This is a genomic window from Dyella acidisoli (assembly GCF_030160295.1).
In the GTDB taxonomy this organism is placed as follows: Bacteria; Pseudomonadota; Gammaproteobacteria; order Xanthomonadales; family Rhodanobacteraceae; genus Dyella_B; species Dyella_B acidisoli.
Genome location: NZ_BSOB01000005.1, coordinates 230686 through 346028, shown reverse-complemented (window position 1 = coordinate 346028; position 115343 = coordinate 230686). Strand labels below are relative to the sequence as shown.

Below are 115343 nucleotides of genomic sequence, written 5' to 3'. Positions count from 1 at the left end.
TGGACGAGCGGCGGTCACCTTGCACAGCCAGGTACATCAGCAGGCGCAGGGCGTAGTCGGTCTGATAGGTCAGTCTCATCGCGGGCTCCGGTAGAACACTCATGCTACACGTGTCTTCCGGCCACGACATCCATCGTCGACCTAGCTCGCGCGTTCAGTGCTGAGGAGTGATGACGCTCCTCAGCACTGGCAGGAGCGCAACTAATAGTTGAAATTGTCGTCGCTTCGCACAATCGCAACGCCGTTGGTGGTGGGATTGTTGATGGTCGCGCTGCTCTTCAGATTGAAGTTGCCGTCCCCATCCACGTCAAAAATGGATACGTGCGAAACCGATCCGTTGGCATCAATCACTGCGGCGAGATTGTCGCGATAGGTGATATCGGTTGGCTTGCCGCTGAACTTGGCGACCACTGCCGCTTCCTGGACGATTTTCTGTCCATAGACCGTATAGCGTGATACGGACAGACTTGGTGAGTTGGCCGAGAACAGGAACGGCCCGTCCAAAGTGACCCAGCAGGGCGCCATCTGTGTGCCGGAGCTGGTGACTGCCGATACCGAATCGTTACGCACCAGGCTGATTTCGTTGGCGTGCGCGATCGTCACGTACGCGTCATTGCCGCGTGTAGCAAGCCCGAAAGGCGTGTTGACGTTGGCCGGGATATTGGCCACCAGTTTGGTCGAACCGGATACGGCGCCCTGATCAGTCAGATTGACGGTTTCAATCGCATTGCTCTTTTCGGAGATGATCAGTTGTCCGCGCAGCACACCTACCTGGGCTGCGGAACCATCGGCGATGACCAGCTTCGCTTCGCCGTCAGCGGTGGCGCTTACGCCATACCGATCGATGGGATGCGATTCGATGTACGTGGCGGTAAGAATGTAGAGATGGTTGCGACCGAAGGCGACGCTCACCGGGTTGTTGACAGCGGGCACAACCTTCTCCAACTGCAGCGGAACCTGATCGCTACCTTTCTTAAAGATCGAAACATTGCCCGATCCGAAATTCACCACCGCAAGCAGGTCGTGGTTCTGGGCGATGCCGCCCGCATTGCCAGTGACGCCACCAGCACCACCGGTTTTGGACTGCTCGACCAAGGCTCCATGGGTGTTGTAGACGAGCAACTCATTGCTGGCCGCGTTCGACGAGGTGACGACGAGATCCCCGTCGTTCCAGCGAGAACCGGTTTGTGCGTGGACAGCACTAGCCACCATCAGCGCGAGCAGCGCTGATCCGTAGATTGCCTTCTTCATGGTTGTTCCTCGATTTCTAGCTTAGGGGTGCGACAACATCTGTTATCGCGGCTGATTACTCTCAACGACCGTGCGCATCGGACTTGGGTTACTTCGAGGAGGGTGGTTTCATGGTTACATCGCCAATAGATCAATCGTTTCTTCTGCGATGTGTTTCACATCGTGACAAAATGTTCACGTTACCAAGGCGAGGCACGTCATATGGACCGCTTAGATGCGATGAAGGTCTTCGTCGCGGCATTGGATGAAGGAAGTCTTGCTGGCGCCAGTCGCAAGACAGGCCGTTCGGCTGCCGCAGTCAGTCGAGCCATCGCTTTTCTCGAAGCGCATGTGGGCGTGCCGTTGCTGCATCGAACCACGCGCTCCATCAAATTGAGCGAAGCTGGCGAGCGCTATGCAACAGCTTGCCGCAAGCTGCTGATGGATCTGGAGGAGGCTGACCGCAATGCTGCGGGTGAGCGTTCCGTGCCGCGCGGAACCTTGACCATCACCGCCACGGTGTTTTCGGGTGTGGAAATACTGCGCCCCATCGTCGATGCCTTCATGGACGAATACCCTACGGTATCCGTGCGACTGCATATGCTGGAGCGGCCGGTCAACTTGATCGATGAAGGCATGGATCTCGCATTGCGCATCACGCATCTGGCCGATTCGACGCTGGTTGCCCAGCGTGTGGGCGAAGTGCGGCGAGTCGTCGTGGCATCGCCACGCTATCTGGCGACGCATCCGCGCATCGTGGAGCTTGCCGATCTGGGCAAACAGCAGATCGTTGCGATGGCTCACATGGGTCTGGATTCATGGAGCTTTCCACCGCTGGAAGGATCATCGGTCCCACGCTCCATCTCGTTTTCTCCGCGACTGGTCGTCAACAGCATACGCGCCGCAATCGAATCGGCGGTCGATGGCCACGGCGTAACGCGCCTTCTTTCCTATCACGTGGCATCGGAAATCAAGCGGGGATCGTTGCAGGTCCTATTAGCGGAGGCGGAACCGCTGCCGATACCGGTGCACATCGTTTCGCCATTTGGGCGGCTTTCCGTGCCGAAAGTGCGCGCCTTTGTCGATTTCGCGCTGCCGCGCTTGCGTTCTCACTTCGCTCGTATGGCGAAGGAGATGGAGACGCCTCCCGCTGCACCGATTCCACCGCGGCGCGGAAGAATGTCTGCCGGATAGCAGGGATTCGCTAATTGATCGCGTGCTCCTAGATTGGGGTCGTCGGCGCAACAAGCCCGATCGACATTTCCCCTTACATCTACGAGAGACGCATATCATGAACAGTCAACAGAAAGTCGCTATCGTCACGGGCGCATCGCAAGGTATTGGTGCTGGCCTGGTCAAGGCCTTCCGCGACCGCAGCTATCGCGTTATTGCCAACTCACGCTCCATTAAACCGTCCAGTGATCCGGACGTGATCGCGGTACCGGGCGACATCGCCGACCGCGCGGTCGCGGAACGCATTGTGAGGGAAGCGTTGAGCCGCTTCGGTCGCATCGACACGCTGGTCAACAACGCAGGCATCTTTACCGCCAAGCCCTTCACGGCCTACACGGTGGAAGACTATGTGAACAATTTGTCCGTCAATCTCAACGGCTTCTTCCACATTACGCAGCTCGCTATTGCGGAAATGGAGAAGCAGGGCAGCGGGCACGTTGTCAACGTCACTACTAGCCTGGTCGATCACGCCATCGATGGCGTGCCATCGGTGTTGGCTTCGCTCACCAAGGGCGGATTGAATGCGGCCACCAAGTCGTTGGCGATCGAATACGCCAAGCGTGGTGTGCGTGTGAATGCAGTGGCGCCTGGTGTGATCAAGACGCCGATGCATGCACCTGCAACTCACGGCGCGCTTGCCGGCCTGCATCCAGTAGGTCGCATGGGTGAGATCTCCGACATCACGGACGCCGTTATCTATCTCGACTCAGCCGGTTTCGTCACAGGCGAAATCCTGCACGTCGATGGCGGCCAGAGCGCCGGCCACTAAGGCAAAACGGGGTGAGCATTTCGCTCACCCCGTTTTTTGGAGGAGAACGTCATGCCTTTCGTAAACATCAAGATCACCCGCGAGGGTTCGGCCCCGGGCCGCAGTGCGGCCACTGCCGAAGAGAAGGCTGCACTTATCAAGGGTGTCAGTCAGCTATTGCTGGACGTGCTCGGCAAACCAATGGATTCCACCTTCGTGGCGATCGACGAAGTGGAGCTTGAGAACTGGGGCTGGGGCGGCTTGCCAGTTCCGGAATATCGCAAGCAGCAACCGTCCAAGCAGAAGTAGCGTCGCTGCGACTTTTAATGCCTGGGCCGGAGCGTACCTATCGGCTTTGGCCTTGGCCTCTCGTGCTTCGGCCAGAACGGCAGAATCATCGGCACCCGATTCCGGTAGCGCCGGTACTCTTCGCCGAAGCTGGCGATCAGATCCCGCTCTTCGAAGAAGATGCCAACGAAGATGTATCCGGTAGTCGCCACCGCGAAGAGCAGATGCCCCTGAGTCATGGTCGGTGTCGCCCAGAATGCCAGGATGAACCCCAGATAGAGCGGGTGGCGAACGTAGTTGTAGAAAGCCGGCGTTTTGAAAGTCTGCGTTTTGGCGGGTGTTCCTTGCCAGCGCTGGAATGTCTGCTGCACGCCAAACAGTTCGAAATGATTGATCAGGAACGTGGATATAAGCAGCACGATCCAGCCTAGCGCCGAAATGGATAGCAGCACTATTCGTCCCGCAAGGTTATCCACGCTCCACACGACGTCGGGAAGCGGACGCCATTGCCAAAGGAGCAGGGCGACCGCGAGGCTGGCAGCGAGCACGTAAGTGGAGCGCTCGGCTGACGCTGGTACGTAGCGCGTCCACCATCGCTTGAATCCGGAACGGGCCATGACGCTGTGCTGTACGGCAAAGATGCCCAAAAGCACGGCGTTGATGATGACAGCGCTCCAAGCCGGACCGGCCAGGCCACTGTCGATAGTCTTGATGCCAGGGATGCCTTCTACAAAGCCGATCGTGTACAGAAACGTGGCTAGAAAGAAGAGATAGACGAGGAGTCCGTACGCGAATGCTACGAAACCCATAAAGCCCCCTTCGGCCGAAGACGGTCCGTTACCAGGGTTAGACGGTCCGATTATAGACCTGCCCAGACGGGGCGTACGTTGTTTTTTCCTTAGATTGGCCGCCTATTTCTTCGAAAGCATGTCTCGTGCCGTCTGTATTATCTGTTCGTCAGAAAGATGCCTGCTTTCCAAGAGGGCGCGCTTTCACGGAGCATCGTTGACCTGGGTGAAGATCAACTGCCAGCGACCGTCGCGTTTCGCCCAAATGTCGACGAAGCGAGCCCGAATCGCATAGGCCTTGCCGCGGTTGAACCCCTTGGCATCGACCATTCCACCAAGCACGGCACCGTTCGGCCATACCTTGCGTACTTGCTGGGTGATGGCGACATAGGTGGTCCTGCTTCCCGGCGCTACCGCATCGGCGATGTATTCGGCCTTGGTCTGGTTTTTGCCGCTTGAACCCGCCAACGTGTAGTCATCGGCCAAGAGCCGCTCGAGTTCGGGCCGGTTGGATTTGAACTGCGCGAGATCATAAGCCGTTGCGGCGGCTGCCAGGTCCTGAGGCAGTCCCGTATAGTCGCCCACTTCCTGGCCCGCCTGCGCCGAAGTCGCGATCAACGCTGCGCAAATCGCACAATTCCATAGTGATAGTCGCATTGCCCGCTCCAATGTCTGATGCCTTGATGCAAAGGTAGCCGGGAAGTTGGGCGTAGCAATAACCTATGAGGTTATATAGGAAGCAAACAGTACATGTGATGCGTGAGTGGGTAGCTTGCATCCTGAGTGCATCCATCATAATATTAGAATTATCTAATATGTTAATGTCTTGGTTATGCAGCTTTGGTTTCTCTCTGTTATGGGTGGTGTCTTGATCGGCTTGGCGGCGGTGTTGCTGATGAGCGCACTAGGGCGCGTTGCCGGCATCAGCGGCATCGCGAGCAGCCTGGTGCTGGGCGCCAAAAGGGGTGACCGGTCATGGCGATGGGCTTTCATACTCGGGCTGCTGATCGCGCCACTGTGCTTGATGCCATTTGTGGGAAATGGCGGTATCGGCATGCCTCAAGTCGGGTGGTCGGCGATGGCCGTTGCCGGGTTGCTGGTTGGCTTTGGTACTCGGCTAGGTAGTGGTTGCACGAGTGGTCATGGCGTTTGCGGCATCGCGCGATTTTCAACACGCTCGCTGCTGGCGACTGTCGTATTCATGCTATTCGGCATCGCCACGGTTTTTGTCTTGCGCCATGTAGCAAGGGGGCTTCTTTAATGAGAAACGTAATGGCCGTCCTGGCTGGCTTGCTGTTTGGCCTTGGCCTGGTTTTAGGTGGCATGACACAGCCGTCCGTCGTGCTCGGCTTCCTGGATATCTTTGGTGCATGGAACCCGCGGCTGCTGTTCGTGATAGGCGGTGCAGTGCTGACCGCGATGATCGGATACCGGCTTGTACTGCGTCGCGCAAAGCCATGGTTGGATAGTCGATTCCATTTGCCGGATACGCATCGCATCGATCTTCGTTTGCTAACTGGCGCGGCTTTGTTCGGCATAGGCTGGGGTGTGGCTGGTTATTGCCCTGGCCCTGCATTGGTATCGCTAAGCGGCGGTGCCTTATCGGTTTGGATTCTGGTGGCTGCGATGGTCGCAGGCTGGTGGTTGGCCGGCCAGCTTCCGACTGGCGTAAAGCGCCGTTGATATGAGGCATTGAAACGTGAAGCGTCCTGAAGTCAAAGCATTCTTCGACGAATCCACTAACACCTTCAGCTATGTGGTGTGGGATCCGGAAGAGCGAAAAGCGGCCATCATCGACAGTGTGCTCGATTACGATCCTGTCTCGGGTCGTACGGGACATGCGTCAGCCGACGCCATGGCATCGTTCGTCGATGCTTGCGCCTTGACGGTCGAATGGTTGATCGAAACCCATGTACACGCGGATCACCTATCGGCTGCGCCTTATCTGCAATCGCGACTCGGAGGCAAGCTCGGCATTGGTGAGCGCGTGCTTGATGTGCAGGAGGTTTTTGGAAAGCTGTTCAATGCGGGCACTGAGTTTCAGCGCGATGGCAGCCAGTTTGACCATCTATTCAAGGATGGGGAGCGCTATTACGTTGGCAGCATTCAAGCAGTGGCCATTCAAACGCCAGGCCATACGCCTGCCTGCATGACCCATGTGATCGGTGATGCGGCGTTTGCAGGCGACACGCTATTGATGCCCGACTACGGCTCCGCGCGTTGCGATTTTCCCGGTGGTGACGCGCGCGTGCTCTATCAATCCATCCAGAGATTGTTTCAGCTGCCCGATGAAACGCGGCTATTCATGTGCCACGACTACAAACCGGCGGGGCGTAATGAATACCGTTATGAAACCACCGTCGGCGAAGAGCGCCGGAACAACATTCATTTGCACGAAGGTGTGACCGAGGATGACTTTGTGCAAATGCGCAAAGCACGCGATGCGACACTCAGCATGCCTCGGCTGCTACTTCCGGCAGTACAAGTGAACATGCGTGCCGGACATCTTCCCTTGCCAGAAGGCAACGGCATTCGCTACATCAAGATTCCGTTGGACGCACTATGAAGCCGGCAAAAAAAACTGCAGCTAAAGCGCGAAAGAGCAACCTGGACATTCAGGCCATGCATGAGCGGGCCGAAGATGCCGTAGACGTGCTGAAGGCAATCGCCAACCAGAACCGCCTGCTGCTGCTGTGCCAAATGGTAGATGGCGAGCGCTCAGTGAACGATCTGGCCGAAACGCTGGACTTGGGGCAGAGCGTCGTCTCGCAACATCTATCGCTGCTTCGGCGGGAAGGCCTTGTGAAAGGGCGCCGCGAAGGCCAGTCCATCTATTACTGCATCAGCGACGACCGTGTGCATACGCTTATGGCAACGCTGTTCGATGTGTTTTGTGCGGACGGCTAGCGAAGTCTGATCCGCTTTATCCCTTCTGCACCCCGTCATCGACGTCAGCATCTTCCCCGTCAAGTTCTTCAACGGCTGTCCACCGCATCATTTACACATTTCACGCAACGACCTGACACGAAGCTTTCGAATAATTCGATCGGCTTTCAGTCGCTTATTTGTGTCTTTTATGTTGCAGTTCGCGTTTTCTAAATTTAGACATCTAAATGAGTAGTGCATCGCATTACTCAAAGATGTACCCGAAAGGGTACGTAAAAAAATTCCTTTCTGCATTGCAGCGATCACGAGCAGCGCGGATGATTCCGCCACTCATCTGAGGTCAGTCGGGACAAGTCCACGGACTACGCATCTGTCCTCAGTATTGGGATGTAGGTCGGCACGAATGTGTTGGGGTTTACCCCCAACTTGCGCGCTTCTTCGCGTGCGTCGGGCGTTGGCTGGGCTTTGGCAGGACTCGATTCCGAAGCTCTGGATGTGCAAAGGGGGACGACTGTGGGACTGAATACTTATTGGGCATTCGTGGCTGGGAAGTGCAATCTTGCCTTTCATGGTCGTGAGGTAGATTGCGGTGGTTCCACAAAGGCAAGCCCGGCACGGAAGCTCTTTACGATGCTTCTTGTGCTGTTGGCGTTCTTGAGCGCTGGTTACGCCGCAGCCCAACAGGTCGAGCCGACACTGCCCATTTCGCAGCGCCAAACGATCAACCTCGCCGCAGGCATTCCCCAATACATCGGGAACGCAAGCTCCACGTCCAATGCGCCGCAGAGCAACTGGTGGTTTGAGAACTCCAATAATTCGACGGCCTACTCAACGGCGGGCTTCAACGAGAGTTCCGATACCAGTGCCAACTGGATGCAAGTGGGCTTGCCCTACGATGCCAATATCCCGCGCACCTTCATCAACCAGGCGTCCGGTGGTGGCCAAGGGTCTTTGACAGGCAACTTCAACTGGTACCGCCTGCATTTCAAGGTGGACCCGAAATACGCAGGGCAGAAGTTCCTGCTGAAGCTTGAAGGTTCGCACACCGGAGTGCAGGTCTTTATCAACGGTACGTTGCTGCAGGGCGTTAGCGCCGTGGCGGCGGATGCGCAAGCTACGCACGTAGTGGGTTTCGTTCCGGTCATTGTCGATCTGACACCGTACATCACCGCGGATGGCAAAACCGACAACGTCATTGCCATCGACGTTTCGCGTGGTGCGCCGTGGTATGAGCAACCGAACTTTTCCGGCGCTTTCCGTTTCGGCCAGGCGATGGCGGGCTTGTTCCGCAACGTACACCTGTATGTCACCAACCCGGTGCATATCCCGCCAAATGTCTATTCGAATCAGAAGACCTGGGGTACCTATGTTGGAACGGTATCCGAGGTTCCCACTGCGCAAGGCACTGCAACGGCCGCTTCGGCGGTCGTCGATGTGCAAACCAATGTGGTGAATGAAACATCGACCGCGCAGCAAGTCACCTTGACCACGCAGATCGTCGACGCCAAGGGCAATGTCGTGGTAACAGCGCCGCCGGTCACACAGACCGTGCCGGCGATGACGGCCAGTACATTCCCGTCCGGCGCAACGCCGATGTTCGACCAGAAGATTACGGTACCTAATCCAACTTTGTGGTATCCGAACAATGCAACCTGTGGCACGCCCGCGGTCTTGTGCGGTTCGCCTTATCTGTACAAGGTCTATCACATCGTCAGCGTGAACGGTGTCGTGGTCGATTCGACGCAGGACACGCTGGGTATTCGCACGATTACATGGGATGCGAACTTTCCTTATTTCAATGGCCACGCCGTCTATCTGTGGGGCGGCTCGGGCCGCTACGACTATCCGGCGCTGGGATCGTCGGTTCCCGACGAACAAGTGTGGCGCGACATGGCGCAGATCGCGGCACAAGGCGGCAACATCTGGCGACCTGGGCACTCGACCAGCAGTGTAGAACTGGTGGAGGCCGCAGATGCCTACGGCATCATGATTGATCAGCCCAGCGGCGATGGTGAGGGCTACTGGAATGCCAGTTCCAATCCGACCGCCGACGATCAGCAGCTGAAGCAGGAACTGCATCGCGACATGATCATCCGCGATCGTAGCCATCCGTCCATTCTCGATTGGGAGCGGGACAACGGTGGCATGAATACGACGCTTGCGAGTGAGCTCGGCACCATTGAGACCACGTGGGACAACATCAACCCGCGCGGCAGCGCTGATCGCACGTACAGTCCTTCATTCGGTTTGATCGACGAATGCGACGGCGCTGGTTGCGAGGCCGGCAACAAGCAGCAGAACCCGAACAATCCGGCCTTTGGCGCTGAGTATTGGGACAACATGGGCACGGGTCGTGGCCTGGCCTATGACTACGAGCTTGCGTTTGCCGCACCGTATCTCGATGACTGGCGTAAGGGCAGGGCGGCCAATGCCTTCGGCATGGCGCAGTGGTATTTCGCTGAATCGCCGGGCGAGGTCAGCCTGTGGGCCGAATACCAGAACCAGCCCAACATGACGAACTTCGTGCGTTCGCTGGGTTACTCCTCGACCGACGCGAATCGCTTCCCGCGCTTGCTCTACTACATCTATCAGGCCAACTGGATATCGTATTCGGTGAAGCCGGTTGTGCACTTGGCGCATCACTGGAACCGTGCTTACGAATACACCGCAGGCACGCCGATTCAAGAGAATGCCTTCAGTAACTGTCCGTCGGTGCGCCTGCTGATCAACGGCCAGCCCAACGATCCGGTTACCGGCACACTGCTTGCGGATCAGGTGCCTAATCCGTGGAACATCAACTCCAGCGCGAACCTAGGGCAGAACACCACGGTCATGCCTGGACAGGTTCACTGGATGGTGAACTGGTCAGCTGGCACGGTTACCGCGCAATGCCTGGATGCGAATGGCAATCCGGTTGCAGGCGTGAGCGATACACAGACGACCGCCGGCGCAGAGAGCAAGATCGTGCTCAGCGTTGTGTCTGACTTGACCAAGCCGGACGGCACGAGTTTTCAGTGGACCGCTAATGGCTCGGATGCAGCCTTCGTGGTTGCACAGGTGCAGGACGCCAACGGCAATCTCGTGCCGACGGCCGCGGACAACGTCACGTTCTCCGTTACGGGACCGGCCACCTACATGGGTGGCACGCAGCAGATCGTTGCCGATCCAACCTTGACCAATTACTACCAGGACGCGTTTTCGCAGGCGAACAGCACGGTAATCCAGGGCCTGCCGTATGCGTTCTTCCATTCGCCCGGTGATCCGGAACTGAACTTCGAAGGTGGATTGCAAAAGATTGCTCTGCGCAGCACGTTTACGCCGGGCACTGTCACGGTGACGGCGAGTGCGCCGGGGCTGCAAAGCGCCAGCGTGACGTTGAGTTCGGTAGCGCCTGTCGCGCCCTCGCAATCGCAGGCGCCGGTGATCATTGTTCCGCCTGTGAACGAGGCGGCCACGTCGGGCTATCCCGCGACATTCAGTGTCGTCGCCTCAGGTTCGGGCACGCTGAGCTATCAGTGGTCCGACAAGAACGGCCCGATCACTGGTGCAACCAGTGCTACGTACACCACGCCAGCAACAACGGCTGCGGATAACGGCGATACCTTCACGGTGACGATCGCAAGCAGCTCCGGTACGGTGACATCGACGCCGGTGGCTCTCAGCGTTGATGCGCCTGCCAACGTGGTGATCACCACGCAGCCCATTTCCCAAGCGGTGGTGGTAGGGGATTCGGCCACGCTGACCGTCGCGGCAACCGGCTCCCCGCAGCTCACCTATCAGTGGTACCAGGTTGGCTCCGGCGCTATCGCAGGCGCTACGCAAGCGTCGTACACCACATCGGTATTCGCGACGGCTGGAACCGAAAGTTTCTATGTCGTCGTCACGAACGCACTCGGTTCGGTGCAATCCAATACTGTTGCAGTGACGGTTGGCGCTGCGACACCCGTGTCCTTTACCACGCAACCGGCCAGCACCATCGTTCCGGTCAATGAGCCGGTGCAGTTTACGGCGGTCGTTGCCGGGTCTGCGCCGTACACGTATCAATGGCAGTTCACGCCCCCTGGCGGTTCCGCCACCATTCTCACCAGCGGATCGCAGCAGTCGAATTCGCTCACGTATACGATCCCGGCTGTGAGCGTTGCGAATGTCGGCACGTACACGGTAACGGTCAACAATGCCGCCAGCGCGTCTGCGACCAGCAACGCTGCAAAAATCACGCTCGCGCCGCCGGGCGTCAATCTGGCTCTGGATGCGCTTGCAACATCGAGCAGCACGCAGAACGCGTGCAACGACGCAACGACCACACCGCCGTACTCGGGCACGAATTGCCTTGGGCCGGAGAATGCCGTCGACGGCAGTCTTTCCACGCGCTGGGGTTCGGCAACTGCCGGTGCACCGCCGACGCCTGCGGTTCCCGGTGTCGATCCCTCGTGGTTGCAGGTCGATCTGGGCTCGGTGCAACCCTTCAATACAGTCATCATCAACTGGGAAAACGCGTACGCGACGCAGTATCAGATTCTCTACAGCACCGATGGTAATTCGTGGAAGACGGCCTACAGCACCACCACCGGCGCGGGCGGAACGGAAACGCTCGGCTTCCCGACGGTAAGTGCTCGCTATGTGCGGTTGAACGGCACACAGCGCGCGACGCAGTATGGCTACTCGGTCTATGAGTTCCAGGTTTACAACGTGCCGCAATGCGGCGGCGCATCCGAGCGCTATACGGTCAACGCGTCGAATGCCAGCCTGGTGACGGACAACCTCACCGGTTTGACCTGGACCCGCACCGTTACGACGGACACGACGCCGGGTTCGCAATTCACCGGCGTGAATGCGCAGACGTATTGCGCGGGCATCAATATGCGCTTGCCCACGCAGTCGGAGGCGCAGAGCATCGGCGGCGTCAACAATGCGACCTGTGCTTTCTCGGGAACCTGGAGCACATGGACATCGACGGTCGATCCGAATGATTCCACCAAGACCGCAGTGGTGAACTTCGACGGCACGTCGGCTTACCAGGTCACCAACAACTATCCTGGCGCCACGCTGTGCACCTCTGGCACTGACGCTGGGGCTGCGCCTGCCATCACCGTACAACCAGCGAACCAGAACGTAGCCGTTGGGCAGGCGGCAACCTTCAGCGTGACAGCGACCGGTCTTGGCACCTTGAGCTACCAGTGGTCCAAGAACGGCAGTGCGATCGTCGGAGCAACGTCGGCCAGCTACACGACGCCAGCTACCACGACAGCAGACAATGGCGCAGTGTTCAGTGTGGCTGTCGGTGACGTGTTTGGTACGACCAACAGCAACAGCGCCACGCTCACCGCGCAGGTGAATAGCTGCAGTGCCGTTCCGAGTGCGCCAGGAACATTGGCTGTAGGCGCCAACGGCTCTAATCAGGTGAACCTGACGTGGGGCGCGAGCACGGCGGGCAGTGCGTGCACAGTCAGTTACACCATCTATCGCAGCACTGTCGCCGGATTCACTCCCTCCAGTGCGAACCAGATCGCTACCTCGAACGGAACAACGTATTCGGATACGAGCGTGGCGGCAGGCACCACTTACTACTACATCGTGGAAGCCACCGATGCAGCCGGCGCTTCGGCAGCCTCCAACACTGCTACCGCGACGACATCCGCATCGACCTGCACGACAAACTGCGGCGGTTCGGATGCCATTGCGATCAGCGCGGGTGGTCCTGCTGCGGGCAACTTCGCTGCCGATGAAGATTTCAATGGCGGCACGGCCTCGGGCAGCAATGCGACGATCAATGTCAACGGCGTGACCAATCCTGCGCCGCAGTCGGTCTATCAGCATCAACGCTTCGGCAACTTCACCTATACACTTCCTGGCTTGACGCCAGGCACCAGCTACGTGGTGCGTCTGCACTTCGACGAGTTCTACTGGACTCAGGCAGGGCAGCGTGTATTCAACGTAGGCATCAACGGTACGCAGGTGCTGACCAACTTCGATGTGCTTGCAGCCGCTGGCGGGCAGAACATTGCCATCGCCGAGCAGTTTTCGGCGACGGCCAATGCTCAGGGTCAGATCGTGCTGCAGTTCGCCACGGTCAAGGACAATGCCGAGGTCAACGGCATCGAAATTGAAAACGCAACGACGACGAACACGCCACCCAATGCACCGTCGAATCTGTCGGCAACAGTGGCTTCTTCCAGCCAGATCAACTTGAGTTGGACAGCCTCGGCGACATCGGGCGTGACGTACACGGTTTTCCGTAATGGAACGGCCGTGGCCAATAACCTGACTGGAACGACCTATAGCGATACTGGTCTGACATCTTCCGCTACGTACTCCTACACGATCGAAGCCGTCGATGCGGTGGGTACATCGGTGGCCTCCAACACCGCCACGGCGACCACGTTCGATGTGGACTGTGTGTCGGGCTGTGGTTCGGATGTGCTTGCGATCAGCGCGGGTGGCTCTGCATCGGGCAGTTACGTTGCCGATGAGTACTTCAACGGTGGCGCGGCATCTGGTACGGGTTCGACGATCAATACTGCTGGCGTGACGAATCCTGCGCCGCAGTCGGTGTATCAGCACCAGCGCGTGGGTAACAACTTCACCTATACGCTTCCCGGCCTGACCGCTGGTGCCAGCTACTTGGTGCGCCTGCACTTCGCCGAGTTCTATTGGACCAAGGCGGGGCAGCGCGTGTTCAACGTAAGCATCAATGGCACGCAGGTGTTGAGCAACTTCGACATCGTCGCGACGGCCGGTGGCCAGGACATTGCGATCGTCGAGCCCTTTACGACGACCGCCAATGCGCAGGGTCAGATCGTGCTGCAGTTCACCACGGTTACCGACAATGCCGAGATCAACGGCATCGAAGTGGTTGCCCCGCCGCCTGGTTCGCCCAGCAACCTGGCCGTGACGCCGGTTTCCACCAGCCAGATCAACTTGAGCTGGACGGCGTCGTCGGCTTCGGGTGTGGTCTACGACATCTTCCGCAGCACCACGGCAGGCTTTACACCTACCAGTGCTAACCAAATTGCGACGGCAACCGGCAACAGTTACTCGGATACGGGTCTTACACAGAACACGACCTACTACTACGTGGTCGAGGCTTCCAATACGACCGGCACGTCGGCGCCAAGTACGCAAGCCAGCACCAGCACTCTGTCGATTCCGTCTGCGCCGGCGAACCTAACAGCAACGTCGGCTTCGTCCAGCGAGATCGACCTGAGCTGGGCCGCATCGGCAACATCCGGAGTGACGTACACGGTGACTCGCAATGGTGCTGTCATTGCGAACGGCCTCGATGGAACGACGTACAGCGACACCGGCCTGACGGCTTCGACCGCGTACTCCTACACGGTTGAGGCAGTCAACGCGGCGGGTACTTCGCCGGCCTCCAACACCGCCGTGGCCACCACTTCGGCACTGCCGACAGCAACGGTGCCTTCCATTACCACGGCACCAATCAATCAGACGGTAACCATCGGCCGGACCGCCACGTTCTCCGTGGTTGCGAGCGGCAGTTCACTGGCTTATCAGTGGTACAAGAATGGCACCGCGATTACTGGCGCAACCAGCGCAAGCTACACCACGCCGGGAACCACGTATCCCGACAACACCAGCAGCTTCACGGTTGCGGTCAGCAACTCCGCTGGATCGGTGACGTCTTCGGCAGCTGCGCTGAGCGTCAATCTTGCGCCGAGTTACACCGTCGTCCCTGGCTTTATCGTTACCGACCTCAACAACAACACCAACGGCGCATGGGCGGACAACCAGATCTATGTCGAGATTCTTGGCAATGATCCGGCTACCGGCAAGCTTGCCTGGGTCAACTACGACGGCACGATCACGTTGGCCAATGTGTCGGACAACACGGCGGCCAATGCACTGGTCGGACCAAATGGGCAAACGTATCCCAACTACGCGTTCACGCTTGCACAGGCCAACCATCAGCTCAAGCTGCCGCCGATTACGTCCGGACGCATCTACATTTCGGAAGGCAATCCGCTGTACATGTCGATCATGGCGGGCGCGAACGGTGGCAATAATGGATACGCCGGGCCTAACCCGCAAAACGCCACCGATCCCAACATCAACGTTCACTACGACTGGTACGAGTTCAACTACGCCGCGAACGGTGGGATCTATATCAACACCACCCAGGTGAATCAGTTCGGCTTGCCACTGCTGTTGGATGTGTGGGGCGCCAATGAGACCTACCACATGCAGGTAGGTATCAATGAGTCGATTGCAAACCTTGATCAGGAGTACATCAGCCAGACGCCGGCAGCGTTCCACACGCCGACGCCGAGCAATCTGCGCATCCTCTCTCCGGCAGAAACTACCTTCAATGCGGGTGGCCCCAATGGAAACTACTTTGATAGCTACATCGCCAACGCGTGGACGCAGTACAGCAGCACGCCTGTGACCTTGACTGTCAACGGCCGCCAATTCACTGGAAAAGCCTCCGCATCGACCTTGACCTTTACCGAGGTCAATCCATCTGCAGCCAACGTCGGCGAGACCTTTGTCGTGCAACAGCCGTCCACGCAGGATGTGCTGCTGTGTGCCGGAACGATGGCGAATGGTGTTGCCGGTAGCACGCCCCAGCAACAGGACGAGAACGCCATCCAGCTACAGTTGGAAAACCAGATCTGCGCGGCGACGAATCGCGGCGTACTGCAGGCTCCCGCGAACTGGGCGACTGCTACGACGTATTACCAGTCTTCGCCAGCCAACTTTTATTCGCAGTTCTGGCATCAGCACTCGGTGAGCGGGTTGGCGTACGGGTTCTCGTATGACGACAACAACAACCAGAGCACGACCATTACGACGCAACAGCCGGAGCACATGGCGTTTGGCATCGGTTGGTAGCGTCACGAGTCTCCCTCTCCCCAAAAAGGGAGGGGGCAGGGTGAGGGGCGAATCTTGCGCGGTGGTTTTAGCGCTGCAAGATTCAACGGGCGAAAACTTGTCCACACCCAGGCAAGTTCCCTGCAAGCCCAGCCCCTCACCCTAACCCTCTCCTAAAAAGGGGAGAGGGGTTGGTTTATGGCGTGATGGAGCCGGCGCGAACGCCACTTGTTATCGGCGGCCAGATGCATCCATCTGTGCCATCCCCAGTGGCATTCACTCGTGGATCCATCTCAGCCAGTTCGGCCATGCATTGCCGCCGGGATAATGCCCTTGGTGCTGATAGTCCCAGCGAATGCCTTCATTCGCCCCAGCCGATCTCAGCTCTTGCGCCACGGTGGCCTCTATGGCGGAGACGTTTAGATTCTCCAGCTCCATCAGATTGTTGGCGTCCAGATTCTGAAAGCCCGCTGCATCAGTAAGATATTGCATGGCGTGCCCCATCTCATGCAGCAAGCCCATGGCTTCTGAGAGCTGTCCTACTCGCGTGCGCGGGCCAAAGACGCCTTCCATCAGCCATGCTCCCCAACTCTGCTCCCTTAGCCACGGAGCATCCTGCCGATGCGGCTCGTTTGGCCCCAGGCGAGGATCGTTGCTGGCGAAGTCGGTAGTGTTCATGGTGCTTGTGTAGTTCCACACGATAAGGCCGCCGTCCAGATAGTGTGGACATCTATTTCTGTAAGGCGGAATGTATTCCGACCCGCCATTGGCTTGAACCAAGATGCCAATGTGTTGCGGCGCGTTTTCCAGGTCCTGGATGATCTGGCTGGCAAACTGGGAGCGGCGCAGGTAGGCAAGCGCCTGTTGATAATGCCCCTGGAAATTGCCAACTGCGGGATTGGGTATGAGGCCCAACATGACCGATTCCTCCTCAATTCAGTGCAATGGATGATCCACCGTCGCCAGAAGGGAAGCTACTTTCCTGCACAGGATGCCAATGCCTGCTTCGGACATTGGTGTCTGCTCATTTGTTTCTGCTTGCTTGAAACGTTTTTCCGAGCCAAGCTTGGCTATATGCGGTACTTAGAGTGTCGAAAAATGCAACTTCCATGGATTGGACGCATCAAATCTGTAGGGCCGGCACAGTGCACAAAAGTAACGTTTGCACGGGCATAAGTTGACATCATCACTGCTACTGCAAGCGATAATGATCATTGGCTACTCGAGCGACCATGCTCCCCTGAAGTTCGATACGCGGTCCATTGTTAGCTCACCCCAACGGCGAGATTACGTTTCATGTGCCGCCAAAATCAATCGACGAAAAGTGAAGACTTCGTCAAAATCTGTGCGGCTGCGCCTTCGTATGGTTTGCACCCCAACCTACGAAGTTTTTTCGCAAAGAAAATACGACAGCACGAAGCATGCAGCTGCGCTGGCTGCAGGAACCCAGCTCATGAAAACTACGATGCCATGGCCATCTGGTGACTGGTAATGCAAGCGCGCCAGAAATTCCCCAACGCCCAGTGCAGCGCAGGCCAGCGCAAGTTTTGAGCTGAAAGTAAGCATGCCAAACGTGGCGGTAGCACTGGTTGAAGCCTTGTCGTTACGAACGGATGCGGCAGCCAGCGCCCATAGGCTCATCAGCATGCCTCCGCAACCACAGCCGTAAAGCAGTCCACTCAGCGCACTTCCGACGATGCCTTGCCGGGCGATAACATCGAACGACAAGCTGCCCGCGAAGAAAACCACTGTTGCGGCACGCAGTGCCCATACGAGTGAGTGGCGGTTTGCGGCGTAGCGCCAGCACGGCTGCGACACAGTCATGCCGATGGCAATACACGCCATCCACGCGCTACCCTGAAAGGCACCGGTCAATTGGTAGGTGGCTGCGTACGGTTGGAGCCGCCCGATGAGCGAGCTGGCTATGGAGATCAGGAACATGCCAAGCAAGATGGGCCATTGACGTATTCGAGGCGTAGCAACCAGTGCCTCGGGTGGCGCTTCCACGTGATCGATCTCCGTGTTGATCGCATGGCGCCGCAAGTGCTGCCAGAGCAGATACGAAGACACTGCGCCGATTGCGGCGATTGCCACGGCCGCCAAAGCAAAGTCGGCCGGATACATGTCGTGCAGCTCTCTTCTCAGTGTGGTCGCAAAGATGATGACAATGACAAGGTTGGCCACGCCGCCGCATATGTAACGCAAAGACGACAAGTGCGTGCGTGATTTGTCATCGTGGCTGGCCAAAGCCAGCATGGCGTTCTGTGGATTGTCCAGGAACGCATATGCAATCCGGAACGCGACGATGCTGATCAATGCGAAGACAAAACGTACTTCCATTCGTACCAGGTTGGAAAAACCGAAGAGGGCGAAGGTTAGGCAGCTCGTCATTGCGCCTAACCATTGAACGCGTCCCGCGCTAGCGATGCCGGTGACCGAACGCGCAAGATAACGGCCAACGCACAGATCTACGTACGCGCTGAGCAAGAGCGATCCGCCAAGGATCAGGCCCGTCAGCCGTGGCGGCAGCGCACAGATTTCGGTGAGGAAATAACCGAACAGCAGCTCGCTTGCGTGCCAGAACAGACTCTTGCCGACGTGCGCCAAGCTGTAAATGGCGGCAAAGCTCGGACCCGGTAACCGCTCTGTCGTTTCTTCGATATCAACGGCGGCCACTGTGTATGAAATTCTCAGGTAATGAAAAGACGCCCGAGGCATTCCGGCGCACCAGGGAGAATAATCGGCGCCTTTTGTTTCAAATCTGTGTGCCAACGCGTGATCGGCAGCGTCAGATTGGAGCGGCGCGGCAATGCTGTCCCGGAAAAGTTTCTGTCCACCTTCCAGGAATGGTTGGAACCGTCGTCATCCCAGCTTTCGCTGGGATGACGAATCGGTAGCGTTGAATATTCTTGAAAAATTTCGATGTCACGGAACAGGTAACCCGTTTTCTTGAAGTGTTTTTTTCCGGTCGACCGTAGGCGGCTTGGGAAATGACGTAGTCTTTACCCGCAACTTACGGGGCCCCCATGTACATTCCACGCACCATCCGCAGCTCACCGACCTGGCAAGATGAGGACAGCGCCAAGATCTACACGGTTTCCGTGGATGCTGCGCCTGTCGATAGAAAGCCTTTTTACGATCGCTTGAGACAAGTAAAGGTCTCGTGCTCTATCAGCTGGCCGCAAACGCCGCATTTTTCGATTTTCCATAAAGGCGCAACCATGCTTTATCTGGTCGTCTGCTGGTGGGGAAACGGCAACGAGCTGTTCACTTCGGTGTCGGTGCTGACGAGCGATGGCTGGGTCGAGCAGTCTGAGCGCTATTCGTTTTGCCTGTATGACATGGAAATCATGTGGGACGAAAGAAACATCTATATAGAAACGATTGACTGCGAAAGACCTGACTTGCTGGCCTATCAAACGCGTCGCAAGAAGGAATGGATAACGCAGGATTGAAATCATTCTTTAATACGCTGTCTGTATAGAAGACACCTATCATTTCTATTCGAACAATCAATTAGACGAATGCCTATTGCGGCTGTCCTAATAAGACAGCTACGTGCTTTGAAGACAGCATTCTGGGTGTCGCTCGCACGAAGACATGCGGGTCAGGGGCGGGTGAAATCTTGCGGATATGGCGATCGCGCGATTTTGCGCGGATCGATAGTGGTAGCTCACAGTCAAGCAATGCAACAGGGGGCATTGATGTTAACGACTGCTCGATTTGCGGCGAAGCCGCGCGCAACATGGTGGTGCGCCTGTTTGGCGTGGGCGCTTATGTCATCGGTATCTCATGCGTCGGGTTCATCAGCGACTGATCAATCGTCTGAAGTAACCGGACGTGTCGTTCTGTCCGCCGGACCCGGTCAGAGTGTGGATGCCAGCGACATTCCGAACACGTTGGTGTACTTCGTTCCGGCGAAAGGACGAGTGCACGTCAAGCCCGGTCACTTTTCGGTCTATACCGTCAAGCATGACTTTCGCCCCGCAGCCATGGCCGTTCCGGTAGGAAGCACCGTCACCTTTACCAATCTGGACGAATTGCTGCATAACCTCTATTCGGCAACGCCCAATTCGACCTTCGACTTTCAGTTCCAGGCATCGGGACAGTCGATATCCCATCCGTTTACGCATGCTGGCTTGGTTCTGATCGGATGCAGCGTACATCGCTCGATGGAACTGGATTTGTTGGTAGTGCCAACGCCTTACATATCGCAAGTCGATACAGACGGCCATTTCGTGCTGCGCGGATTACCCAAAGGGGCTGGCCAGCTCTATTTCTGGAATCCTCGCGTTGGTCTTGTTCAATCACGCATAAGCGTACCTGTCACGGACCTGACGCGGCAGTTGGTGGCGGTGAAGCCTGCCGTGGCTACTGAGCTTAATGCGGGCCAGATACGATGAAGCCCTCCAATGCCTTTTTGTTTCGCGGCGTGCTCATCGTGGCAGTGCTGACGTTCGCAGCTGCGCTTGGTGCAAATGCGCTCTTTAAGCAGGCGACGCATTCCTTCCAGTTGGAGAGAATGCAGCAAGCTGGGTTGATCGAGCAGGAGCTGCAGAAATCCGAGTTTGAGCAGCTTGCCCTGCGGGCGCAGATGCTGGCATCGGATCGCGATTTTGTCGAATACGTCGCTCAGTCGCTGACTCCGAATCCGACGAGAGGCGGTGCGATCGACAAGCTATCGATTACGGATCTTCTGGGCGAGCGTCGGCAAGGTTACGACGTGGCGATGGTATTGGATGCGCAGGGAAACCTTGTGAGCCAATCGGGCGTGCTAGCCAAGAGCAGTGACAGCATCGCGCACGATCCGTTGGTTGCGGAAGCCATGAAGAACGGTGCTGCTTCCAGGGGCGCGTGGTTTCAGGATGGCGTGTTGTATTGGGTGGTGGTGTCCCCGCTGACGCAAGCCAATGCGCTGAAAGGTTTGCTTGTCACGGCGAACCAAGCCACGCAATTGTTTTCTCAGCGAGTCAGCGGGCTGTCGCGTAGCGACGTAGCGTTGATGACATCTCCCTCAATCGTTGCAGCATTCAGCAATGGCGTGGATGTGACTTTGCAGAACATGCTAAGTGCGCGGGCGGCTGATGTCATGGCCCTCGCGCGTAGCGGGGGAGGGCCGCTGATTATTCGTGGCGATCAACGCGGCTTTCAGATTTGGGTTACGCCCGTTCACGTGTCGGGCCTCGACCTCGCCATGGTGGCGGTGGATACGACCGATGACCATGCCTTCGGAAAGAGCGAACTCCTACTGATCAGCAGCATCGTGCTGTTTGGCGTGGTTATCACCATCCTGATTGTTGCGCAGTGGTGGCGTACGTGGCGGCCACTCGACCAGATTCTGGATGTGCTTGACCGTGCTGCCAAAGGCGACCACACCTTGGTACTTCGAGCAAGAGGAAGCGCGCTCGTGACGCGTATTTGCGAGAACTTCAATCAGATACTGAAGATAGGCGGTCACTGATTTGCAGCCGTTTTATGGCTGGCAACACATGTTCTGGTGATTTCCGAATCGATGAGTGACAATCATTCGGAAGTCACCTGAGGTGGCCAATTGACTGAGAAAACCCACCAAGTCATTCCGCGTCGATCCTGTCTATCGGGCGTGGAAGCCTTGTCTTCGCGTAGCGAGCACGCCTTTCCCCGTCATGCGCACGATCAGTACGGTATTGGCGTCATCACTGCCGGTGCCCAGAAGTCCTGGAGTGGAGCAGGGACGGTGGAGTCCGCAGCAGGTGACGTGATCATGGTGAGTCCGGGTGAGATGCATGATGGCTCACCGATCGGAGGCGCACGCGAATGGCATATGCTTTATCTCGAACCTCGCTTATTAGTTCGCGAGCTGGCGGATGAGCTCAGTGGCAGCGACGTGATGTTTCAGCCCGTAGTGCATGACCCATCCTTGGCGGGTGAGGTGATGAAGCTGCTGGGCGCGCTTGAACCTGCGACAGCAGCATGCGATGACGCAGAGGAACTCTTGCTTGCCTGCTTAGCGCGTGTCGTGCAGCGTCATCGCATGAGCGGCCCGCCATTGCCGCGTACATCCCCCGCTATCGCACGAGCAGTCGAATGGATTGAGGCCGAACCGGATGCGGCTACGTCCTTGTCTGCACTGGCAGCTTCCTGCGACATGAGTCGCTTTCAACTGATCCGCGGTTTCATGCGCGACATGGGAACGACGCCGCATGCCTACCGTATCCAACTTCGAGTGCGATTGGCTCGGCGATATCTGGCACAGGGGCAATCGATCGCGGAAGCTGCGTTGCTGAGCGGATTTGCCGATCAGAGTCATCTCACCCGTGCTTTCGTTCGCCAGTTAGGCATTACGCCGGCGCGGTATCAGGCAGCGATCGTCTAGGGCCCGCAATATTCTTCAAGACGGTGCTTGGCCGGGTTTGCGATGGTCATCGTCGCCTTTCCCGCCCAGCAGGTGTCGGCCATGAACGCCGCATTCTTTCTCACTTCGCTTCTGGTAGTAGCCTCACCAGGAACCGGTGTGCTCTACACCGTCTCAACCGGATTGTCGCGCGGCACGCGCGCCAGTCTGTTGGCGGCTGTCGGTTGCGCGTTTGGCGCGGTGCCGCACATGACGGTTGCCGTACTAGGCCTTGCGGCGCTCTTTCGTACCAGCGCGTTTGCCTTCGAGCTATTGAAGTACCTGGGCGCCGCCTATTTGCTGTACATGGCATGGAGCACGCTGCGCGATCGGAGCGCGTTCGACCCCAGCAAAGAAGTTGCGGCACGATCGCCTTTAAGGATCATCGTCTCGGCCATCCTCCTCAATCTGCTCAATCCGAAGTTGCCGATCTTCTTTCTGGCTTTTCTGCCGCAGTTCATCGCCAAGAGTGATCCGGCGCCCGTGATGCATATGCTGGCACTCAGTGCGGTCTTCATGTTGATGACGCTGGTGGTCTTCATGGTCTATGGCGTGTTTGCATCGTTCATGCGCACGCACGTGCTTGCACGCCCGCAGGTCACGAGTTGGTTGCGGCGTATTTTTGCCGTCGGTTTTGTCGCGTTGAGCCTGAAGCTGGTTCTTTCTTCCAGCAGGGCGTAATCGAAGATTGGAGTTGCTCGTTGCAAGGACAGAGGCGACATGCACGTCGCGTGGGTTGTCCATTTACCCGAAAGTGCACTTGCACAGCCATTTAGATCGTGACAAATTGGGCACTGAGGACTGGTGATCCCATGTACCGCCAAAGCCATCCTACAGACGCCGCCGGGGAGGGCTGCCATGGATATCTTGAGTTGGATCCGCGATCAGCTGATGGGCTTTTTTGGCCTAGACCCTTTGCTGAAGATGTTCGCCTCCGGCGACTATCGGAGCCTGCTCACGGTAGACGGCTTCGGTAACGCGATCGCCCCCATCATCCCGCTGCTGTTGGTATTCGAACTCGTGCGCGGCATCGTGCTGCGTCGGACCAAGCGCGAGGATTACCAAGTTCCACTTTTAACGATGGTGCTGAACCGTTTCATCGGCAACTTTCTCACCATCGCCATGGTTGGCTTCTGTGTCGGCTTGTTCAATCGCTTTGCGCCGTTCCAGGCCGGGCTCACTTGGTACGGATTGCTTTACGGCTACGTGGCATGGGAGCTGGCGCATTTCGTGTATCACTTCCTGGCACACAAAGTACGCCTGCTGTGGTGCTTGCATTCCACTCACCATGCGCCGGTTGCGATGAATCTGTCGGTGAACTTCGCGCACATATTTCTGGAAGGCGCCTATGCCGACTTTGTGCGCACAAGCATCTGCATGTTGCTGGGAGTGAGTCCGCCACTCCTGGTCCTGATCGTGATCATCGATAGCTTCTGGGGCAGCCTCATCCACCTCGGCGAGAATGTGCTGCCGAAGGGGAAGCTTGGTGTGTTTTATCGTGTGGTGCTGACGCCCTCGCACCATCGTGTTCACCACGCACGCAACGTGCTTTACATGGATACTAATTTCTGCAACCTGCTACCGATCTGGGATCGCGTCTTCGGCACTTACATGGAAGTGCATGAGGATGTCCAGATTGAATACGGCATCACCCGGCCGGTAAAACCTTACAGCGTGCTTGATGCCTACCTGGGTGAATTCTGGTTGTTAGGGCGAGACGTATGGTATGCACCTGGAATAGGCAACAAGCTGCTTTACCTTGTCATGCCGCCAGGTTGGAGCCATGACGGCAACCACCACACTGCGAAAGCCGCCAAGGAGGCGCTGCAGATGCAACAGAGATCTGGAACGCATGCAGAGGCTGGCATTTAGAACTTCCTAGACCTTCCGCAAGAGCAATCCTTTCAAGTAATCGCCTTCCGGAAAATTAAGTGATACGGGGTGATCGACGTCCGCGGTGAATCGCTCGATCAGTTGCATGTCGGCTTTTGCATCCCAAGCACTGCCTGCCACGACCTTCTGGAACAATTCTGCGCTCATGCCGCCGGAGCAGGTAAAGGTGGCGAGGTGACCGCCTGGCCGTAGCAGTTTCATGGCCCACAGGTTGATGTCCTTGTACGCACGCGAGGCGCGTTCAACATGCTGTGCGGTAGGGGCGAATTTCGGTGGATCGAGCACGATCAGGTCATAGCTTTGTGCTTTGTCGCGCAGCAGCCGCAAGTATTGAAAGACGTCAGCCTCCACCCATTCAGCGCGTTCGCTGGACAGATCATTCAAGCCGAGATTGACGCGTGCTGCATCGAGGGCGTCGCCGGAGCTGTCTACCGACAGCACCGAGCGCGCATCCCCACGCAGGGCGGCCAGGGAAAAACCACCCGTATAGCAGAAGCAGTTCAGTACATCTGCACCACGTGCCAAGCCGCCTATGCGTTGCCGATTGGCGCGTTGGTCAAGATAGAAACCCGTCTTTTGGCCTGCCGCTACATTGACGCGATAGCGAAGACCATGTTCGGTGATGTCGGTAACTGTCGGCAGTTCGCCGCGCAATAGGCCGCTGCGTAGCGGTAGCCCTTCGAGTTCTCGCACATCTGCGTCGGAGCGCTCGTAGATCGCTCGCGCGCCGGTGAGTGCTTGTAGTTCGTCGCAAAGGACCTCGCGCCAGGCTTCTGGGCCGGCCGAGAGCAACTGCAACACCAATACCTCGCCATAGCGATCGACGATCAGGCCGGGGAGGGCATCCGATTCGCCATTCACCAGGCGCATGGCGTCGCTCGCGCGATCCATGCCGGCGCGTAGCTGTATGGCTCGGCTCAAACGGCGTCGAAAAAAGTCTCGATCGATGGTTTCGCGCTCGTCGAAACTCCAGAAGCGCAGGCGTATCTGCGATTCGCCGCTCCATGCCGCCCAGCCAAGAAAGCGACCGCTGCTATCGAGCACCTTGACCGTTTCGCCTGATGTTGGCGTATCTGCCAAGGGTGCCAGTGCGCCGGAAAATAACCAGGGATGCCGGTGCAACGCGGATTTTTCGCGGGCAGGTTTGATTTTTACGACATGCACGATGACGATTCCAAAATGCTATGACACTCAGCGCCGCCTGCCCGATCTCGTTCTAGGGTGACGCTTCTGTGCGATCCACTGAAGGGCAGGTGGGAATTGTCGCAAAAATCGGCGCAAGGCCGCCGTAAATTCGCAACCTTATTTGCTTAGGGTTTCTGCCGCCGCGGCGTAGACTTAAGTCCGCTACACCGCTCGCACTCCGCAAGAGGGCGGCGGGTGACGACGAGCGGTCGACAATCGCAAGCCGTGGATGCGCATTCTTCGGGTACGGAGAAAGTTGGATGATGGCGGATCGTGCACAACATGGCCGCATATCTCGCAGGCTGTCAGTCGTGCGAGCTTTCGCATGCATCGGATGGATGGTGTGGGCGGCGTGTTTGGCTGGTTGTGCGTCGACAGGTGGGGGACATTCTTCTGCCGAGGCGCTGCTTGAGAAAGCTCAGGCGCGAGAGGTGGAAGCCATTCGCGGGCAGTCGGCACAAGCTCAAACGAATGCGTGGCTACACTGCGCCATGCTGGCGCACGATGCCATGGCCGCCGAACAAGCGGCGACCAAAACGGCAGCTGGGTTGCTTGCGACGCAATGCAGTCGCGCTTTCTTCGATCGGGTGGCGCAAGGTGGCCCTATCGACGTGACGATGGGAAAGTCATTCCTTGGAGGCATCGCCATCCGCGTTGAATTTCGAGGTATGCCCGATAGCCTTGCCAAAAGCGTCTACCTGGAACCCGCTGACCAGGTACCGATGGACCCTCTCGACGGCGTTCGCCACCACCGTGCCGGTTTTGGCGTGCCGCTCGTGGTGTTTGCATTGCCGTGTTCCGATCGGCCCATCTGCCGTCTTTATCCGCCGGAGGGTGTTTTTCGACCCGCAACCATGTGGCTGGAAGCGCCATCCGGCGCCGGCGCTCATGACGACGCACCTGTTCTGGTATTGCAGAACCCCGTACTTCAACCCGAACACGTGGCGGGTACTAATCGCTATGAACTTGCCGAGGATGTATCGGCACCCTATGCGCAGCTGCTGGAACAAACGCGCCTGAGGCGGCTGGCATGGTGGGGCATGATCGGCGGTGCGGAAGTAGGGAAGCGGTCGGGGCTGTTTCTTCTGGACGACTACGACCCTAATAAGACCCCCATCATCATGATTCATGGTGTTGCAGGAAGCCCATTGATCTGGGCGCGATTGAGCAACGCGATCATGGGCGATCCCGAACTGCATCGGCGCTACCAGATCTGGCACATCGTTTATCAGAGCAACGCACCGCTGCTGGTGGAGCGTTATCGTGTGCAGCACTACATAGACGAAGCCTGGCGTGTTCTTGATCCGGATGGTCGCGCGCCGGCACGACAAGGTGTCGTGCTGATCGGGCACAGCATGGGTGGCGTGATTGCGCGACTGCTGTGCGCACAAAGTACGCCAGAGGTATGGAGCGCGGCTTTTACGGCACCTATGGACAGCCTGCATGCCGATGCGAGCGATCTGACCACACTCAAGAACGTTTTCCAGTTCACGCCGTACCCAGGCGTCGACGAGATCATCTTTATGGCCGCGCCGCAGCGCGGAAGCCCCGCGGCGGAAGGATTGCTAGGGCGCCTGGTGGGACTGTTGGCATGGCGGCATATCGAAGAGATGGCGGGGCTCATGCGCATCGTCGTCCAGAACCCAAAATCCATTCAACCGGCGATCCAATCCATTCTTCAGACAGGCCACATCACCAGCATCACCAGCTTGCGACCCGACGAGCCCGTCACGCTTGCGGATGAGAAGCTGATGCCCGCGGCCGGCGTGCGCTACGACACAATTGCCGGTGTTCTTCCAGGTGTAAAGCCACCTGGAGATGGCTACGTACCCTTGAGCAGCGCACTGCTGCCAGGTTCCACGACGACATTGATCGTTCGCTCCGATCACAAAGTGCCAAACAGGCCGGACGCGATTGCGGACGTGCTGAAAATTTTGCGCGAGCACGGCAATGCGCACGATGTTGTGAGTAGTACGGTGCCTTAGTCGAGTGCTTGGTCGAATAAAACGCGGCAGACGAGGAACAGAGAGAATTTCTTTGCGTAGTTGCAAAGCATTGCGGCCATCGCCATCGGCAGCGTAATCTCAACTAAAAATCGGGCCTTTTTGGGAAATGCGATCGTGCTATGAGCACCTCATCCTGGGGTTTCGACCCGGTCCAGGTCTTTGAACGCATTTCCGAGGCGCTCGCCGCGGTCGACGAGCAATGGCGTTATACCTATTTGAATAGCCAGGCCTATGCATTGCTGGGGCGCAATGCCAAGGACCTTATCGGCAAGCGCGTAGGGACCGAATTTCCAGATGGCATCGGTCAGACCGTCTGTCAGGCATGTGAAAGAGCCGTGAAGAGCCAGGCGGCGGTATCGTTAAGCATCCTGGTTCCGTCTCGCCAACGATGGCTCGAATACCGCATTTATCCAGCAGGTGATGGTGCGACGATTTATTTTCGAGACATCACCGAGCAAAAGCTGGCCAACCAAACACAGCAACATGAGCAGCAAGTTCTTTCCCGCGCGCAAGAGATTGCTCATCTCGGCAGCTGGGAGTGGGACATTGCTACCGACCGCGTAACGTGGTCCGACGAGCTTTATCGTATCTATGGGATATCCCCCGGCGAGCACGAGGCGACATTCGAAGGCTATCTGGCTCGCGTACGTGAAGACGATCGTGCGCGAGTCATGGGTATCATCAAGCAGTCGCTTGCGGACCATCAGCCCTACGAATTCGAAGAGCGCATCGTTCACCCGGACGGTGTCGAGCGCACTTTGTTCAGCCGTGGAGTGGTCCACGTGGATGACGGCGGGCAGCCGATTCGCATGCTTGGTACCTGCCAAGACATTACCGACCGTAAACGTGCGCAACAGCTTGCCGTAGGACAGCATGACATTCTGGTGGGCGTGGCCGCGCAACGTGCGCTCTCGGAAAGCCTGGAGCGGATTGCACGCTTGCACGAAGAACTCAATCCCGGCGCGTTGTGCTCCATTTTGCTGCTGGATGAAAGCGGGAGCTACGTGCTTCACGGTACTGCCCCGAGTCTTCCCGCCGCCTATAACGCTGCTTTGAACGGATTGACCATCGGCGACAAGCGCGGCTCCTGCGGAACGGCGGCCTGGCGCCGCGAACGCGTCGTCGTGGCAGACATTGCCACCCATCCCTATTGGGAAGAATTCAAGCAGCTTGCGCTGGCATATGGGCTCCTGGCGTGCTGGTCCACACCCATCTTCGGCAGCGGCGGACAAGTGCTCGGCACCTTCGCGGTGTATTACCGCGAACAGCGCGAACCTCAGCAGGAAGAACTCGAGAGCATCGATCGAATGGTGCCGGTCGCCGGCGTCGCCATCGAAAGCGCGCGCCTGGTCAACCGCCTTCGTGTGCGCGACAGCTTCTTTGAAATGTCGCTGGAGTTGTTCTGCATCATCGATCCAGCGACCGAGCGATTGGTCCAGTTCAATCCGTTCCTGCAGCGGCTTACAGGGTATTCCACTGAGGAACTCGCCAGTCGAAGCTATCGCGAGCTATTTCACACCGAAAGGGGAGAGCCGTTATTCAACGAAGCGGGGCACAGCATTCACGAGTTTGTCAGCGGTTGTGCATGCAGGGACGGCAAGGAATGTGTGCTGGAGTGGATGTCCTTTGCTGCGCCGGACGGATTGGTCTACGCCGTCGCGCGCGATATCACCGAACGTCGCCAGATGGAGGCGAGCCTCGTTTACGCTTCATCGCACGATGCCATCACGGGGCTTCCGAATCATCCATTGTTCGAACAGGAGTTGGGCAAGACTCTGCATGACGGGGCTCCACCTGTTTCCGTCTTCGCGATTGGATTGGACCGCTTTCGCGTCGTCAACGAATCGGTCGGCCATCTGGCTGCGGATGACGTACTCAAGTGCCTCGCCGTTCGTCTCGAATCGGTCGTAAAAAATCTGGGACACGTGGCGCGTTTTGCCGGAGACCAATTCGTCATAGCCGTCATCGGGCTCGATTCTGTCAGTACACGTGTTATGGCGGAGAAGTTGCGCACAGTCATTGCCGAACCGCTTGAGGGCGAGAATTATCGTCTGCTGCTTACAGCCAGCGTAGGCATCAGTCGATTCCCGGATCACGGACGCACGCCGGAGGAACTGCTGCGTCGAGCCGAAGCGGCGATGATCCAGGCCAAGCGCGAGGGGCGGGATCAGGTTGCAGAGCTTACCCGTGCGCAAATGATCGAACTGGAAGATCGGGTTACGCTCGGATCTCATTTGCGGGATGCCGTAAAGCGCGGCGAATTGGAGCTCTATTATCAGCCCCAACACCGGGCCACGGATCTGGCATTGACGGGTTTCGAGGCGTTGTTGCGCTGGAACAGTCCGCGGCTGGGGTTCTTGCTGCCCGGGCGATTTATCCCGATCGCCGAAGCGCTCGGACTCATGCCGGAGATCGGCAATTGGGTGCTCAATACTGCCTGCCAGCAGATGCGCATGTGGCTCGATCAGGGACACAGCAATTTCATCGTCGCCATCAACGTATCGGCACAGCAACTCAAGCGCTCCGGTCTCGCAGAGCGAGTGAAGGAAGCTCTGCAGCGACACGCGGTGCCTGCATGCATGTTGGAAATCGAAATGACGGAGAGCTCTGTCATGGAGGACGTGACACGCGCTCGGCACACACTGGCCAGCCTCAAGAATCTTGGCACACGTCTCTCGCTGGATGATTTTGGCACGGGGTATTCCAGTCTTTCGTATCTGCGCCTGTTTCCGCTCGACAAGCTGAAGATCGACCAGAGCTTTGTCCGTCACCTGCCCGGTGAAAGCAGGGATGCCGCTATCGCCCGCACCATCGTGATGCTTGCGCACCAGCTGGATATGGAGGTCGCGGCCGAAGGGGTGGAAACGGAAGCGCAGGCGATGCTTCTGACAGAGATAGGGTGCGATGGGTTGCAGGGGCACTACCTTTCGGAAGCGCTGCCGTTTCGAGCGGTAGAAAGCTACTTTCGCGCTAGGCGCATTGTCGGGCAGAGCGGCGTCGGATCTGCCTGAATCGATTTTCGCTACTGCTGCACGTTCGGAATGCTCTGATGGAGCTAGCGTTATCTGCTGCTAATACTGCATGCGACTGCAGGTGCACGTTCGCCATGAAGACCACGAAATATAAAGACGAGGTCAAGCGTCAACGCTTGCGAGTGGAGGCCGTAACCGGCGAATGGTATTGCCAGAGCAGCCTCCATCTCGTGCGCGGTCCAATTTTCCATCATCGTGGTCGACGCCTGTGCGGCGCTTGTCATGCGCGCATGGTGGCTGTGACGCAAAAGAAGAAGGGGAGTTCGTGCGTGAAGTAGGTGGCGATGCCTGCATGCCTGTCCCCGGTGATGCTCGGCAAGTTCCAGATTTCGCGTGCTGTGTGGCCTTGGTGCTGTTAACCGATGCCGGAGGGAAGCCGGCATAGGCGTCGAATGGGCTTGGCACCCAGGGCAATGAAGAGTGAGGGGGATGCCAGCCCTAGCGACATACCCTGCCAGTACATGCTGCCTTGCGTGATGTGGTATCGCCTGGCGAGTTCACGTGATCCGATGATCAGCAATATGAAGAACAACTCGCGCACTCCTTTGAAGCCATATCTCCAGTGCAGAAGCGTAATAAGCAGCCATGACATCCCGAGGGCGAACGCGCCAGCAAGAAACATTGGCGGGGCGATCCCGAAGAACAAAGTCACTGCGAACATAAGCGCAGCAATAAGTAAATTGACGTAGCGCATGCCGAACGCGAGATCGGCGTCGTCAAAACGACTAGTGTCGGATGAAGTGCTCATCGCTTCTTTTTATTTCAGTTCGCGTGATGCAGCTAAGCGTGTTGCCAAGTAGATTCGGCCGGCGCAGTCCTCTTTGCCATCGGAGTATTCCTAGCTTCGACACATGACGATCGGTAGATCGGCGTCATGTCGTATCACTGACGCATCCTTTCGAAGCGTCGGAATTCTCTGATTCAAGACAGCTTTGTGTCGCTTCAAAATTAGTGCGTCGGAGCATGCAAGTGTTTTTCGAGCCAAGTAAGGTCATAAAAAAAGGGGAAAGACCTATGTCACTGAAGCCTACGCACAAAGGCTGTCGTCATCGCGAGGAAGTCGCGCATTCTCATCGGCATCAGGTACTGCAGGATCACGACGAAAGGATCTTGATGGTGCTTTTTGGGATTCTGGCTTATTCCGCGTTATCGCATCTTGTCGGCGACGCTATCTATTTCGTCGAAGGCGGACGCTCACTCCTTGAGTTCGGCTGCTCGTTGGGACTTGGCGTGCTCTATGGCATGACAGCTCGCCGCGTATGGTTCGACAGCAATACGCCATGGTGGATTATTGTGGCTCCCGCGGTGCTTTCGCTGATGATTTCATGCGTGCATTCGCCTTCCGGCATGACCCTCACCGTTCCGTTGGCATTGAGCGTCGTTCTTCTCATCACGACGTTGATTCGCATCAAGTTGCACCAGGCGTTCGGGTCTGTGCTGCAAGACGACTGATCGCCATCCGAAGGGGCAGGCATGGAACTTATGCTCTGCTACGGCACGGTCAGAAGCGTCATGGTTTCGAGAGGAACAGGTACGCATGGTTTATTTCATGATGGTGCTCGCCAATCTCCTGGCTATCATCCTGGCTGTTTATGCGCTGGTGCATTCCCTACGACGACACGATCACGCTGCAGTACGTTTCGAGATGGCTGTGTGGGTGGTGTTGGTCGTAATCCCTCTCGGTGTGGCTACGCTGGGTCCGCCCTGGGGCGTGCAGACCGCGGCGATCCGTTTTCTGACTCATCCGCTCAGTTACCTGGGGTTGGCAGCACTCATCGCCCTGCATGCCGCCTGGCGCGGTAGCGCATGGCAAGTGGCTGAAAGGCGTGATCGCAAGGCGTCGCCATCCAGGCAATAATCCATTGCAGCAGGGGAGTGGCATGAAGTACTCATCTGCATTGGGGATGCGCTTGAGCATGGCGGTGAAGTCATGACGGGGTCGCCGGTTATTTTTGGGAATCCTCTGATGCTCGAAGGTGTGGTAGATATCTAAGGTGAGATTGGCGAACACTCGGCCAGAAGTGCTCTAACATCCCTTGTGCTAGAGAGTTACCTATGCATTTCCACCCACATCGCCATCTATCAGTGAGGCTGGCCGCGCTCGTGCTGGCTTTCCTGAGTGCATGTGCCGCCTCGGCGGCCGATTGGGTTTACCGCGTTCGGCCGGACGACAACATCTGGGATCTTTCCAGCCGTTATCTCAAGCCGGACGTATCGTGGCAAAAGCTGCAGGACTACAATGGCATTGCCGATCCCCATCGTCTGCCGCCCGGCATGATTTTGCGTGTACCGATTGAATGGCTGCGCGTGCAGCCGGCCGACGCGCAGGTAGTGGCCGTAGCGGGAAGCGCACAGGTGCAGTTACTCGGCCAGACATCGCGTGCGCCTGTGGCAGCCGGCATGACACTGGGATATGGCGCCAAGCTAAGCACGGGTGATAACGCCAGCCTTACGTTGCAATTCGCTGATGGTTCGCGCGTATTGATGCAAAGCGATAGCGAGCTGGTCCTGGATCACATGAGCGCGTATGGCGCAACCGGCATGGTCGATACGCGCTTGCGCCTACAGCATGGCCACGCCTCCGCCACGGTAACGCCGATGACGGGTGTCGGTGCGCATTTCAGTGTGGAAACACCAAGCGCTGTATCGAGCGTGCGCGGCACGCATTTTCGAGTGGCGGCCGATGCGGGACAATCGCAAACCGAAGTGCTTACCGGTGGTGTGGATGTGGCAGGCGATGATGCCCACGTGCTGGTACCCAAACAGTATGGCGTCGCCGTTGCTAGTGGTTCCAAACCCGGTTCGCCGCAACGGCTGCTGGATGCGCCGGCTGTGCAATGCCCGACGCAGCCCATCGATCGATGGCCTTATGCGGTGACATGGGTTCCGATAAAGGATGCCACGAGCTATCGCATGCAAATGGCCTCCAACGATAAGTTCGAAGCTTTGCTGCTCGATCGTCTCGATGCATCGCCAGCAATGGATCTGCCCGACGTGCCGGATGGTGACTATGCCGTGCGTGTGCGTGGCGTCGATCGGCAGAAGCTGGAGGGTATGGACAGTACCTGCGTACTGCACATCGCGCGGACGGCTCCTTTCGCGGGTGAGAATCTCTACTATCGGCTTCCCTCCGGCCATCAGTTGGGGACCACGCAGGTACAAGGCCACTTGCGTGCACAGGTGTATATCCCCAACGGCGAATCGATGGATCACTGGACGGAAATGCTGAGCGTCCAAATTCTTCATGGCATGAAGATCACCGATGAAAAACAATTCTGGGCTACCACGAAGGAAAAGTGGTCCAAGCTATGTGCCGGAAGCGACACGTCCATGCCTGTCAATGGGACGGAAAACGGCTACGCCTATGCCTTTTGGGTGATGGAATGCCCGCGCAATCCGTCGACAGGCAAGCCTGAAGTCGCTTTGTTCAAGATCATCCAGGGTAACGACAGCTTCTACGTATTGCAGAAAACTTTCAGGTTCAAACCCACCAAAGAACAAGTCGATTTCTGGATCGGAAGCTTGAAGTCCGCCGTGGTCTGCGACAGGCGGCAAAAGGGGCAGCAGTGTCCAGATACCACGACCAGGCTGGATGAGGTCAGGTTGTAAAGCTGCAAAAACTGTCTCAGTAACTTACTGCCTCACCTTTTTTGCTCGTCATCCCAGCTTTCGCTGGGATGACGCTTGGGCAGTTTGAAGGATCATGGCGAGTTTGCATGGCTTCGAAATTTTAAGGAACCCACCAAGCAAAAAAACGTGGGACACCTTAGCTGCCATCGCGGTAGGAATGTTCTGATTGCAGCTCGCCTTCTCCTTCTCGACACTCCTCCCGCAACCATGCTTCGGCATCGCATGGCTTGTGATGTGTGCTGTTTCGTATGTTTCCTCCTCGGCGATTGCCTTGGATCAGCCATGTTGCTGAATGGCGATCGGGATGGTGTGGGGTTTCCCGATCGCCAGGGATTTTCTTTCAAGGGTGCGAACAACGTTCGATGCCTGCCTGCCGAACGAGAGCACATGGAATGGCTCGTTGTTGCAACGGCATTCCACAATTGAGGAGTAGCGAATGAAGAAACTGTTGAGCTATGTATTGATTACGGGCACGACGATAGTCCTCGTGGTGGGCCTGGGCGGATGCAACCGCGATGCAACTGCGGACGTCGGAACCGCCGGTGCGTCCTCGGCCGCAACGCCGGCTGCTGTGCCGGTTATCCGCGGTCCTGAATACGGCGACGTGCTCAGCACAACGCCCGTACACAAAACCGTCGAGCATCCAAGGCAGGTTTGCCAGGATGTCGTCGTCAACCACACCGAGCCGCCGAAAGATCAGCACGATATCGCAGGCACCGCCATCGGTGCGGTGGCGGGAGGTCTGCTCGGCCATATGGTGGGTCACGGCAAAGGCCAGACGGTGGCGACGGTGGTGGGCGCGGTGGGCGGCGGTTATGCGGGCAACCGCATCGAAGCAGCGCACCAGCAAGCGCAAGTGACGTCCACGGTCGAGCATCAATGCAACACCGTCAATGAAACGAGTAGCGAGATCGTCGGCTACGACGTGAAGTATGTGTACAACGGTGTTACGCATGTCACGCGAATGGACCACGATCCGGGCAGCCACATTCGGCTGCAGTGAACTGCTCATGTTCGAGGTAGTTTGACGGTGCGACGCTTCCTCGCCGAAGTGGAGAAGGACGCTGATTCACTGCGAAATGAAGCCGTGTTTGCATCACGCAAAGCAGGTAGGAATGCTCTGATGTTATTTGTTTCGGGCTTTCAGCAATCTCTAGCAACCCAGCTCGGCCGCTTGATGCGCCTTGATACCCGGTCGTGAGACCCGGCGCGCTGCGACCCAAAATTTAGACCCCCTGTTACGCATGTAGTACTTGGTCGCGGGTTGACCGAGCTGGTTTTTTACCTGACGCCGGTGCCTGTTCCTCATGTGACGCCCTGCCGCAGCAGCAGGCGTTTAGGCCGTCGTTCGCGGCCATTAGAGTGATATGGATCGATCAAATGCCATCTGCGTCAGATAGCTGCCCGCAAGCTAGGTCACATCCTGGAAAACCGGGGCTGTACAAACCCGTGCAGTCTGGTCATAGACTAGCGCCCGTGCTGATTTGAGCGTTGGATGCGCTCTTGTTCGGCACAGCGAGGCATAGGTGCTGGTCCATTGTTTGCGGCATGGATTCCCATCGTTTTGCCAGCCGGACGGCGCCGCTTTTTGGTAGACCTGCCTGGGGGGTGTATGCGTGTTGTCATAGCTGATGATCATCCCGTGATCTTGGTGGGATTACGTATGCTGCTTCAAAACCATTGCGCCGATTGCCAGGTCATCGGCGAGGTACATAGTGGCGCGGATCTGCTTACGTTTTTGACCGAACAAGCCTGCGACCTGGTCATTACCGACTTTTCCATGCCGGTCGATGGCGAAACGGTGGATGGCCTTGGGATGATTGGCCAGTTACGCGAACGCTATCCCCGGCTGGGAATCATCGTGCTCACGATGTCGCACAACCCGGCTCTGATCAAAGGAATGCTGACTGCGGGCGCGCAGGCGGTGGTCGAGAAAACCGCCTTGACCAAAGAGCTGACATTGGCGGTGCAAATGGTTCGCTCGGGACGCAGCTATGTCAGTGAATATTTGCGCAAGCGGCTGGCGGAAGGGGCGATGGAAACCGCCACGCAGCGCGCCCACGATGATCAGGCCGGTTCGGCGCTATCGGCCCGAGAAGCCGAAATCATGCGCATGCTGGCGCGCGGCATGACGGTTACGGAAATCGCCCGGGTGACTTCCCGCAGCATCAAGACGATCAGTCAGCAGAAGCACGATGCCATGCGCAAACTGTGTATCGACAGCGACAGTCAGTTGTTCGAATACATGCGTACGCATGGGATATGAATTCCGGTGCAGGCATTGCGCATGACTCCCCCAAGGCCGTCATTCCCGCTTTCGCGAGAATGACGGCCTCGATGGTGACGTGACTTTCACTGCGACCCATGCGCTAGGAATACTCTGATTCATACGCAGTCTGCCCCGCGTCAGACTGCCTCCAACAGATCGATACGGTGCATGGTGGTATACGCCGCCGCGTCGATCGCACGTTCCCGCATGGCATGGACGCGATGGCTGACGACCAGGTCGGCAACGGTCGGAAGCGCCCCCAGAGTGCTTCCGGCCGTCAGGGATTTTTTTTATCGCAGAAAAGAGTGAAGCGTCGAACTGTCCGTGCTTTGCGCATTCGTTCGCTGGGTTTCGATGATCGATATCGGCACGTCTTTTGGTGTTACGTCCTCTCCCTGATGCATCCAAGCATCCGCTAGGAATTCTCTGATGGTTAGGCATGACGAGCACGAATAACGTGCTGCTTGCCAGCATGCGTCTTGAGTTTGGCAGTTCAAGAGAGCGTGTCGGTAAAACGCTTGACCGTTTCGGTCGTAAGGGGAGTGGGATGTTCAGGGGTTCAGTCGTTCCGCTTCCAGCACCACGCACAGCATCGTCGCGCGTTCGTTACCGATGCGCCTTACGACACACGAACAAATAGCCATCGCTTGCTTCATCACTTCGCATAACAACGCCGTGCAGGACTGCATATGAAGACACATCATCGCTCGAACTCGCGCAGATCGATCTCCGCAACGCCACGCGTCAAATCGCTGGTCTTGCAGATTGCAACAGTCTTGGGCGTGCTTCAGGGCGCCGCGTATAGCAGCGTTGCGCTGGCCGGCGGCCCGACCGGCGGGCAGGTGATGGCAGGCAATGCCACCATCAGCGCGAACGGCAGCAACACGCTGATCCACCAGACCAGCAACAACGCCGTCATCAACTGGAACAACTTCAGCGTCGGCAGCGGCCAGTCCGTTACGTTCCAGGCACCGAATGCAACGTCGGCCACGCTCAATCGCGTGGTTGGATCATTGCCCAGCACCATTAACGGCTTGGTGCAAGGTAACGGCCGCGTGTTCCTGATCAACCCGAACGGCATCCTGGTCGGGCAGAGCGGCGCGATCAACGTGCAGGGTGGTTTTGTCGCCGCAACGGGCAACATCTCCGACAGTGCTTTCATGCAGGGCGGCACGATGGTGTTGTCCGGCAGCAACGGCAAGATCGAAGTGCTGGGCACGATCAGCACGCCCGGTGGCGACATCACACTGGTGGCGCCGGCGGTGGCGGTGGATGCCGGAGCGAAGTTGACCGCAGGTGCGAAGGTCAACCTGTTGGCGGCCGATCAGGTCACGCTCTCCAACGGCACCATCACCGTGCAGCCGCAAGCGGGCGAGCACGGCACGATCAACGTCGCCGGCACACTGCAGGCGGCGAAGGTGATGCTGGCAGCGGTGAACGACAACCTGGGCGCGCTGGCGATCAACACCAGCGGCATGATCCAGGCCACCGGCACGGCCGCGAATCCGGACGGCAGCGTGCAGATTGTGGCCAGCGGTGGCGGCGATGTGCAGGTCGGCGGCACGGTGCAGGCACAGAACGCGGACGGCAGCGGCGGCACGGTGCAGGTGAGCGGTCAGAACGTTTACGCCAGCAACGCGCAGATCAATGTCTCTGGCACGCAAGGTGGTACAGCCGTCTTTACGGCCGATCCGAATGCGGGCACTGCGATGGTGGGCGGCAGCTATACGGCGAATGGTTCGTATGCTGCGGGCGATAGCTCGATCAATGCAGCCGGTACGTCCGGCAGCGGTGGCCACATCGACGTCACCGGCCACCACACTGCGTTAATGGGCAACAGCGCATTGAGCGCGAGCGGCACCGCCAGCGGCGGTGTGATCCGCGTGGGTGGCGACATGCACGGGCAGGGCACGGACATCGCCAATGCCACCGACACCTTTGTGGACAGCGGCGTCACCTTGAATGCCAGCGGCACGCAGGGCAATGCATCGGGCGGCAAAGTGGTGGTGTGGGCGAACGACACGACCAACTACTACGGCAGTATCACCGCCACTGGCAGCGGTGGCGGCAATGGTGGCAATGCCGAAGTGTCGGGCCATGCCATCCTCAATTACCGTGGCAAGGACGACCTGCTCGGCGGCGACCTTGGCGGCGCGAACGGCACGCTATTGCTGGACCCTTCCGACCTCACCATTAACGCAGCAGGCGCAGGTACCAGCACCGGCTTTACCGGCGCACCGACGGTGCCAGGCGGTGCGGGGCCGACCTTTACGGCCAACACCTCGCAGATCAGCTGGCAGGACATCGTCACAGCGCTGGGTAGCGGTGCTGTAACGATCAACACCAATACAGGCGGTGGTGGTACCGGCAACATCACCATCACGCAGGGGTATACCTACGCCAGCAACAACACCCTGACCCTGCAGGCGATCAACAACCTGACGTTGAACTCCGGTGCGGCGATTACCAACACCGGCAATGGTTCGCTCACGTTGGCGTCCCAGAAGGTGATGACACTCAACTCCAACATCACCCTGACGGGCGGCAGCTTGTGGCTGCAAGCGGGGGAAGGCGTCGCTGTAAACACACCACAGTTAACGGCAGGCCCGAACGGCACGTTGTACGTGGTGGGTAACGTCAGCCCCTATACGTTTGCCCCCTATAGCTGGTTGGGGAATTCGACGGGCCAGGCGTCAAGCCTGCTGAGCAATGCAAGTACGAACCAGGGGTTTGGTCCTAACCTGGTCACCTTTGCAAGTGGTACCGCCAATCCGGTGATCTTGCAGGGCGGCAATGTGGTGGCGATGTCGGGCAGCGTTGGCGGTGTGTCGAATTTCCTGCCGAGCAACGTCGTCGTTGAGTATGGTGCGGGTAACAATTCGTTCAACAGCGCCCTATGGATACTCGGCTTCGGGCAGATGGAAGTGGAGCGCTGGGATGCCCCCACCAGCACCATTAAACCAGACATCACCCTCAATCCCGCGGCCACCACGGGTGGTGGCATCGTCTATTACGCAGGTGTAGGGGTGACCAGTGGCACCGCGCTGACGGTGCCTGTCAATGAAAGCGCACCGAACGGTGCGTCGCTGGTGTTCGAAACCTCTCAGGGCAATATCGTTCTGCAAGGTAATTCGTATATCGGCGGACCGAGCGGCGAGCTCGTGCTAGATGCAGGCCGTGGTGGTCCCGCATCGGTAGTCCTTAACAACGCCATTGCCAACCAAGGTGCCGTCCAGTTCGCAGGAACCGCCCCCACCTTGCTGGAGGGCGGGAACATCTGGGCGTCCAGCGGGTGCAACACGGCGGCCAACTGCACAGCATCCGATCGCACGACCTGGAACCCGTCGATTGTGCTGATCCATCCGGATGCGCCCAATGGACAGTTTGGCTATCTGGAGGTGGAAGGCTTCCAGAACATGGTCGTGCAGGACAGTGCCGGACCCACGACGCCAATCCTGGCCTCGACTTACATTAGCGAGGTTTCCGCCAACAACATTACCGTGTCCCAGAATCTGATCTTGGGGAGCGGCGGTAGCCTGGTGCTGGGTGCGGCGGCCGTCAACGGTGTTTATAACGGCGGCTTTACCAACCAGCAGGGTCTGATCACGTTTACGCAACCTGACACGATTCTGCAGGGCGATTACGTCTACATGTACTCCGGCCTGGGCGTAAGCACGGCGGGTACCATTCCGACCAACTCGCAGGCGACCTGGCAGGGATCGGTCGCCGCCACCGAAGCGCAGTTGCCGAGCCAGGGACGCGCGGCGTTCGACACGCCCGCGAACAACGTGCAGTTACGCCCGGCGCGTACCGACAACACGTTCAGCAACATGGACATCCGCGGTTTCGACGATACGCGCATCGATTTGCTGCAGAACGGCAGTAATACGGCTGTATTGAATACGCTGGCGGTCAACAGCACCGGCAATCTGACTCTGAATGACACTGGCAACATCATTCTGGCGCAGGGTTACGGCATCAATGCTGTTACGCAGACGCTGGCGGTGGCCAACACGGTAAATATCGCGGCAGGTTATGACTTTGCAACAAACCAAAGCGACCTCTTCGGCCTATTGAAGGTGCTGGCCCCGCAACCGCTATGGCAAATCAACAATGCGCAAATTTGGTCCGGCCTTGGCTATAACACCACCGCGGGCACAGTGGGGCGCATCGATTTCGCCGGTGGCGCGACCGGCGGTGCCACGCCCAGTGCTACCGATAGCAGTGATGATTTCCCCGTTAGCGGGCAGCCGATCATCATGCAGGCGCCTGCATCAGGCAAATTCAACAACATCAATCTCCAGGGCTTCGGCAACATCAACCTGTACGCAGTAAGCGCCTCGACGACGCCTGCTTCGCTGAGCTGGTCGGGCAACGTGTTGAACGGCTTTACCCAAACATTCCCCTTCGGAACGACCGGCAGTACCGTCCTTTACGCCAGCAACAACCTCAACCTGTTCAACCAGTATTTTCAGATGGGAAATATTGGCGGCAGCGTGGGGGTCGATTGGCGCGCGGGCTATAACGGCTGGAACTACGACACCGCTGTCAAGCACGGCAAATTGACCTTCATGGACCCTGCCACGCTGGCGGCGCGCACCAACCTGGCGTCCTTCCAGCCCGGTGGCAGCGATTCCTACCTCCTGGTCAACAACCAGGGCAACGATCCAAGCAGCGCCAATGATCTGACCAATCTGCAATGGGACTGGACCACCGGCGGGATCAATTACGTGCCGATGAACTCGTATTTGCAGCTCTTCGCATTCCGCAATGTCACCGTGAAGACAGCGAACAACCTACCGATCGTCATCGGCGGCGGCGGTGGCAATTCGCTTGACATCGCGCCTGTTGGGAATACGTCGGTGCCAGCGATCGAGGGTGACGTCGTCATTGACCCGAACTTGTACCTCAACCAGAGCGATGGCTACTGGGCGACGGCCATCTACGCCAACAGTCTCAACACGCTGGGTATCCTCGGCTTCAATTCAGGCACGACAGCGACGGTGTCGGGCAATGACTGGTCGCGCAGCTTTGGTTTCTATCTGAACCTGCTGCACCGGTCGGTGCTGGCCGATGGCGTGACAGCGGGCAACACCAACAGCGTTGTCAATCTTTCGGCCGATACGTCTGGCACCGCCAACGATACGTTGCAGGAGGAGTACGTCAATCTCTCTCTGCTGCAAGTGCTGGCCGGCAACCTGACGGTCAACTCGCGCGGCCTTATTCAGATCACCAACTGGGGCAACACCACTGACACCAGCAACATCACCATCCGCTCGCAAGGCGACATCGGTGTAGCTGCCAATTTCACCCGCACCGGCGCGGGCAATCTAAGCTTGCAGGCGGATGCCAATCTCAACAGCATCTACGCCGGCTACGCGGCGATCAACCCTGTTTACACGGGCAGCAATACCGATCCGCGCGGTTACGATACGGCCGGTGCAGATGGCAAGGGTGCTGTATTCGCATGGGTGGGTGGCACCAACGCGCTCACGCCGCAGTTCGGTACGGTCATCACCGCCAACAGCAACACCACGGTTCCGGCCGGGTACACGTTCTATTCGCTGACCGGCACACCGTTGCCGGCGGGTACGGCATTGACGGCCGGCGAAGCAGTGATTCAGCCAGGCGCTGTACCGGGTGGATTTACCGTGTTGACCAACGGAGGCAACACGGTTTACGCGATTTACAACTATGCCGTGGTAGCCGCTGGCGGTTACTACGGCGAATACAACATGCCTTATGTTTCGCTGGGCACGAGCACTAGCGTGGGCGGTATTGCTCCGCAAGCGCTGACAGTGGATGGCGGATTGGTCACCAACGTCGGCGGGCAGGCCAATCCCATTGGCACCATCGTCACCGGCAATACCGGCAGCAAGGGTCTGGGCTTGTCCGGGCAGTTCTATACCCAGGTGACGCAGCCAAGCGGGGTACTGGGTACCTATTCGAGCATGGGAACGCCCGAGGCCTGGATGACGCAGCAAGGTGGGCCGATCTCGCTGACCAGTGGCACCGGCAACATCGATATCCGCTCCGGCTACGAATACCAAAGTACGGAATGGGCGCATATCACAGGCGATATTGCCGATTTGCGGTTGGGTAGCAGTGCGGTTGCCAACACAGGTTTGAACAATCCGACGTCGACGGCCACGTGGTTCAAGCTGGGCACCACCAGTGGCAGCATCGCGGTGGCCGGCTACCGCGACATCCTTGTGACGGATGCGAGTGGTATCAACCCGTCGGCGGGTACAGCACCGGTAAGCCTGGTGGCCAACCGCGACTTGGATGTTCTGGGGCCACTCACACGCGCGAGCTCGGGCTCTGATCTCACCCTGGGCGCAGGCAACATGATCGTGACCGCGCCAGGCGTGACGATCAATGCCGATCAGCTGCAACTGATCGTGGGTAACGGCGCAAACATCAGCACCAGTGTGAACGGTCTGTCCGGCGAGATGATCGCGCCGGCCAACAACCCGACTGGCGTGCTCGGCGTGAGCAGCACCGCCACCTATAACGGCATGACGATCGGTGGCGACACGCCGACGGGCGTGCTGTCGGTGACCAACGGCAAGACGATTACGATCAACAATGGCTTCGTCAACGGCATGCTGGCGGCCTTCACCTTCGGCCCGAAAGGCCTGGTGTGGCCGGCGCCGGCGCCGTACGGCTCGACCACGACCAGTCCGCTGGATCCCATCGGCCTCACGGTACAGAGCGCGGGCGCAACGCTGGCGGGCAGCATCAACATCGGCACGGTGGGTGGCAGCATCATCGTCAACGCACCGATCCTTGTGAACAACTCACCAGGCATCACCACTGGCGAAATCAATCTGGATGCAGACGGTACGACCGGAGCCGGTGACATCCAGATCAACAGCAACATCACAACCCAGATTCCCGGGCCTAACGGCAACATTTTCATGGAGGCCGACAAGGGCAGTATCACGCACGGCGGTGGTGCACAGGGCGCAGACACGATCAGCGGCAACGATCTGACCATGATCGCGAGCGGCGCGATCGGCGCAACGGGCACCGGTAATGCGATCGACACCAACGTCAACGCGGCTTTGTTCCAGTCTGGTGCCGGCGCGTACGTGTATCAGTCCGGTCCGCTGGCGCTGACCGCAGCCGGTAGTGCGAATGGCACCGTCAACATCACTGACAGCCAGAACACGCTGACAGTCGGCAATTTCCCGGCCGGCACCACGCCGCAAACGACGTTGACGCCGACGATCACCAACAACGTGTACGTGCAAGGCCTCACGTCGGAAGTGGGCATTGTCGATACCGGCAGCAACAGCATCACCTTGAACGCGATCGGCGCGAACAGCGACGTGATGGCGGCAGCACACACGTACACGCCGAACGGCACGATTACGGTGAACGCAGGCCGCAACATCGTCGATACGCAAGAAGACACCAACTACGGTGACATCGGCATCGGCACCGGTACGCCAACCTCCAACAGCCTGGCGTTCTCGGCGGGCGGGCTGCTGACCTTGAATGCCGGCAACACGATCGGTGGCGACGGCAGCACCACGCCCAATCCGCTGGATGTGTACTTCGGCAACTTGAGCGCGACCTCGATTGGCACCGGTGCACAGTCGGGCGTGTATCTGACCGCGCTGGACACCAATGCTTCCGGTGGCGTGGTGATCGGCGGCGGCGTGAGTTCGCAGAAGAACATCGACATCACCGCGCGCGCGAGCACGGTGGCGGGAAGTGGTTCGCTCGACGTCACCAGCGCGATGACCACGGCCAACGGCGGGTACATCCGTCTGGCTGCAGACGACAACGTCAATGTCAACGCAGCGGTAAGCGCCAACACCACCGGCAACGTGGTGCTTGCCGCCGGCCTGAGCGGCAGCGGTAGCATCAACCAAGGTGCAGCGGGCACGCTCAGCAGCGGCAGCGGTGAGATCAACGCGTACGCGGCAACCAACATCAACTGGGATGCCAACGCAACCACCACCGGCAACATCCTGGCGCAATCGGGCCAGGCGATGACCTATGGCGGAGCGGGCGTGCTCAACGCCGCGTCTGTGGTGCTGACCTCGGGCACCACCATAGGCACGGCGACCAACGCGGTGCAGACCAATGCCGCCAATCTGGCGATCGCCAACGGTGGCAATGCGTTCGTGAACAACGCAGGCGCGGTGACGCTGGCAGCGCGGAGCAGCAACAACGCCAATATCAACGTAAGCACCACCAACGGCACGATCACGGTGGGCAACGTCAACGTCGCCACGAGCATTCTGCCCGGCACCGGTCAGGATGTAGGTTGGGACAACAACCCGAACAACACGCCGCTTGCCGCGGGCGCGAGCCTGGTAGGTGTATCCGCCAATGGCAGCGGCAACGTGAACCTGCTGGCGAACGGCACCGGTTCGAACGTGCTGATCGACCAGAGCGTGACCAGCGGCAGCGGATCGATCACGGCAACCGCCAACACCAATGTGGTGTTCAACAACGGTGTAGCGCAGACCGGCACCGGCGCGACCGGTATCGTGAGCTTGAATGCCACCAACGGCCAGGTGATCGACAACGAACTGGCGTCGACGCCCGTGGTGATCGGCAACACGCTGAACGCGACAGCGGCGAGCGGCATTGGTACGGCGGCGAGCGCGGGTGGTCCGGGTTCGACTGGCGACCTGGCCACGCAAGTATCGAACTTGAATGCGGTGATCACTGGCACGGGCAACGCGGTGGTGCAAAACAGCGGCGCGTTGAACGTGCAGGGCAGTGTGGGCAGCAACACCTTGAACGTCGGCTCGACCGCGGGGATCACGGTGAGCGGCCCGGTCAGCGCGAGCGGCGGCACGGTGGATCTGACCTCGGGCATGGGTGCGATGGGCTCAACCGGCCTGGTGAACAACGCAGGCGGCGTGACGCTGAGCGCGAATGTCACCACCGGCGCGCTGTCGATCAGTTCGTCGGGTCTGGTGCAACAGACCGGCGGCTCGATCAAGGACGGCAGCTTGAAGGTAGACACAACCCGCTACACCACGGGCAACTCGGCGACGTTGACCAACGATACGTCGACACTGACCGAGAACGGCTCGAGCGTCACCGGCAACTACACCATCAGCACCGGCGGCACGCTCAATCAGACCGGCAGCACAACGGTGGGCGGCAACTTGACGGAAACCGGCTTCACCGGCGGCACGGTGAACGGCACGGTGAAAGTCGGCGGCAACTACAGCGGTGTGAATACTTACGGCCCAGGCGGCAGCATTACCGCCGCGGGCGCCAACAGCTGGACCAACGCCAATGCCGCCACGACGGGCGTGGTAGTGGCTACCGGCGCCGGTCCTGATTTCGATCTTGCCTCGGCAAACCTGGGCACCGGCAACAACATCACGGTGGATCTGCGCAGCAAGACCTCCACGGTGACTGGTGCGCAAGACGCGATCCTGCTCAACGGCAGCGGTGCGAACGAGCTGGGCACGGTGACCTTGACCACCGGCGGCAAGGTAACAGTCAACACGGCGACGAACGACTACAACCTGGTGCAGACCGCACCGGTGAACGTGGCATCGCTGACGGTCAACAGCGTGGCCGGTTCGAGTGCGGCAACGGGCCTGGAAAACAACGGCCTGGGCGTGATCAACGGGATCAACTACGGCACGCACGACAACGCCTTGAATGGCGGCAACGGTAGCCGTATCGCGTTGACCTCCTCGGGCAACACGATCGGTGCGATCACGATCAACAACGGCGACACGGCAGGTGTGTCGAGCGACGGCAACATCACCGTCAACAACGTCACGGTGAACAACGGCCTGTCGGTGGCATCCCAGGGTGGTGCGATCAGCAACGGCACCGGCACGGCGATCCAGGCGCGCACGCTGAACTTGTCCGCGCTCAATGGCATCGGCACGGCGGCCAATCCGATCAACTACGACACGGCGACGGTGGTGTCGGCGACCGGCGCGCCTGGCATCTTGGCCACCGCGGTGACGGGGCCGACGGGTAGCACGTTTGTGTCGACCACTGGCGCGGTGCAGTTGGGCGGCATGGTCAACACGATCAGCTTCACCTGCGACAACACGCACTCGAACCTGTGCAATACGGCGACCACGACCACTGGCACATCGGTCAGCACCGCGTCGCTAGGCAACAGCAGTCTCTTGGGCAACATCACGCTGACCGCGGCCGGCCCGGTGACGACCGGCAACACGGTGACCACCAACGGCGGCAACATCACCATCGCCAACACCAGCGGTAACGTGACGCTAAGCAACGCGGTGACTGCCAACGGCAAGGGCACTGTGCAGTTGACCTCCGCAGCGGATCTGCTGGTGAATGCGGCGGTCAGCTCGTCTGCCGGCGAAATCAACGCGCTGGCCACCAACAATGTGGCGCTGGGCGCGAACGTGAGCACGGGCGGCAACGTGTTCATCCAGGCGCAGAACAAGGCGATCACGCAAAGCGCGGGCACGGTGAGCGGCAAGGGCGTGGTGCTGACAGCCGGCACCACGATCGGCACCGCAGCCAACCGCATCAATCTCAACTCCAGCCAGCTGGCACTGCAATCGGCCGGCAGCGCATACGCGACCGAACAAGGTCCGACCACCGTGGCGGGCGTGACCACGAGCAATGGCGCACTGGACGTGCAGACCACCGCAGGCGACCTGACCGTCGGTGCAGTGACGCTGACGCCGACCATCGCCAACAACGCAGTAGGGGCGGCGCTTGCCGGTCTCAATGCGAACGGCACCGGCACAATCCGCACGCAGGCCAACGGCGGCGACTTGAACGTCAACGACGCGATGGTAAGTGGCAGCGGCGAGATCAACGCCAAGTCGACCACCGGCAACGTGAACCTGGGCGCGAACATCACGACGACCGGCAACGCATTCGTCGAAGGCAACCAGGCCATCACCTATACCGCCGGTACGATCACGGCGAAGGGCGCGGTGCTTACGTCCGACAACGGCCCGATCGGCGCGACGGGCGCGGGCACAGTGCAAACGGCGGTAAGCACGCTGGGTGTGAACAGTGCGGGCGATGCATTCGTCAACAACGCCGGAGCGATGACGCTAGCGGCCGAATCGGCCAATGGCGGCAACCTGAATCTGAGTACGACCAACGGCACGATCACGGTGAACAGCGTAGCGCTGACACCGACGATTGCCGCCAATGCAGCGGGCCTGACGCTCTCGGGCGTGAGCGCCAACGGCACGGGCAACGCCAACATCACCGCGAATGGCGCTGGCTCGAACGTGTTGATCGACCAGAACGTGACCAGCGGTAGCGGCGCGATCAACGTGACGGCCAATAACAACGTCACCTTCAACAACGGCGTCGCGCAAACCGGCACTGGCGCGACCGGCATCGTGAGCCTGACGGCGACCAATGGTCAGGTGATCGACAATGAAGCGGCCGCCACGGCGGTGGTGATCGGCAACAGCCTGAATGCGACGGCAGCCAACGGCATCGGCACAGCGGCGAGCGCGGGTGGTCCGGGCTCGGCGGGCGATCTGGCCACGCAAGTGTCGAACTTGGACGCGGTGATCACCGGCACGGGCAACGCGGTGGTGCAAAACAGCGGCGCGTTGAATGTGCAGGGCAGTGTGGGCAGCAACACCTTGAACGTCGGCTCGACCGTGGGGATCACGGTCAGTGGCCCGATCAGCGCGACTGGCGGCACGGTGGATCTCACCTCTGGCATGACGTCGCTGGGTTCCACCGCGTTGTCGAACAACGCCGGTGGCGTGACGTTGGCTGACGACGTGACCGCAAGCACGCTGTCGATCAACGCGGCCGGCCTGGTGCAGCAGACCAACGGCGACATCACCGACACCACCACGCGCGTGAACACCACGCGCTATACCACGGGCAATTCGGCGACGCTGTCCAACAACGCGACCACGATGACCGAAGCAGGTTCGACGGTGGCGGGCAACTACAGCATCACCACGCAAGGCACGCTCAACCAGACTGGCGCAACCAAGGTAGGTGGCAATCTCACTGAAAGCGGTGAAACCGGCGGCACGGTGAACGGCACGGTGACAGTGGGCGGCAACTACAGCGGTGTGAACAACACTGCCGGTGGCGGCAGCATCACAGCAGCCGGTTCGAACAGTGCCGTCAACAACAACTCGGCCGTGACTGGCGTGGTGACGGCCAATGGCGCAGGCCCCGACTTCGACCTGTCGTCGGTGAACCTGGCGGGCACGACGCTTTCCAACATCACGGTGAACCTGCGCTCGATCAGCGCAACGGTGACCGGCGCGACCGATGCGGTACTGCTCAACACCGGCAACAACGCACTGGGCACGGTGACGATCACGACGGCCAATGCGCCAGTGACGGTGACGACCGGCCTGCACGACTACAACCTGGTGCAGACCGCAGCGATCGCGCTGCCGACCACAACTGCGCTGACCGTCAATGCCGTAGCGGGGGCAAACACGCCCACGCAGATGCAGAACAACACGCTGGGCACCATCAACGGCATCAACTACAACACGCACGACAACACGCTCAATGGCGGGCAGGGCAGCCGCATCGTGCTGAACAATCCGGCCAACACCTTTGCCGGCATCACCATCAACAATGCGGACTCGGCCAACGTCGCCACCAGCGGCAGCTTGCAATTGGGTGCGATCACGGCGGCCAACAGCGTGGTGGCGAATTCGCAAAACGGCGCAATCACCCAGAAATCAGGCGCACCGGCGATCCTGGCCTCGGCGCTGGCCTTGAACGCGGCCACCGGTATTGGCGCGACGAATGCGCCCATCCGCTACGACACGGCCACCGCGATCGCCGCGGGCGACACACCCGTGCTCGCCACCAGCGAAAGCGGCAACGGCAGCACGGCGGTGTCGACCACCGGAGCAGTACAGCTGGGCGGCGCGATCAATGAAGTGGGCTTCGATCTGACCAGCTCCAATCTGTCGGGCACCACCACCACTGGCACCTTGCTGACGCCGACGCTGGTGTACAACACCGCGACCACGGGCGAGATCAACCTGTTGTCCAGCGGCACGGCAACGCTGGCGGCGAACGTCACCACCACGGGCAATGCGTTCGTCCAGTCGATCAGTGGCAACATTGTGCAGACCGGCGGACTGCTGAGCGCGAACGATGCGGTACTGACGGCAAACGCCGGTAGCATCGGCGCGACAAACAGCCCGATCAACACCAACGTCAGCACGCTTGGATTGAGCGCGCAGGGCGATGTCAATGCGATGAACAGCGGTGCACTCACGCTGGGCGCGGTGACTTCGTCCAACGGTGCAGTAAACGTGGCGACCACCGACGGCACGCTGACGGTGGGCGCGATCAACGTGAATCCGACCATCGCCGGCAATGCGATGGGTCTCACGCAGAGCGGGGTCAGTGCGAACGGCACGGGCGCGGTGAATCTCGTTGCGGGCGGTAGCGGTTCGAATCTGCTGATCGATCAGAACGTGACCAGCGGCAGTGGGGCGATCACCGGCACGGCTGACAACAACATCACCTTCAATAACGGTGTGGCACAGACCACGACCGGTGCAACGGGCACGGTGGCACTGACAGCGACCAACGGGCAGATCATCGATAACGAGGCGGCGTCGACGCCGGTGGTGATCGGCAACACGTTGAATGCGGCGGCGGCCAATGGCATCGGTACGGTTGCTTCGGGTCCGGGCGTGACGGGGGATCTGGCGACAGAGGTGTCGACACTGTCGGCCAACATCACCGGTACCGGTAACGTGGTGATCCAGAACCTGGGTGCGTTGAACGTGAGCGGCAGCGTGAATGCGAACACGCTGGACGTAGGCTCGACGGCGGGCATCACGGTGAGCGGTCCGATCAATGCCACAGGCGGCACGGTGGATCTGATCTCAGGCATGACCGGACTGGGTTCGACGGGGCTGTCGACCAACAAGGGCGGTGTGACACTGGCCTCCAATGTTACGGCGAACGACCTGTCGATCAATGCGGCGGGCCTGGTGCAGCAGACCAGCGGTCTGATCAACGACACCACGCTAGCGGTGGATACCACGCGCTTCACCACCGGCAATTCGGCGGCGCTGACCAACGGCACGGCCGGCATGACCGAGAACGGCTCGTCCGTGGCGGGCAATTACACCATCAGCACGCAGGGCAGCCTGGATCAGACCGGCACCACCACCGTCGGCGGCAATTTGACTGAGACAGGCGAAACCGGCGGCACGGTGAACGGCACCGTGAACGTGGGTGGCAACTACAACGGTGTGAACACCTACGGCCCGAACGGCAGCGTCACAGCCGGCGGCTCCAACAGCGCAACCAATGCCAATGCAGCGACCACGGGTGTCGTGGTGGCATCCGGCAGCGGTCCGGATTTTGATCTGTCGTCGGTGAATTTGAACGCGGGTCAGAATGTCACCGTGGATCTGCGCAGCACCACGGTCAGCAACGTAGGTGGTGCGACCAATGCCATTCTGTTGAATGGCGGCGCGAATACGCTGGGCACGGTGACGCTCAACACGGCGAAGGCGCCGGTGACGCTCACCAAGACCACTGCCGACTACAACCTGGTGCAGACCTCCGCGCTCAATCTGGGTAACGTGACGGTAAACGCGGTGGCTGGCGCGAATACGCCATCGGTTATGCAGAACAACACGCTGGGCACCATCGCCGGCAGCAATTACGACGTGCACAACAATGCGCTGAATGGCGGGCAGGGCAGCCGCATCGTGTTGAACAACACGGGTAACACGTTCGGTACCGTCACGCTCAACAACGGCGATGCGGCCAACATTGCAACCAGCGGCAACCTGCAGCTGGGTGCAGTGACGGTGGCCAACAGCATGGTGGCGACGTCGCAGAACGGGTCGATCACGCAGAGCAAGGGTGCGCCGGGGATCAAGGCAGCGGCGCTGGCGTTGAATGCGGCAACCGGCATCGGTGCGTCGAACGCACCCGTGGTGTACGACACGGCCACGGCGATCGCTGCGGGCGATACACCGGTGTTGGCGACCAGCGAAAGTGGCAATGGCAGCACGGCGGTATCCACCACTGGTGCAGTGCAGCTGGGTGGCACGATCAACGAAGTGGGCTTCGATCTCACGAACTCGAATTTGTCGGGTACCACCGCCACGGGCACGATGTTCACGTCCACGGCCGTCGACAACTCGGCCGATACGGGTGAGATCAACCTGCTGTCGAATGGCGCGGCCACATTGGCGGCGGACGTCACAACGAACGGCAATGCGTTCGTCGAAGCCAAGCAGGGCAACATCACGCAGACCAAGGGCAAGGTGAATGCCGCCAGTGCCGTGCTGACCGCGGATGCAGGCAGCATCGGCGGTGCGGGTTCTCCCATTGCGACCAACGTGCAGACACTGGGTCTGAATGCGCAAGGCAACGCCTATGCGGTGAACGATGGCGCGTTGACGCTGGGTGCGGTGACGCACTCCAACGGCACCGTCAACGTAAGTACGGTCAAGGGGCCACTGACCGTGGCATCCATCAGCGTGCAACCGACGATGGCCGGCAATGCGGCCGGTCTCACGCAAAGCGGCGTGAGCGCGAACGGCAGCGGCAATGTGGTGCTGCAGGCCAACGGTGGCGATCTGGCGGTCAATGCCAACGTGGCCAGCGGTGGTGGCGAGATCAACGTCAAGTCGACCAGCGGTAACGTGAACCTGGGTGCGAACCTCAGCACCACGGGCAACGCATTCGTCGAAGCAGCCAACAACATCACGCAGTCCGCGGGCACGCTGTCGGCGTCGGGCGCAGTGCTCACGGCTGACACAGGTTCGATCGGCACATCCGGCAGCGCGATCCAGACAGCGGTGAATACGCTGGGTGTTACGGCTTCGAAGGGTAGTGCTTATGTAAGCAATGCCGGTGCGATGACCGCGGCGGGTACCACGAAGGGCGACATGGCGTTGAGCACGCGCAGCGGCCAGCTCACGGTGGGCAGTGTCAGCTTGACGCCTTCAGTAGCCAACAACGCGCAAGGCATCGCGCAGAACGGCATCACCACCGGCGGCAATCTCTCGCTGCTGGCGGCACCGTCCACCAACGGCACGCTGGAAATCGATCAGCCGGTGAATGTGGGTGGCGCGATGATCGGCGTCGGTGGTGTGGACGTGAACGTACACAGCAACGTCACAGCCAACGGACCGATCACGTTCGTGGCCGATGCGGCGTCGGGCTCGAAGCCCGGTCCCGGCTGGTTCCGCAATACGGCCGATATCAGCTCGAACACGGGAGTGGCGATCTACGCAGTGGCGGGTGGTCAAGCACCGCAAGGCTACGGCACTACGGCCAACAACCAAGTGCAATTGGGCACGATCAGTGGCATCACCACGCCTAATGCACCGGCATCCCGCTGGGGTCAGGCGTATCCGTCGAGCAGTTATGTGCCGGGATACAACGGCGGTGGCTACGGCATGTTCTACAAGGCACCGCTTGCCGCCGTGGCGCCGACACCGGTGCCGATTGGCTCGAATCCGACACCTGTGCCCACGCCAACACCGGTGCCGACACCTTCGCCTTCGTCAGGCCCCTCGCCATCACCGGTGCCAACGCAGATCGCCGTAACACCTACCTTGATGGTGCCGCCTGCAACGGGAACTGCGCAGATGCAATACGGCGGCGGTTTCGTGGTGGACATCTCCTCGCTGTTCGACACGCCCACCACGTGGTTTGTAGACCAGACGGCCGTGCCCTTCATCCGTTCGACGTTCGACGCTTCGCTGCCGATCAACGGCAACTACGCGCCGCCGCGCTTCATGTTCGGTGTGTTTCCCGGCAGCGCCGAGAACTGTGTCGACATTCCGGAAGACAAGGACAACGGCAAGGTCAAGCACGTGTGCATGGAGCATTCGCCAACACTGTCTTCGCTGTAGTGACGGACGCTGTCCATGGCTTGCGCAACCAGGCCATGGACAGCAACAGAAGGCGATCGTCGAAAGCGCAATTAATGCGCCAGTCTAGGACTCCTCTGATGGGTAACCGCTTCCGAGAAGGCTCAAATACAGCCTGAAACGGAATGGCGACGGCGATCTACCGCTTACGCCATAGACGCAGAGACACCCATGGTCAGGCAAAGCGGGGGATGCGCACATGGCGCAGCCGAAAGCCAGGAAACGTGACATGAATATCGCGAAGACAAAGCTCGCGCTCGCCATCAGCGCGCGGTTGCTACCAACGAGCGCCAGAGGATGTTCAGTGCTGATGCCAGCGCTGGCCTTGAGTTATGGCTTGAGCTTGGCTACACCCGTTCACGCACAAACCGCATCGTCCGGCATGAGTACATCCGATCAGCGCGCCGAACAGGAACTGATCGAGCTTCAGGCCAACCGGCAACACGATGCAGTCGTCTTGCAGCAATCGACCGAGCTGGTCGATCGTCAGCAGAAGGACATCGCAGCTTTGCGCTGCCAAGTGGCTGCACTGCAGAAGCAGTTGCGCGATAACAACATGGCACCGGCAGCGACGTCGTCCGCCGATCTCGCCACACCCTGTGGCGCAGGCGCTGCCGTGGCATCCCAAACATCGCGCACGGCAGCGCTTGTTCCGGCGGGCGTGATGCCTGCATCCAACCATGGCGGTTTTGCGGTGACGCCTGTTGCGACAGGACAGCGTGATGCCGCGGCGATGCCGGACAGTGCGAGCGGAAGCGCGGCGTCGCAGTCCGCCGCAAGCGCAGTGGTCGGTCATATCGCAAGCATCACACTGGCTGCGCGCGACATCACGCGACCACAGCCAGGGCAAGCTGCCGTGGACGGCGATGGTCGCGCCACGAGCAACTGCGACACCACCTCGGTAGCGGTCGATTCCGTACCCGCGTTGCCGCCACTTGCCGATCAGGCTTCCGCCGATGCCTACCTCGCTTCACTGACGCAGTCCGGTGCGGTCAGCGCCGAGCCTGGCGTACCCACCACCGATGTGGACGGACTGAAAGCCAAGCTGCACGACTTCATCGGCCGACCGGTAGACGCGGCGCTGATCAAGGAACTTACGCACACCGCGACCAAGTACGTATCGGCACACACCAACAACATCGTGAACGTGTACGTGCCACCACAACCGCTGCGCAACGGCAATCTGGTGGTGGTGCTGGCCGCGGCGAAGCTCGGTGCCATCCGCACGGAAGGGCAGAAGCACATCTCTTCGCACGATCTGACCTGCGAAGTGCACATGCGGCAGGGCGATCCTGTGAATCTGAAGACGCTCACCAACGATCTGAGCTTCTTGAACAATTCGCCGTGGCGGCAGGTGAGTTCGTCATTCACGCCGGGTGCTCAGCCGGGCGACACCGATCTGATCTTGCAGACAGTCGACCGTTATCCGCTGCGCGTCTACGGCTCGTGGGACAACACGGGTACCGCGTTGACCGGCATGGATCGCTTCCGCGCTGGCGTCAACTGGGGCGATGCGTTCGGCGTCATCGGCAGCCGCCTGGACTACAGCTTCACCTGGAGCGACACCTTCCACCAGCTCAAAGAGCACAGCCTGCTCTACACGATGCCGGTCGGCCAGCGCGACACGCTCACCTTCACAGGCGACTACTCGACCAGCAACATTCCTGTGCAGGATGGCTATTTCAACATGCATGGGAAGAACATCCAGGCCGGCGCGCAATGGACGCATTTGCTGGGTGGTTGGTTCCCCGGCGGCAGTCAGGTTACCGGTGGCTTTGAATACAAGAGCATCGGCGACCAGTTGCTGTTCAATGGCGCTACGGCCACCAATGCGGTGCCGCATATCTATCAGTTCTACACGGGCCTGCAGATTCCGTGGGTCGACCGGTTCGGCAGCAATACGGTCAATACACGTTTCACATTTGCACCGGGTTTCGACGACAGCAAGCAATTCAATGCGGCGCGTGCAGGTGCGAAGTCGGACTACCGTCGCCTCGACTTCACCTATGACCGCTACGTCAATCTGCCGTATGCCTTCTCGCTGCATGGGCGCTTCAACGGACAATGGGCGAACAGCCCGCTCATCTCGAGCGAACAGTTGCAGATTGCCGGTGCGGCTGCCGTACGTGGTTACCGTGAAGACGCCTTGCTGGCAGATTCGGGTTACACAGTGAACCTGGAACTGCTCACGCCAGCAATGCCGGTCATGGTCGGCGGCCTCAACAGCCAATTGCAGGGCGTGGTCTTCTACGACTACGGCCAAGGCTTTGCACGAGGCGCTCCGCTGCAGAACCTTGCGCTCGGCGTTACGCGCAAGACCTTCACCATCGCCAGCACCGGTTTCGGCCTGCGCTTCAACATCAATCCCTGGCTCAGCCTGAAGTCGGAAGTGGGCTGGAGTCTGCTTGGCCCCAACAACCGTCCTGGCTACATCATTCACAACGCGATTGTGATCGCGTACTAACGAGGTTGCTCTCCATGAACATCACTCCTCCGTTTGGCTATCGAGACATCAAAGCCTTGAACCGCGCCGATTACGTGCGCTACTCGACCCCCACCGACACGCCACCTTTCATCAAGGACACCGCCATCGTGCCGCTGAGCCTCGGCGAGATGGTGCCGGCAGCGTGGCATTACCCGCTGGTATTCGTGCGCGATGCCGCGAATGAGCGCGTCTCCCTGGTGGCGATGCTTGGTCTGGCAGCAGGCGAAAACCTGTTCAATACGCAGGCGGGCTGGAAGTCCGAAACCTACCTGCCGGCTTATGTAAGACGCTATCCGTTCTGCATGGCGCGCGTAAGCGTCAATGGTCAGGCCGATCCGAATCTGCTGGTGTGCGTGGAGAAGGACTACGTTGCAGATGATGCAGTCGCGGGCACTCGCCAGCTGTTCGACGGGGAGGGCAGGGCCACGCAGGAATGGCAACAGATTGAATTGTTCTTGCGCGAATACGAGGCCGATCTGGAGCGCACGAATGTCTTCTGCGCGGAGCTGTTGGAATTCGATCTGCTCGAGCCGCTGACGGCCACGGTGACCCGGCCGGGTCAGGACAACTGGCAGGTCACGGGCTTCATGGGCATCAACGAGAAGAAGTTGATGGAACTGCCCGAGGCGGTTGTCGCCGAATGGCACCGCAATGGCTGGCTCGCCCGCGCCTGGTTGCATCTGTTCTCGCTGCAGCGCCTGCAGCGGCTGTTGCAGGAGCGGGGCAATGCGCCTTTCCCTGCTGGCAACGCATGAGCACCCAGCGGCAACCCGCCATGAGAATGAGAGCGATGAAAGCAAACAGGCAGTTTTCGAAACGGATCATCGGCGCACTGGCGCTTGGACTGTTGAGCGGCCATGCGCTGGCACAACAGGCGACTCCGGCATCGGCGGCCGATGCATCGGCCGTATTTGCGAAGGTCAACGGTCAGCCGCTCTACCGCGCGCAGCTCGATAACGTGATGCGGATGGCCGGCTTGCCGGACAACGATGCGACGCGTGCCGCGCTCGAAAAGCAGATGATCTCCGGCGAAGTGGTACGCCAAGCCGCGGAGAAGGCGAACTACGCCGACCGCCCGGAAGTGAAGCAAGTCCTCACGGCTGCCAGGGCGAAAGCCGTCAGTGAGCTGTACCTGCGCGACAACGCCAAGCCTGCCACCGTGACTGATCAGCAGGTCAAGGCACGCTATGACCAGATGGCCGCGCAAGCCGGCAGCCAGGAATACAAGCCGCGCGTCATCAGCGTCGCCGATGATGCGACAGCCGGCCAGGTGCTTGCCAAGCTGAAAAGCGGCCAATCGTTCGATGACCTGGCCAGGCAATACAGCCAGGCTTCCAATCGTGCTGCCGGTGGTGAAATGGGCTGGGTGACTTTCAAGACCCCCGTGACCGACGGCCAAACCGGCGGCTTGCCACTGCCGTTGGCACAGGCCATCGCGCAGCTGAAGGCGGGCGGGTACACCCAGGCGCCTGTGACGCTCGGGACCAGTCGCGTCATCGTGAAGCTCGATGCAGTGCGTCCAACTCAAATCCTGCCGTACGACAAAGTCAAAGATGCGATTCGCCAGCAGCTTGAAGCGAGCCAGCAGCAACAGGCTACGGATGCGTTGGTAGGCAAGCTGACGAAGGACGCGAAGATCGAGCGGTAAAGCGTGGGGTAAGACAGCGCCTGATTGGTGCCGATCCCTCTCCCAAGGGGAGGGGGAGTCGCGGTCTCAAACAATACTGTGGTCCCATGGTGACAATTTCTGTCCCACTAGGACTATTCTGATGCTCTTGGTTCGGAATCGTCTGTAGCTTTACCCACATCTACTTGCAGGGGTTGGGTATGAAGGCAACGAGTCGAACGGGGCGCAGCAGGTGCGTGGGCGTCAGGTGGTGCATGCATCACCGGCCGATTGCGCTCGCTATTGCCCTGACGATGGCGGTAACTCCGGTCATGGCACAAACCTCGCGCCCCAATGCGGGGCAGCTATTGCAACAAACAGCGCCTACGCTGCCGCCGCCGGTGCGGGGGCAGAACCAGGGGGTCAAGGCACCTGGCGCGCCTGGTGTGCCGCAGTCCGAATCGGCGGTCATGATCCAGGTCAAAACCATCCGTTTCTCTGGCAACACCCATATTGATGACGCCAGCTTGCGCCGGGCGATTCCTGAGATCGATCGCACTCAGGGAACGGCTGCCTCACTTTCACAATTGCAGGCGCTGGCCGCCGCGGTTACGCACTATTACCGCCAGCGCGGCTACTTCGTCGCCGTAGCTTATGTGCCGCGCCAGTCGGTGGAAGATGGCGTGGTCACCATCGCCGTGCTGGAGGGCAAGCTCGATCAGACTCACGTGAGCCGCACGGGCGGTTACGATCCGGCGCGGCTGCAACGTTACGAAGACAGCGCGCTATGCAGTCAAAGCAGCGATTGCGGTGGTGCCGCGCTGACGCGCACGCGTGCCGATCGAGCCGTTGGTCTGGCTTCGAGCCTGCCGGGCGTAGTGAGCGCATCAGGCACGCTTTCGCCGGGTTCAGCAGTGGGAACCAGTGACTTCACGCTGGACGCGGTGCCGGGGCCGCGCGTAACCGGCGCGCTGGGTGTCGATGACTACGGCAACGAATACACCGGACGCATTCGCGAAACCGGTGCGCTGCGTTGGAACAGTCCACTGGGCATCGGCGACTTGCTCACGGCCGATGTGGCATTGTCAGATCGCTGGGGCCTCGGCGGCACGCGCGGTCGCGGCGCGCTGAACGGCGTGCTCGATTACAGCTTGCCGGTCGGTTACGACGGCTGGCGTGTCGGCGCCAATTACACGCATCTGCTGTATCGGCTCGGCGCGCCGTTCAACGCCACCGATGCATACGGCGGTGGCAATGAGTTCAACGCCTATGCGGCCTATCCAATACTGCTGGCACCCGACAAGCATTTGTGGGTGCGCGCCAGCTACGGCATCAAGTGGCTGTCCGACAGCGTGCTGGAGGAGACCTTCCATACACGCGACACCACCGTAACGCTCAGCGCGAACGGCGATGCCATCGACACCTTCGGTGGCGGCGGACTCACCCAATACGGCGCGTCGCTCATGCGTGGATTGATCGCCTACGGCCATGGGCCGCGCCCTGTCGATACGCCCAACGCAGCGGGCCATTTCACCAAACTGGATGTCAGTGCCTCCCGCGATCAAACCGTGGGATACCTGGCAAACGACACGCAGCGACTGAGCGTGTACGGTGCGCTGCAAGCGCAGTGGAGCAATACCAATCTCGATTCCGTCGAGAAATTCACCATGGGTGGCCCGGCTGGCGTGCGCGGTTATCCGGTTGGCGAAGCCATCGGCGATGAGGGCGCGATCGCCACGCTGGAATTGCGCGATTCCTTCGCGCTGACCGCATTGGGCGGCGACAACCTCACGCTTTCGCTGTTTCGCGATAACGGCTGGCTGAAGGTGAATCACACGCCATGGGCGGGTTATCAGGGGCTGCGGCAGCGTCATTTAGGTAGCACGGGCATCGGTGCGGATCTGCTGCACCAGGGTCGCTACGACTTCAAGTTGATGTATGCGATCCGCGATCCCGGCGGCGAACCGGATACAGCCACCCGCGATCACCGCGGTTGGCTGTGGGGTCAGGCGCAAATCTTCTTCTGAGCTCCAACGTTTTCGGTGCGACGGCGTACCGGAGAAATGATATGAATGCCAAACTTTATCGTCACGTCTACAACAAGCAGCTGGGCTGCGTGGTGGTTGCACCCGAGATTGCGCGCAGCGGTGCGCATGGTGGAACCACGAACACGACGGCGCGCAGCAAGCTGCCTGCACTGTGCCCATTAGGCATGGCCTTGGTCATGCTGCTGGGCGGAGCACTGCACGCGCAGAGCTTGCCCACTGGCGGCAGCATCGTAGGCGGCCAGGGCCATATTGGCGCGGCCGGCACCACGATGACGGTGCAGCAGAATAGTTCACGGCTGGCGATCAATTGGGCCAGCTTCAACATCGGCACCGGCAATACGGTGGTGTTCAATCAACCTTCCAGCCAAGCAGTAGCGTTGAACACGGTACTGGGCAACAACCCCTCGCAGATCTACGGCAATCTGCAGGCGAACGGCCAGGTGTTTCTGATCAACCCGAACGGCGTGCTGTTCGGCAAGAGCGCACAGGTCAGCGTGGGCGGCCTGTTTGCGAGCACTTTGCCGATCGACACGTCCGCTTTCATGCAGGGTGGCAACGGCTACACCTTCAGTCGCAACGCCAGCAGCGGCGCAGGGCAGGTGATCAACCAAGGTCATCTCAAAGCAGTGAACGGCGGCTTCGTGGTACTGGCCGGCGATCAGGTGATCAACACCGGCACGATCGATGCCACCACCGGCACAGTGGCCTTGGCGTCGGGCGACAGCGTCACGTTGAACCTGGATAACTTCGGTCAGCTGAAGGTTAGCGTTAACGCTGCCACGCTCGGAGCATTGATCAAGAGCCAGGGGCTGATCGAAGCCGATGGCGGCCAGGTACTGTTGACCGCGCGCGGTTTGGATCAACTGCAAACCAACGTGATGAACCTCAGCGGCGTGATCGACGCCCGTTCGATCGGCGCCAAGAACGGCCGGATCGTGATCGATGGTGGCGATGCATCGCAAGGCGACAGCGGCACCGTGGCCTTGCTCGATGCGACGGTGGATGCCTCGGGTGCGAATGCGGGGGAGCAGGGTGGCACGGTGACCATCACCGGCCCGCACGTCAATTTGCAGGGCAGTGCGATCAACGTGAGCGGCTATGCCGGCGGCGGCACCGCGCTGGTCGGTGGCGATGCGCACGGTCAAGGATCGCTGACGCATGCACTCACCACATCGATGGATGCACACAGCAGCATCGATGCTTCGGCGACGGGTAACGGCAACGGCGGCACGGTGGTGCTGTGGTCGGATGAAGAGACCGAATTCGACGGCGCGATTCTTGGGCGTGGCGGCATGCTCGGCGGCAACGGCGGTCATGTGGAGACATCGAGCGAGAACAGCTTGTTGTTTGACCCCGCGCAAGCGGTGGATACACGCGCACCGCACGGCACGTTGGGCACGCTGCTGCTCGATCCCTTGAATATTTTCGTCGTCAACGGCACCGGCGGCTCCAACAGCAGCACCATCGACGGATTGCCCGCAACGGTGAACGGCACCATCACCGATGGCGAGCTCAGATCGGAACTTGCAACCAGCAACGTCGTGCTGACGGCAAGCAGCAACATCAGTGACACCGCGACCGTGAATGTGACCGGGCCGGGCTCGCTGACGATGAGTGCGGCCAATATCAGCCTGGTGGGCAGCTACAACGTCACCGGTGGCATGGCGCTGACCGTGACCGGCACCGGATCGCTCGGCGGAAACATCTCTGGTACCGGCAGCCTGACAGCAACAGGTGGGAGCTGGTCGATCACGGAACCGAATCTAAGGGGCGCGTTGACCGTTACCAATGCGACCGTTTCATTGGGTAACAACAACAATGTTTCCTCGGCAGCACTGATCAACTCGACCTGGAACATGGGCGCGGGTGGCAGTTATACCTTCGGGTCCCAGCTGACCTTGAACAACACAACTGTCAGTTTGAACTGTACTAGCTGTGGCGATAGCTATACCCAGGTGAACAGCCCCGTGATGATGGTGGGCAACAACAGCGTCACCATGTATGGCACCCAGTACCAACAAGGCCTGACTTTTATCGCGGGATTCACCGGCTCGGGCAATGTCTCGCTGTACACGGGCAGTGGTTATCGCAGCTTGCTCGACGTCTACGGCAACATGGCGACCTACTCCGGCAACGTTACCGCCGGTGCAGCCAATGCGCAGCCCTATTGGGTGCAGTTCAATTCCAATAATGGCTGGGGCACGGGCACGCTAACAGTCACGGGCGGCAACGTGTCCGTGAATTACGAATACAACACTGATTTTCGCATCGGATATTACGGGTGTTCGTCCGCAGTCAATCAGCCGACCGCCAAGTTGGTGATAGCCGGCGGTACATTCACCACTGGCGCCAACATGACGATCGGAGCGCTGACCGGCAACGCCGGTGGCACGCTCAATCTGCTTTCGGATACAGCCACCAACGTCACGTTCACCACGGGCTTGCTCAATGACGCCAGCGATCTGTTTGCCGGTGTGATCACAGGGCCTGGCAATCTCACCAAGGTCGGAACCGGCACGCAGATTCTCACTGGTGCCAACAATAACAGCGGGCCGACGCTGGTGAGCGCAGGTACGTTGCAGGTGGGCAATAACGGCACCACCGGTACGCTGGGCACCGGCAAGGTGACCGACAACGCCAACCTCGTGTTCGACTTCTCCAACACGCAAAGCTTGAGCGCCATCAGCAGCAATACCTCGGGCATTACCGGCACCGGCAATTTCACGGCGGAGATGGGCGGTGGTCTTACCGTGGATCGCATCGTCAATCTCAGCGGCGTGCAGAGCAGCATTACCCTGGAAGCGGGTGATGCGACGCCAGCAGGCACGGCGACGGGCGGCGACGTGACGTTCAACAATCCGGTGAACGTCACGGCGGGCGGCACGGTGACGATCTTCCAGGGCAATCCCAATACGGCAACGTTGAATACAAGCATTAACGGTGCGACCGGTACCACGGAATACAAGACATACGATGCGTCGACGGGCATGGTGTCCGGTGCGGTGGCCGGCACGCGCAACTTCTACTATCGCGCGCAGCCTTTGCTCACCGTGGCCAATCTCACCGCCGCCAAGGTGTACGACGGCACCAACTCCGCGCTAGGGCATGTGAATGGAAGCAATGCGACGGTCAGTGGACAGATCGAAGGCGACCAACTCGGCCTCGCCAACCTCAGCCTGACCAGCGCAACGTTCAACACCAGTCATGCCGGAGCGGGCCTCACCCTCAATGCTGGCTACACGGCGAACACCGCGACTTACAACAGCGGTGGCACGACGTGGGTGGTGTCCGGTTACGGCGTGAACGCTTACTCCAATACCGCGGCTGCCAATGTGATTACGCCGGCACCCGTCACGGTGACAGCATCCACACAAACCAAAACCTACGACGGCACCACGACCAGCACGACGCCCGTCACTAACATCACTGGCTTGGTGGCGGGCGATAGCCTCACCGGACTCAATCAGTTCTACAACAGCTCGCAAGTGCTCGGCGTCAATGGTTCCTCGCTGATCGTCAACAGCGGTGGCGTGGGTGTGGCTGGCAATCATTCGAGCCTGTTGAGCGATTACGCCATCACCTACGTCAACAACACCGGAACGATCACGCCAGCGCCTGTAACGGTGACAGCGTCGACACAAACCAAGGTGTATGACGGCACCACTGCAAGCAACCTGTCGGTCACCAACATCACCGGCCTGCTGGCTGGCGACAATCTTACGGGCTTGCTCCAGGCTTATAACAGCTCGCACGCGCTCGGCACGAACGGCTCCTTGCTGATCGTCGACAACAGTAATGTGGGCGTAACCGGCAATCACTCGAGCAGCTTGAGCGACTATGCCGTCAGTTACGTGAGCACGCCGGGTACCATCACACCCGCAGCGGTTACCGTAACGGCCTCCACCGATACCAAGGTTTACGATGGCACCACGGCCAGCGCTGCGCCCGTCACCAACATCACCGGCCTGGTAGCGGGGGATAGCCTCACGGGGCTCAACCAGTACTACAACAGTTCGCAGGTACTGGGCACCAACGGTTCCACCTTGATCGTCAACAGTAGCGGCGTGGGGATCATCGGTAATCACTCCAGCTTGCTGAGCGATTACGCCATCGCTTATGCGGACAATACGGGAACGATCACGCCTGCGCCGGTCACCGTGACAGCGGCGGCGGATACGAAAGTATTCGACGCGACTACGATTAGCACGCAGAACGTCACCAACATCACCGGGCTTGTTCCGGGAGACAGCCTGACGGGTTTGTTCCAGGCGTACAACAATTCGCAGGTACTGGGACCCAATGACTCGTTGCTGGTAGTCAACAGCAGTGGCGTCAGTATCGTTGGCAATAATTCGAGCGTGCTGAACGACTACGCCATCAGCTATGTCAACACGCCAGGAACGATCACGCCGGCATCTGTGGTGGTGACGGCCACCTCCGACACCAAGGTGTACGACGGCACGACTGTCAGCAATCAGGGCGTAACCAACATTACGGGATTGGTGGGTGGTGACGCCCTGACGGGTTTGTTCCAGGCGTATAACAGTTCGCACGCCCTGGGAGTTGGCGACTCATCGCTGGTGGTGAACAACAGCGACGTGGGCGTAAATAGTGGCAATGGCGACACCTTGAGCGACTACGCCATCAGCTACGTCAACACGCCAGGCACGATCACGCCGGCGTCGGTCATTGTTGCAGCGTCCGCCGATACCAAGGTCTACGACAGCACTACGGCCAGCAATGCGACGGTCACCAACGTTACCGGGTTGCTACCAGGCGACACGCTTACCGGTCTCAGCCAGTACTACAACAGCTCGCAGGTGCTAGGTGCCAATGGTTCCACCTTGATCGTCAACAGCAGTGACGTGGGTGTGACGGGCAATCACGCGAGCGCACTCACCGATTACGCCATCGATTATGTAAACGCTAGCGGCACCGTTGCCCAGCGCAATCTGACCATCGAATTGAACAACGTCACCAAGGTCTACGATGGCACCACCGTTGCCTACGCCAAAGGCGGCGTTGCGTTGCCCGCAACAGCCAGCTCAGGTTTGATCGCAGGCGATAAGATCGTCAGCATCGCCGGCGCGGGTGCCTATAATAGCCCGCATGTGCTAGGTGCCCAGTCAGCCAACTTCAGTCTCGCCAATCTCACCATTGATCTGAGTGGCAACGATTTGGCGAATTACCACATAACGCTGATCCAGCCGACCAGCGCGACCATCACGCCGGTGCCGGTATCCGTCACGGCAACGCCGCAAACGAAGGCGTACGACAGCACCACCGCAAGCGCTGACGCCGTCACCAACATTTCTGGCTTGCTGCCGGGCGACAGCTTGACCGGATTGACTCAGGCGTATACCGATCCGAATGCGCAGGGCACGAATGGCTCGACCCTGGTCGTCAACAGCAGCGATGTCGGTATGAGCAGCAATCGTGGCAGCTCGTTGAGCGATTACGCCATCAGCTATGTCGCCAGTGTGGGAACGATCACGCCGCCTCCCGCAGCAGTGTCGAACGTGGCGTCGACCGGCAACAGTGCACCTGGCGTTTCACATGCAGTGCCAACGGAAGTGCCTCCCGCGCGGCCGGTGAGCATTCCGCCGAGCCCCAGTATCGACGTAGCCAAATGGCAAGGTGCATTGCACTCGACGCAATCGATGGCAACTGCGTTTCCGCCACCGTGGTTGACGGTGACGCAGAGCCCGCAATCGCCGCAGATGCTGCAGGTGGCAGACACCGGGCAGCCGCCGACGACTGGCCCGGTCAATTCGGATGCGGCAGGAAGTTCTGCGTCAGGCTTGTATTGCGTGCAGGGTGTGATGCGCGTGCCGGACGGCGTGAATGCGATGCCAGTGGAAAACTGCGCCAGGTCGCGCCGGAGCGGCGGCATTTGAGCGGAGCCAGGAGCGTCTATCGATGAATGCCGGAGCAAAACCTGCGCCGTCCGCAACGGAGCCGATCTTCTCGCTCGGGCGTTTCGAATCCGTGTGCTACGCGCGGCAGCATGAAGCCGCCGCGCGCGAGTTCGTTGCCTTGCTTGGCATGCTCGATCGCAACTACGGTGGGCTCGATCGCAGTTTCTTCGCCCAGCCGACCGCCAGCATGGCTGGCATGGATCAGGATCCGCATATCATCAATCGCATCTGCTCGGCGCTCTCGGCGCTGTTCAGCGATCCGGCGTTCAATCTGTCTTTCGACGGCTATCGGCAGCTGCTGTATTTCCATCGCTGGATTGCCACGTTGTTTGCCGCCAGTTCCTTCCGCAATGCCGATCACATCCTGCGCGCGCTCAATATCAAGGGGCCGGACGCCAGGGCCGTGGAGGTGAACAACCGCGATCTGGCGAAGTTCTGCCTGCTTTACACACCGAATTCCGAAATTCCCATGAACATGGAATCGCTGTGGAAGCACGATCGTCATCTGGCGGCGGCGTTGGCCTGTGCGTTGCTCTCACCACGTTTCCTTGGAACGGCTGCCGCACACGACAAGCGTGAAGTGCTTCTGCAGTGGCTGCCTTCCAAGCTTGACGAGATCGAAGACCTCAACGTGCTGCCCATCGGCGTACTCCACGACGTCTACATGCATTGCAGTTACGCCGACACACCGAAGCGGCATGCGATCAAGGCACCGATCAATCGGCTGGTACGCAAGAAGCTGGTGGAGCAGGGCATCCGGGACGTGGAAGGTCCGCCGCGCGTGCACGCTCCCGGTGAGAAGCCGCTGATGGTGGTGATCCTGGAATGGTTCTCCGGTGCGCACTCCATCTATCGCACCCATTCGGCATCGATCAAGGCGGCGCGTGAACGTTTCCGCGTGGTAGGCATCGGTCACGCGGGCCAGGTGGATGAGCTTGGCAAAGCCGTGTTCGAGGAATACATCGAAGTGGTGGGCGATACGGTGACCTTCGTGCGCGCCAAGGCGCAGGAATTGCGGCCCGATATTGTCTATTACCCGGCGTTCGGCATGTTTCCGCACAGCATCTATCTGACCAATTTGCGGCTGGCACCGGTGCAGATCGTTTCCTACGGACATCCGGCCACGTCGATGTCGCCCTTCATCGATTACTTCGTGCTGCCGGAAGACTGGGTGGGCGATCCTGGCTGTTTCAGCGAAAAGCTGCTGCCACTGCCGAAGTCCGCCATGCCGTTCGTGCCATCGGCACAAAGTGGAAGCTATAAGCAAAACCTTCGCGAGCATCCCGATAAGGTGCGCGTGGCGGTTGCTGCGACCACGATGAAATTGAATCCTGGTTTCATCCATACGCTCGCACGTATCCGACGCGAAGCGGGGAGGCCGGTTGAATTCCATTTTTTCACCGGCGTGGCGCGCGGCCTGGTTTACCTGGAAGCGCGCGACCTGATTCAACGTTACCTGCCAGAAACCGCTATTCACCCCATCATGCCGTATGCCGAATACATGGCACGGGTCAACGAGTGCGACCTGTATCTGAATCCGTTTCCATTCGGCAACACCAACGGCATTGTGGACGTCACAGCATTGGGTCTGGTCGGTGTGTGCAAGACCGGGCCCGAAGTATTGGAACATATCGACGAAGCGCTGTTCACCCGCATGGGTTTGCCGAGCTGGCTTGTTGCCAAATCGGCGGACGAATACGTGCAAGCCGCCGCACAGCTGATCAAGGATGATGAATTGCGGCTTTCCCTGCGACGGAAGTTGCTGGAGAGCGATGCAGGGCAAGCGTTCTATCGGGGGAAGCCGGAGTTGTTCGCGCAAGCGCTGGAAGCCTTGTTCGAGCAGTAAAACATGAGCGCCGATCCCACGTCGTGAGGCGTGATGACCAAATGAAGACGGTAGGAGTTCTCTGATTCAAAAGCTGATACGCGGCAAGTAGCTTTTCAACATCGTCGACGGTGACGTCGGTCGGAATCCAATCCGTCCAGTCGCTCAACGGTGAGGGAGAGCTTTCATGCCTATCTACGAGCAGAGTTACAACATACGCGCACACTGCATGCTGGCTGCACGCGTAGCCCGCGCCCTAGGTTGCACGGAATTGATCCAGTCCCTCGTTGCGGAAGCGCGCTCGGCGCATGCCGAAATCATGGCTTTTGTTCATGCCAACAGCAGGGTACGGAAACACAGGCGCCGTCTTCGACTTGCGGCAAGAAAATCTATTTAAGCATTTCGCGAGGTTTTGCCTGGCGATTTGGGATGCGGCCGAAAGGACAAAGTCCTGCAAATTTCGCTTCAGGATCAAACTATGCGTATTGTCATTGCCGATGATCATCCCGTTGTACTGATGGGGCTGCGCACACTGTTGGAGGAACTGCGCGCTGGCTATGAAGTGGTCGGCGAAGCATGCAATGGTTCCGAACTGAAGGCCGTGCTGGCCAGACACACGTGCGATCTTCTGATCACGGATTTTTCCATGCCATCGTCGGGCGATGAAGCCACGGATGGCCTGATGCTTGCGCATGGACTGCACCAGCATTATTCCGGCCTACCCATTATCGTTCTGACGATGTTGAGCAACGTTGCGCTAGTAAAAGGCATGCTTGCAGCGGGTGTGAAGGGTGTAGTGGAAAAGGGTTCGATGACCAGCGAACTTCATTCGGCCATTCAATCCGTCGGCGCCGGTGGCACCTATGTCAGTCAGCGCTTGCGCGAAAAGCTGCGGGAAAACGGCGGATGTGATGGCGCTCACTCTCACGAAAACGGAAGCAGCTCGACGCTGTCGCCGCGCGAAGCAGAAGTGCTGCGCTTGCTGGCTTGCGGCCTCACTGTTTCGGAAGTGGCCCATCATGTGGGGCGAAGCGTCAAAACCATCAGCCAGCAGAAACACGATGCGATGCGAAAACTGGGCATCGATGGTGAAGGTCAACTATTCGAATACATGCGATTGAATGGACTGTGGTTCTGCTGACGTCATGATTGACACGCATCGCTGATCAAGCTGGACGATGAAGCAATGTCCCTTCGGAATTCTCTGATTCTCTATAAAGAAATCGTCTCTATCATGCATTCTCGATGGCGGCGTACCTCATCGCTCGAAAGCGGAGAAGAAACGACAGATGAGTACGGCACACCCGTTGTTCCGTGCACGCAGGGAAGCGTGCACGTCGGTGAATGGACACCGGCAGCAGATCTCGTCCGCCCCCTGTGACGGATCTGCTGGGATTCTATACATGACCACGGCCGAGCCGACGATTTAATCAGAGCTTCGTATGGAGATGGAACCATGGAACACAGCATCGTTGCGTGGCTTGTCATTGGTGGTGCCGTGGGATGGATATCGGGCCTTAGCGTTCATGGCTTGGGGTGGCTGGTGGATGTTGTCGCCGGCATGCTCGGTGGCTGTATCGGGGGTGCTGTGTCGTGCGCGCTGCACATGTCTTGGGGCGGCCCGCTCCTGAGCATGATCATTACCGCATTGCTCGGAGCCATCATTGTGCTGGCCGTCCTGCAGCGCCTCCGGCGAGCGTGATTTGTTGATTCACGACAAACCTTGCCGCGTTCATGTCAGCGGCCTATCACTGGAAAAGAAAACCATGTCAATGACGGTGCGAAAGAACCATAAGGCAGCAAGTGGCGTGATCATTGCGGCAGCACTGATCACCGGTCTCATCTGTGGTACGACCATGGCGCAAGGGCTCGGCAATCTCGGCGGAAAGCTCGGCGGCATGCTTGGCGGCGGCAGCGGCGGATCCCTGCCGTCGGGCAGTATGGGGAACGTTGCCGGTCTGCTGCAGTATTGCGAAAAGAATAATTATCTCAGCAGTAACTCTGGCGCTGCGGGCATTGCTGGAAAGCTGCTTGGACAGTCACAGGGCGGTACGGGCAATGCCGACTACGTGAGCGGCATGAATGGCATCCTGAAAGGTAGCGACGGCCATTCCACCAATTTGGCGACTGTCGGGGGCGGCAACAGCGACTTGAAGTCGAAGATCGCGACCAAGGCCTGTGGCGTGGTGCTTAAACAGGGGCAGCATTTTCTCGGTCATTGATCGAACAAGAAATGTCGCCGCATTGAGTGCGTATGAATCAAGGATCACGTTCCATCTTATCGAATGCCTGCTGATCGCCCGCCCAGCATTGATTAGAGCATCCTTATCAAGTCTTTCTCTGGTTGCTATATGTGTCGACTCTTACTCGGCCGCGATTCCCGCGGAAGCGAAGGCATTTTTGGTGGTGCGCGGGGATTGCACTTCCAAATGCTCAAGAAAATGAGATCAACTGGATTTCATCGATGCTGACGAAATCCCCGGCGACCGGGATAGCGGGGAGCAATCCCGGTCGCCGGCAGCATCCTGGCCGAGCATGGTGACGGTAACATCACCACACGGAACCCGCCCATCGCAACGTGAAAGGGCAGGTGGCGCATAAGATAGTGTGGCTTGTGTTGTGACAACATCAGAGGATTCCGGACGCTCAAGCATTCATTCGTTTGGAACTATCTGATGTCCATGACGATGTCATGCGGGCATCGCGCACACATCATCCTGGCCGTTTTATAAGCCAACGCATCTATCGACAGGAGGCTAAAGCCAATGAGCCGCAAGATCGTTACAAAAGATGGTGTCGAGATTTTCTACAAAGACTGGGGTAAAGGTCAGCCGATTGTTTTTAGTCATGGTTGGCCTCTGTCTTCGGACGACTGGGATGCCCAGATGTTGTTCTTTCTCGATCATGGATATCGCGTGATCGCTCATGATCGCCGGGGCCATGGGCGTTCCACGCAGACGGCCGATGGTAACGACATGGATCACTACGCCGCGGACTTGGCAGCCCTGACTGAGGCGCTTGACCTTCGAAACGCCATCCACATTGGGCACTCGACCGGTGGTGGTGAAGTAGCTGCCTACGTTGCGCGCCATGGCCTGGAACGAACTGCCAAGATTGTGTTGATTGGTGCGGTGACACCGATCATGGTGAAAAACGCGAACAATCCCGACGGAACGCCGATTGAAGTTTTCGATGGCTTCAGGAAGCAGCTCGTCGCGAACCGAGCGCAGTTCTTCCTCGACATTCCGTCAGGGCCGTTCTACGGATTCAATCGTCCGGGCGCCACAGTGTCCGAGGGCATCATTCGCAATTGGTGGCGCCAAGGCATGATGGGTGGAACCAAGGCCCACTATGACTGCATCAAGGCCTTCTCGGAAACGGATTTCACTGAGGACCTGAAGAAGATCAGCCAGCCCGCTTTGGTCTTGCACGGCGACGACGACCAGGTGGTGCCCTATAAGGATGCCGGCGTGCTGGCAGCCAAGCTCCTCAAGAACTCGACGCTCAAGATCTATCCGGGCTTTTCACACGGCATGGCGACAGTCAATGCGGATGTCATCAACGCGGACATTCTGGCGTTCATCAAAAGCTAAATGTGAAGGCGGTTTCTTTAACAAGAGGCCGCCTTTCTTGCGCATACACCGGGCCTACGGATGGGTCATGCAATAGGCGATACGAGGCAACGCCACAATGCACAAATTCTTTCATTTGCATATCGTTTGAACAGGTATCCGTCAGGTGTACCATCATCCAGCCCAATAGGAGGATCCTCGGTTTCGCCGGGGAGGCAGTAGCAGTTTGATGTTTACAGAAGTGGCCGTCGGCAGTGAGGTGGCTTGCGCGTAGATATCGAACCGACGGCGCATGTTGGCGTGGGATGGTGAAGTCGAAGCGTCGAATGGGGATGGCGAGCTTTTGATGTTCGATTGCGAACAAGCCTCGTTGAGCGAGGTGCGCAATCGTTAAAGCCCCCGCTGTGCCCGTGGATACTTGCTGCCCGGGAGTACTTATGAACTCCGCCCGTAAAAAGCATGGTTCCTCCAAGCGCATGCTTGGTGCTGTCAGCGTTCTTTCTCTAAGCCTATCCAGCAGCATTGCCTTTGCTGATGGCGGGACTGCCGGCAAGTCATCGTCCGGTCCGGCTTTCGGTGGCGCAGGGGGCTCTTCGGTCGCAACCAGCCCAGCTACTGGCAATGGCGGCAACGGCTCCTCAGGCAACGGTGGTGGCGGTGGCGGCGGCATCAGTATCGTCACCGGCAATGGTTATAGCGGCGGCGGTTACACCAACGTCTATGGCCCTCATCCCGGTGGCAGCGGTGGAAGCGTGGGCGGTAGTGCCGGAGGCGCTGGCACCATCGGCTCTGGCGGCGGCGGTGGTGGCGCAGGGGCGCTTAATCCGGTCGGCCCTGTCCTGACGACTACATACTCGGGTGGCGCTGGCGGCGGTGGCGGCAGCGTCGTTGACTATCCGGGAGGTGGCGGCGGCAATGGTGGACTCGGCGTGTTGGTTACAGGAGCTAGCACCACCGCAAGCCTGACGATTTCGGGTACGGGCGCTCTGAATGGAGGCGCCGGTGGCAATGGCGGAAGTCCGGCTGGTACTAGCGGCAACTACCACCCCAATTACTCCAATTACGGTGGTGGCGGCGGCGGTGACGGTGGTGCCGGCCTGTTTATCAACAATCATGCTTTGACCGTTACCAACAGCGGATCCATCCAGGCAGGCCATGGCGGCACGGGAGGCAAAGGCAGTGGAGGAACCGGGGCCGGAGGCGCTGGTGGTGCGGGCGGTGCCGGAATAGCGAGCCTCAACAGCAACATTACTATTACCAACAGCGGATCCATTTCAGCAGGTGCGGGAAATCACGGCGGGGATGGAAACGTTCCAGGTTACGGCCCCAACAGCGGCGCAGGCGGTGCAGGTGGGGCGGGTGGCGATGGGGTCAACGCCACGGGCGGAACGCTGACTATTACCGGTTGCGGTGCTCTCTCAGGAGCAGCCGGTGGCGCGGGCGGCGAGGGTTTTGGCACGAGCCCCGGTGGCGTGGGTGGCGCAGGTGGTACTGGCATCAGTGCAAAGAGTGGAACGGCCGTTTCCGTCAACAACTGCGGAAATATTTCTGGCGGGACGGGTGGCGTGGGTGGTGCGAGCACTGGCGCGGGTTCTGGCGGGGCCGGTGGCGCAGGTGGTAGCGGCGTTAGCGTAAGCGGCGAAACGCTAACCCTTACCAATAGTGGAACCATCTCGGGTAATGCCGGCAATGCGGGAGGCACGGCTGGTACGGGTGGTACCCAGGGCGCGGGCGGCGTAGGTGGTGCGGGCGTCAATGCGCCGGGTGGAACGGCAAGCATAACCAATAGTGGAACCATCTCCGGCGGAAATGGTTTTGGCAGTAGCGTTGGCGGAGCCGGTATTACGGGTTCCAATATCGCCGTCATCAATAACGGCACCGTTTCGGGTGGCTTGAACGGCGACGGCGTCACCTTGGCGGACGCCATTCTGTTTACCGGCGGCGTAAACAGCCTGACTTTGCAAGCAGGGTTTGTGATCAAGGGCAATGTGATGGCCGTGGCAGGCGGCACCGACGTGCTGACGCTGGGCGGCTCGAACAATGCAAGCTTTGATGCGTCAACGATTGGTTCGCAATATCAGAATTTTGCCTCCCTGCAGAAAACCGGCACCAGCGACTGGACATTGCAGAACGGCACGACCAATGCAGCGCCCTGGACGATCATGCAGGGCACACTTACTGCTACCAATGACACGAGCCTTGGCGCAGGCGCAGTAACCATCGCAGCGGCGGGAACGCTGCAGGTGGCAACATCGAATCTGACCATAGCCTCGACGCTCACCAATAGCGGAAAGATTGATTTTGCAGCGCCGGCAAGTCCGACCGTGGCCGCGGATTACAACACCCTCACGGTGAAAAATTACGTCGGTAGCGGCGGCTCCATGAATATGGGCGTCTATCTTGCCGGCACCGGATCACCCGCCAACAAGCTGATCATCAATGGCGGTACGGCAACTGGAAGTACGCAGATCTATGTCAACAACACGGGTGGATCTGGTGCGCAAACAACAGGCGTCGGCATTCAACTGGTCGAGGCGAACAACGGTGCAACTACCGCGTCCAACGCTTTCAGCCTGAGTAATCGTGTTGCAGCAGGCGCGTATGAATATACGTTGCAGCAGAATGGCCAGAGTTGGTATCTCACGTCCGCGTTGAATTCACCGACACCAACGCCCGCGCCGACGCCAACTCCCGCACCAACACCTACACCGACTCCAACTCCAACTCCAACTCCAACTCCAACCCCAACGCCAGCCCCCACACCGACTCCAACCCCGACTCCAACGCCTGCGCCAACACCAACTCCTGCACCGGGAGCGACATCGGTCGCGTTGGTACCCAACTACCGCAACGAAGTTTCGGCGGATGCTCGCGTTCCGGTGTTGGCGGGCCGCCTGGGCCTGGCCATGCTGGACACGCTCGACTACCGCACGGCAGTGTCACAGGATCAATTTACGCCTCCCCCATCTACGAATACTTCGGCAGATACCTATAGCAAGGCAGGGTGGGGAAGGGTTCTCGGTGCATCCGGTTCTATCGAAGGGGTGTCATATCGCCTTGGTGGTTTTCAAATCGGCTTCGATATCTATCGCGGCACCTCCGAGAACGGCGTGAAGAATATGGCCGGCTTCTATCTGGGCGCGGGTCGAACCGACAGCGACGTCGACAGCTTGAATCCAAGCGGCGGCCCAGCAGGGCACGTCAGCATGAATACCTACACGTTTGGTGTTTATTGGACGCGCTACGCACCGCAAGGTTTGTATACGGATGTGGTGCTGCAAGGCACGCGTTACGACGACATCCGGGCCGACTCCATCAACACGAGCAACAACCAATTGTTCAAGTCGAACGGTTCGGGTGTCATGGCTTCTGTTGAAGGCGGCTATAAATTTGACTTCAATAACGGTTGGGCAGTCACTCCGCAGGCACAGCTGATCTTCCAGCATCTCACCTTCCGTAATGGTCAAGACGATTATGGCTCGATCGATTATCGCGACGTCAACAATGGCTATGGCCGAATAGGCGCGAAACTCAGCAAAGACTGGATGCCGAACCAGACAACCACAAGCGCATATCAACCGCGCATGTTCACCCTCTGGGTGCGTGGCAATGTATGGCAGTCCTTCGGGACGCAGGGAGAAACCACGTTTTCATCCTTGACGCATCAAAATCCTGTTCTTATCAAAACCAATCTGGGCGAAACCTGGTTTGATTTAGGTGTCGGGATAACCGGAAGATTGGCTAAAAATGTTCTGGTGTTCGCAACCGGCGATGTCAACATTTCGCTGGACGGTAAAAATGGTCACGAGCGATCGGGAAGGGTAGGCATAAAGATAGAACTTTGAGATGGCGAAACGTGGGTTGGGTTACCCCGGACGCGATTCGGGGGTAACCCAACAGCTCTATATTCGCGGACTATCGGGGAGCGCAAGTTTGGATAATGAAACCGGAGCGGACGAGCAGAGCCCTTTGCAGGAGCCTGTTCTGCAGCAGGAAGAGGTGCGTTATTCATTTTCCAATGGACTCATCGCACTTCTGTCCAAATTGAATATAGCTCTGGCGTTCACGTCGTATCAGTCCGGACTGCTGTATCTCCTCGGGCGACGCCAGGATGGCGGCGCACACTTGCATCAGTCGGAAATCTTGAAGCCGATGGGAATCGCCATCGACAAAAAAGGGGGCATGGTCCTCTGTTGCGACTCGCAGATCATTCGTTTTGAAAACGTGCTGGAATACGGCGAAAAAATCAACGACAGCTTTGATGCGTGCTACATGCCTCGCACCATTCATTTGACCGGTCGACTTGATGCTCATGATATTGATGTGGATTCCAAGGGGCGGAGCATTTTTGTCAACACGCAATTCAATTGCCTTGCCACCGTTTCCGCGCGACACAGCTTTGAATTGATCTGGAAGCCGCCATTCATTTCACAGGTCGTCAGCGAAGATCGCTGCCATCTTAATGGCCTGGCCATGGCCGACGGCAAACCGGCTTACGTTACAGCCGTAAGCCGTTCCGACACGATCGACGGCTGGCGTGACAGGCGCAGCGACGGCGGCATCGTGATGGATGTGACGAGCAACCGAGTCCTATGCGAAGGCCTGTCGATGCCTCATTCGCCGCGAGTGCATAACGGAGCGCTATGGGTGCTCAATTCCGGTACCGGCGAGCTCGGCAAAATCACCGGCTTCAAAAAAAAAGGTATCGGAAAGTTCGAGCCCATAGTGTTTTGCCCCGGTTTTTTGCGCGGCCTGGCTTTTTACGACAAATACGCCTTCGTTGGCCTGTCGAGACCTCGTTATAAGCGCTTTGAAGGGCTGGAGCTGGATGCCCGACTCAAGCAAGCCGATTCCGAACCTTGGACGGGTATCCATGTGATCGATCTGGAAAAGCGATCGTGCGTCAACTGGTTTCGCATCGATGGACCGGTTGCCGAGTTGTATGACGTAGCCGTCGTGCCTGGTTGCTCGCGTCCAATGGTCGTCAGCCCCAACTCGCCGGAAGCATCGAGTCTTATTACGCTGCCGCAAGCTTTGAAAAAATCGTAATTGAGAAAACTCTGAATAAATCGCCGTCCCGGCAAAAGCCGGGACTGGAGACGGGTGCTGCGGGAAGGAATGCAAATTTGCGGCGAGGGCATTGTTTGACGAGAAAGTAGATCAGTGCCGATAAATCAGCGATCCTTCAGGATAAGGTATCAATTGGATCTTCTTAATTTTAATCGATGACTACTGCAAAATTTTTTTGACAGCTTGAACGTAAAGAAGGCTATCTAACGACAGCCTTCTCTATCCTTGCATTGATGACGCCCCGCCTAGGAGAGGGGCTTTACATCAAATGACGCAGTACACTTTTATTGTCCAACCTTAGTTAGTTGTATAGAACGACACCTGATTGAGAATAGGATGAGGAACTGAACTGACTACAGTGCCGGCAACGCATCCATCATAGGGAACCACGTAAAGTGTTGAGCGTTGACCGCTCACGACCTTGGCGGTAGTAGCCCCAGCAGGACTCGCTGGTTGTCCAAGGCAAAGCGTTTGCCCATTATATGGAGGGGCACTGTTGGTGCCGTACCATGATACTCGTTGGTTATTTGGGTCCAGATTGTTCCAGTTGATGGTGACCGTGGTAGAGGTGGCTCCACTTGGAATGGTCGCAGGATTGGGGCTGACGGAAATATTGACTGGCAGTTGCGCCCGAATGACGACGGAGGAGCCGGGATTGAAGAAAACGGCAGACTGAGGTGTACCGCGGTTTTCTTGGTAGGGAGTGTCTTGCGCTTGCAGATAAGCAGTGTAGATATGTCCTATTTGAATCCAAGGAAGGGTTACGCTGTAGCTTCCTTGTGTCTCACACTCAGTGACTTTTCCCTGCGCTTCAGGGCTTATATTATCTACGACAATGTACAAACACCCGAAGCGAAAATATGAGTCCGTTTCGTTCCAATACCAGTCTACAGTAGACGATCCAGTACTTTCACTATAAGGAATGTAGACCGTGATGGGATTGAATGTAAATCGGCCATCCACAGGCTGCGTTGGTGTATTCGCAATGCCGTTGCTCGTTCTGGTGGATAGCGGAGTGAGTGAGGGTTGCGGCCCGACCTCATGGATACCCGCATAAGGGTCGGGATTCTTAGAAACTTCTTGGAACTGGACGAAGGGAGGCAGTGAAGATTGAGCATGGCTTGCGATTGGAGCAATAGCGACCCATCCGCCTACTAAAATGGCGGACATCAATGACGATTTCATAGATAACCCTCCTGGTATTGATATTAAAGGTGCTGAACAAGTGTGTTCTCGTGTGGTGCTTCTATGACTGACGCTATTCTCAATAGCGTCGATTAGAATTGTGGTGATTTTTGTGTGCGTGTAAATGACACTGCAAAATGAGTAATTTTCGACTGATGCACAATGCTGACGAACATTTGGTGATTTAAAAGAAGAGGGTGCCCTGTAAGGGGGGGGGAATAGAGTCCGTCAATAGGACGTGAACGGAACGCAGTAACGTGTACTGCTATCTATGCGAAACACGCATGCCCCGTCGATCGCTTCGCCTGTCTTAGCGACACCCTATGGAGTCGGCGTCGCCAGGAACGTGTAAACGTGATTGGCTGTGTCGGCCGCACTCACGTTTGCATCGTAGTAGTTGCCCATCAGCACGCCTTTGTTGTTGATGGAGGCTAACGCCGTGGCGTACTCGCCCGGAATCGCGAAAGTGGTATAGATCCCATTCTTCAATATGAATCCCTGCAAGCCTTCACCACCCGTTGCAAGACATTGGCTGGTTGGACAGTAACTTCCAACGATCTCATCGGCATCATTAATTCCCGTGCTGGCGGTGTAGACCGCACCTGGGAAGTCGATCGAAGTATAGGTGTCCCCACGCCGCAAAAAGCCATGGACGTTGCCGCTTGCATCGGCGTAGGAGCCAGCGATGTCCCCTTGACTGTTGACTGAAAGATACAGCTGAATCTGGCCGCCACCGGGGTAGTCGAACGAGGTGTACGCACCTCCGATCAGCGTATATCCGTGCGAGTTTCCGGCGCTGTCGGTCCATCCACCGACAATCTCGCCCGTATTGTTGATGGCCGGAGAGAAGGTGCTAACGGCGCCGACAAACGGCACATTTAGAGGTATGAATTTATCGCCGTCCAGCTCATAGCTGTGAAAGATATAAGAGCCTCCGATTTCACCCATATAATAGTCGCCGACAATCTGGCCGAAATCATTGATGCTATAGGGTTGTTGCACCAGTGAACCCAGAGGATCATTCAATAGATCGTAGGTCTCGCGGACGGGCTTGGTTCCAGACACTCGAGCAAGAAAGCCTGTCTGGGATGTCCCGTCGGGCGAAGACCACGCCCCCACGACCTTAATCTTCGGCCTAGCTGTTCCGCTCTGGCCGCCCAAGTCGGGATCAAGGGCATCGGGGTTGATGCCAACGCCCTGTGTGTCGAGAGTGCCCGGATAGCTGAGCAGAGTGTATGTATAGGTCGGTGAGTCCGACATCCGTGTGCTCACTTGCGCTTTAGACATCGCTATTCGCGCACCTGGATGCCTCATCGCAGGCATAAACTCCTGCGCAAAGCTACTTGAAACGACCAGGGCTCCGAACAGACCTATGGCTATTCCAGAATTCTTCAAGACGTGATTCTTCACAAGATCCCCCCTTGATTTTGCCGGATTGGCAGCGGGTATAAATTGCGTTAGGGCGTTAATTGAATGAATGCAGCAGGAACTTGTGCGGAGCCTAACGGGGCGCACGACGACTAGAAGCCTCCGCTTCGACGAGACCCAGTAATTTTGCGATGAACCGTGCATTCAGTACGCCCAAAGGATGCAAGAACAGAAAGGCCGCCTATAGAATGACGGCATGCCTACTCCAGAGATTGCCAGGCGCCTCGTATCTTTCTGGCCGCTGCAGATCGGCGGCTGGGCGCTCTATGCGTTGGCGACTGCGATCACTCTTGCACCTTACAGTCACACCGGTGCCGAAGTGCTTGGAATAGTGGCGGAGCTTGGTAGTTCTTTTCTTGCCAGCTTTCTCTTGTATTTTCTTTGTCGATATCTATGGCGCAAGGGTGTGCCGCTGTTTCGCGCGCTCTCCTTCTGCGCGATTGTCTCTTATGCGCTAGGCGTTGCGTGCACGATCGCGTCGCGCCTCACGCAGATGCACTGGTCCGACAGCACGTTGACGTTTGACTGGAGATTCGCACTGACGGAAGCCATCAGCGTCTGCGTGACCCTTGAAGGATGGAGTGCGTTCTATTTCGGCATAAAGCATTATCAGACCGTTGGGCAACAAAGGGCTAGGCTGCTTGCAGCGGAAGCGACAGCGCGCGATGCACAGTTGTTGGCGCTGCACTATCAGCTTCAACCACACTTCTTTTTCAATACACTCAACGCCATTTCATCGTTGGTGGTAAGTAATCAGCCTCTATTGGCTACCGAAATGATTGCAAGGCTGGCTGCGCTTCTGCGCAACACGCTGAGCTTTCCCGACACCCATACGGTGACGCTTCGCGATGAGCTCGCAGTGGTCGACGAGTATCTCACCATCGAGCGGATACGCTTCGGTTCGCGACTTAAGGTATCCATCGATGTGGGTGACGAGGCGAATGACGCGCAGGTGCCACGCTTCTTGCTGCAACCGCTCATCGAAAATGCCATACGACACGCGATTGCTCTGTCACCTTCAGGCGGTGAAATCACCATCAGTGCGCGTTTGGCCGAGCAACGATTGCAGATCGACGTTGCGAACGACACGTTTGATCTAGAAGCGACGTCCACCCATCAAAGCCATGGGGTTGGATTGGCGAATACGAGGGCTCGATTGAGGCAGATCTACGGTGCCCACAACGCTACACTGGTGTTGTCGGCTGAGACTGGACGATTCATGGCTTCACTTCAGCTCCCGCTTGTAACGGAGCCGGTTGTGAGCTCTTCGATGGTCGGATGATGACTATCCGAATCCTTATCGTCGATGACGAACCGCTCGCACGGCTTGGTGTAATCACGCGCCTACGCGCGTACTCGGACATGATCGTTGTCGGCGAATGCGCGACGGGAGAGGAAGCGCTGCATGCGATTTCTCATCTGACGCCCGATCTGGTTTTTCTTGACATCGAGATGCCGGGTATTACCGGAATTGAGCTAGTGCGACTGCTACCTAAGGGTTACACGTCGCATTTTGTCTTCCTGACTGCGCACGACGAATATGCGTTAAACGCATTCGATATCGAGGCACTCGATTATTTGCTCAAGCCCATTGATAGCGAACGGTTCGCCGCATGCATTGATCGCGTTCGGCGAACGGTTGCGCTACACCGACAAGAAAGCCAGTACGGCCTTCTTTATGAACAGCTAATTGCCAAGCACACTGGCACAGGTAACCAGCCGGTTCGTCGCTTTACGGTTCGCCGTGGCAACGATATTACCTTCGTGAAGGCAGACGACGTCGATTGGATAGAGGGTTTGGCGGATTATGCCGGCCTGCATGTACAGCGTAAGACGCACTTAATTCGCGAAACGCTCAACTCTCTGGAATCGCATCTAGATAGCTCACAGTTCCTGCGCATCCATCGCTCCTCGATCGTCCAGGTAGATCGCATCGTTCGCGTGCAGGCGCTCGCCAATCGCGATGCACTCGTTACATTACGAGATGGGCAGACGCTGCGCGCAAGCCGCAAGTACAGTCCGAGCCTTCACGATCTGCTGCGAAATCGACGTTCCTCGCTTTGAGTCGCGATCGGCATTGGAGTCCAGCGGCATCCGACGCTGGCCAAAGCCAAAGCAGAGCAGGGCGCGTTCACGCAGGCCTTCGCATGTCGAACACGATTAGGGAGCGCTATCGAGGGTAAGGTAGATTGAGCCTACGACTCCCGATACCTTCTAAGCCGGAGTGCGCCACGGTAGACAATCCCAAGTAGGCGATGCAACAAAGGGGCGCCGATCGCACCCCTTTGCCATGTGCTCGACCTGATCGGACAAAGCGGATGATGCAGTCGGAATTGCTTACTTCGCGCCTTCTGTGATCAGCCAGCCCCACACTTTCCAATAGGACTCCTTGATTGGCAGATTACCGAAGGCCTGGCGACAGAGGTATGCAAGTCGTGCATCCTTCTGCGTCAGAGTGACTACCTTATCGGGCTTCCAGTTTTTGTTGTTGTAACGGAGCATGGTTGCCTTTACTTCCTCGAAGAGTGCCACCATGGCGGCCTTCGGCTCGGGTCTCTTTTCGCCTTGCTTGATCAACTCCAACCAAATGCCCGCCTTCAATAGTTCGGCGATTGCGAAAATGACAGTGTCCTTGGGCGTGGGGTAGTGGCATTCCTCGTAGGCGCGAGCTTGGAGTGCCTCAAAAATCTCACGAACAGGTTGGACGTGGGTTTCGGGTAACTTGGGCTTATCGGTCATGACGGTCTCCATGATTTGTAGTCATTACGCCGCGCTCTTCTCGAGCTCCTTGCGATAGGCACCCAGATCCGTAATCTTCGCGTCGGCGCGCTCCTGGCGTGACTTGGCGATGACCTCAAGATCCGCAGCGGCCGTCGTCAAATACGCCGCCCATTGATCAGTCCGCGTGAACTTCCCATCGAGCTCGTTGAGTCGTGTGAAGCCATCTCGGAAGCCGGTCTTGAAGAGCGAGGACACGCGGTAGACCGCATGCCATTCGGCACTCTGCTTGACAAAGAAAGTGTCGGTGGCCCGCGTAAGTTGACGCAGCTTGTAACCCGGGGCCGCGCTGTCCTTCAGCTTACCCATCTCCTCCAGCTGTTCGTCGGCCTCATGAGCGATCTCGCTCATGAAGTCGGCGAACGATTTGAAGAAGAAAGCAATTTCGCGAATGATTTCCTGCATCCGCTTAAGGGCCGAAATGCTGAGGTCGAGCGACCTGACTGCGATCTGCAGCTTCTCGTCATGGCTTTGCTGGCCTTGGAGGAGCACCTTGATGCGAACAAGGTCTGCCGCTTGCTCGCGGCGCTCCTTCTCGTATGATTCCGCCTTGTTTAGCATCTCCATTTGCATCTTGCGGAAATTGGCTGCCTGGTCGCGGCTCTTGTCGGACATATCCTCCGCCGCCTTTCGTCCTCGCTCGAGCGCAGCTCCTAATTCTCCAATCTCTTTGTCGAGAGCGGCGCGCTCTTGCTTTTTCTCGGTGAGCACGCCTTGCCGCTCAGAGACGCGTGCCTCGGAGGCCTTCTTCGTGGCTTCGTCGTCATCCGGTTTTGATGTCGAGCTGAGATTCTCGATTTCCTTTTCGAGCTTCTCGACTTCGCCATTCACAGCTTCGCGCTTCGCCTTCTTGGTGGCCAACTCGGTAGTGGTCTTTGCCTCATCGCCCACCGCGGGATTCGTAGCAGCCGGGGTGGCATCCACTTTGCCCCGCGATGCGGCTCCAACCAGGCCAGACGACGCCAGCATGGCCACGGGAGGAATGATCGCGGCGACAACTGACGCCGCCGCGCCAATGATGGCAAGCACGAACGCTTTCTCTTCAGAGCTCTTGGCCTGGCTTTCGAAGTCCTTGGCCTGGGCTTCGAATTGCTTCACCTTGCTGGCGAGATCGGCAACCAGAGACTCGAGCATTTCGCGCTTCGCATTCTGTTCAACCATTGCCTTCGCGAGCGCTTCGCGCTCCTTGATCCTCTCGCCAAGAACATTGCTGCTCTTGGTGGTGACCAGTTGTGTGTTCGCGATGATTCCGTTATAGGAATCGCCACACCGCAGCAGAGCCTCTTCGATCTCCCTTGCTTCCTTCGCGATATGGGTTGCGACGACAACCAGTTCCGTCTTGATAAAGTCGCGAAAGTCTTCCATTTGCGCCGGTGTCGATGTGCCATTTGCGACGGGTTCGCGGAGTTCCAACCAAGTCGGAAAAAGTGCCGCCAACTTGCCATTGATGCGGTCCGCGATAGCGATCGCATCGCTCATGACGCCGAAGCTATCTTTCTGGGCGTCTATCAGTCCCCAGATGATTTTTTGAATGCCGTTGCGAATGTCCGCCTCACTGTGTGGCGTCGCCGAATAGGCGATGTAAAGCAGGTCGATAGCGTTGTCCGTATCAAGTTTTGCATTTGCGGCATCGTAGGAATCCTGGATGCGGTCAACGCAATGCGAAACCAAAGCGTCATCCGGATTTGGAAGACGCAGAGGCTTCTGAGTAAGCATTGCGTCGAGCCCGTCACGAACTGCGGTTGCGAGCTTTTCCTGCTTCGTCTTGAACTGAACAGTGGACATGGCGATCTCCTAAGGATTGGGTAATGCGGGCGAATGAACGCGCGATGGGGTGGTTGGAGCGGCGCCAGCGACTTATTGCGCTACGCAGGCCTGCTGCACGTTGGCGGGGATGGCGGGGCCGGAGGATTTCAGCAGGTTGCAAGCCTTGCCCATGTGGCTCGCAAGCGCCTGGCTCAGAGAGGCGACTTCGCGCTCGATGACCTCGGGGCGTGACGAGGAGGACCCTGCGGCGAGATCATTCACTTTCGAAGTGAACTTGCTGAGGACATCGGTTTGCGCCAGCGAGATCTCACGGTACTTGGCCAAAGATTCCTTCAACGCAGCGAGCCGACCATCAAGGTCAGCAATCGCCCGCTTCGAACGGTCCTGACCGTTGGAAATCATCCGCTGCTCGCTCTGCAGTTGCTCGAGTTGCGCCCTGGCTATGCTGGCCTCCCGGTGGACATCCGCCCAGCGACGCGTGGCGTCGAAGAGGCGGCTGTCGAGAGTGGCAAGCTGGCCACCGAGATCAGCAGCCCAGCAGTAGATTTGGACTATCGGGATGTAACAGGTGATCGACTCGTTCCTCTTCCTCTCGATCTCCTGTGCAATGCCCTGACGCTCGGCTTCCAGCTTCTCGCGTTGTGCCTTGGCATCCTTCTCGATGCTTTCCTTGCTCTTGATATCGGCCTCGACGGTTTTGGCCTTATCGCTAAGCGCATTCCCTTCTGAAACCCAGTTACCCAGGTCCGCCGTGAGCTTCTCGGCTTGGCGGCGACCCATGGCTTCCTGCTGCTCGAGAAGCATGATGCGTTTGCTCAGTTCCTGCTTGACCGTATTGGCGTTGTCGCGCAGCGTGTCGTTCTGTGCGGCAGCGGGCGCCACGCCGGTAGCGGCGGTTTGGCCCGACGCCACGACCTGCCACACAGGCAAAGCCAACGCTGCCATCAGGATCCCCAGGCTGAGCGCTGCTCGCCATGAGTAGCTCTTGGTCATTGTGATTCCCCTTTGTCCGAAGCGAAGCCACATCCCCACCTGTCGGTGAGGTGTGGATGGAAGGTTCCGCGTCATGAGCGCGTTCGACGTGATGCATCGCCCTGCTGTCGACGTGGTCGTTGTGCATCAGCGCCGCTGTGCGTGCCTCTTGGTAGGAAGAGGGGACAGCAACCGTCGTGCACAGCGGAAGCATGCTGAGCGGTATAAGCCGGTGGAATACCGCCGATGGCGTAGCGGATGCAGGGGTAACCCAGCAAGTCCGAACTCCGGACCATCACTGCTTTCTCCCGCTCATTCGTTGCAGATCGTGCACTGGGCTTACCCACGTGCCCTCTCCAAAGCGCTGAAGAGGGCACCTGCAGACCCCTGTTCGGAAGACTCCTTACGGCATCACCGAACTTACCTGGACGGATTCGTGAGGATCTCCGCGAACAGTTGCGTCGTAGGTGATCTGCACGCTTTTCGCTCCCTTGAGGTCATCAAGCGGATTGCTGCATTTGAATTGAGTAGGCCCTCCACTCAGGCCCTTTAATCGCACGCCCATCGGCAGCGCAGTCATCGCGTGGATTTTCGACGGCTCCTGTCGAATGTTGTTCATCAAGGTGATCGTTGTCATTGGAAGCTCCGTTTGATGGTTTGTCGGAGAATGCGGGTGCACCATGGAGTTAATGGATGTATCCACGTGGTCCCTTTTCGAAGGCGACGTTGGTGCTTCCCTGACCGCACCTGGTCGTCACGCTCCACGCTGTACTGACAGAAATGAGTGTTGTCTCGTCACTTCCGCAGGGCGCCGGCGTAGCCTGTCGAAGACAAGGGTTCTGCGGAATACCGCCGATGGCGTAGTCAGGCGAGGTAAGCCTGATGGGCGAGAAGCGCGAGCGGCGCAAGACCATGCAATGCCAGTCGCCTGGAGATGTTCTCGCGATGCTTGCGGACGGTAGCTGGGCTTATCAGGAGATGGCGCGCGATCTCCTTGCTGGTCAGTCCCTGGCCGACAAGCCTGAGCACATGCCGCTCGCGATCGCTAAGCGAAGCCAGCAGTTGGCTGTGCTCGGTAGCGGCCGCATTGATCTGCTCGGCGTTGCCTCCTACAGGAGCAGCCTGTGCATTTACGCGTATGGCGTAGGCGGCTAGTTGCCCCGTGCCATGGAGGCCAGCCTTTTCACAGATGTTCGTCCGATGTTTCCGGACGGTATGCACGGCAACTCCCAAGGACGCTGCGATGTCTCGACAGCGTTTCCCCTGAGCTATGAGCGCGAGGATCTCACGCTCACGAGGCGTTATCTCCGCCACGTCGGCGTGCTTTGCCACCCGCGCGCCGGGTTACCGCCGCAGGATGCGTTGCAGGCGGCGCTACCCTAGCGCCCGCGCAACGGCGGGGGTGTAGTGCTTGCCGCGATCGAGCGCGGGGTTACCCATCGACTCGATGACCCGCCGTGGTCGGGTATACCTGTGTTTACCTATGCGGACGCGCCACCCGTCGCATCCAGCGCAATGGCCATCACAATCACCGACAGTCGATTGATGTGGACTGTCAATTCGCTCAAACCGTCGCCGGGGTAGGGCGTAAAAGCGTCGCAGTTGCCAGGTGGATTGGGTGCACCCAGGGGCGACATGGCAACTTGCCATGCGGAGTTGGTGATCAGATCGGCATAGGGTTGCAGACGCGCGGGCTCGGCCAGATACAGCTGCAGCAAGTACCGCATAAAGACGCCGGTACCTGTCTGGTAATCCCCGTCATCTCCCAACGGAAAGCCTCCCGGAATGCCGGTCTCGCCGATGAGCATCCATGGCAGCAAGGAAAGCCCTTGCACCTGGCCATAGCTGCGCGGCGCGTACGCGTTTTTGAAGGTGCCGATCATGATGTTGACGTATTGCTCAAGGACGGGGAGCCCGGGAAGCAAAAAGCCGACTGCGCGCGACTCGCGCAGCGCACCCATCAGCAGTCCCTGATCGCCGGTCCAGGCGAGCGTCTTTCGGTACGCCGCATCCCAATAGGGCGACTGGAACGTGGAGACGCGTTCGCGCACGACACTACCCATTCCCAGATCGAACAACAGCGATTCGTCCGCGGGTGTGTCCATCATCCAGCTATTCAACCAAGTGATCTGGCCTGTCCATGCCCTTAGGCAGGCGCCCTCATCCAACGTGGAATCCTCGAACACCTGTTTATACTTTTTGCTGGCACAGGCCATGTAAAGGCGCAAGCTCAAAATGGTGTAGAGGCCGTTGGAGACCGTATTCTGGATGGGATTGAGGTAGCTCGCCGTACCATCGTAGGTTGTGGTGAGATATGGCTGCGATGGACCTTCAAACGGCGAGTTCCAGATACCACCAGGTGAATAGCGTGGCTTGCGCTGTGCAATTTCCTCGTCGGTGGCCGACGGCCACGTTTTGCGAATATTCTCCCAGACACGTGGCGCACCGTATTTTTTATTCTGCGTGTCCGGCCTTTCGGCAAATTCACGCCATCCTGGCAGCGCATCGTCCAGGAACGGATAGACCGCCGTATTACTGGTACTGCTCGACCACCCGGTGCCGTGCATATAAGCCCATGCGTTGATGGCAATTTTGATAAACGCAGTGCCTTGCAAAGGAAATGCCTGTTGCTCAGCGGCCCGTAACGCTGCGATGCCAATCCAGCCAAAGTCGTCCCACCAATTGCCAGCGCAAGTGGGATCCAGAGCGTGCAGCGCGTCATCCCCCAATGCCGAACCATCGACTTTGCAGATGCTCAGATAATCCAAAATGCTGTCCAGTGCCCACGCAGTGCGCCACACATTGTTGGCCGTTGCCCAGCGAACGCGTATGTCGTTGTCAAACAAATTCTTCGCTGCTTTTTTTAGCGCGCTGACATCACCGATGCTGCCACGTTTCGTATCCATACCTTCCACCCATTTCGTGGTTGAGTTTAAGGTCGCATGCTACGCCCCCGGCAACGCATGACAGCCCCTGATTTCAGGGGTGGCCGATGGTTTCTCACGACGCCGAAATGAGTAAACGTACACATCCATTTAATGTGTCGCACAAGATCACAAATGACCCGCATCGAATCAGGCTAAACGGCTTGAACGCGCTTGAGGACTTCGCCTGGAATTTTGCGCGCAACCTCGTATGTATGAGCGTAGGAGTAGCAATGGCATTAGTGCCGCGGTGGCTTCGACGCCACTCATGCACGGCCATCGTTGATCGAAGTATCTGACGGGTTGCTACCCATCACTGGATGGGCCAGCCACCATGAAGAAGGAGGCAAACCCATGGGTGATCGCCACGATGCCTCGACGCCAAAACGAAAAAGCCCCGGCAGAGCCGGGGCTTTTGACACATCCTGTGAATGATGCCCCATTCGTCGGATCGCGACCTCCTTGCCGCACCTGACATCCGTGCCACCAGCCGAACGTCGGCGGGACTCACGGGGCATGGCGCTATTCTCTGTAAGCGCACGAGAATTAGCTATCAGGCGCTTTCGCTTTCTGTTGTAGGCGGATTCTTACAGAAGACAATCCGTTGTCCGTTAAGAAGTCAGCGGCCCGGCGCATGGCGGCGAAACTCCCCTGACCAATCCATACGCGCCGATCGGAACTCCGCCATCACGTCATTCGGCGAATGCGGATGGATCACGATTTCTCCGCCAACCAGTTCATCGCAGAAGCGTCCGCCCTGAGGTGTCTCGATAGCGTAGCGGCTGGTGTGCGGATCTCCGTGCACGAGATGGGCACGTAAGACGCACATGTGAGGCTCATGCACCTGCGCGACCAAGCGATGTGGCGCAAATCGGATTTCGGTGTAAACCCCATGAGGACCTCGGGCGTGGAGGACTCCACCAAACAGATGGCTCGGAGCCTGTGGGGCGCATAGTGCGGTGGAGCTGATCCCAAGAAGCAGAGCGGCGACCCACGTCTTTGGCCGAGCCGACATGGCAAGCACATGGCCAGTGCGGCGGGTGGAAGCCACGGCAATGTGGGTGGGGATGGGATCAGAGAGGGCGTTCATCGGTGCATCTCAAAAATCGGCGGGCGATTAGAGCATCCGTGGGTCGCACGTGCTGAGACTTAACCTGCATCGTCAGATACGACCATCTGCCTGTTGGATGCCAAGACAGTAGTCGAAACCTAGCAGTGGTTACCTTGTGTAAAACCGCGAGCGGGGTAACTTAAGTTGACGCACCACGGATCGCCCGGCTCGTCTAGTAACCGCAATAAACTACCTTTATAGCGATTAGATGGGGTTATCGAGGGTAGGGGATAGAGCTGCATACGACCCGAAGCAATGGGGCAGTGCGATCGTTCTGGCGATTCCCGGGATAGTACACAGCATTAGCGCGAGTGATCATGGACGACTGCCAAGTACGCGTTGCCCTGGTTCGACGTCAAGTCCTCCTTTGTGCTGTCGCCAATAATGGGGAACCTGTTTTAGCCCGAGGCCAGCCGCAACTCCTTCACCAGTTCGATCAGCGCGCGCAGCCGCGCGGGCACGAAACGGCGACCTGGGTAGTAAAGCCTCAGGCCGCCGAAGGGCAGGCACCACGGAACTAACACGGGCACCAGAGCGCCGGCTTGCAGTTCCTCCGCGATGAACCATTCGGAAATGAAGCCGATGCCCAGTCCAAGCAGCACCGCCTGCTTGATGGCGGCAAGCTCGTTGAGTGCCATGCGCACTGGCAGGTCCATCTGCAGCTTGCGGCCGTTCTTCTCCAGTTCCCAGCGGTAGATGCCACCGTGCGACATGTTCATACCGATGCTCTGGTGTTTGAGCAGGTCGCGCGGATGCCTGGGCGTGCCGTGGCGTTCCAGATATTCGGGCGTCGCCACCACCAACATGCGTAGGTCGCGGGAGAGCGGCACGGCGATCATGTCCTGCGGCACTGATTCGGCGAGGCGGATGCCAGCGTCGAAGCCTTCGGCCACGATGTCGATCATGCGCGACTCACTCACCAGGTCGATGCGCACGTCGGAGTAGCGTTGCGCGTAGGGGACGAACAGTGGTTCCAGCAGCAGCGACGCCGCTCCGTGCGGCGCATTGATCCGCAGCGTGCCGCTGGGCGTGTCGGGTCCGCTACCAGCTTCCTCGCCGGCGCTGTGGATTTCGGCGAGCGCCGGGGCGATACGCTCTACGTAGCGCTGCCCGGCGTCGGTGAGTGCCACGCTGCGCGTCGAACGATTGAACAGGCGCACCTTGAGGCGCGCCTCCAGCCCGGCCACGGCGCCACTCACCGCCGTGGTCGACATGCCCAGCTCCTGCGCCGCGCCGCGAAAGCTGTGGCGACGCGCGACGGCAAGGATCACTTCGAGTTCGGTCATTCCCGTGCGATGCATGGATTATCCTGATATTCGGAATATGCCATTCACTATAAATCGGATTATCAGAACAATGATCCCTCCCTAGACTGCGTTGTGCAACGCCCCCAGTGCCGGCTCTCCCAGCTTGACGGGGCACCCTCACTTTCCTAGAGGAAATCGACATGCAACGCATCGAACACATCTACATCAACGGCGAATTCGTCGTGCCACACGGCCAGGAATGGTTTGATCTGCACAACCCCAGCACCGAGGAAGTCATCGGCCAGGTTCGGCTGGGCGACGAGCAGGACGCGCAGCGCGCAATCGCCGCGGCGAAGGCGGCGTTTTCAGCATGGTCGCGCACCACGCGCGAGGAGCGCATCGATGCGCTTCAGCGCATGCATAAAGCCATCGCGGCGCGCGAGGATGCGCTGATGGAAGCCGTCGTCACCGAATACGGCGCGCCGCACGCGCGTGGTCGTTGGATGGCGACCTATCCGGCCGACGTCATCATGCAAGCCATTGACGCGCTGCGATCCTTCGAGTTCGAGGAACGAGTCGGCAACGCGCGGGTGATCCTGACGCCAGTCGGCGTCGCTGGCCTGATCACGCCGTGGAACAGCGATGCCGGCTTCATCTGCAGCAAGCTGGCGACGGCTCTGGCGGCCGGCTGCACCGCTGTCATCAAGCCCAGCGAAATGAGTGCGATGCAGACGCAGGTCGTCGTCGAGGCGCTGCACGAAGCGGGTCTCCCCAACGGCGTGTTCAACATCGTCAATGGCCGTGGCGACGTGGTTGGCGAAACCATCGCGCGCCATCCCGACATCGCCAAGATCTCATTCACCGGGTCCTCCGCGATCGGCCAGCATCTGGTTGGCGCCGGTGCTGAGACGATGAAGCGCGTAACGCTGGAGCTGGGCGGCAAGTCACCGACCGTGGTGCTTGACGACGCGGACTTCGCCGCCATCATGCCGCTCGTGCTGCAGGCGGGATTCGCCAACAGCGGCCAGGCCTGCATCGCAGGCACGCGTATCCTAGTGCCACGGCAGCGGCTAGCGGAATTCGAGCAGGTCGCGAAGGCGGCCGTCGCACAGGTCAAGTCCGGCGATCCGCGCGATGCTACGACCGACATCGGCCCGATGGTCAGCGCGAAGCAGTGGGAGCGCGTACAAAGCTACATTCGCCTCGGCATCGAGGAGGGCGCACAAGTGCTCGCCGGCGGCGAGGGCCGGCCCGATGGTCTGCGCGTCGGCTGGTTCGTAAAGCCGACGATCTTCACCGGCGCGAACAACCGCATGCGTATTGCGCGCGAGGAAATCTTCGGCCCCGTGCTCACGATTATTCCCTACGACGACGAGGCCGACGCCATCGCCATTGCCAATGATACGCGCTACGGCCTCAGCGCCGTCGTACTAGGCAAAAGCCTCGAACGATGCGAGCGCGTGGCGCGCCAGATCGACTCCGGCCGCGTACTCGTCAACACACTCGCCCACGAACCACGCGCACCGTTCGGTGGTTTCAAGCATTCCGGGCTCGGCCGCGAGATGGGTCGATGGGGCATGAGCGCGTACCTTGAACCCAAGACCTTGCTGATGGCGGCGGGATAATCCCTCCGCTCCGTCGCGGCGCTCACATTGTCCCTGACACGTTTTATTGCGGGCATCTTTTGTTGGGCAACTGCGCATAACAACCCTGACGCCGCCGCAGTTGCGCGATGAACGCGTGGCCGGCGGCCCGGGGGTATCCTCTCGATGGATCGCGCGCACGGAAACATAGTGTGATCCGCACCGAAGTACGTTCGGCCCATCACAACAGCCATCTCGGCCATGTCTTCGGCGCGGCCTCGGCATCGTTCTGAATGGCATGAAATTCATGAGCTCTGCGGACGGCGAAGAACAACCCGTTTCGGCACATCAGCTGGACGTAGCACTGCAGGATTTGCTTGGCGTTAATCCGCCTTGATCCCCCCAACTTCACATTTAGCCTGGCGTAGAAAGAGATTGCTGATCTCTTCGATTTTAGGCTCGAGGCTCGGGTTCACTTGACCCGGCGCACATCCTGTATCCAGTTGGTTTCCCAAGTTCTGCCGCCATCACCCGAGTAGGCCTGCTCCCAGTGCGCAGTGGTGGGAGTGATCTGCGACCAAATGAAGCGCACCTTGATCGGTTTGCCGCGCAGTGTATCGCTGGCGTAGAAGGTACCGATGCCGTGCACGAAACGCCCCTTGACCGGCGGGTCGAGTGCACCATGGGGATTGCGACCATCAATCCACCAGATGGCCCACAATCCCGTCTTCGGATCGTAAGCACGCGGCGCTACGCCGCGGTAGACGCCTTCCGGTGTATCAAACTCGGTATCGTCGACATTCGCCAATCCACCCATAAGACTGAACGAGCGGATCGTGCCGTCGAATTCCTCCCAGTCGTGGCTGCCGACAAGACGATATTTCAGTCGTCGGCTGTGTGTGCGCCAACTGCCGATGAAAAAGTCGAAATCGTGTACGCCAGAAAGGTTAGGTGTCTGCTGCGGTTTCGGCACATCCTGCGAGGCACGGGCGGGAAGGCCGGTAGCGATGGTAGCAACCACCACCAAACTTGCTGAAACAGCGTAACGAAGAAGGGGCATAAGACCTCCCTCAAGACTGTAGTAAGTGCGCGAGGGCTCCGATCTTACGCTTAGTGCTGCCGCTGTGGGTGTGTTCGAAGAACTGCTGGGCGATATCGGCGTCGAATGGACGCTCGCTGTTGAAGGACGATTAGCCCGTGTTATCGGGAGTAGGATTGGCTAAGCAGACCCCAGGCAGGGATTTTCATATGAACGTACGCAGCCAAATCAAGGACTATATCGCGGCCCAGCCAGAGGCAAAACAAAAAGACCTCCAAGAGCTTCATGGCCTCATTCTTGGAATCATGCCGGACTGTAAATTGTGGTTTCTCGATGGAAAAGACGAAAGCGGCCGGGTGGTTTCCAATCCGAACATAGGTTACGGAGTGCAGGCTATTAAGTATGCCGACGGAAAAAACAAGGATTTCTATCAGATTGGCATGAGCGCAAATACAACAGGCATATCCGTCTACATCATGGGCATAAAAGACAAAAAATACTTGGCCGAGAAATTTGGAAAGAAGATCGGTCAGGCGAGCGTAACGGGGTATTGCATCAAATTCCGCGCACTAAAAAATATAGACGTTGATGTTCTCGAAGATGCCATACGATATGGAATCGAACAGACACGCGCCTAACGGGTCGTTGTCAATCGCACAGAAGGCCGCAAACCCATGGCGCTCGAATGCATCAACCCCAAGGATCTGCCCACTCCGCAGACGTACACTCAAGTCGTCGTCGCGACGGGTACCAGGCTGATATTCGTCGCCGGCCAGGAGCCCGAAGACATCCACGGTAAACTCGTTGGCCAAGGCGATTTAGCGACGCAGGCTCGCCAGGTGTTCGCCAACCTCGGCCGAGCTCTCGCAGCCGCCGGCGCCGCCCCCAAACACGTAGCGAAAATTACGATCTACGTCGTCGACTACAAGCGGGACGAACACTTGCCGATCATCGAAGCGGCCAGGGTGACGCTGTTCGGGGATCACAAGCCCGTCGATACTCTAGTAGGAGTAGCAGCCCTATCACCCGACTATCTGATCGAAGTCGATGCGATGGCGGTCGTCGACGATGCTTGAGAACAACCCAGCTGGAGCAACCGCAATGTTGGTTAAAAAAAAGGGAGGCCTGATGGCCTCCCATTCTGTGCGACCTTGCAACTGACTCGGCTGCATTAATCCTTGCGCGGCAAGTTCAACGCGCGGATCACGTCTTCCCTGAGCAAGTAGACCGAGACCACCAGCAGAACGAGATCCTTCAAAAGGAAGGCTGCGTTCATCCCCATCGCGGGAAAACCACCGGCGCCGGCATCCCATCCATCGGGTACGAACGGAAGGATCGTCACGGTGGAGATGAAGGTGGCGATGGAGCCGAGGGCGCCCAACGCACCCATCTTCTTGTTCCAGAAGCCCAGTAACAGTAGTGAGCCAAAGGTCCACTCGGAGGTGCCAAGCAGGATGGATGTGCCGTGAATCCCCAAGACCGGAATCGTCCAAAAGATGAACGGTGGCAACACAATGGCTGCAGCCACACGGCGGTATGCGGAAAGTGAAATATTCGGTCTCTATGCGCCAACTGACACTTCGAAATCAAACGTTACGAATACCGAAGCCCTCTCGATCTATTCAGAGTTTTCGCAAAAAACAGGCGGTCAAACAAATAGATCTATTGCCTTCAGTTATGAAAACACTTGGGTGAATCATAGGGGTAAAAATAATAAAATTGTTAGTGCCATTGACAGAGCTAATGATACTCTTTCGAGTCAAGAGATTCAGCAATATGCCCCTGCTGTTAGTGGTACTGTTGTTCAAGCTCTGGAAGGTGAGCTTAATTGGGCTGACACTGAACTAAATAATAGGTATATCACCGACACTTCGTTGAACCCATGGGCTACTGGTTTCACAGCGACAGTCGACTCGCTTGATATTCAGGTGGCAGCTAGCGGTGGAGGTAGTGATCTGGTGGCATCAAAGCGCAACGGCTATCACTTGGGCGTGGGTAACTACATGCCAAGTTTGCTGATTGCTCAAGACGGCGATGACACTCTGGATGGTTCAGGTAGTGCGGCAGATGCACTTATAGGTAGCGTAGGTGCAGGCAATGACACGTTTTATGTTGGTAGTGGCAACGACTATATCGTGGCTGGCTCAGGTGACGACGTCATTGAGGGTGATTCGCAGGGTGGGGCCATAGGCGGCGGCAACGACACCATCGTGCTTGGTGCATCGAATACCGCCATGGGTGGTAACGATACTGTTTGGACAGGTGCGGGTAACGATACTATTTATGTGGCTAAATCTAATAATGATGATATTCACCTGAGTCCAAATAGAGGGATGGCCGAGATTTGCCCGAAAACGCTCACTTGGCGCCTAAGTTATTGTTTTAAATAATTTCATTATGCCGGAGCAGCCTCTTGCCGCGGGTGCTGGTGGCCCAGCGCGCGGGCAAGTGAGATCTGAGAACCCGCTCGTAGCGCCTCTATCGGTCGACCGGTATCGACGTCATGCTGTCCAAGGCGGTTGATGTGCTGGGTCCGATATGGACCGAGCGCCTCAAGCATTTCCGGTGTGATATCCCATCCTTCTTGCCTGAGTTCCACGAGCACACGCTGCATCTGCTGAACGTTGTGGTACATGATCATGTTCGCCACGACATGGTTATAGCGGATCAGTTTTTGCTGCTCGTGACGAATTGTCTCATCGATCAGGCCTTCGTTTGCAAAAAATGCCCATTTGATGAATTGATTGAATGCCTCGCTCTTGTTGGTTGCCGCACTGATGGCTCTTCGCAGTTGCGGGTCCTCAATGTATTCCAACATATAAATGGTACGGTAAGCAGCGCCTAGTGCTTGCATGGCGTCGTGGATCTTGTTTTTCCTACTCTTATTGTTAAAGCGACGCAGAATCGTTGAAGGACTGATCCGCCCAAGCTTGATGGAGACTGCGAAGCGCAGGATGTCGCGGTAATGCCGTTCAATGAGCGCCCATTTTATGGTTCGGTCAAACAGGGCGTCGATATGTTTGTATCGCTTTCCTGGCGAGGGTCGATAGAGATGGAGATCCTTGAAGCGGCGAATACGCGGCATCAACTTGGCGCCCAGAAACGGTGCCAGGCCGAAGGCCACATAGTTCTGCGCATGGGTGTCTCCATGCAAATACTTGGGCTGGATGTCGGAAGTGTTTTCCATGCAGGCATCGAGGATGTAGTGCCCCTCGTAGGAGCCGCACGTAATAAAGCGCGAATACAGCGCGATGTAGGTATCGGCGACTATGTAATAGCCGATACCGCCATAGCCACCATAACGGAGGTGATATTCGCTCATAATGGTGTTTTCGCGCATGGTCCATTTCTTACCATCGCCGGAAGCTGACAAGCCAGATCCCCAATACATGGGTAAATCCAGCTGGTTGTACGCATTGATCACATCATTGATTACTCGCAGCAACGTTTCCTCATTGACGTATTTCAGGTTCAGCCATGCAGCCTGTTTGCGAGAAAGATCTTTGACGCAGCGAGCGAGATCCGTTGGGCCAACGTTGCATCCATAACAAAACAACGTCAATACCACCCGTCGAAGCAAATCGTCGATTCGTCCTTCGGTGCCAGCTAGTCGCTTGAAATGTCTCTCAACGCCAAGCCATTTGGTGACCTCCACGAGGACGTCCACGATCGTCGTTGGATCCATTCTGGCGCTGATCTCAAGATCCAGCCGCTTGATAGCATCCGCCAAAGGCGTCCTTTTGAGCTTACTCAGTACGATCATGCCATCGACAATGCGTGCCTCCGAGTTATCTGGAAAACTTCTGTCGACGCGTTCGCTCACGGTAAGCATTTCAGCCTTGAGCATACGGACAAACTCCTTGCCCGTGGCCGGCAGGCCGGATATTTCCACAAATTCAACCAGTTCCTGGTCCAGTGTCGTGTCGTCGACGAGCTGCTCACGAAAATCATCGTAGGTCTCGCCACCCGGAATGAATACATCACCCGTCGTGATTTCTTCCTTGAGCTGAGTAAAGACAGCGAGTTCAAAATACTTACGATGGATCTGAAATGAGGTTGCGCCCTCCTTTGACTGGACCAGGACATGTTTGCGCCAATGAGGCTTCAACCAGTCAAGGTCGCAGGACAGATCAATGCCCAGCGCCTCCGCACTCAGAAGTACACCTTTCGAGGAGCGACAGCGCTTCAGTGCCTCGATCATGTGCTCCATGACCTTATCGTCACTCGCACTCTTGAGGTTCATGATGTCCAGGCAATTCATGAGGATTGGGCGCTGGACTGCGTAAGGACGCAAGAGAAAAGGCAGATAGTTCTTGCCCGCATAAGCCAGATGCTCAGTGCACTGAGTGATAAGCTCGTCGGGTTGCTCAGTAAGGCAGTGTTCGATAGCCTCAATGCGCGTTTTGATGGAGCCGTCACGGACGAAGGCTTCCAATACATCTTTGAGCTGAAGAATTAGGCGCTCGGCCCGCTCCGTATGCTCAAGCTGATGTTCGATCAATTGCGCTGTGGCATTATTCTCAAGCGCGCGCATTAATTTGACGAAGATTTCGCCCGCATCGTCGAGCGTGCCTGCATACCGCGAACGAATATAGATGACCGCAAGCGTATAGCGCTTGCTCGCCTTTTGTTGGCGCAGCTCACTAGCATCCAAGCTGGCCGCCAAGTCACAGAAGTACTTATACTTGGGTACGGGAAGCGACAATTTCGGCATGTGCGCTGAGAGTTCGCGCAGGCGTACCACATGCTGTAGATATTGCCGTACTTCCTTGTTGGTGGGTTTACGCGATTCGCGTTTCAATGAGTTCCAGCCGGTAGTCGGGCTGTTGTGCGTTTCCAATAAACTATCGATCGTCTCTTTCAGCTCGGAGGTGAGCTGGCCCTCGACATTCTGATAGTACCTTTCATGGACGGTCTCGCGTGCTGTGGCGGCTATGCGATCCAGCGCATCGAAGGAAGGTAGGTCGTAGCGGTGGTGAACAAGTTCCTCGAGCAGCACGTTGATGATGTCGGGAAGTCGGCTCTTCAATTCTGCGGCTTTCTCGGCCACAGTCGTCAGCCAGGTTGTTACGTTGGCATCGTAGGGCCGCACGCCGCAGTAGTCGCGAATCCGAGTCAAATGACGGCGGCCGGTCGATGAGGCATCGTATTGCTGCAACGCCGTGACCGTTGGAATGCGGTTCACCCCGACCGACGCTGCGATTTTTTGCAGGATAAGGTTCGGTACGGTTACCAGGTCGATGAATCGACCTAGCCGCTGATGGAGTTTCAGATGGAATAAAGCGGCCAGCTGTCCGTCTGCCGTTTGAGCTACTTCCCGAACGAACGACCATTCGTCCGGGGAGGCAGTGTAGTGATTCTGGATTTCGGCGTCTGAGGGTTGCGGGTTGAGGTAAGGATAAGAAGTTTCGTCCAGTTTCGTCATTGATGGGTCTGTCCTGACCTATTCCCAGCTGCGACTGCCTTTCTTTTCGCTTATCGTGGCCTCAAGGTAGCAGCCATGGTTGTTGGCGATGCGATACATGTCGTCAAGAACAGTCGCAATCGCTTCCTCAAATTCGGCGTCGTCGGGGATCTGAATGTGAAAGCGATAACCGTCCGTGTCCGCGCGCTGTGCGCGGTGTCGCGCTAGACAAGCCTCCTCGATTAGTTTTCGAGCCTTAGCGCGCTGACGCAGACTATTGGTATAGGAAGTCAGCGAAAATTGCGCCACGAGATCCACCTGGGGCATCGTGGCATTTGGGGAGGGCGTGGATGTCACAGTTAGTTGTGGTGAACGTGCGTCAGTACTGGCCGGCATAAACGGCATGCTGGCGTCCACGTAACGCATGACCGTGTCGACCTTACGCCATCCGACATACGCCATCAGGCTCTTGATATCCCAGCCGTTGGCATTGGCCCAGTTGGCAAAACCCCGGCGCAGGGAATGACCGCTGTACGCGTCCGCTTGCCCCAGGCCAGCATGAGCAAAGGCGCGTCGTAGGATAGGTACGATGCTATCGACGTCTAGGGGGGCGTCGCTCAACGCTCCCCAGCGGTTGATGCGGGAGAATAGTGGGCCTTCTGCTCGCCCCGACGCTACTATCCAGGCTTGCGTGGCGTCGACTGGACACCATCGCGACAATGCAGGTACTTTGAACGACTGGCCATTATTGTCGCGATCGGTCTTGCTGCGTGAAAGAAACAGAGTAAGACCATCGCCTGGCCGTAGATCGATATGTTCAATGCGCAGGCGAATCAATTCGTCGGCGCGGAACCCTCGCCAGAAGCCCAGCAGAATTAAGGCCCGATCGCGCAAATACTGCATGGTGCGCACCGTGTCGCCACGCTCATTTGCGTTGGTTGCTGCAGTGTCTAGCCAGTCCGCCACCCTTCCAAGTTCATTGAGTTGCAGTGGCACTGCCTGTTTTTCGACCGACGGATGCAGCGCCTTGATGCCCTTCAGCACCTTCCTCACGAGCGAGGAGCGCGTCGGGTCGGCAAAGCCCTGCTCGCTGTGCCATTGCGCCAATGCCGCCAAGCGCTGTCTGAGCGTATTGATCGAAAGTTGGTTGGCGTGGTCGGCGAGATAGCGCGCCACCTCGTCCGCCGTAGTGGGTAGGTGACCACCCCATTCCACTTCGAAATGCCGAACGGCTGACGCGTAACTGCGTTGCGTATTGTCACGCGTCGCAGCTTCGAGATAACGATGGATATCAGCCATAAATGGTACGTGCTTAGTTTGTACCGACGACATGGAGGTTACCGACATCATTGTATGTGGCGGGCGGGTTATCTGCAGCGATGTGGATTCCTTGCAGAGAAGCCGGTAGTGACTTTCCCCGTAAATGGATTAGAGCGTGGCGGCCAATGCGTTAACGGGTGGTGATAGAGCTATTTCAAATGAGACATATGCAGCACATTGTCTCAAAGTGACTGGAAATTGGCTTCGTGACGAATGGTGTGTGCAGAGGAGCAATTCCGTCATATGGATTGCTTAATGCCTCGTTTAAATGCGCATTGAACCGGCCAACCCAGTGCTAAGTGCGAGATGCTATGGATGGCTTTGGGCCGTGATGTATTCTGATCTGGCGGCTGAGGACAGTAGCGTCAGTTGTGGCCACACAAGAACCACTGGTTAGGGAAGTCCCACACATCGCGGTCATTCCCTTGCCAGCTGCTGAGGCGGATCTCGATCTTCTCATCGGTCACGTCCTCAACATATCCGTGATTCGCTACGCCATTCCTGCCGCGTAAACACACTTCCGCACCTTTTTTCATAATGCGCGGCCTGTCCCGTTTTTGTTGTTCCATGAAGGCGAGTTCATTCGTTTCTGCGTTAGCCTCGTCAGCTGCCTCGGCGACGTTTTTGTCGACGAATTTTCCGTTGCGCAAAATGTAGGTCGTAAGAATCGGGTGCGCGGGGTCGCTCCACGCCGTGTCGTAAATAGCGCCAGGGACGAGTACATAGCGATGACCTGCCTGATAGTTGAACGACGGGACGACCAGTGGTGCGCTCGGCAGGTTATTGAAGACGCCGTGCGACCACACCGTGGTGATAGGGGTTTGGGGAGCAATGGAACGTAAAACAGTTATAAGGCTTAATTTATCAATTAAATCAATGGCATGAGAAGATCGTTCCATGGCCGCATCTTTCTACCCTGTATTAGTCTGAGTCGTCTTCAGCAGGATTGCGCAGGGGCCTCAACTCACCCCGACTCACCGCCTCTGGCACTGCAAAGGAGTAGCGACCAAGCATGTTGATGTGTTCATGGATCAGTGGTGACAGCCGCTCTACGTCTTCGCTTTTCACTGGAAAATCCTCGCTGCGCAATTGATCCAAGATTGCTTCCATATAAATGGTGTTCCACAACACCACGATATTTAGCACTAAGCCGAGTGCTCCCAGTTGATCTTCTTGACCTTCCTGATAGCGCTGACGCAGCTCTCCTCGTTTACCATGGAATATCGCGCGCGCTACGCTGTGGCGCCCTTCACCACGGTTGAGTTGGGTGAGGGTGCCGCGCCGCTTCGCTTCATCATCGATGTAGGTAAGCGTGTGAAGTGTCTTCTCAATGCGCCCAAATTCGGCGATAGCTCGAGCCAAGCCGGTAGGGCGATCACCAATTTGCAAGGTACGCATGATGCCATGGGCGGAAATAGTGCCCAATTTCAAGGACCCGACGAGACGGAGAATATCGTCCCAATGCTCTTCAATCAGACCCATGTTGATCCGGTGCCTGGAAATCGCATTTAGCTCGCCGTAATCTGCGTTGGCATCTATGCGCCAAAAGCGTGTGCCACCAACATCAGCCAACCTCGGGCAGAACCGGTAGCCTAGTAATCGAAACAGGCCGAACACTACGTCGCTGTAGGCACCGGTATCGGTCATGATTTGTGTAGGTTGAAGCTCGGTGGGCTGTTCAAGTACTACACCGAGTAAAACCAAACTATCGCGTAACGTACCCGGCACGGTGATGTCGTTGAGACCGGTAAATTGATCTGAAACGAGGTTATACCACGTCACACCGCGCTCCCTGCCGAAATACTTCGGATTCGCGGCGGCATGCACAGTCCTCACAGGTACAACGAATCGCATGCCATCTGCGGAGGCCACTTCACCGCCACCCCACGCATGGGCAAGTGCGATGTGGTTTTGTGCGGAGACGAGCGCCGCGCTAGCTGTCGTAATGGTTTCGTCTCGAAAGTAGTTTTGGTCGACCCAGAGAAGGCGCGATCGCTTTAAGGCAGGAACATCCGCACGTATAAAGGGTTCAAAGCCCGTGTTGCAAGCTTCGGCAAGCAATACGGCACAAACGCTGATTGGGAGGTCTGCGGCACGTGCCGAGCGCTCGGTCAAATGGGTGAACGCATCCGTAAAACCAGTCCGTGTTGCGATTTCCAGCAGCACCTCTTCGATATCTACGCGAGGCATCCGCGCATTGACCGCAGCACGAAGCGCAATGAGGGATTCTGGCTCATCCAACTTATCGAGTGGAGTGATAACCAGGTCACCATCGCCTTCAAAGCGGACGTCAGGGTTGTTCGGCAATCGAAGTGCCACTGATCGGTAGGTCTCGTCCAGTTCGCGTGTGATGGCAGTAAGGGTAGGGGAGGCGATAGGCGAAAGGTTCAATGTTCGACAGATGATTGGGCGACTGTTCTCCCATTCGTCCCCCTTCAACAAGCCGGCACGTGGATCGGCGTACTTCCAGCTTGGCGTGATGTAGACATCACGTCGATGGAGTGCGATTTTAAGTTCATCAAGCACGCAGAAGGTGTATGCACGGTGGTCTATGGTTCCGTCTTCGCGAATGACGTAGCGTGCCCACCGCTTGCGGATAACGTCGCGAGGCACGTCGTCATCGTCTTTGAAGCGTCCGGGGTGTGTGCGAAGCCATTCATATGCCGCCACCACCGGCATGCCTGCCGGTGAGGCGCCAAATTGCAAGCTCTCCAGTACGAATGGCAGGAAGCGACGTATGCGTCGATAGCGGTCGCTCAATTCATTGTAAAAAACATCATCAGGCGGCCGAATAAGGTTGATAACCTCCTGAAGCGCCTGGCTCAGCATAGGACGAGGAACCTTGGCGAATAGCTCGTTACGTACGTTTTCATCGGCAAGTTGCGTATCAAGAACGACCTGGCATGCATCGGCCAGCAGCGCGGCTGCCTTGTCCAGATCTTTAATCGTGCGCAGGCGCGTCTTTCGATCCTCTTTGCGAGCCGTGGCGAAAACATCTCGAAGTAGCATTTCCAGCACTTCCACCGCATCGTCATGGGCGGTCGCTTCAAGGCAGTGAACAAAGGCGGCTAGGGTAGCCATACGACGCAGTTCAGGTAGCCGCCCGACTGCAGCCGCTTTGGCGGCACTTGCAAAACGCGCCAACGTCGTGATGCGGCTATGAGGAAGATGCGCGGCTACCGGCAAGTCGATGCCTAGTTCTCGAACCGTCCCAAGACGCGCTAATGCCTGGATGAGTGCCGGCCCGCTTACGCGAACGGGGCCAGTTCTTAGATGATCTAATAGAGACCGGCGGCTGCCTACCTGAGTGACAAGTAGTTGTTCTAGACGGGAGCGATGCTCTTCGGTGAGATTTTTCGCCAAGCGTCGCCACAGTTGATTTTCGACGCGTGAACGGATGCTCGCTACGAAGCGCTCAAGCGTTGTACGGCCAGGCAAGAGTACTTTATGGGTTAGTAACCATGCTGTAGCTCGTTCAAACAGTACGCTTGGCCGTTCGGTGCCTGTCCAGCATATTGCATACAGCCAACGACCAAGCCGAAAGCCGATGGGTGGATCTGATATATCGACATACCCATAATGATGACGAACATCTGCCTGATGATCCCACCTTACATCAGCTACCCAGTAGTTTTCGATCGAAGGTTTTTCATCGGTAATGCCTAATTGACGTGCAACAGTAGCAACGACGGCTGGTGGTATATGTGAAACATCTTCTGGGATAGAGCCAAGAAAGCGTAATGTTGTAAGTTGCAAGGCAATGCCAAGGCGGTTGATGTGGCCACGCTTCCGGCCGATAAAAGCTTTGTCTTGATCATCCAAATGAAAATAACGAGCCATTTCATCTTGAGAAGGAGTGCCATTGAATTTCCCATAGCTATCGCGCTGTTCTTCCGTAAGGTAACTAACTGGCATGACACCGCCTTAGAAACACAATCGTTATAGAAGTTGTTGGTTAATGCTTGGCCATTACACGCGTCACCAAGGTCTGCACGTCGCCACGGTTGAGACCGAAACGTTCGACCAGGACGTGAGTCGAGCAGAGCGCTGAGCAGCGTAGCGCCAGAGCGGTTATCGCCGCCGATCAGGACAGGGTTAGATGGCATGACCTTTCCCTTTGAAGATGTCATCCGCTAGTCGCTCCAGTACAGAAACGCCCTCGGACCGTGATTTCACCCGATGCACAGTTTTTTGCGGGAAAACGTGAACTCCAGAAACGTAGAAGAGCGTGATGTTCAAGACGTTAACGGCTGGTGATGAAGTCGCCGAAAATATTGAAGCGGGCAACAGGTTGTCCCAACGTGATTTGAAATTGGCTTCTTAGTGAATGATTCACCAAGTATCCTTCTCTCGTTGCAAGAGCGTCGAGCACCCCATGCTATGCCTGACCATGACGCTGTCGTCAACATGATGCATGCGGAATGCAAGTGCCCCTTCACTCGATAATCGGCAAGATGGCGTTGGCCAAGACAACCTGGACTGGCCTGCATTAACCGGTCCAGATGTGAAGTCAGTTTAAGCAGCAAGCCTCACAGATTGAAGTAGTTTGGGCCGGACGGACTGCGGAGCCGGTGGTTGATAGTTGAGCGCACTATGCGGACGATGGGTGTTGTAGTGGTGAACCCGCAGAGATCTTTTCCTTCGCGCAAAAGCGCCCCGCTTCATTCTTTTACCGGGAAATAATAGACGACTATATAGTGGTCATATTTAACACGTTTAAGAACAATTTCTCAATTATAAACTATGCGTTAATACTCTAATAACCATATGGCTTGCATTGACTGCAGTGACATAGTGATTGTCCCAATGAGACATTGATGCATCGCCAATTGTCACGTTAGCTTCTCATTGGTCTTCGCAACGCATATCCGAAATCGTATGAATCAAAACTGCAACTGTTTCGATTTCCAATGCGTTAAATAAGCACACAAAAGGCCTTTAAATAGGCCTTTCAAACAATTGTCCTCGGGGGGCTAACATGTCTACGACTTGGCGTCACTTGACGTCATCGTTTTTTCTTCAACCCAAAACACTAGTGCTTGCCATTGGCCTTGGCTCTGCTGGAATGACTTACGGTCAAGCGACGACCGGATCTATTTTTGGCCAAGCACCAGTCGCAAGTGGAGAAACTATCCTTATCAAAAGTACCACTGGACTTACACGAGAAGTATCAGTGGACAGAAGTGGACGTTATTCAGTCAAATCTCTTCCATTGGGTAACTATATAATCACACTTCTGCGCGACGGAAGTGAAGTCGATAAGCGTTCAGGTGTTGAACTAAAAGTTGGAACGGCGACTGAAATTTCCTTTTCTCAAACAAATGTTGATGCAGTCCGCGCCGACGCCAACGCCAACGCCAAGGGCGCCAAGAACCTCGAAGGCGTCACCGTGACCGGCATCCGTGCCAGCCTGGAGTCGGCGCAATTACTGAAGCAGAACGCGGACCAGATAGTCGACTCGGTCACCGCCGTCGACATCAACGCCCTTCCTGATCGCAGCGTGACCGAGACCCTGCAACGCATTAGCGGAGTTACCATCGATCACTTCCTCTCGGCCAACGATCCGGATCATCCCTCGGCCGAAGGCAGCAACGTGTCCGTCCGTGGCCTCACACAGGTGGAATCGTTGTTGAATGGTCGTGACAGCTTTTCCTCCAACAGCGGCCGCTCGCTGAATTTCGAGGACGTGCCGGCGGAACTGCTGGCCGGCGTGGATGTGTACAAGAACCCGTCGGCGGAGCTGATCGAGGGTGGCATCGGCGGCACGGTCAATTTGCGCACGCGCCTGCCATTCGATTCGCCGGGGCAGGTGATCGGTTTCTCTTACGGCATCAACGAAGGTGACCTGTCGCACAAAAGCAAGCCGTCGGCGTCTTTCCTGTACAGCAATCGCTGGAAGACCGAGAACTGGGGTGAGTTCGGCGCGCTGATCGATGTCTCCTACTCGGAACTGGCCACCCGGACCGATGGCATCCAGCTTGAGCCATTCACCATGCGCTCCGATGCAGCGGCGACTGCCGGAAGCGGCTTGAGCACGGTATACGTGCCGGGTGGCGCCGATTGGCGCGCGTTGAATTTCAAACGCCGCCGCATTGGTATTTCCGGTGCCTTCCAGTGGCGTCCGACCAAGGACCTGGAGTTCACCTCCCAGTTCATCCGCTCACGCTACGACATGTCTTGGCTGGAGCATGGCGCGATCTTCAGCGACACCAGCTTCGACATCGACCCGGCCACTGGCACCACCTTCGATTACAACAGCCAGGGCGTGTTCCAACGCGGCTCTCTTAGTTCCATCGCTTGGAACAATCGCCTGAGCAAAGGTGGTGTGGGTTTTGATACGGACACGCGCTACCAGACACAGGCTACCGTCACCACCGACTTCTCGAACGGCTTCAAGTACAATCTCAACGACCACGTGTTGTTGACCGGTGACGTCCAGTTCGTGAAGTCCACCAGCAAAGAGCTGGATTTCACGGCGTTTCAGATGATCTACCTGCCAGGGATGTACCTCAACACCACCGGCAGCGGTGGCATGCCGCTGGTTTCGGCAAGTCCGGCCAGCTACACGTCCAACCCGGCCAACTACTTCTGGTACGCAGCGATGGATCACCGCGAGGAGGAGGTGGGCATGGATCGCGCCTTCCGCCTGGATCTGGAGTACGACTTCCAGGACAGCAGCTTGTTTAAGTACTTCAAGATGGGCCTGCGAGCCACCAACCGCACCGAGAACAACATCAGCACGTCTTACAACTGGGGCGTGATCACGGCCAGCTGGGCGTCGGTGGGCACGCCAAGCACGGTCGCGAGCCTCAACTATTACCCGGCGAACGCGACGTTGTACTCGTTCTCGAACTTCTTCCGCGGCAACGTGAAGATTCCGACGCCGCTATACTTCCCCAGCAGCTCACTGGTGGAGAACTACGCCTCAGCCTACGGCATTCTGCATCCGATGGGCGTGTCGTCGACGTCGGCCTGGAGCCCGGTGCAGTTCACGCCGGCCGACCTCAATGACCAGGGCGAGAAGACCAAGGCCGCCTACGGCATTCTGTATTTCGGCAATGACACCGCCCTCGGCATCCCGTTCGACGGCAATGTCGGCCTACGAGTGGTGCGTACCGATGTGGACACCAATGGCGTCGTGCAGCTGCTCAATCTCAGTGGCACGGGCGTCCCGGATGCCCAGAAAGCGATTTGGAACGGCGGCTACCTGCCGATCAACGCGCGCACTCATTACCAAGACGCGCTGCCCAGCCTCAATCTGCGGCTCAAGCTGACCGACGACCTGCAATGGCGCATCGCGGCGTCCAAGGCGATTGCGCGGCCGAGCTTCACTAACATGCAGTCGTTCGTGCAATTGGGCTACGTGCTGAATGCGGATAACTCGAAAGTGGTGCAGTGGAACGGCCTGGCCGGCAACCCCTACCTCAAACCGGAGCGCGCCACTCAATACGACACCGCGCTGGAGTGGTACTTCTCCAACACCGGCATGCTGTACGCCACGACATTCTACAAGGACATCCACAACTACATCGCGCAGGAGACTGTCCCGGAGATCTACAACGGCCAGCAGTTCCAGATTACTCGGCCGTACAACATTGGTACCGGTACGCTGCGCGGCGCGGAAGTGGGCTACAACCAGTTCTTCGATTTCCTGCCAAGCTGGATGAAGGGCTTTGGCGTGCAGGCCAACTTCACGTACCTGGATAGCAATGGGGGCGTCAACACCGCCACTAATCCGTATACCAACGCCACCGTGATCGGTGTGGACTTGCCGATGACCGGCATCTCTAAGCGAAGCTACAACCTGGTGGGCATGTACGAGAAGGGTGATTGGTCGGCGCGCGTGGCGTGGAACTGGCGCTCGCGCTATCTACTGACCACCAGTGACGTGTCCACACACCTACCGACCTGGTCCGATAACTACGGGCAGCTGGACACCTCGGTGTTTTATCGCATCGACAAAAACATGCAAGTGGGCCTGCAGATGAACAATCTGAACAACGCCAAGGTGCGTACCCTGATGGGGCCAACCAGCTACGGCAATGGCCTAGTGGATAGCCGCTTGTACAACCGTGGTTGGTTCGTCGCCGACCGGCGCTACGAGATGGTGTTCCGCGCGACTTTTTGATGATGGCCGGAGGGATGGACGCGTGATGCGCGACCGGTCTGTCCGATTGCGTATAGCCAGGTGGTGGCGGCCATGTGAGCGGATCGGTGTTCCATCTTGCTGAACGCTGCCTACAACGCGCGTACTAACGTGGGCAGTGTGTATCGCTTGGCTCCTGGATCGAGGCCAGGGACGGCCACCTGTTCGGCATCGACAACCTTGGCGCGATCAACGCGCTAGGTTGTCATTTCAATGATTGCGAGCCATAGCTACTGTCACCACCGTGATAAAGATGGTGGCATGAGTAGTTCAGGCCCGAATTGCCAAGCTCAGGGCGTGCGGCGCTTTTTTCGCGGCGAGGAGGAGGTATCGCCTGCAGTGATGCCTTGCGCGTGCCAACCTGGTCGTACAGTGGGCGGCTTCACTCCCACCGCGTTCGGAAGTTTTTCGACGAGCGTGTCGATGGCGAGGCGTACACGTAGCGGCATGTAATCCGTCGCCGGCCAGATGGCATGGCTGTCCATGGAAGCCGCGGGCCGTTTTTCCCACAACGCAGTGAGTGCCCCTGACTGAATACGATCGCGCACGAGCCAATGAGGCAACCACGCGATACCCATTCCAGCCACGGCCGCATCGGCGGTCACTTCTAGATCATCGAGCCGCAGGCGCGACGCGAGTCTGACTTCAGTCAGGTGTCCATCCGTATCGGGCAGTAGCCACGGATAGCGGTGGCCTGTGCGCCAATGAATCAGCACGTCGTGTGTGGCGAGAGCTTTAATTGTATCGGGTTCGCCACGCGCCTTGAGGTAGGCGGGAGCGGCGCACAAGACCTTTGGCTGCGTGGCCAAAGGCCGCGCGCACAGTCCAGTGGCTTCGCCCAGGGCACCGCTGCGAATGCCGAGGTCGAAGCCTTCAGCGATCATGTCTACGGGCCTGTCGCTGAAGCTCAGTTCCAGCTCCAGCTTGGGATGTTGACGCGCAAAGTCCAAAAGCACTGGCGCGATGCAGTAGCGGCCGAACAGCACGGGCATGGTGATGCGCAACCGTCCGGCGACTTCCTGCTTGCCCGATTCCAGTAGGGATTCGGCAGCACGCAATTCTTCGATCGCTCGAAGGCATCGTTCGTAATAGACCTGGCCATCTTCGGTCAGATTCTGGGTCCGCGTCGTGCGATGGAAGAGACGAACGCCAAGACGAGCCTCCAGGCGTGCGATCGCCTTGCCTACAGCCGATCTCGATAGCGCCAAGCGCTCAGCGGCGCGGGCAAAGCCGCCTGCTTCCACTGCTTCCACGAAAACTGCTACGCCGTCCAATCGGCCTTGCATGTCGGTCTTCATCATTGCATGCCTCTTCAAAAAAGCGTGCGCGCGCCTTCGTACGTAACACGCGAGCGCTCCTCTGCTACTGCATCACACGCATAGCAGCCGCCCATGCAAAAACATAGCTGTTTAGGCGATGCGATAAGTAGCATTCCATTCTACAAAGATGGGAACGGTCGTCGCCACCAGAGCTTATTTTTCTACAGTAGCATCTTTTCCGACCACGGCATTCACAACGCCCAACAGCGCCCGGCGCCTCGCTGTGAGTTGCGTTGCCGACTCTTAGTCATTTTTTCTTTTCATTGAGAACGTTCCGATGCAGATTTCGATCGTCTATGACAGCGGTTATGGCCATACAGCCAAGCAAGCACAAAGCGTTGCACAAGGCGTGCAACGCGTGGCGGGTGTCGAGACCCGGCTGATCTCCGTGGCAGAAGGGCATATACCTTGGAACGTACTTGAGGCAAGCGATGCCATCGTCTTTGGCGCACCCACCTACAACGGCGCACCCAGCGCGCGCTTCAAGCAGTTCTGCGAAGACTCCACCAAGCTTGCCTGGATCGACATGAAGTGGCGCAACAAGGTGGCTGCCGGCTTCACGAACTCGGGTGCACAGAACGGCGACAAGCTCCACTCGCTGATCTCGATGACGTTGTTTGCCGCGCAGCACGGCATGTTGTGGGTGGGGCTCGATCTGAAACCGGGCAACGACTCCAGCAGTGGCAGCGTGCATGACCTCAATCGCCTGGGCAGCTGGCTGGGTGCAATGGCGCAATCCAACGGTGACCAGGGGCCAGACGATACGCCTATCCACAGCGATCTGGAAACCGCTGCATACCTTGGACAACGCGTCGCCGAGACCGTGCGCCGACTTCAACCGGTTTGATGCTCGATTTGACTTTTTCCCCAGGAACCTCATCCATGAAACTCCTTTGCCTTGACATCCCACAGCCCGGTGCCAGCCCGGAGAAGTACCAGCCGCATATGCATGACGAAGTGCGTCATGGCTGGAAGCTCTACACCAGCGGCATCGTGCGCGACATCTATTTCCGCCAGGATCGCCCTGGTGTAGCCATCATTGCTGAGGCCGATTCGATTGAGGCTGCCAGAAAGGCATTGAGCGAATTTCCGCTCGCGAAGGCAGGAATCATTGGCTGGGACGTGATCCCACTCGGGCCCTTCACGGGCTGGCAACTGCTGTTCGCGCCAGACAACACCTAACACCTCCGAGCCTTAGGAACATCGACCATGAGGGTTTCAGGCTATGCCGCTTCATCGGCTACTAGCGCGCTTACGCCATTTTCGTTCGAGCGACGCAAGTCCCGACCGGACGATGTCGTCATTGATATCCTGTTTTGCGGGGTCTGCCACACGGACTTGCACCTGGCTCGCAACCATGGCAGCTTCACGATCTACCCGATCGTGCCCGGCCACGAGATCATTGGAACGGTTCGACAGGTCGGAGAGAAGGTCGGTCGCTTCAAGGCCGGCGACATGGTCGGTGTCGGCTGTATGGTCGATTCCTGTCAGCATTGCCAGCCTTGCCAGACGGGATGGGAGCAGGATTGCACCGAAGGCGCGACCTTCACTTATAACAGCACCGATAGACATGATGGTGCAGTGACCTACGGTGGCTATTCGGACTCGATTGTCGTCAGGGACAAGTTTGTTGTGTCCATTCCGGCCGGTCTCGATCCTGCCGGCGCGGCGCCACTTTTGTGCGCAGGCATTACTACCTGGTCGCCGCTGCATCGCTGGAAGGTCGGCCCAGGCAGCAGGGTGGCAGTGATCGGCCTTGGTGGGCTTGGCCACATGGCGCTGAAGTTGGCGAAAGCACGGGGCGCCAGCGTGACTTTGTTTACGCGTTCTGGTGGTAAGGAGAAGGATGCATTTCGACTCGGTGCTGATCACGTGGTGCTGTCGAGTGATCCAGCACATATGACGGCTGTCGCCGGGCGCTACGACCTGATCATCGACACGGTGCCTTACGACCATGACATCAATCCTTACATGCCGACGCTGGCACTTGAAGGTGTGCTGGTGCTTGTCGGATACATGGGGCCGCTCAGCACGCCGGTGAACGCTGGAGGCGTTGTTCGGGGGCGTCGGGCCATCTCCGGTTCGTTCATTGGTGGCGTAGGCGAAACCCAGCAGATGCTCGATTTCTGTGGGCAGCACGGCATCGTCTCGGATGTCGAAGTCATTCCCATCCAGCAAATCAACCAAGCCTATGAGCGCATGTTGAAGAGCGACGTGAAGTATCGCTTCGTCATCGACATGGCCTCCCTCAAATCGTAAGGAGCAAATACATGAGCAAAACTATCAAGCCCGTTTTATGCGTCGTCACAAGCCACCCGATTCGGGGCGATACCGGTGAGCCGACCGGATTTGCCATGGTCGAGCTTACGCATCCGCTCGATGTCTTCCGCGCAGCAGGCATTCCTACGGAGATTGCATCGATTCGCGGTGGGCACCCACCGATCGATTTCTTTGACCTCAATGATCCAGTCAACGATCGTTTCTGGCATGACGCCGGATTCCGTCAGGCGCTCGCCCACTCGCTGGTTCTTGGCGAAGTCGATCCGTCGCGCTACTCAGCGGTGTTCTTCGCAGGCGGCCATGGCACGATGTGGGACTTTGCGGACAGCCCTGCCGTGCAGCGAGTGATTCGAGACATCTACGAAGCCGGTGGCATCGTGTCTGCTGTCTGCCATGGCCCGGCCGCACTAGTAAATGCGACGCTTTCGAACGGCAGTCATCTCGTCACCGGCAAGAAGATCGCCGCCTTCACCGACGAAGAGGAAGCGGAGGTCAAGTACACGCATGTCGTGCCCTACCTGCTCGCGACCACCCTCAAGCAGCGGGGTGCTCTACATCAGCCCGCACGCAACTGGACGGCGAACGTGGTGGTGGATGGTCGCCTGATCACTGGCCAGAACCCGGCCTCGGCTTACGGCGTCGGCCAAGCGGTTTTCAAGCAGCTTATGGCGATGCCCTGACATGAAGATCGTCGCCATTGAAGAGCACGTTCTGCCTGGTGTGGTGAAGCAAGCGTGGACCTCGATCCCTGGCGCCGACGACGGCACACTTGCGCTGAATTCGGGTGAGCTCGGCGAGCGTCTAGCCGATCTCGCCGGGCAGCGCCTAGCGTTGATGGATGAAACCGGTGTCGATGTGCAAGTGCTCTCGCTAACGACACCTGGCCTGAACAATGTAGGACATCACAGTATCGATCTGGCGCGACGAGTCAATGACCTAATAGCCAGCAGTGTCGCGGCCAATCCTTCCCGCTTTCAAGCACTGACGGTCTTGCCGTTCGCGGACGGTGAAAGTGCTGCGCGAGAGCTTCAGCGTTGTGTTGAGCAGCTTCGCTTCAAAGGCGCCATCCTGTATGGCCGCGTCGGTGAGAAAAATCTTGATCACGCAATATTCGAACCGACCTTTGCCTGCGCGGCGGAGATGGGTGTTCCATTGCTGATCCATCCACAGATTCCCCAAGCAGGCGTTCGCGACGCCTACTACGCAGGGTTTGGCCTACCGATCGATCTGGCGCTGTCAACCTTTGGCCTTGGATGGCATTACGAAGCCGGTATCCAGTTCGTACGCATTGTCTTGGCGGGTGTATTTGATCGGCACCCGAATCTTCAGGTGATCCTCGGGCACTGGGGTGAACTGGTGATGTTCTATCTTGAGCGTATTGCCATGCTCGACCGAGTATCGAAGTTGCAGCGCCCCTTTGTCGACTATGTCCGGAACCATCTCTATCTGACCGCCAGCGGCATGTTCAACCGGGCGTATCTGCGTCAGGCCATCGAGATAGTCGGGTCTGATCGAATACTTTTCTCAACCGACTACCCCTATCAGTATCGGCCTGGTGGAGATGCACGGCGTTTCCTTGAAACGCTACAACTGACTGACGACAACAAGCGGAAATTCGCACATGCCAATTGGGAACGGCTAACCCGCGGAGATGATATGTGAATCCACTTGTTGTCCGCCCGACCTGCGTTACGTGGCATCGCAGTGGCCTTGGTGGCTTGCCTTGTTGCACAAACCGGTGCTGTTCGGACAATCCACAGCAGCAAGTAGGAAACGGAACCATGCAGATCTCAGAATTCTGGACTTCGGCCATCAGTGGGCAACAGGCTCCCGCACCTTACGTGCGCATAGCACAATTGGATGTCGATCCGCAGCGTCTTGAGGAATTCAAGGCGGTGCTTCAGGAGAGCGTCTCCACGTCTGTGCACGTAGAGCAAGGCGTGTATGCCTTGTACGCGGTTGCGCTTAAGGACAGCCCTCACCGATTTCTCGTCTTCGAAATGTACAAGGATGAGGCGGCCTACAACTCGCACCGTGAGACGCCACATTTCCGGAGGTTCTTCGAATCCACGCAGAAAATGGGGGCGTCGCGAACATTTCTGGACGTCAATCCAGTGGTGCTGGGCGCCAAAGCGTACTGGGAGCGCTCGGATCACTGATACGTCCCTTTTGCCTGGCCTCGATTGTGGCCCAATGGTCCAATTGGAAGCGCCTGAGCTGATCTGAAAAAAAACTGATCCAAATTTCCTCGGTCATAGTTTATGAACGAACGATCTGGATCGTTTTTTCAGGTCAGCTCAGTGGGAAGACTGACATGATTGGCGCGAAGCCGTATTTAACCATTGCGGATCGTCATATGCACCTAATTCCACGCTGAAAAGTCTCGAGAACACGCTCGCGCCACTTCACGCATATCGCAGCTCAATGGCTTCGATCAGGAACGGAAGCTCCCTGTATAAAGAGATGTAGTGATGTCGAAAACTGACTAAGGGTGCTTTCGGTGTCGTAGAGAGCGTGCCCCGTCTCGAACACAACTTCCGTTACACGGTCCCTTGGAATTTCTCCATGACTGATTTCATAGCGTACGCCCTCCCACGGTGTTGCCATGTCGAATAGGCCACTTCCGACCCAAGCCCGCATATTACGTTGCGCAGCCATGACATCACCGATGGCTGGACCTCCTGTGAAATAGAATCGCGGCTGATGATCACTTTCTCTGTCGTCCGACCAGTTCCAGGTACCATTGATGTCCCACGTCATCTGGATGTAATTGCGATGGGTTAACACCTTCAGCTCCTGACGGAAGTATTGGTCTGTGGTGTTGTCTTTCGGCCTCAGCAGGAGAGAGGGATCATTCGTTGGAATGCCGGAAGCAGCTTTTGCGTGCAAGAGTCCAGTCATGCGTGTATCTAATCGACCGATGCGAAGATTCTCGCCCGACAACAGCGTATTTAGATACTGCTCACTAGTGATGCGCAGGTTCGCCTCGCTAACCTGGTTAACCGAAAGGCCAATGAATGCGGCAATTTTTTTTGCGATGACCGCGCGTTGCTCTCGAGGGATTCGATTACCCAATTGCAAAGCGGGTGCATACTCTTCGATAGCGAATTTTTCCGCGTTGGACCTGAAAGCAACTGCGTCCAATCCACGGCGATCCGTCTTGTGGTGAAACCAGGCAGCTACTGCCATGGACGGAAAGTTGTTGATATACGACTGTTCATTACCGTCTTCATCCGCCATCGTGCTTACATTCAATAGGGGGGAGATCAGGATCAATCCATCTATGTGCTGGTCTCCCAATAATTTCATCATAGTGGCTACTCGATAGCCGCCATAACTTGCACCGGCTATATAGATAGGCGACCGCTCTCGCCCATGCGTCTTCAACCATTCTCGAATCAGAATCAGGACGCTTTTTGCGTCACCATCGGGCCCCCAATATGGGTGCCCGTCACCACCTCGGAATACCCGACTCAACCCTGTCCCAACAGGATCGATAAACACCAGGTCAGCTACATCGAGAAGACTGTAAGGATTATCGACGAAATAGTTCTCGTGATGGCTAGCATCGGGACTCATCACTCTCCGCGGCCCTAATGCATGCAAATGAAGAGCATTTGATGAGGCGCCAGGGCCACCATTGAATACAAATACAACCGGACGATTAACGCCGGAAGCACCGTGATCTGATCGCAAATAGGTGATCGATGACATCGATGCCAAAGGGTGTGCAGCGTCACCAGCAACTGGCGTTTCAGCAAACGTGGCTGTGTATTTGATGGGATGCCCACCGATGATGGCGGTATGCACGGTTGTAATAGGGGGGGCAATGGGCTCCTCCAATTCCGACGCCAATGCATTGGTACACAGTCCGGGTAGAAGCAAGAAGGCGATACCCACTAGCTTGCTGATCTGTGTACGAAGAGTAAGAGATTTCAAGAGCGTCAACTTGGATAGGTCCATGGCGAATCAAAATAGGCGAGGTGAAGTTCAGTGATCTGCAAGCGCCATGCCAAGTAAGAACTGAACCTAAGCAGGGAGAATAATGTTCAAAAAATTTCGCTTACTTATGCGATGGTTGTCATTTATTATATCTAATCAATTTTAATGACAGACTTTTTGCGTTCATCGTGCATGCAATGTTCTTTATTGAAAACCGATCCATTGCGATTAACAATTCAAGACTGTCCGTGTGTCCGACACTTTTCGTCCGCGGACACTCCTTTTTTGTCGTCGTTGCAATTTTTTAGTGCCGAATTTGGACTGCCTGATTGGTATGGCGCTTGCGTAGATCATATGTGCAAGGTAGGCATTGCATCCGGGCGTGGCGGTTCGACCAAAGTCTTCGAGGCCGAATACCTAGCAGAAATTCAGCTAGGCCTTTATAACGGAGGCTGGATCAACTCAGCAGACGCCACTGTTGCGGCAGAAGTACGTGCCCCAAATATTCAAGCAAATTCAAAATGGAGCTCATTTTAGTGGCGACTGCATGGCGTATTGCCGTTGATACAATTACCTATAAGGCAGATGACCGAACGGGTGCCTGCGCGGCATTGACTGGCGGGCGTTGGAGTGCCATAGGAACTTCAATCATTTATGCATCTCCTTCAATTGCTCTTGCGATGCTAGAAACACTTGTGCATGTCTCATCTGACACGTTGCCGCTGAATCGCTATCTTGTAAGAATCGACATCCCTGATATGGTGTGGTCCCGTGCGTGTACGCTTCCCTGTCACGAAAATCAAGCGGAGCTTACCACTGGTCAAGTGACGGCTCAGGCTGGTGCGGTTTGGATGAGATCAGGACGGAGTGCACTGATGCGGGTCCCCTCTGCGGTTATTCGTGAAGAGTTCAACGTCCTCATCAATCCAGCGCATGCCGATGCCAAACGGATCAACATAGTGAAGCTGAGGCGCTTCGGGTGAAGTTCGTTATGCGTATGATGCGGAAGTTATACGCGCGCATAGAGTTAGAGATGAATGAAGGCCGTGTATGGCATGGCAATTCAGTGAGGTAGTAAAGACAACCTCGTCAAGGGTTTAGTCGCAATAGTGAGCATTCTTTGAAGAAGGC

75 protein-coding genes (1 of these 75 running past the window's edge) are annotated in these 115343 nt (G+C 57.9%); 49 read left to right on the top strand and 26 right to left on the bottom strand.

Annotated features, from left to right (window positions below; all coding sequences use genetic code 11):
* Both QQJ86_RS03310 and QQJ86_RS03305 read right to left on the bottom strand, forming a co-directional pair.
* Positions 1-79, bottom strand: partial view of an RrF2 family transcriptional regulator gene (locus QQJ86_RS03310; RefSeq protein WP_284319481.1) — the 5' end (the start) only. 356 nt of this gene lie to the left of the window's left edge; 79 of the gene's 435 nt are visible here — the first part of the coding sequence; it begins with the start codon at positions 77-79; its stop codon lies beyond the left edge, outside the window.
* A 122-nt stretch (positions 80-201) separates the two neighbouring features.
* Positions 202-1251, bottom strand: a complete 1050-nt coding sequence (locus QQJ86_RS03305; RefSeq protein ID WP_284319480.1) for a hypothetical protein — start codon at positions 1249-1251, stop codon at positions 202-204.
* 201 nt (positions 1252-1452) lie between these two features.
* On the opposite strand from QQJ86_RS03305, the gene QQJ86_RS03300 reads away from it, so the two are divergent.
* The 3 genes from QQJ86_RS03300 to QQJ86_RS03290 all read left to right on the top strand — a co-directional run bounded on the left by QQJ86_RS03300 (position 1453) and on the right by QQJ86_RS03290 (position 3520).
* On the top strand, positions 1453-2424 hold the full coding sequence (locus QQJ86_RS03300; RefSeq protein ID WP_284319479.1) for a LysR family transcriptional regulator: 972 nt from the start codon (positions 1453-1455) through the stop codon (positions 2422-2424).
* A gap of 97 nt (positions 2425-2521) precedes the next feature.
* A complete protein-coding gene (locus QQJ86_RS03295; protein WP_284319478.1) occupies positions 2522-3232 on the top strand; it encodes an SDR family NAD(P)-dependent oxidoreductase in 711 nt (236 codons plus the stop codon).
* Positions 3233-3283: 51 nt separating this feature from the next.
* Positions 3284-3520, top strand: coding sequence for a tautomerase family protein (locus tag QQJ86_RS03290; RefSeq protein WP_284319477.1), 237 nt, complete (start codon positions 3284-3286; stop codon positions 3518-3520).
* Positions 3521-3534: 14 nt separating this feature from the next.
* On the opposite strand, the gene mddA is transcribed toward QQJ86_RS03290, so the two are convergent.
* A complete protein-coding gene (gene mddA / locus QQJ86_RS03285; RefSeq protein WP_284319476.1) occupies positions 3535-4308 on the bottom strand; it encodes a methanethiol S-methyltransferase in 774 nt (257 codons plus the stop codon).
* 183 nt (positions 4309-4491) lie between these two features.
* Positions 4492-4944: a nuclear transport factor 2 family protein gene (locus QQJ86_RS03280; protein WP_284319475.1), complete on the bottom strand. Its 453-nt coding sequence runs from the start codon at positions 4942-4944 to the stop codon at positions 4492-4494.
* A 175-nt stretch (positions 4945-5119) separates the two neighbouring features.
* Here QQJ86_RS03280 and QQJ86_RS03275 point away from each other — a divergent pair, with 175 nt between their 5' ends.
* From QQJ86_RS03275 to QQJ86_RS03255, 5 genes are all read left to right on the top strand, one after another.
* Positions 5120-5548, top strand: a complete 429-nt coding sequence (locus QQJ86_RS03275; RefSeq protein ID WP_284319474.1) for a YeeE/YedE family protein — start codon at positions 5120-5122, stop codon at positions 5546-5548.
* Positions 5549-5559: 11 nt separating this feature from the next.
* Positions 5560-5970 (top strand): DUF6691 family protein, encoded by a 411-nt coding sequence (locus QQJ86_RS03270; protein ID WP_284319473.1) that lies wholly within the window; start codon positions 5560-5562, stop codon positions 5968-5970.
* Between the two features lie 16 nt (positions 5971-5986).
* Complete coding sequence (locus QQJ86_RS03265) at positions 5987-6853, top strand: MBL fold metallo-hydrolase (protein WP_284319472.1); 867 nt, start codon at positions 5987-5989, stop codon at positions 6851-6853.
* Positions 6850-7194 carry an ArsR/SmtB family transcription factor gene (locus QQJ86_RS03260; protein ID WP_284319471.1) on the top strand — a complete coding sequence of 115 codons (345 nt, stop codon included), beginning with the start codon at positions 6850-6852 and terminating at the stop codon, positions 7192-7194. The genes QQJ86_RS03265 and QQJ86_RS03260 overlap by 4 nt, the downstream gene beginning before the upstream one ends.
* A gap of 609 nt (positions 7195-7803) precedes the next feature.
* Positions 7804-16023: a beta-1,3-glucanase family protein gene (locus tag QQJ86_RS03255; RefSeq protein WP_284319470.1), complete on the top strand. Its 8220-nt coding sequence runs from the start codon at positions 7804-7806 to the stop codon at positions 16021-16023.
* A 255-nt stretch (positions 16024-16278) separates the two neighbouring features.
* Here the strand turns inward: QQJ86_RS03255 and QQJ86_RS03250 are convergent, their stop codons facing one another.
* The gene (locus QQJ86_RS03250; protein ID WP_284319469.1) at positions 16279-16920 is read right to left on the bottom strand and encodes a hypothetical protein; all 642 of its coding nucleotides are present in this window, start codon (positions 16918-16920) and stop codon (positions 16279-16281) included.
* Positions 16921-17382: 462 nt separating this feature from the next.
* The gene (locus QQJ86_RS03245; RefSeq protein WP_284319468.1) at positions 17383-18678 is read right to left on the bottom strand and encodes an MFS transporter; all 1296 of its coding nucleotides are present in this window, start codon (positions 18676-18678) and stop codon (positions 17383-17385) included.
* Between the two features lie 350 nt (positions 18679-19028).
* On the opposite strand from QQJ86_RS03245, the gene QQJ86_RS03240 reads away from it, so the two are divergent.
* The 6 genes from QQJ86_RS03240 to QQJ86_RS03215 all read left to right on the top strand — a co-directional run bounded on the left by QQJ86_RS03240 (position 19029) and on the right by QQJ86_RS03215 (position 24247).
* A complete protein-coding gene (locus tag QQJ86_RS03240) occupies positions 19029-19457 on the top strand; it encodes a hypothetical protein (protein WP_284319467.1) in 429 nt (142 codons plus the stop codon).
* A 321-nt stretch (positions 19458-19778) separates the two neighbouring features.
* On the top strand, positions 19779-20405 hold the full coding sequence (locus tag QQJ86_RS03235) for a cupredoxin domain-containing protein (protein ID WP_284319466.1): 627 nt from the start codon (positions 19779-19781) through the stop codon (positions 20403-20405).
* On the top strand, positions 20402-21463 hold the full coding sequence (locus tag QQJ86_RS03230) for a hypothetical protein (RefSeq protein ID WP_284319465.1): 1062 nt from the start codon (positions 20402-20404) through the stop codon (positions 21461-21463). The genes QQJ86_RS03235 and QQJ86_RS03230 overlap by 4 nt, the downstream gene beginning before the upstream one ends.
* Positions 21464-21553: 90 nt before the next feature.
* Positions 21554-22357: an AraC family transcriptional regulator gene (locus QQJ86_RS03225; RefSeq protein WP_284319464.1), complete on the top strand. Its 804-nt coding sequence runs from the start codon at positions 21554-21556 to the stop codon at positions 22355-22357.
* Positions 22358-22438: 81 nt separating this feature from the next.
* Positions 22439-23056, top strand: a complete 618-nt coding sequence (locus QQJ86_RS03220; RefSeq protein WP_284319463.1) for a LysE family translocator — start codon at positions 22439-22441, stop codon at positions 23054-23056.
* A 177-nt stretch (positions 23057-23233) separates the two neighbouring features.
* Positions 23234-24247, top strand: a complete 1014-nt coding sequence (locus QQJ86_RS03215) for a sterol desaturase family protein (protein WP_284319462.1) — start codon at positions 23234-23236, stop codon at positions 24245-24247.
* A gap of 6 nt (positions 24248-24253) precedes the next feature.
* Here the strand turns inward: QQJ86_RS03215 and QQJ86_RS03210 are convergent, their stop codons facing one another.
* Positions 24254-25432, bottom strand: coding sequence for a class I SAM-dependent rRNA methyltransferase (locus tag QQJ86_RS03210; protein ID WP_284319461.1), 1179 nt, complete (start codon positions 25430-25432; stop codon positions 24254-24256).
* A 452-nt stretch (positions 25433-25884) separates the two neighbouring features.
* On the opposite strand from QQJ86_RS03210, the gene QQJ86_RS03205 reads away from it, so the two are divergent.
* The 3 genes from QQJ86_RS03205 to QQJ86_RS03195 all read left to right on the top strand — a co-directional run bounded on the left by QQJ86_RS03205 (position 25885) and on the right by QQJ86_RS03195 (position 30769).
* On the top strand, positions 25885-27438 hold the full coding sequence (locus tag QQJ86_RS03205) for an esterase/lipase family protein (protein ID WP_284319460.1): 1554 nt from the start codon (positions 25885-25887) through the stop codon (positions 27436-27438).
* Positions 27439-27578: 140 nt separating this feature from the next.
* On the top strand, positions 27579-30470 hold the full coding sequence (locus QQJ86_RS03200) for a sensor domain-containing protein (protein WP_284319459.1): 2892 nt from the start codon (positions 27579-27581) through the stop codon (positions 30468-30470).
* 95 nt (positions 30471-30565) lie between these two features.
* Positions 30566-30769 carry a hypothetical protein gene (locus tag QQJ86_RS03195; RefSeq protein WP_284319458.1) on the top strand — a complete coding sequence of 68 codons (204 nt, stop codon included), beginning with the start codon at positions 30566-30568 and terminating at the stop codon, positions 30767-30769.
* Positions 30770-30846: 77 nt separating this feature from the next.
* Here QQJ86_RS03195 and QQJ86_RS03190 read toward each other — a convergent pair whose 3' ends face one another.
* Positions 30847-31239: a hypothetical protein gene (locus QQJ86_RS03190; RefSeq protein WP_284319457.1), complete on the bottom strand. Its 393-nt coding sequence runs from the start codon at positions 31237-31239 to the stop codon at positions 30847-30849.
* A gap of 215 nt (positions 31240-31454) precedes the next feature.
* Here QQJ86_RS03190 and QQJ86_RS03185 point away from each other — a divergent pair, with 215 nt between their 5' ends.
* The 18 genes from QQJ86_RS03185 (at position 31455) to QQJ86_RS03100 (ending at position 75746) form a co-directional block, all read left to right on the top strand.
* Positions 31455-31943 carry a hypothetical protein gene (locus QQJ86_RS03185; protein WP_284319456.1) on the top strand — a complete coding sequence of 163 codons (489 nt, stop codon included), beginning with the start codon at positions 31455-31457 and terminating at the stop codon, positions 31941-31943.
* Between the two features lie 85 nt (positions 31944-32028).
* Complete coding sequence (locus tag QQJ86_RS03180; RefSeq protein WP_284319455.1) at positions 32029-32349, top strand: hypothetical protein; 321 nt, start codon at positions 32029-32031, stop codon at positions 32347-32349.
* A 197-nt stretch (positions 32350-32546) separates the two neighbouring features.
* On the top strand, positions 32547-34100 hold the full coding sequence (locus tag QQJ86_RS03175; protein WP_284319454.1) for a FecR family protein: 1554 nt from the start codon (positions 32547-32549) through the stop codon (positions 34098-34100).
* Between the two features lie 457 nt (positions 34101-34557).
* Positions 34558-35124 carry a glycine zipper 2TM domain-containing protein gene (locus tag QQJ86_RS03170; protein ID WP_284319453.1) on the top strand — a complete coding sequence of 189 codons (567 nt, stop codon included), beginning with the start codon at positions 34558-34560 and terminating at the stop codon, positions 35122-35124.
* Positions 35125-35658: 534 nt separating this feature from the next.
* Positions 35659-36387 carry a response regulator gene (locus QQJ86_RS03165; protein ID WP_284319452.1) on the top strand — a complete coding sequence of 243 codons (729 nt, stop codon included), beginning with the start codon at positions 35659-35661 and terminating at the stop codon, positions 36385-36387.
* Positions 36388-37079: 692 nt separating this feature from the next.
* Entirely contained in the window at positions 37080-53225 is a 16146-nt protein-coding gene (locus QQJ86_RS03160) for a hypothetical protein (protein WP_284319451.1), read from the top strand.
* Between the two features lie 247 nt (positions 53226-53472).
* Complete coding sequence (locus tag QQJ86_RS03155; protein WP_284319450.1) at positions 53473-55707, top strand: ShlB/FhaC/HecB family hemolysin secretion/activation protein; 2235 nt, start codon at positions 53473-53475, stop codon at positions 55705-55707.
* A 14-nt stretch (positions 55708-55721) separates the two neighbouring features.
* A complete protein-coding gene (locus tag QQJ86_RS03150; protein ID WP_284319449.1) occupies positions 55722-56483 on the top strand; it encodes a SapC family protein in 762 nt (253 codons plus the stop codon).
* 35 nt (positions 56484-56518) lie between these two features.
* Entirely contained in the window at positions 56519-57376 is an 858-nt protein-coding gene (locus tag QQJ86_RS03145; RefSeq protein WP_284319448.1) for a peptidylprolyl isomerase, read from the top strand.
* 233 nt (positions 57377-57609) lie between these two features.
* Positions 57610-59361: a ShlB/FhaC/HecB family hemolysin secretion/activation protein gene (locus QQJ86_RS03140; RefSeq protein ID WP_284319447.1), complete on the top strand. Its 1752-nt coding sequence runs from the start codon at positions 57610-57612 to the stop codon at positions 59359-59361.
* A gap of 41 nt (positions 59362-59402) precedes the next feature.
* Entirely contained in the window at positions 59403-65279 is a 5877-nt protein-coding gene (locus QQJ86_RS03135; protein WP_284319446.1) for a two-partner secretion domain-containing protein, read from the top strand.
* A 22-nt stretch (positions 65280-65301) separates the two neighbouring features.
* Positions 65302-67146, top strand: coding sequence for a hypothetical protein (locus QQJ86_RS03130; protein ID WP_284319445.1), 1845 nt, complete (start codon positions 65302-65304; stop codon positions 67144-67146).
* 457 nt (positions 67147-67603) lie between these two features.
* Positions 67604-68266, top strand: coding sequence for a response regulator (locus tag QQJ86_RS03125; protein ID WP_284319444.1), 663 nt, complete (start codon positions 67604-67606; stop codon positions 68264-68266).
* A gap of 315 nt (positions 68267-68581) precedes the next feature.
* Positions 68582-68827, top strand: coding sequence for a GlsB/YeaQ/YmgE family stress response membrane protein (locus QQJ86_RS03120; protein WP_284319443.1), 246 nt, complete (start codon positions 68582-68584; stop codon positions 68825-68827).
* A gap of 1 nt (position 68828) precedes the next feature.
* Complete coding sequence (locus QQJ86_RS03115) at positions 68829-69347, top strand: DUF2501 domain-containing protein (RefSeq protein ID WP_284319442.1); 519 nt, start codon at positions 68829-68831, stop codon at positions 69345-69347.
* A gap of 543 nt (positions 69348-69890) precedes the next feature.
* Positions 69891-70718, top strand: coding sequence for an alpha/beta fold hydrolase (locus QQJ86_RS03110; RefSeq protein ID WP_284319441.1), 828 nt, complete (start codon positions 69891-69893; stop codon positions 70716-70718).
* Between the two features lie 416 nt (positions 70719-71134).
* Positions 71135-74542, top strand: coding sequence for an autotransporter outer membrane beta-barrel domain-containing protein (locus QQJ86_RS03105; protein ID WP_284319440.1), 3408 nt, complete (start codon positions 71135-71137; stop codon positions 74540-74542).
* A gap of 88 nt (positions 74543-74630) precedes the next feature.
* The gene (locus tag QQJ86_RS03100; RefSeq protein WP_284319439.1) at positions 74631-75746 is read left to right on the top strand and encodes a TIGR03032 family protein; all 1116 of its coding nucleotides are present in this window, start codon (positions 74631-74633) and stop codon (positions 75744-75746) included.
* Positions 75747-76064: 318 nt separating this feature from the next.
* Here the strand turns inward: QQJ86_RS03100 and QQJ86_RS03095 are convergent, their stop codons facing one another.
* A complete protein-coding gene (locus QQJ86_RS03095; RefSeq protein WP_284319438.1) occupies positions 76065-76952 on the bottom strand; it encodes a hypothetical protein in 888 nt (295 codons plus the stop codon).
* A 321-nt stretch (positions 76953-77273) separates the two neighbouring features.
* Complete coding sequence (locus tag QQJ86_RS03090) at positions 77274-78362, bottom strand: hypothetical protein (protein ID WP_284319437.1); 1089 nt, start codon at positions 78360-78362, stop codon at positions 77274-77276.
* 214 nt (positions 78363-78576) lie between these two features.
* Here QQJ86_RS03090 and QQJ86_RS03085 point away from each other — a divergent pair, with 214 nt between their 5' ends.
* Both QQJ86_RS03085 and QQJ86_RS03080 read left to right on the top strand, forming a co-directional pair.
* Complete coding sequence (locus QQJ86_RS03085) at positions 78577-79662, top strand: sensor histidine kinase (protein ID WP_284319436.1); 1086 nt, start codon at positions 78577-78579, stop codon at positions 79660-79662.
* The gene (locus QQJ86_RS03080) at positions 79659-80444 is read left to right on the top strand and encodes a LytR/AlgR family response regulator transcription factor (protein WP_345782808.1); all 786 of its coding nucleotides are present in this window, start codon (positions 79659-79661) and stop codon (positions 80442-80444) included. The genes QQJ86_RS03085 and QQJ86_RS03080 overlap by 4 nt, the downstream gene beginning before the upstream one ends.
* Positions 80445-80717: 273 nt before the next feature.
* Here QQJ86_RS03080 and QQJ86_RS03075 read toward each other — a convergent pair whose 3' ends face one another.
* The 8 genes from QQJ86_RS03075 to QQJ86_RS03040 all read right to left on the bottom strand — a co-directional run bounded on the left by QQJ86_RS03075 (position 80718) and on the right by QQJ86_RS03040 (position 89218).
* Positions 80718-81119, bottom strand: coding sequence for a hypothetical protein (locus QQJ86_RS03075; protein WP_284319435.1), 402 nt, complete (start codon positions 81117-81119; stop codon positions 80718-80720).
* 24 nt (positions 81120-81143) lie between these two features.
* The gene (locus tag QQJ86_RS03070; protein WP_284319434.1) at positions 81144-82943 is read right to left on the bottom strand and encodes a hypothetical protein; all 1800 of its coding nucleotides are present in this window, start codon (positions 82941-82943) and stop codon (positions 81144-81146) included.
* Positions 82944-83015: 72 nt separating this feature from the next.
* Positions 83016-83918, bottom strand: coding sequence for a hypothetical protein (locus tag QQJ86_RS03065; protein WP_284319433.1), 903 nt, complete (start codon positions 83916-83918; stop codon positions 83016-83018).
* A 382-nt stretch (positions 83919-84300) separates the two neighbouring features.
* Entirely contained in the window at positions 84301-84534 is a 234-nt protein-coding gene (locus tag QQJ86_RS03060; protein WP_284319432.1) for a hypothetical protein, read from the bottom strand.
* 227 nt (positions 84535-84761) lie between these two features.
* Complete coding sequence (locus QQJ86_RS22795) at positions 84762-85211, bottom strand: response regulator transcription factor (protein ID WP_423372982.1); 450 nt, start codon at positions 85209-85211, stop codon at positions 84762-84764.
* A gap of 167 nt (positions 85212-85378) precedes the next feature.
* Positions 85379-86803, bottom strand: a complete 1425-nt coding sequence (locus QQJ86_RS03050; protein WP_284319430.1) for a hypothetical protein — start codon at positions 86801-86803, stop codon at positions 85379-85381.
* Positions 86804-87440: 637 nt separating this feature from the next.
* Positions 87441-87650 carry a hypothetical protein gene (locus tag QQJ86_RS03045; RefSeq protein WP_284319429.1) on the bottom strand — a complete coding sequence of 70 codons (210 nt, stop codon included), beginning with the start codon at positions 87648-87650 and terminating at the stop codon, positions 87441-87443.
* Positions 87651-88330: 680 nt separating this feature from the next.
* Positions 88331-89218 (bottom strand): LysR family transcriptional regulator, encoded by an 888-nt coding sequence (locus QQJ86_RS03040; RefSeq protein WP_284319428.1) that lies wholly within the window; start codon positions 89216-89218, stop codon positions 88331-88333.
* Between the two features lie 161 nt (positions 89219-89379).
* On the opposite strand from QQJ86_RS03040, the gene QQJ86_RS03035 reads away from it, so the two are divergent.
* Positions 89380-90804 (top strand): aldehyde dehydrogenase family protein, encoded by a 1425-nt coding sequence (locus QQJ86_RS03035; RefSeq protein WP_284319427.1) that lies wholly within the window; start codon positions 89380-89382, stop codon positions 90802-90804.
* A gap of 430 nt (positions 90805-91234) precedes the next feature.
* Here QQJ86_RS03035 and QQJ86_RS03030 read toward each other — a convergent pair whose 3' ends face one another.
* Positions 91235-91822 carry a hypothetical protein gene (locus QQJ86_RS03030; RefSeq protein ID WP_284319426.1) on the bottom strand — a complete coding sequence of 196 codons (588 nt, stop codon included), beginning with the start codon at positions 91820-91822 and terminating at the stop codon, positions 91235-91237.
* A 188-nt stretch (positions 91823-92010) separates the two neighbouring features.
* Here QQJ86_RS03030 and QQJ86_RS03025 point away from each other — a divergent pair, with 188 nt between their 5' ends.
* Complete coding sequence (locus tag QQJ86_RS03025; RefSeq protein ID WP_284319425.1) at positions 92011-92439, top strand: DUF1801 domain-containing protein; 429 nt, start codon at positions 92011-92013, stop codon at positions 92437-92439.
* 36 nt (positions 92440-92475) lie between these two features.
* Positions 92476-92877 carry a RidA family protein gene (locus QQJ86_RS03020; RefSeq protein WP_284319424.1) on the top strand — a complete coding sequence of 134 codons (402 nt, stop codon included), beginning with the start codon at positions 92476-92478 and terminating at the stop codon, positions 92875-92877.
* 95 nt (positions 92878-92972) lie between these two features.
* Here QQJ86_RS03020 and QQJ86_RS03015 read toward each other — a convergent pair whose 3' ends face one another.
* Positions 92973-93329, bottom strand: coding sequence for a DUF417 family protein (locus QQJ86_RS03015; RefSeq protein ID WP_284319423.1), 357 nt, complete (start codon positions 93327-93329; stop codon positions 92973-92975).
* Between QQJ86_RS03015 and QQJ86_RS03010 the strand changes: the two genes are divergently transcribed.
* Positions 93316-94191 carry a hypothetical protein gene (locus QQJ86_RS03010; protein ID WP_284319422.1) on the top strand — a complete coding sequence of 292 codons (876 nt, stop codon included), beginning with the start codon at positions 93316-93318 and terminating at the stop codon, positions 94189-94191. The two genes, QQJ86_RS03015 and QQJ86_RS03010, sit on opposite strands and share 14 nt — an antisense overlap.
* Before the next feature lie 5 nt (positions 94192-94196).
* Here QQJ86_RS03010 and QQJ86_RS03005 read toward each other — a convergent pair whose 3' ends face one another.
* The 4 genes from QQJ86_RS03005 to QQJ86_RS02990 form a co-directional block, all read right to left on the bottom strand.
* Positions 94197-97226, bottom strand: a complete 3030-nt coding sequence (locus QQJ86_RS03005; RefSeq protein WP_284319421.1) for a Tn3 family transposase — start codon at positions 97224-97226, stop codon at positions 94197-94199.
* Between the two features lie 18 nt (positions 97227-97244).
* Positions 97245-98555 carry a site-specific integrase gene (locus QQJ86_RS03000; RefSeq protein WP_425604573.1) on the bottom strand — a complete coding sequence of 437 codons (1311 nt, stop codon included), beginning with the start codon at positions 98553-98555 and terminating at the stop codon, positions 97245-97247.
* A gap of 335 nt (positions 98556-98890) precedes the next feature.
* Positions 98891-99424 (bottom strand): hypothetical protein, encoded by a 534-nt coding sequence (locus QQJ86_RS02995; protein WP_284319420.1) that lies wholly within the window; start codon positions 99422-99424, stop codon positions 98891-98893.
* 22 nt (positions 99425-99446) lie between these two features.
* On the bottom strand, positions 99447-102440 hold the full coding sequence (locus tag QQJ86_RS02990; protein WP_284319419.1) for a Tn3 family transposase: 2994 nt from the start codon (positions 102438-102440) through the stop codon (positions 99447-99449).
* A gap of 1258 nt (positions 102441-103698) precedes the next feature.
* On the opposite strand from QQJ86_RS02990, the gene QQJ86_RS02985 reads away from it, so the two are divergent.
* The gene (locus QQJ86_RS02985; RefSeq protein WP_423372960.1) at positions 103699-106653 is read left to right on the top strand and encodes a TonB-dependent receptor; all 2955 of its coding nucleotides are present in this window, start codon (positions 103699-103701) and stop codon (positions 106651-106653) included.
* A gap of 308 nt (positions 106654-106961) precedes the next feature.
* On the opposite strand, the gene QQJ86_RS02980 is transcribed toward QQJ86_RS02985, so the two are convergent.
* The gene (locus QQJ86_RS02980) at positions 106962-107972 is read right to left on the bottom strand and encodes a LysR family transcriptional regulator (RefSeq protein ID WP_284319418.1); all 1011 of its coding nucleotides are present in this window, start codon (positions 107970-107972) and stop codon (positions 106962-106964) included.
* A gap of 295 nt (positions 107973-108267) precedes the next feature.
* On the opposite strand from QQJ86_RS02980, the gene QQJ86_RS02975 reads away from it, so the two are divergent.
* From QQJ86_RS02975 to QQJ86_RS02950, 6 genes are all read left to right on the top strand, one after another.
* Positions 108268-108837: a flavodoxin family protein gene (locus QQJ86_RS02975; protein ID WP_284319417.1), complete on the top strand. Its 570-nt coding sequence runs from the start codon at positions 108268-108270 to the stop codon at positions 108835-108837.
* A gap of 35 nt (positions 108838-108872) precedes the next feature.
* Positions 108873-109172 carry a superoxide dismutase gene (locus tag QQJ86_RS02970; protein ID WP_284319416.1) on the top strand — a complete coding sequence of 100 codons (300 nt, stop codon included), beginning with the start codon at positions 108873-108875 and terminating at the stop codon, positions 109170-109172.
* Positions 109173-109199: 27 nt separating this feature from the next.
* Positions 109200-110249, top strand: coding sequence for an NAD(P)-dependent alcohol dehydrogenase (locus QQJ86_RS02965; protein WP_284319415.1), 1050 nt, complete (start codon positions 109200-109202; stop codon positions 110247-110249).
* 11 nt (positions 110250-110260) lie between these two features.
* The gene (locus QQJ86_RS02960; protein ID WP_284319414.1) at positions 110261-110950 is read left to right on the top strand and encodes a type 1 glutamine amidotransferase domain-containing protein; all 690 of its coding nucleotides are present in this window, start codon (positions 110261-110263) and stop codon (positions 110948-110950) included.
* Between the two features lies 1 nt (position 110951).
* Positions 110952-111932, top strand: a complete 981-nt coding sequence (locus tag QQJ86_RS02955) for an amidohydrolase family protein (protein ID WP_284319413.1) — start codon at positions 110952-110954, stop codon at positions 111930-111932.
* Between the two features lie 119 nt (positions 111933-112051).
* Positions 112052-112429, top strand: a complete 378-nt coding sequence (locus tag QQJ86_RS02950; protein ID WP_284319412.1) for a putative quinol monooxygenase — start codon at positions 112052-112054, stop codon at positions 112427-112429.
* 262 nt (positions 112430-112691) lie between these two features.
* Here the strand turns inward: QQJ86_RS02950 and QQJ86_RS02945 are convergent, their stop codons facing one another.
* Positions 112692-114233, bottom strand: a complete 1542-nt coding sequence (locus QQJ86_RS02945; protein ID WP_284319411.1) for a S10 family peptidase — start codon at positions 114231-114233, stop codon at positions 112692-112694.
* Positions 114234-114733: 500 nt separating this feature from the next.
* Here QQJ86_RS02945 and QQJ86_RS02940 point away from each other — a divergent pair, with 500 nt between their 5' ends.
* On the top strand, positions 114734-115195 hold the full coding sequence (locus tag QQJ86_RS02940) for an RES family NAD+ phosphorylase (RefSeq protein ID WP_284319410.1): 462 nt from the start codon (positions 114734-114736) through the stop codon (positions 115193-115195).
* Positions 115196-115343: the final 148 nt, after the last annotated feature.

What these genes read in the sequence shown, in the direction of transcription:
- QQJ86_RS03305 (WP_284319480.1), bottom strand. Translation starts at nt 1,251, where the DNA reads ATGAAGAAGGCAATCTACGGATCAGCGCTGCTCGCGCTGATGGTGGCT.
- QQJ86_RS03300 (WP_284319479.1), top strand. Translation starts at nt 1,453, where the DNA reads ATGGACCGCTTAGATGCGATGAAGGTCTTCGTCGCGGCATTGGATGAA.
- QQJ86_RS03295 (WP_284319478.1), top strand. Translation starts at nt 2,522, where the DNA reads ATGAACAGTCAACAGAAAGTCGCTATCGTCACGGGCGCATCGCAAGGT.
- QQJ86_RS03290 (WP_284319477.1), top strand. Translation starts at nt 3,284, where the DNA reads ATGCCTTTCGTAAACATCAAGATCACCCGCGAGGGTTCGGCCCCGGGC.
- mddA (WP_284319476.1), bottom strand. Translation starts at nt 4,308, where the DNA reads ATGGGTTTCGTAGCATTCGCGTACGGACTCCTCGTCTATCTCTTCTTT.
- QQJ86_RS03280 (WP_284319475.1), bottom strand. Translation starts at nt 4,944, where the DNA reads ATGCGACTATCACTATGGAATTGTGCGATTTGCGCAGCGTTGATCGCG.
- QQJ86_RS03275 (WP_284319474.1), top strand. Translation starts at nt 5,120, where the DNA reads ATGCAGCTTTGGTTTCTCTCTGTTATGGGTGGTGTCTTGATCGGCTTG.
- QQJ86_RS03270 (WP_284319473.1), top strand. Translation starts at nt 5,560, where the DNA reads ATGGCCGTCCTGGCTGGCTTGCTGTTTGGCCTTGGCCTGGTTTTAGGT.
- QQJ86_RS03260 (WP_284319471.1), top strand. Translation starts at nt 6,850, where the DNA reads ATGAAGCCGGCAAAAAAAACTGCAGCTAAAGCGCGAAAGAGCAACCTG.
- QQJ86_RS03255 (WP_284319470.1), top strand. Translation starts at nt 7,804, where the DNA reads ATGCTTCTTGTGCTGTTGGCGTTCTTGAGCGCTGGTTACGCCGCAGCC.
- QQJ86_RS03250 (WP_284319469.1), bottom strand. Translation starts at nt 16,920, where the DNA reads ATGTTGGGCCTCATACCCAATCCCGCAGTTGGCAATTTCCAGGGGCAT.
- QQJ86_RS03240 (WP_284319467.1), top strand. Translation starts at nt 19,029, where the DNA reads ATGTACATTCCACGCACCATCCGCAGCTCACCGACCTGGCAAGATGAG.
- QQJ86_RS03235 (WP_284319466.1), top strand. Translation starts at nt 19,779, where the DNA reads ATGTCATCGGTATCTCATGCGTCGGGTTCATCAGCGACTGATCAATCG.
- QQJ86_RS03230 (WP_284319465.1), top strand. Translation starts at nt 20,402, where the DNA reads ATGAAGCCCTCCAATGCCTTTTTGTTTCGCGGCGTGCTCATCGTGGCA.
- QQJ86_RS03220 (WP_284319463.1), top strand. Translation starts at nt 22,439, where the DNA reads ATGAACGCCGCATTCTTTCTCACTTCGCTTCTGGTAGTAGCCTCACCA.
- QQJ86_RS03215 (WP_284319462.1), top strand. Translation starts at nt 23,234, where the DNA reads ATGGATATCTTGAGTTGGATCCGCGATCAGCTGATGGGCTTTTTTGGC.
- QQJ86_RS03200 (WP_284319459.1), top strand. Translation starts at nt 27,579, where the DNA reads ATGAGCACCTCATCCTGGGGTTTCGACCCGGTCCAGGTCTTTGAACGC.
- QQJ86_RS03195 (WP_284319458.1), top strand. Translation starts at nt 30,566, where the DNA reads ATGAAGACCACGAAATATAAAGACGAGGTCAAGCGTCAACGCTTGCGA.
- QQJ86_RS03190 (WP_284319457.1), bottom strand. Translation starts at nt 31,239, where the DNA reads ATGAGCACTTCATCCGACACTAGTCGTTTTGACGACGCCGATCTCGCG.
- QQJ86_RS03185 (WP_284319456.1), top strand. Translation starts at nt 31,455, where the DNA reads ATGCAAGTGTTTTTCGAGCCAAGTAAGGTCATAAAAAAAGGGGAAAGA.
- QQJ86_RS03180 (WP_284319455.1), top strand. Translation starts at nt 32,029, where the DNA reads ATGGTTTATTTCATGATGGTGCTCGCCAATCTCCTGGCTATCATCCTG.
- QQJ86_RS03175 (WP_284319454.1), top strand. Translation starts at nt 32,547, where the DNA reads ATGCATTTCCACCCACATCGCCATCTATCAGTGAGGCTGGCCGCGCTC.
- QQJ86_RS03170 (WP_284319453.1), top strand. Translation starts at nt 34,558, where the DNA reads ATGAAGAAACTGTTGAGCTATGTATTGATTACGGGCACGACGATAGTC.
- QQJ86_RS03160 (WP_284319451.1), top strand. Translation starts at nt 37,080, where the DNA reads ATGAAGACACATCATCGCTCGAACTCGCGCAGATCGATCTCCGCAACG.
- QQJ86_RS03155 (WP_284319450.1), top strand. Translation starts at nt 53,473, where the DNA reads ATGAATATCGCGAAGACAAAGCTCGCGCTCGCCATCAGCGCGCGGTTG.
- QQJ86_RS03150 (WP_284319449.1), top strand. Translation starts at nt 55,722, where the DNA reads ATGAACATCACTCCTCCGTTTGGCTATCGAGACATCAAAGCCTTGAAC.
- QQJ86_RS03145 (WP_284319448.1), top strand. Translation starts at nt 56,519, where the DNA reads ATGAAAGCAAACAGGCAGTTTTCGAAACGGATCATCGGCGCACTGGCG.
- QQJ86_RS03140 (WP_284319447.1), top strand. Translation starts at nt 57,610, where the DNA reads ATGCATCACCGGCCGATTGCGCTCGCTATTGCCCTGACGATGGCGGTA.
- QQJ86_RS03135 (WP_284319446.1), top strand. Translation starts at nt 59,403, where the DNA reads ATGAATGCCAAACTTTATCGTCACGTCTACAACAAGCAGCTGGGCTGC.
- QQJ86_RS03130 (WP_284319445.1), top strand. Translation starts at nt 65,302, where the DNA reads ATGAATGCCGGAGCAAAACCTGCGCCGTCCGCAACGGAGCCGATCTTC.
- QQJ86_RS03125 (WP_284319444.1), top strand. Translation starts at nt 67,604, where the DNA reads ATGCGTATTGTCATTGCCGATGATCATCCCGTTGTACTGATGGGGCTG.
- QQJ86_RS03120 (WP_284319443.1), top strand. Translation starts at nt 68,582, where the DNA reads ATGGAACACAGCATCGTTGCGTGGCTTGTCATTGGTGGTGCCGTGGGA.
- QQJ86_RS03110 (WP_284319441.1), top strand. Translation starts at nt 69,891, where the DNA reads ATGAGCCGCAAGATCGTTACAAAAGATGGTGTCGAGATTTTCTACAAA.
- QQJ86_RS03105 (WP_284319440.1), top strand. Translation starts at nt 71,135, where the DNA reads ATGAACTCCGCCCGTAAAAAGCATGGTTCCTCCAAGCGCATGCTTGGT.
- QQJ86_RS03095 (WP_284319438.1), bottom strand. Translation starts at nt 76,952, where the DNA reads ATGAAATCGTCATTGATGTCCGCCATTTTAGTAGGCGGATGGGTCGCT.
- QQJ86_RS03085 (WP_284319436.1), top strand. Translation starts at nt 78,577, where the DNA reads ATGCCTACTCCAGAGATTGCCAGGCGCCTCGTATCTTTCTGGCCGCTG.
- QQJ86_RS03080 (WP_345782808.1), top strand. Translation starts at nt 79,659, where the DNA reads ATGATGACTATCCGAATCCTTATCGTCGATGACGAACCGCTCGCACGG.
- QQJ86_RS03075 (WP_284319435.1), bottom strand. Translation starts at nt 81,119, where the DNA reads ATGACCGATAAGCCCAAGTTACCCGAAACCCACGTCCAACCTGTTCGT.
- QQJ86_RS03070 (WP_284319434.1), bottom strand. Translation starts at nt 82,943, where the DNA reads ATGTCCACTGTTCAGTTCAAGACGAAGCAGGAAAAGCTCGCAACCGCA.
- QQJ86_RS03065 (WP_284319433.1), bottom strand. Translation starts at nt 83,918, where the DNA reads ATGACCAAGAGCTACTCATGGCGAGCAGCGCTCAGCCTGGGGATCCTG.
- QQJ86_RS03060 (WP_284319432.1), bottom strand. Translation starts at nt 84,534, where the DNA reads ATGACAACGATCACCTTGATGAACAACATTCGACAGGAGCCGTCGAAA.
- QQJ86_RS03050 (WP_284319430.1), bottom strand. Translation starts at nt 86,803, where the DNA reads ATGGATACGAAACGTGGCAGCATCGGTGATGTCAGCGCGCTAAAAAAA.
- QQJ86_RS03045 (WP_284319429.1), bottom strand. Translation starts at nt 87,650, where the DNA reads ATGTGCGTCTTACGTGCCCATCTCGTGCACGGAGATCCGCACACCAGC.
- QQJ86_RS03040 (WP_284319428.1), bottom strand. Translation starts at nt 89,218, where the DNA reads ATGACCGAACTCGAAGTGATCCTTGCCGTCGCGCGTCGCCACAGCTTT.
- QQJ86_RS03035 (WP_284319427.1), top strand. Translation starts at nt 89,380, where the DNA reads ATGCAACGCATCGAACACATCTACATCAACGGCGAATTCGTCGTGCCA.
- QQJ86_RS03030 (WP_284319426.1), bottom strand. Translation starts at nt 91,822, where the DNA reads ATGCCCCTTCTTCGTTACGCTGTTTCAGCAAGTTTGGTGGTGGTTGCT.
- QQJ86_RS03025 (WP_284319425.1), top strand. Translation starts at nt 92,011, where the DNA reads ATGAACGTACGCAGCCAAATCAAGGACTATATCGCGGCCCAGCCAGAG.
- QQJ86_RS03020 (WP_284319424.1), top strand. Translation starts at nt 92,476, where the DNA reads ATGGCGCTCGAATGCATCAACCCCAAGGATCTGCCCACTCCGCAGACG.
- QQJ86_RS03010 (WP_284319422.1), top strand. Translation starts at nt 93,316, where the DNA reads ATGGCTGCAGCCACACGGCGGTATGCGGAAAGTGAAATATTCGGTCTC.
- QQJ86_RS03005 (WP_284319421.1), bottom strand. Translation starts at nt 97,226, where the DNA reads ATGACGAAACTGGACGAAACTTCTTATCCTTACCTCAACCCGCAACCC.
- QQJ86_RS03000 (WP_425604573.1), bottom strand. Translation starts at nt 98,555, where the DNA reads ATGATGTCGGTAACCTCCATGTCGTCGGTACAAACTAAGCACGTACCA.
- QQJ86_RS02995 (WP_284319420.1), bottom strand. Translation starts at nt 99,424, where the DNA reads ATGGAACGATCTTCTCATGCCATTGATTTAATTGATAAATTAAGCCTT.
- QQJ86_RS02990 (WP_284319419.1), bottom strand. Translation starts at nt 102,440, where the DNA reads ATGCCAGTTAGTTACCTTACGGAAGAACAGCGCGATAGCTATGGGAAA.
- QQJ86_RS02980 (WP_284319418.1), bottom strand. Translation starts at nt 107,972, where the DNA reads ATGATGAAGACCGACATGCAAGGCCGATTGGACGGCGTAGCAGTTTTC.
- QQJ86_RS02975 (WP_284319417.1), top strand. Translation starts at nt 108,268, where the DNA reads ATGCAGATTTCGATCGTCTATGACAGCGGTTATGGCCATACAGCCAAG.
- QQJ86_RS02970 (WP_284319416.1), top strand. Translation starts at nt 108,873, where the DNA reads ATGAAACTCCTTTGCCTTGACATCCCACAGCCCGGTGCCAGCCCGGAG.
- QQJ86_RS02965 (WP_284319415.1), top strand. Translation starts at nt 109,200, where the DNA reads ATGAGGGTTTCAGGCTATGCCGCTTCATCGGCTACTAGCGCGCTTACG.
- QQJ86_RS02960 (WP_284319414.1), top strand. Translation starts at nt 110,261, where the DNA reads ATGAGCAAAACTATCAAGCCCGTTTTATGCGTCGTCACAAGCCACCCG.
- QQJ86_RS02955 (WP_284319413.1), top strand. Translation starts at nt 110,952, where the DNA reads ATGAAGATCGTCGCCATTGAAGAGCACGTTCTGCCTGGTGTGGTGAAG.
- QQJ86_RS02950 (WP_284319412.1), top strand. Translation starts at nt 112,052, where the DNA reads ATGCAGATCTCAGAATTCTGGACTTCGGCCATCAGTGGGCAACAGGCT.
- QQJ86_RS02945 (WP_284319411.1), bottom strand. Translation starts at nt 114,233, where the DNA reads ATGGACCTATCCAAGTTGACGCTCTTGAAATCTCTTACTCTTCGTACA.
- QQJ86_RS02940 (WP_284319410.1), top strand. Translation starts at nt 114,734, where the DNA reads ATGGAGCTCATTTTAGTGGCGACTGCATGGCGTATTGCCGTTGATACA.